Genomic DNA, 115343 nt, shown 5'->3' with positions numbered 1-115343 from the left:
GTCGGTCGGGTGGGCAGCTAGAAGCTAGCGCGCTCCGGAGACCGGTGGGTACAACCGCCGTACACGCTGCGTACAAGCCGCTCGCAGGCTCGGCCGACGACCGGCACCGCGTGACCCACCCGCCCGCACCCGGGCAACGGGAAGGGGCCCGGGGGCGGTCAGCCCACGGGCCCCTTCCAGGTCCAGCCTCCGGTCAGTCGACGGGAGGCGGTGGGGGAAGCACGTGCCGGTGGAAGACCGGACGCTCGGTCGCTGCGCTGGTCGTACGGGCACGGGCCGCGCCGGCGATCCACGAGGTCGGCTCCTGGACGGTGTACAACCGCAGCGAGCCGGCGGGGGTACGGGCGAGGTAGGCCACGTTCGCCCCGTTGGCGTTGACGAAGCTGAACGCGGTCGGGTCGGTGGCGTAGGTCTCGAACGTGTCCTGCGCCGGGATCCAGGCGCCCCACGTGCCGCTGCCCTGCGCCGTCTCGGCGGCGTAGTGGATGTAGCCGTCGGTGCCGCGCACGTAGACCCCGATCCGGCCGGTGACCGGGCTCAGCAGCGCGCTCGGCGCACCCGCCGGGGCGACGCCGGAGCCGCCGACCTGCGTCCACGTTCCGGTGAAGGTGCCGTCGACACGGCGTTCCGTGGCCGCGATCCGGCCGGCGGAGTTCCGCGAGAAGATCCGCAGCCGGTAGCCGGGCATCACCACCACGGCCGGGGTGCCGGTGAAGCCGCTGCCGCCGAGGCTGGTCCACGCCCCCAGCGTGCCTCCCGTGTACACGGCCGCCTGCAAGGTGCCGGCGCTGTCCGCGACGACAACCAGGGCGCTCGCGTTGGCCAGGGGGACCGCCACCGGGGTGCCGGTCAGGCCGGTGCCACCGAGCTTGCGCCAGGCCAGCAGGTCCGCGTGCGCCGGGTCCTGCCGCCGGGCCCACAGGGCGCCGCCCGCGTCCACCGCGAACACGACTTCACGCTGGTCGGAGAGGCGTGCCACGGCGGGGCTGGTGGCCATCCGGCCGCCCAGGTCGGCCCAGCCACCCCAGCCGGGGCTGCCGGCGGCCGACTGGGTACGGGTCCAGACATCGCTGTTGATGTTGCGAGCAGTGACCCGGACCAGGTTCTGGGTGTTCTCCGACACCGCCGGCACGCCGCTGAAGCCCTCGCTGCCGGAGACCGCGGTCAGTTGCAGCGAGCTGAAGTTGTCCGGGCTCATCCGGCCGTGCAGCAGCCGGCCGATGTTGTCGGTGTGCGCGAGCTCGATGCTGTTGGAGCTGGCCTGCGTCACGCTCGCCGCGGCGTACTGGGCCACCGGCACCGCCGGCCGGGCCGGGACGTGCGAGGCGGTCAACGTGCAGGCGTTGGTGATGGCCGCGACGTTGCTGAAGCTCTGCCAGCCGGAGGTGCTGATGGTCCGGCGCAGGACCACCCAGGTGTTGTTGTCCTCGCGGAAGCGGTACTGCGCCATGAGCCCGCCGGCCTCGATGCCGAACAGGGTGTCCCCGCCGGCCGAGACGACGCCCTTGGTGAACACGTTCCAGCCCGTGCCGAGCGACTGGTGGTAGTCGATCCACCGCTGGCTGTCCGCGTCGTACCGGTAGCGGTAGAGCCGGCCGTCGGTGGCGTCCCGGGCGAACAGCACGCCCTGGCCGGCGGCGACGATGAGGTTGTACCGGCCCCACCCGGTGTCGAGCAGGCGGTCCGAGAAGGCCCACGCGCCGGCCGCCTCGTCGTAGCGGTAGGTGCGCAGCCTGCCCAGCCCGTCGACGGCGTAGAAGTCGCCCCGCTCGTCGACAGTAATCTTGTTCCGGGCGCTGGCGCTCGCGAACTGGGTGAAGCCGGTGCTGATCCGCTGGCCTTCGCTGCCGTTGATCTTCTCCCACCCGCTGCTCGTCCAGCGGTAGCGGTACAGCCCGCTCGCGTTGATGCCGTAGACCCGCCCGTCCGGGCCACCGATGACCCGGCCGTAGGTCTGCCAGCCGTTGCCGATCTGGCTGCGGCTCGCGAAGCTCAGGCTCGTGCTGCCGGGTGAGTTGACCGGGTAACGCCAGAGCCTGCCGCCGGTGTCCGCGCCGAAGAACGACGTCTGGGCGACGCAGCTCACCGTGTCGGCGGCGTGCGCGGGCGTCGGCTGGACCACCGCCAGCAGCGCCGCGGCCAGCGCCGCGACCTGCGCGGCGGCCAGCCCGCCGCGCCATCGTGACCGATTCATGACATGCCTTTCCATCGAGCTGGCGTCCCCGGTCGCCGCCGGTTCCCTTCAGGAGCGGCGTGCCGGTGGACGGCCAGCTGATCAATATCGGGAGGTGAGGTGCTGGTGTACCGGTGTCGGGTGGGCGCGCAACCCTGCCGCGCCCACCCGTGGTGCTCAGGCCGGTGGGGCGGGAAGGGTGTGCGCGGCGAAGACGCCGCGCGCGACCGCCGGGACGGCGGCCTCTCCGGCCTCGTCCGTCGCCGTGGTCGAGTTACGGCCGGCCGCGCTGGCGAGGCCGGCGACCGGTTGCCGTTCGTAGATGCGGCTGGCGTTGTTGGCGTTGCGGAACAGGATCAGCCACGTCTGCCCCGCGCTGTTGGTCACCGGCACGATCGTCGGATCCGTCGCCGTGGCCTCGAACAGGTCCGGGATCGCCGGGGACCACCCGCTGAACTCACCCGAGGCCTGCGTCGTCTCCCAGGACAGCATCACCTGACCCGACGGGCTGCGGGTGACCACCGCCGTACGACCCAGCACCGGATCCAGCACCGCCGCCGGCGCGCCCGCCGACACGTACGACCCCAGCGACGTCCACGCTGCCGGGAACGTCCCCGCCGCGTCCTGGTACTTCGTCGCGATCGTCCCGTCGACCGTCCGCACGAACACCCGCATCCGGTAGCCGGGATACGTCACCACGGCCGGGGCGCCGGTGCCGGTGCCACCGAGGTTCGTCCACGCCGACAGGACGCCCTCGACGAACTCCGTCGTCGCCACCGCGCCCGACGCCGTACGCAGGAACAACCGCACGCCGGTGCGGGTCGGCGCGACGACCGGGGTGCCGGTGAAGTCCTGGTCGGCCAGGGGCCGCCAAGCCGGGATCGTGCCCGTCTGCTGGTGGACCCACAGTTTCCCGTCGGCGTCCACCGCGAACACGGCCATCGTCCCGGACGGCAGCCGGGTCACGGCCGGAGCCCCGGCCATCGAGCCGCCGAAGTCCGCCCAGGCGCCCCACGTCGCCGCACCCACCGCCGTCTGCGTCTTCGCCCACACGTCCGAATCCGAGTAACGGGCCGCCACCTGCACCCGGCCGTCACCCAGCACGCCCAGCGACGGCCGGCCCGAGAACGCCTCGTTGCCCGACACCACGGTCCACTGCACCGAACCGAAGTTGTCCACGTCGGTCTGGTGCCCGATCAGCACCCGGCCGATGTTGTCGGTGTACGCGTACTCGACCATCCCCAGCGACGCGCCCGCCACCGGGCCGGCCTGCGCACCCACCGACGCCGCGTACGACTCCACCTCCGCCGGCGGGACCGGATCGGCGAAGTATCCCTGGATGTCCACGATGAGGCGGGTGGACGTGGGCAGCGTGTGCCTCAGCCGGATCGCGCCGTCGGTGCCGGGCTGGACGACGGCCAGGGCGCCCACGGTATGGGTCTTGCGCATGTGCACCTGGTAGGTGGACGGCACGGCACCGCCCGTCGGCCACACCTGGACGCTGCCGGCGGCGCCTGGGGCGACGGCGGTCACGTTGAGGACCACGCCGGCGACGCCCCGGGTGGGCATCCCGAGCTTGCCGGTCACCTGCACGTCGACCACCCCGCCCGCCGCGACGGAGCCGTCGTACAGCCGGGTGGCCGCCAGGTGGCGGAAACCGGCTCCCTGACCGGCCTCGCCGCTGACGTAGCCGTACGGCGCGACGACCAGGTCGACGGCGGCCCCGCTCTTGTTGAAGAAGGTGGCCTGCCCGGCCGAGGAGAGCGGCACCGAGACGAGGTGCCCCTGGTGCCCGGTCTCCTCGAAGCTCACCGCCGAGTGCGACGGCGCGCCGCCGCCGGCCGGCATCACGCCGAACCAACCCGGCGCGGTCACGTTGACGGCGATCACGTTGGCCAGCACGGCGGTCGCGGTCGCCGGGATCGCGCCGCCGGTCAGGGTCACCGTGCGGGAGCCCTGCGCGGGGACCTTCGCCTTGGTCGTTCCCGTGCCGTCCCGGGTGTCGACCAACTTGTTCGGCACGACCGGCACGAACCCGCCGCCGCCCCCGACCGTGGAGCGGAAGTAGCCCTGCGCGGTGACGATGACGTGCGAGCTGCCGGAGTCCTGCCGGACGGCTATCCGGCCGTTGCTGCCCGGCCGGACGACCGCGGTGTTGGAGATCTGCTCCTTCGGGGAGGTGTTGAGCATCGAGACCCCGTTCGGCGTGGTGCCGTCCGGGTAGGCCCGCAGGTAGGTGGTGGCGGTGCCGTCCGTCGTCACCAGCCGGATCAGCACCGCGCTCACCCCGGCGGAGGGAACGCCACCGACGCCCAGCACCGGGAACGACACCACGCCGCCGGCCCCGACGACGCCGGTGCGCCCGCCGACCCCGGAACGGGTGTCCAGCAACGCGACTCCGCTGGGCAGCGGCACGTAGTCGCCGCCCAACCCGGCCGCGTCCGCGGCGGCGGGCGACGGCCGCGAGACGGCCACGCCCAACGCCGCCACCAGCAGCACCAACACGGTCAGCAGCCGGGCCGGCCGCCGTCTGTACGTGCCTTCGGTCAACACGTCACTTCCCTTGTCGTCGTTGTTCGCCTGTGGATGTGTGTGGGTGTCGAGGCGGCGGGCGGCGTCACTAGCCCAGTGGGACCCCCGGTGAACCCCCCGGTGGGACCCAGAGATCCTGGATGGTCTCCAGGATGTCCTCGACCTGGCCGGTGACGCTCTTCGGCAGTTCTGCCCGCTTGCCCCGCCCCTCGATCTCCCTCCGCAGCTCCTCCATGCGGTCGGCGTTCTGCCGCTGGGCGGTGCCGTTGCGCAGGTCGGAGGCGTCGTCCAGCTTCGAGTCGCCGCAGTCGCACTTGCCCGAGGGCTTCCTGCCGGTCACCGATTCGGGCAGGTTCGACGGGCCGTGGGCCGGGCAGCCGGCGTCGGTGTTGTGCACCAGCAGGTCCAGCGCGCCGGCGAGCACGTAGAACGTGTGCGTCGTGTCGACGGTGAGGTTGTAGACCCGCTCCCGCTCGGTCCGTTCCCGGGTGGCCAGCACGGTCCCGGTCCCCCCGGTGGAGGTCAGCAACCGCTCGCCGTCGGCCAGGTCGCCGGCCTCGACCCAGGTGTCGCGCTCCGGTGACCAGAACGGATGGCCCTCGGTGGCGGTCACCGAGGCGGTGGCCGAACCGCTCGGGCCGTCGGTGTCCACCTCGACCTCGACCAGTTCCTTGCGCCCCTCGCCGACGATGACGGCGGTGACCGCGAAGGCCCCCGTGCGGCCGGTGGTGGGATCGGTGGAGAGCACCTTCTCCCCCACCTCGACCTCGCTGATCGGCTTGGTCGAGCCGTCGGCCATGCGGACCAGCGTGTCGCCGGTGAAGCTGTTGCCGGTGGCGCAGGACGCGACGTCGGCCGCGTCGTCCGCCCGCCGGGCGGTGGGCACCCGGGTTCCCCCGCGGACGACATCGGCGATCTCGTCGCCGTGCTTGGCCGCCATCCGCGCCGCCCGCGCCGCCCGCACCGCGCCGCCGCCGACCCCGCCGAGCGCGAAGCCGGCCACGGTCGCCGCCGTCCAGGCGCACGCCTCGAGGTCGCCCTTGCTCACGCAGTCGACCAGGTCGGTGACGCCGACGGCCTCGGCGGCGAAGCTGAGCGCGTCCTTCACGTACGGGGCGGCCGCCTGGGCGAAGTCCGCCACCGCCTCGGTCGCCTTGGAGACCTCCTCGACGACGTTGCCGACCGCCTGGACCGCCGACTGGTAGATGACCTTGGTCGCCTGGACCGTGTCGGCCACCACGTCCCGGACGGTGGCGACCACCGCGGCCGGGATGTGCGCCGCCGCCGAGACCACCGTCTTGATGGTCGACACGACAGGCTTGAGCGCGGCGGCCACGGCCTTGACCGGGTTGTGCTTGACCGCGTACTCGATGGCCCGGCGCGCGGTCTCGGTGACCCGCCGCTTCATCTCGTGGATCACCCGGCGCGCCTGCTCGGCCTTCTGCCTCGCCCAGGTCATCCCCGCCGAGGCGGCCGTGCTCACCGTCTGCCACGCGCGGGACGCCTTGCTGGCGACCCAGTTCGCCGCGGACCTGATCTTGCTGCCGACCCAGCTGACGGCGGTGCGGGCCTTGTCGTAGAGCCACCTGGCTCCGTTGGATATCGCGTTGCCCACCTTCCTGATGGCCGAGCCGACCCAGCTGGCCGCCCGCTTCACGCCCGCCCAGGCGTAGCTGGCCGCCCGCTTCACCCCCGACCAGGCGCTGGCGGCGACCCGCTTCACCCCGGACCAGGCGTTGGAGGCGACCCGCTTCACTCCCGACCAGGCGTTGGAGGCCGTCTTCTTGACCCGGTTGACCACGGACTTGCACCAGCCGCACGAGGGCCAGTAACCGTCCGGGTCGATGTGCGCCAGCGGGTCGCCCGCCGCGTACGTGTACCGGTTCGCCAGGATCGAGTCGCCGGTGCTGTAGTTGGCGGTGTCGCGGGAGACGAAGCCGCCGGTGCCGGGCTCGTACCAGCGCGCGCCCATGTCGACCTGGCCGGTGGTCGGGTCGGTCCAGTCGCCCTGGAAGCCCAGGTCGCCCGTGTCACCCTCGGTGGCGACGACCGCGCCGAAGGGGTCGTACGCCTTCGAGTCGGTGAGCTCGGTCAGCGCGGTGTCCGTGGGGTCGATGCCGGCCACCACGTCGCCGTGCCCGTCGGTGAGGGCCAGCAGCTGCTCGTCGCCCTCGCCCACGGCGAGGACCTCGCCGGCCGGCCCCCGCGAGAAGCGGCCGGTGCCGTCGCTGACCACGTCGTCGGCCAGACCGGCGTACCCGAACGGCGAGCTGCCACGGGCCGCCACCCGGTTCAACGCGTCGTACGTGTACGTCACGCTGCCCGCGGTGGTGAGCCGGTCGAACGCGTCGAAGGTGTACTTCTCGGTCAGCCCGGCGCTGGTTCGCGAGGCGAGCGTGCCCCGCGCGGTGTAGGTGTAGGTGTAGTCCGAGTCGGACAGCAGCCGGTTGCGCTCGTCGTAGCTGGCCGTCTTCGCGCCCGCCCGGATCCGGTTGCCGGAGGCGTCCCAGGCGTACGCCACGGTGCCCTGCGGCCCGGTCCACGAGATCAGGCGCCCGGCCAGGTCGTAGGCGTAGGTGTGCTTGCCCGCCCCGGCCGTTCCGGCCGTGGTCTTGCCGATGAGCTTGTCGTCGGCGTCGTAGGTGTAGTTGACCGAGCTGACCGACTGCCCGGTCGCGTTGCGGGTGACGTCGCTGCTCAGGCGCGCCAGGTTGTCGTAGGCGAAGGTGCGGGTGCGGCCGGAGCCGTAGTCGATGCCGATCGGCTGCCCGGCGGCGTCGTAGGTGTAGCGCTGGGTGACGCCGGTGATGCCGTCCCGGGCCGCGGTCAGCCGCTGCCGGGTGTAGGTGTAGCTGGCGGTCCCGGACGCGTCGGTCTGGCTGGTCAGCAGGCTGTCCGCGTCGTACTGGAAGCGGGCGGTGCCGGCCCGGCCGGTGGCGCTGAGCATGTTGCCCCGGTCGTCGTAGCTGTACGTGTCGGTGCCGACCGGCGCGGCGGCCCGGACCAGCCGGCCGGCCAGGTCGTAGCCGAGGGTGCGCTCCGGGCTGCCGGCACCGCTGCCGGTCTCGCCGGTCAGCCGGCCCGCCGCGTCGTAGCTGCGCAGCCGGTTCACCCCGCCGGGCGCGGTGAGCCTGGTCGGCTGCGCGCCGATGTTGTACGCCACCGTCCAGGTGCGGTCGGCCGCGTTCGGGTGGGCGGTGGTGGCCGGCTCGATCTGCGACTCCAGCAGGCCCCAACTGTTGTAGGTGGAGATGGTGCGGTTGCCCCGGCCGTCGGTGTAGCGGGTGGGGTTGCCGGCCGCGTCGTAGCCGAAGCCGGTGGTGATCGAGGAACTGGTGGTGGTCGGCTCCACCTGCCGGACCAGCCGGCCGAGCGTGTCGTACTCGTAGGTGGTGGTGACGCCGCGCGGGCTGACCGCCGAGGTCAGGTTGCCGGCGGCGTCGTAGCCGTAGGTCTGGGTGCGCAGGGTCGAGCCGTCCGGCGCCACGTCCGACTCGGCCGTGATCAGCCCGAGCAGGTCGTAGTCGATCCGCTCGGTACGCCCCAGCCCGTCGCTGACGCGCACCTGCCGGCCGGCGTAGTCGTAGCCGTAGCTGGTGGCCACCCCGGCGGGGTCGACCACCCGGGTGAGCTGGCCGAACACGTCGTACGTGTTGGTGGTGGTGGCGCCACCGGGCGACACGACCGACGTGACGTTGCCGCCGTCGTCGTAGCGGTACTGCCTGGTGAGGGTGCGCGGGGTCGGGTACCGCTCCAGCACCGTCGCGGTCACCTGGCGGTCGAGGTCGTCGTAGGTCGCCTCGGTCCGGCTGCCGGTGGGGCTGGTCGCCGACAGCAGCTCACCCGTGCGGGTGTAGGTGTACCGGGTCACCGCCCGGTCCGCGGTGCCCGCCGGCTCGTCCCGGCTGACCAGGCGACCCATCTGGTCGTACTGGTACCGGGTGGCGTTGCCACGCGCGTCGACGGTCTCGACCACGTTGCCCGCCGGGTCGTAGCGGGCCGTCGTGGTGGGCTGCAACGCGCTCACCCCGGCCGGCGGCGCGTACGTCGGGGCGGTGCTGCCGACCTGACGGCCCAGCCGGTTGTAGGTGAAGCTGCTGATCTTGCCCCGGGCGTCGGCCGTGTGCACCGTCTCGTCGAAGGTGTTGTAGCCGGTGACGGTGGTCGGCGTGACGGTGGTCGGCGCGCCGCCGTTCTCCTCGGCGGCCACCGCCGGGGCGACCACCCGGATCTGGCGGCCCAGCTCGTCGTGCGTGTAGCGGATCGTCCGCCCGAGCGGGTCGGTGGCGGCGGTCAGCAGCCCGCGCTGGTCGTACGCGCTGGTGGTGACCCGGGTGACCGTGCCGGCGACGACCGTCTGGCGGACCGGGTTGCCGCTGTCGTCGTAGGCGTAGTCGACCTGCTCACCGGCGGTGGACAGGGTCCACGGCACGTTGGACGGCCGCCCGGCGCGGGTCATCCGGGTGACGTTGCCCATCGTGTCGTACGTGTACGACGTGGTCAGCGCGGCGGCACCGGGATTGACCACGATGCTGGCGACGGCGCCGGCGGGAGTGTACGTCTGCTGGGTGACCGAGGTGCCGTTGGCCGAGGCCTGCCGGGTGCGGTTGCCGGCGCCGTCGTACGTGTTCTCCTCCACGACGTAGTCGCGCTTGCTGCCGTCCGGGTTGCGGAAGTTCTTCAGCACGAGGCGGTGCAGCTGGTCGTCGCCGTAGTACTGGTACTCCAGCCGCCGGCCCATCGCGTCGGTGTCGCTGGCCATCCGGCCGGCGTGGTCGTAGGTGTAGGTGTGCAGCACCAGGTAGTCGCCGGTGCTGGGGCCCTCGTCGCCGGCGTACGCCCGCAGGCGCACCTCGGCCAGGGCGTTGCGCGCGGTGTAGGCGTAGTCGTACCGGTTGCCGTTCGCGTCCACGACGGTGGTCTCGTTGCCGAACCGGTCGTAGTTCTTGACGGTCTCGTTGCCCTCCGCGTCCGTGGTCTTGATCGGCCGGTTGGACTGGTCGTACTCCCAGGTGCTCACGCGGGTCTCGTCGTCGCCGCGCACGTCGTCGACCTCGACGCGGATCACGTTGCCGTCCACGTCGTAGGAGGTCGTGGAGCGCTTCTGGTGCGCCTGGCCCGTCACCGCGTCGGTGGTGGCCGGCGCGGTGACGCTGACCGGCCGGGACAGCGCGTCGTAGGTGTGGCTCGTGACCACCCCCGCCGGGTGGCTGTCGGAGATCTCCGTGGTGGTGAGCAGCCGACCCAACGCGTCGTAGGTGTGGGTGGTGACCAGCCCCGACGGCTCCGTGGTCCGGTAGAGGTCGCCGTTCTGGTAGTACGCGTAGCGGGTGATCTTGCCGCGCGCATCGGTGGTGGTCAGCAGCAGGCCGGCCGGCACGGTGCCGCCGCCGTACGCCGCCTCGCCGCCGGTGGTGTAGGTGTGCCGTACGGTGCCGCCGTCCGGGTTGACCTGCGTCGCCAGCTCGCCGAACGGCGTGTGGGTGTAGCTGGTCCGGTAGGTGTTGTCGGTGGCGCTGGCCGAACGCCCGTCCCGCGACTCGGTCGGCAGGTCGTTACGCGGGTCGAACGGGTCCGTCACCGTCGCCGGGTAGGTCGTGTAGGCGGTGTGGCAGACCCCGCCTGCGCGGCAGGTCCGCTTGGAGGTGACGTTGCCGCGCTGGTCGTGGCCCATCCGCACGGCGTCGCCGTTCTCGTTCGTGACCACGGTCTGGTTGCCGCGGTCGTCGTACTCGAACGTGCGGATCGCCATGCCCTCCAGCGGGTGCCGCACGAACACCGGCCCGCCCGCGTCCCCTGGGATGACGGTGCAGAACGAGGGGTCACCCGGATCGGGCGTGGAGCACACCTCCGTCGGCGGCGGGGGCGGTGGCGGCGTGGGCGAGCCGGGCCGGTCCTCCTCGCGGATCTCCAGGCCGAGCGGCGTGCCCGAACGCAGCAACTGGCCGCTGAGCGCGTCGTACTCGAACAGGTGCGGCCGGTTCGCCGGGTCCAGCACCTGCACGCTGCGGCGCAGGTCGGTGTCGCCGCCGAAGACCAGCGGTGCGCCGATGGTCCACATGCCGCCGTGCCGGTCGGTGTGCTTCGTGACCCGGTCGGCCGCGGTGTCGTAACTGAACTGCGCCGCGATCTTGCCGCTCGGCAGGGTCACCGTGGTCAGTTGGTCGGTGCCGGCGGCGTACCGGTGGTGCGCGGTGACCGCCGCCTGGCCCAGCGGGTGGGAGTAGACGGCCACCTCGTCGATGACACCGGCGAAGTGCCGGCGGGCCGTCGTGCCCCACGCCGGCCAGGACGCCGGGGTGGTCGCGTACGCCGCGCCGAGCTGGTTGAAGGTGAGCAGCGAGTGCTCGACCGTCGTGCCGGTGCGCTCGGCCATCTTGACGCCGTCGAGGTAGAGCGTCTGCACGCCGCCCATCGCCGACAGCACCGCGTGGTGCCAGCGCCCGTCGTTGACGGCAGCGGTCGAGGTCAGCGGCGCGATCGGAGGGCCGCCGAACTGGCCACGGAGCAGGCCGTCGGTGCCCACGTACAGCACCGGCACGCCCGTGGTGGAGGCGGCGCCGAGCGCCTTGTCCTGGTAGCCCAGCAGCGGGCCGCCACCGCCGGTGGTGCTGGCCTTGAACCACAGCTCGACCGCGGTGTCGCGGGCCTTCTTCACCGCGCCCTTGGGCAGGTCGACGAGCGAGGAGGTGCCGTTGAAGGTGGCCGCGGTGTTGCCGGTGCCGGTCAGCGCGCCCGCCGTGCCGAGGGTCACGCCCGTGTGGACACCCGCGTCCTTGCCCAGGTTGACGGCGACCTCGCTGCCGGCGGCGGTGCCCTGCGGCTCGCCCAGGCGCCAGTACGACTCGGGCTTCGCGTCAAGGACACCGGTGCGGTAGTTCGAGCCGGCCGCGTAGCCGTACCGGGTGCAGGCGTTGCCCGGGGCGCAGACCGAGGTGAGCAGGTCGCCGCTGTAGGTGTAGGTCCAGGTCGGCGCCACGCCGTTGACCGCGTCCGCGGCGACGCTCGTCACGTGCGCGCCGGTCCAGGTGAAGGTCAGCGACCGGCCGGCCGTGTTGGTCTGGCTGTTGGAGACCCGGGCCCGGGCCAGCTTGCCGTCGGTGGCGTTGTAGGTGAGCACGATCGACCGCAGGGCCGCGTCGGTGATCTTCGTGAGCCGGCCGGCGGCGGAGAACTGGTACGTCGTCCTCGCCTTGTCGACAAGTGTCCAGAGGGTGCCGTTCCAGGTCAGCGAGGCGGTGCGGCCGGCCGGGGCGGCGAAGGTGCCGTCGGGGTTGCGGCCGAAGCGCACCTGCTGGCCGTCCGGGTAGGTGACCAGCACGTTGCCGGAGCCGTCCGCGTCGGGGACGACGCCCATGTCGTACCGGGTCGACCAGCCTGCGCCGAACGCGCCGGCGCGGCGCGGGTCGAGGCTGTTGTAGGTGCGGACCAGGTTCAGCTCGGGACCGACGGTGGTGACCGTGGCGTCCACCGCGGTGGTGGACACGTTGCCGGTCTGGGCGTCGAACTCGCGGTCGCGCGCCGCCGTCGTCGCGCCCGCGATCCGCGAGGTGATCTCCGGCTGGGGCACGGCGGTGAGCAGCGTCGAGGTCGGCGACGGCACCTCGTTGCCGCCGTCCTTGACGATCACCCGCCACCGGTAGGTCTTGCTCCAGGACAGCCGGCCGGCCGGCACCGTCCAGGCGGTTCTGGCCTGGAAACCGGAGTCGAAGCAGCCGGTCGTGCCGCCGGCCGCCGTCTGCTCGCACACCTCGAACCTGTAGGACAGCGACAGTCCCGGGGGCGCGTCGATGTCCAGCGCACGGGCCCACAGCTGCGGGGTCAGGGTCTGCGCGGAGTAGCCGTTCGGCGGGTACAGCTCCTGCACGACCGGTGGGATGTCGACGACCTCGAGCACCATCCGGGCGGGCGGCACCTGGTGGTCGGTGAAGACCACGCCCCCGGTACGCACCATCGTGAAGTCGAGGAAGTACCGCCCCGGCGGCAGGGCCTTGATGGTCGCGTTGAGGGTCACCGCGGCGCCACGGGCCACCGGGGCCGTCAGGTTGGCCGCGCGCTGCTGGGTGACCGCCGCGCCGGTCTTGGCGTTGTAGGCCCGGTAGGCCAGGTAGTAGTCGCCGACCGCCCACGCGCCGGCGCTGCGGTTGGTCACCGTCACGGCGACCCGGCCGTCCTGGTTCTGCAACACCGGCGGGTTGGGCACCGGCTTCGGGATCTGGTACGAGGCGTTGTACGGGCTGTGCGTCACGTACAGCCTCGGCGGGTTGGCCGTCTGGGGGCCGGCGAACCGCTTGCCGCTGAGCGGATCGGTGGAGGCGCGCAGCGACAGGCCGTGGTTGGCCTGTTCCCCGTTGACCCACCGCTGCACCAGGTTGCCCCCGGCGCCGCCCAGGTCGAACGCCTCGGCCGCGGTCGGGCAGGCCGAGGAGCTCTCGCCGAACGCCACGTGCCCGTGCGCGAACGACCGGGTGGCCAGCGCGGCGCCGACCGCCGGCCCGGGGTAGGAGTAGCCGGTGCCGGCCGACCACGCGGCCGTCACGGGGTGCACGGTCACCTCGCGGGCCCGGCAGGAGTCGGCGTCGTAGTTGACCACCTGGAGCTGGGCGCCGTAGATGGTGTGGTGCCGCAGCCGGTCCACCAGCCCGCCGAACTTGACGTACGACGCGGCGTTGGCGCCGTCCACCGTACCGACGCGCAGCTCGCTGGCGCCCGAGGCGGAGCCGCCGCCGTGCACGTACATGGCCGAGTCGGCGGCGCCCTCGGCGACGGGCAGTTCGACCGTCGGGTCCAGGCGGACCGGGTAGACCCGGGCCGGGTCGCGCAGCCAGCCGTCGTCCACGGACACCCGCAGGTGGGGCTTACCACCGACGGTACGCAGCTGGTAGCTGACGGCCATCGAGGTCATCGGAACCGGCGCGGCGTCGACCATGTGGCCGGGTGGGAAGACGGCCCGCACCGTGCCGGCCGCGTCGGACAGCTCCACGGAGCCGTCGCGCACCGCCGCGGTGAGCCCTTCGAGGCCCAGCGGGAAGTCGTACACCCGTGAGGCCTTCGGGGAGCGCAGGACCAGCGTCTCCTTCAGCGCGCCGGGGCGCGACTCCAGCTCCAGGTCCACGCCGGGCAGCACGCCGCGGTAGGTGACCAACGCCCCGTCGGCCTCTCCGGGAACCGACGCGGCGCCGGCCAGCCCGTACGACACGGCCTGACCGCCGGCGAGGGCGAAGCGGGCCACGGCCGGCGCGTCGGCCCGGGCAGCGAGCCGGACCTGCACCGCGTCCGCCGTGTTGCGCCAGCCCGAGGCGGCGTCGCCGGTCAGCCGCGGGTCGATCGGCGCCCAGCCGCCGGTGGCGGTCCGGAAGTTCACCGGCGCCGCGGAGAAGACGGTGGTCTGGGTGCCGTCGGCATTCGCGTAGACCCGCCGGTACGCGTCGCGCTGCGGCGCGAGCTCCCGACTGGTGGCCGACTGATAGCCGCGCGCCGGTGTGACCGGTGGCTGCTGCATGGTCGCCGTGTTCGCCGGGACACTCGGTCGCTGCGTCAGCGAGTGCTGCGGGTAGCGCGACCGCTGGGAGGCGGGGACCTTCCGGTTCGTCCGCGACCGCGTCGCCGCGACGGTCTCCGACTCGCCCTCCCACCGCTGTCGCGGCGCCTCGGCCCTGCCCTGCCCACCACCGGCCCCGTCGGCCAGCACGTCGAGGCCCGCCTTCGGGGGATCGATCGGCGGCGGCAGCTCCCCCACCCCGGTCACCGCGATGACCAGGGCCATCGCCCCCGCCAGCGCCGGGACCAGCCTGCGACGCAGTGGCGGTCGCGCGTGCCACAGCCCGGGGAGCAGGTCGACGGCCCGGTCACCTGACGTGCTCTTGTTGCCGTCGCGCATCGCCGACCTCCGTGGCGCACAGAAGTGTTCTTCCGCACCGCGGCACGCGATGCCGCCAATGGATATCGTGGTGCGGCACCCCGGTTCGACGTCGATACCCAACCGTTATCCACAGTGGAAGTTCAACCGCTGTCCGGTGGCCGGCTGAACGCATGCGGACGCGTCGGCGCGACGTGGGAACATCCTGGGCGATACCGGGCCGCGTCCGCGCTGAACTGCTCCCGCTCATCCTCGCTGCCGGCTGGTGAACGTCCCGGCGCGCTGGCGCACCACCTCCGGCAACCACTCCACCACCGCAGAAACGCCAGCCAGCCGGCGCCGTCCTCCTCGGAGGCGACATCCAGGCCGAGGACTTCACGTTGACCGTCGGCGTTGACGCCGACCGCGACCAGCGCGTGGACGTTGACGGTGCGACCGGCCTCGCGGACCTTCATCGTCAGCGCGTCCATCCATACGAACGTGTAATGGCCCGAGTCGAGGGGCCGGTTGCGGAGCGCCTCCACCTGCACGTCCAGATGGGCGGCCATCTCTGAGACCTGCGACTTCGACAGCTGCCGGATCCCGAGCTGCTCCACCAGTTTCTCCACCCGCCGCGTCGACACCCCGAGCAGGTAACTCGTGGCAACCACCGACACCAGGGCCTGCTCGGCCCGCCGCCGGTGCGTCAGCAGCCAGTCGGGAAAGTAGCTGCCCTGCCGCAGCTTCGGGATCGCCAGGTCGATCGTCCCGGCTCGGGTGTCCCATTCGCGCTGCCGGTATCCGTTGCGGGAGTTGACCCGCTCGTCGCTGCGCTGCCCGTAGCCAGCGCCGCAGATCGCATCCGCCTCGGCAGACATCACCGCCTGCACGAACGTCTTGATCATCGCCTGCAACATGTCCGGCGACGCGCCCTCGATCTGCTCGCGCAGCAGGTCAACAGGGTTCACACTCTCTGATGCGGCCATCGCGTCCTCTTCTCCTTCTTTGACTTGGTCGTCTTGAAGGATCGACGCGATGGCCGTCTCTCATCGACGCAACACGCCCATCACGGGCAAGTCGCACACCACTTCCCTGGACGCAACCCCGTCGGTAGCGCACGCCTGCCGGCACGGAGCAGCAGCGAGACGAATGCCTTGGGGAAAGCGCGGAGGTAGCCGGTGGCAGGGTGAGGGCTAGCCTCTTGGGTCATGTCCGACCCTGCGCCGCGTGCCTTGCTGTTCCTTGACGTGGACGGCACCCTCATCCCGCTCGGCACACCCACGGCGGCTCAGCCGAGCATGCCGCATGGCCACACCCAGGCACCGGCCCTACCGGCCGACGCCCATCCCCTGCTACACAAGGTCAATCCGGCACACGGCCGCCGGCTGAAGGCTCTGCCATGTGATCTGGTGTGGGCGACGACCTGGATGCGCGACGCGAACGACGTACTCGCACCCCTGCTCGGGCTACCGACCCTGCCCGTCGTGGACTGGCCCGACTCCGACGAGGTTGGCGTCCTGCACTGGAAGACACGTGGGCTGGTCGAATGGGCGCAGAGACGCCCCTTCGTCTGGATCGACGACGAGATCTCCCACGCCGATCAGCAGTGGGTATCGACTCATCACCACGCCCCGGCCCTGCTACATCGAGTCGATCCCCGTCGCGGACTGACCGAGCTCGACTTCACTGTCATTGAGAGCTGGCTCAGGCGGGCGTGGTAGGGCGAGCTCCATGCCGTCGCAGTCGCCGTGCTTGACGGGCTGTCTGACCACTCGGGACCGGCGTTGACGAACGGTGCGCCGGAACGGCGACACCGGTAGCCGGCTTGGCTGCTCTACGGGGACGGAACGCTCGGAAGCAGGTCGTCGTCGAGTCCGGTCTGGGGTAGCCCGGCGGCAGCGGCGAGGGCCTCGACGGCGTCGACCAGGGTGGTGGTCTCCGGTAGGACGAGTTCGCCTGGCCAGCCCAGGACGTCATGGGCGGCGTACCAGCCGCTCATGTGCTCGGCCGTGAACTCAGTGGCCTGCGGGCGGGTGAGATGCCGGCGCAGGGTCTCGGCCAGGGACACGTCGAGGTAGCAGAACAGGGACCGCCCTCGGTGGCCGTCCCGCAGGGAAGTCAGCATGCTTCGGTGGCGGCTGCTGTGCATGATGCCCTCCAGCACGACGTGATAGCCGTGGTCCAGCGCGAACCGAACGGTCTGCCCGATCAACGCCGGTGCCGCACCACCGGGCCTGTCCCGCTCGCGTAGCAGGATGCGGCGTAGGTAGTCCTGCTCGACCAGGGCGCAGCCCCGACCGTGCCGGCGTCGTAGCTCGCGGGCGATGCTGCTCTTGCCCGAGCCGGAGTTGCCCCGGATGCAGACGAGGATCGTATCCGGGCTGCCAGTGGGTTCGGCGACCACGATGCCTCCTCTGCTTCAGTCGTTGCGGACGGTGAGGTCGAGGGCGGCGATGATCAGCTGAGTGAGGTCGGGAAGCTGGTCCGCGCCGAGGGTGACGCCGCGCAGGTTGTCCAGCGGCGTTTTGAGGCCGTGGAGCCGACTGCCCCGCAGGTCGATGCCGTCGAGGTGGCAGGAGTCCAGTTCCAGGTCGGCGAGGTCACATGACCGCAGCGCGATGCGAGGTAGGCGGCAGGAGGACCACGCGCCGTTGGTGAGAGTGCAGTCGGTGAACGCGACCGAGCCGGCGGCGGTGACGCGGTGGAAGGTGGCGTAGTCGAAGCGGCAGCCGTCGAACAGGACGTCCTTGAGTCGTACGTCGGTGAGTCTGGTGCCGGTGAACCGGGAGCCGGTGATCGCACACCGCTCGATGGTGATGCCGGTCAGGGTCGCGCCGGAGAAGTCGGTGCGGGTGATCTCACAGCCGTAGAGGCTGCCGGCTTCCCAGGTGCTCTCGCTCAGGTCCACGCCGGTGATCAGGCTGCTGCGGATACTGACGTCCTCAAGGTGCGAGCCGTGCCACGCTGCGCCCTCGACGACGGCCTCGGTGAGGCTGCCGTCCAGGTCCGACGTGGTGTCGAGGTCGTCCGGTTCGAGGTCCGGCAGCAGGACCTTCACGTCGCCGATCGTGGTGGTACGCATGTGTCCTCAACCTGTGTGGGCGCGGGGTGGGCACGCCACCCCGCGCGTCCCGTCGCGGGGCTACGTCTTCTTGTTCCAGTTGTCCCAGCCGGGTCGACTGTCGAACCTACCCTTGTTGTCCCAGGTGGGGCGGTTGTCGAACTTCGCCGCGTCGATCGACGCTACCGACCGCTCCGGGTCCACGCCGAGGCGGGCGAGTTGCTCGGGTGTAGCGTTGACGAGGACCGCGAGGGCGCTGGTCATGGTGCTTCTCCTTGAGGGGTGAGGTGATCCGCAGCCGCACGGACGAGGGCCTGTCGGGTGGTCCGGCAGTAGGTCGTTTCTCGGGCGGTGAACGTCGAGTGCTCGAAGTAGCGGTTGCCGGCCTGGGCGCCACGGCAGAAGTCGTAGAAGGTGCAGTGGTCGGCGCAGTCGTTGAGGGCCGTAACGAACTCGGCGACGTAGCCCAGGTCGCCGGCGCCGGCGATCATGGCGGTGATGGGTTGCTGGAGGACGTTGCCGGCGATGAAGTCGCCATATCGCGGCTCGGTGATGCCGAGCAGCTCCGGTGACAGCAGCACCACCTGCCCGTCCCAGGAGACGGTCGGGATCGGCTCGTACGGGGCGTGGTCGACGTGCCCGGCGCGGGTGGCGGCGAGATAGTCGGTCAGCCGGTCCACGTCGCGGATCCGCAGCGGGCTGCCGCCGACGCGCCGTGCGATAAGGCGCTGCCAGAACCGGTACGCGGCATCCTCCGACACCGGTGCCCGGTCGGCGCCCTCCTGCTCTTCGATGTTGAAGCCCACCGACTCGCAGCCGGGCAGACCGGCGAAGAAATCGACGAGGGCTTCCGCGTGGCCGATGGTTTCCGGGGTGACAACGCAGATCACCGAGTACCCCAGCTCCGCGTCGGCCAGGGCCTGCATGCCGCGCAGGGTCCGGGCATCCGTTGACGTGCCGGCCCGGTCGAGGCGGTTCCGGTTCAACACGCCGGGTCCGTCGAGGCTGACCCCGACCTCGAAGCCGTAGGTGGCGAAAAGCTCGCACCACTGGCGGTTGATCAGCGTGGCGTTCGTCTGGATCTCGTGACGCACAATGCCCGCGCGCCGCAGCTCCTCGAACGGAGCCAGTAGATCCCGGAACAGCCCGATGGGTGTGGCGGTGGGTTCGCCCCCGTGCCACACGACGCTTACGGGATGACCGCTGTTCTGCTGGGCGATCGACTCGGCGCAGGCCTGCGCGACCGCGCCGCTCATCAGGCGGAGGGATCGCCGGTCGGGCAGGTAGCAGTAGGTGCAGTCGAGGTTGCAGAAGCTCGTCGGCTGCACGACCAGGGTGTGGAAGCTGCCGGCGATCGCCGGCTGGCCGGTGGCGCCGATGAGGCCGATGCCGTTCACGAGGAGCCCTCTTCGAGGCTGACGGCCGTGGTGGTGGTGCTGACGCGGTAGGCGTGGGTGTGACGGACGGGCCAGCCGAGGAACCGGTCGGACATGTCGGCGGCGCTGCCCGTGACGCTCGGGTTGAGCCGGTGCAGGTCGTCGATCGAGTCATGCAGGCAGCCGGCCAGGTAGAGGAACAGGCTCACCTGCACTTCTCGGTACTCGGCTAGGAGCGCGAGCTTCGCTGCGCCGCAGGGCCATGGCTGCCCGCATCGGCGGCACAGCCACAGCGGGCGCATCGGCAGATGTTCCATCTCGGCTGGCACGGGCCGGCTTGCCGCGAGACGGCGCTGCTGCCCCGTCACCGGCGACCGCCCTCGCGGGCCTGCTGCGCGAACAGCCGACGCCACACGAAGGTGAGCAGCGGCGGATCAGCGGGCCACACCTGCCCCGGACAGGCCGTCCACCTCGGTTCGGGACGCCGGGACTGGCCGGACATGACGTTACGCGAGACGTACAGCGTCATGCCGCCACCCCCCACCAGAGACGATGAGCGGCGGGCTCGCCGGGGGAATGGCGAGCCCGCCGCCGCATCACGGCGGCTGGGAGCAGACCGCCGATCGCCCGCCCGCGCAGCCCTCATGGCAGTACGCAGGCGGGGCCTGTTCCCCACGACTGAGGGAGTATCGGAAGCTGGTGTCCGACGCGCCGGCAGACTCCCTTGCCTTGCGGGGACTTCGTCGTTCATGCCGAGCTCCCTGGCGTGAGGCTGCGATTGCGTGCTGGCCATCTACTCGTCAGGAGTGGCGCCCAGCACAATCAGGTTCGCCCGGTGAGCGCGGCGCGGGAATGTCCTGTCGGTGCACTCACGGTGCACCTGCCAGCACGCCAAGTGTCGTTACGATCGTCCGGCCGACAACTGTCCCCAGCGAGAGGACGTGCGATGGCTGCGGTGACGACCTGGACCGGCCGGGAAGCGAACGCGCTGCGCCAGGCGTTGCGGATGAGCGTCACTGGCTTCGCCGAACACCTCGGTGCGGCCCGGCGGACGGTGGCCAAGTGGAGCAGCCAGGGCGACAAGATCCACCTGCGTGCGGACATGCAGGCCGCCCTGGACACGGTGCTGGCGCGAGCCACCCCAGAGGTCCGCGAGCGCTTCGAAGCACTGGTGAGAGCAGGTACCAGCGGTGCACTTGCGGATCCCGCGCCGCTGACTGTCACCGCCACGCACGTCCATACTGGCGCAGGCGGTACTCACCACATCGACTCGGACGGCGACGTGCGGCGCAGAGATCTCCTGACAGGCGTGACGATCAGCGGCATCGCCCTGCCGCACGTCGCAACCCTGCTCAACGCACTGGTCGCACCATCGCCTCGCGGCACCGAGCCGGTCGCTCTACCGCTTCGGCAATTCGCTCGAGACGTCGCCGCCGCGAAGATCGAGTACCAGGCGTGCCGGTATGAGCAGGTTCTCGTCCGACTCGTGGCCCTCTTGCCTGCCCTCGAACCGACTCGCGCGAACAGCGAAGGCGAGCAGCTAGCGCAGCTCGACGCCTTGGCCGGCGACCTCTACCACGTCGTCGGCAGCGTATTACTGAAGGTCGGTGACAAGGGCATGGCCTTGGTCGCCGCTGAACGCAGCACCCGCGCCGCTGCGATCAGTCAGGATCCGGTGGCGATGGCAGCGAGCGCCCGGATCATGACCCACGCCCTGATGAGCAACGGCCACACGGCACAGGCACGGCAGTTCGCCGAAGACGCGGCCGAAACCCTCCGGCGCAGCACCCGTCTCGCCTCGACCGAGGCGGTCGCCGTCTACGGCGCTCTGCTGCTCCGTGGTGCCATCGCCGCTGCCCGCAACGAGGACCGGGACAACGCACAAGCCATGCTCGACGAAGCCGCCGATGCCGCCGGACGGCTCGGCTACGACGGCAACGACCGGTGGACCGGCTTCGGCACCACCAACGTCCTGCTGCACCGCGTCAACATCGCGCTGACCCTGGGCGACGCCGGCACCGCCATCGCTCTCGCTCGCCAGGTACCGCTGGACAAGATCGACCTCGCCGAACGCAAGGCCTCCCTGTTCGTCGACGTGGCACGCGCCTACACGCAGTGGGGACGCTACGAGCAAGGCCTGGACGCTCTACGCGGCGCCTATCAGGTGGCACCAGAGGAGATCCGGTGCCGGCCAGCGGTTCAACGCATCGCCAGCGACCTGGCAGTCCTTACCCGGGGACACGTTCGCAGCACAGTCCTCGACTTCGCCCAGCACGCTGGGATCTGCGTATGACCAACGGCCACCTGCAGATCGTTGTCTGCGCTGCCGGGCCCGCCCCAGATGTGACACAACTGGTCGCCAATGCGACGCAGCAGTCGTGGACAACGGCGGTCACCGCCACCCCCAGCGCCCTCGACTTCATCGACGCGGCAGCGATAGAGCGGCTGACCGGGCACCCGGTCCGATCCACCTACCGGTCGTCCCCCGGCACCCGCCGCTCCCTCCCCGCCACGGACGCACTCATCATCGCCCCCGCCACCTACAACTCCGTAAACAAGATCGCCCTCGGCATCGCCGACAACTACGCGATGACGACGATCGCAGAGCTGATCGGCCGGCAGGTGCCTACCGTGGTCGTCCCGTTCGTCAACGCCGCCCTGGCCAACCGCGCACCTTTCCAGCGCGCCGTGACGAATCTCCGCGACGAGCGCGTACGGGTCATCCTCGGGACCGAGGACGGATGGGAGCCGCACCCGTCCGGCAGCGGCAACAGCCGCCAGCGGGCCTTTCCGTGGACGGCGGCGTTCGAGGCAGCGACCCGGATGGCTGGCGACACGCCGGACAGCAGCACCGATCGGCGCTGATCCAGCTTGGGTCCACCGGCTGGATAGCTTGTGTCCACGATCACGACACCGTGTCTATGGCTTACCGGAACTGTCCAACCGCTCCCGAGCACCCGGTGAGCACCCAGCCACCGCCCGCGTACACGAAAAAGGCCCCGACCCGGTGTGAACCACCAGGCCAGAGCCTTTATTGCTGGTGCGCCGCCAGGGACTCGAACCCCGAACCCGCGGATTAAGAGTCCGCTGCTCTGCCAGTTGAGCTAGCGGCGCTCGTTGGCAACGGGGAGAAGATTAGCATGCCTCCCGAGGGGGGTTCCAATCCGATCCCCGGCTCCCCCCTTCGGCCGAGCTTACCCGGCATTCGAGGACGAATCGGCCGGGCGCACGAGGACAGGGGGCGGACAAACGGCGACCATGCGGCACGATGTGCGCCAGGTACGCGAGAACAGAGGTGGGGATGGGCATGTTCGCGCGGGCCGGGGCGATGGTGGGCGCCCTCGGCCTGGTGGCGTCGCTGGCTCTGACGGGCTGCGGCGCGGAGCAGAAGAAGCAGGCGGAGTTCGTCGGCGGCACCGCGCCGGCCACGTCGGCCACACCGGGTGCGGCGGGCACCCCGGCCGAGCCGGGCACCCCGGCCGCGCCGAGCGGTCCGCCGCTGACGGTGAGCCCGGCCGACGGGGGGAAGAACCGGCCGGTCAGCTCCGAGATCAGCGCCGAGGTGCCCGGCGGCGGGAAGGTGTCCAGCGTCACGCTGGCCGCCGCCAACGGCGGCCAGGTCGAGGGGCGCCTGCGCGCCGACGGCTCGTCCTGGGTCCCGTCGAAGCCGCTGAAGTACGGCACCCGTTACACGGCCACGGTCACCGCCACCGGCCCCGACGGAACGACCAGCCAGGGCAAGAGCACCTTCACCACGATGGCGAAGCCCAAGTCGGTGATCAGCTCCGGCCTCTACCTCTTCGACGACAAGACCTACGGCGTGGCGATGCCGGTGGTCACCGAGTTCCACCCGGGGATCCCGAAGAAGGACCGGGCGGCGGTGCAGAAGCGCATGTTCGTGCAGACCGATCCGCCGCAGCCGGGCGCCTGGCACTGGGTGGAGAACGGCACCCAGGCCTACTACCGCGCTCCGGAGTACTGGAAGCCCGGCACCACGCTCACCGTCCGGATCGCACTGGCCGGCATCCCGCTGAGCAACGGCCGCTACGGCAACGTCGACCGTGCGGCGACCGCCAAGATCGGCCGGGCGTTCGAGATGCAGGTGGACAACGCCACCAAGAAGATGACGGTGTACGAGGACGGCCAGGTGGTCCGCACCCTGCCGGTGAGCCTGGGCAAGAAGAAGACCCCGTCCTCCAGCGGCACGATGGTCGTGATGGAGAAGAAGGAGTCCACGGTCTTCGACACCCGCGACGATCCGGACCCGGCGAACCGCTACGTGACGGAGATCGACTTCGCCCAGCGGCTCACCTGGGGCGGCGAGTACATCCACGCGGCGCCCTGGTCGGAGCACGTGCAGGGCCGGCAGAACGTCTCGCACGGCTGCGTCAACGTCTCCATGGCGAACGCCCGCTGGCTGTTCGGGAAGACCAAGGTGGGCGACCCGATCACCATCAAGGGCACCGAGCGCACGCTGGCACCGGGCAACGGCTGGACGGCGTGGAGCCAGAGCTGGTCCGAGTTCGTCAAGGGCAGCGCGGTGCCGGTGCCGGAGGCCGGCGAGGGGTCGGCCTTCTGAGGCACACCCACCGACGATCCGGCGACCGGCCCGCACCCGCGGGCCGGTCGCCGTTTTCGTGGCCCTGCCGCAACGCCGTCCGGGCCGCGACGCCGGCGACGCCCGGGAGCCCGCGCTACCGGCAGGTGCGCGGGTCGGGAAAGGCGAGCGCGCCTCGGCAAAGCCATGGATCTTATCAACATCCGGACATCTCGTACGGCGTGTTTCGGTTCACCTTGCGGAACGGGTACCTGCCCCGGTGCGTCAGTGAGGGACGATGGGCAACCGGGGACCACGACTGTGAGGGAATCATGCGAGCTGTCCAGGACCAGCTGATCCGGCACGGGGACGACCGGCGGGGTCGACGACGCCGTGGGTTCGCGGCGGCGGTGCTCGCCGTGACGCTCGCGCTGGCCTCCGCCTGCACCGACGGCGGCGGGGGCAAGCCCTCGGGCGGCTGGCAGAACGGCGACGACCAGCCCGCCGCGCCGAAGGCGGCGGCCACCATCGTCGAGCCCAAGGCCGACGCGAAGGACGTGCCCGCGTCCACCGGCATCACCTTCACGGCGACGGAGGCGGAGCAGACCAGCGTCGAGCTGAAGGACTCCGCCGGTGGGGCCGTCGAGGGCGAGCTGGCGGTCGACGGCAGGAGTTGGCTGCCCGCCGGCGCGCTGAAGTACGGCGAGACGTACACCGCGACGGTGACCGCGACCGGCGAGGACGGCCGACCGGCTACGGCGACCAGCACCTTCACCACCATGGCGAAGCCCGGCAAGCAGGTCCGGATCAGCAGTTTCCTGGGTGACGACCAGGTCGTCGGCGTCGGCATGCCGCTGATCGTGAAGTTCAGCCGGGCGGTCCCGGAGGACTACCGCGACGACGTGCAGAGCCGGATGACTGTCACCTCCGTACCGGCGCAGGAGGGCATCTGGCACTGGGTCAGCCCGACCGAGATCCGCTACCGCCCGAAGGAGTTCTGGAAGGCGAACAGCACGGTCTCCTACCGCGTCCAGGCCGGGGGCCTGCCGCTGGGCGGCGGCTGGTACGGCCGGGCGGACCTCAGCGTCGGCATCAAGGTCGGCCCGGCGGTGGTCATGACGGTGGACAACAAGACCAAGCGGATGACCGTCACGAAGGACGGCTCTGTGATCAAGACCATCCCGGTCAGCCTCGGCAAGAAGAGCACCCCGTCCTCCAGCGGCACGATGGTGGTCATCGAGAAGCTGCGCAAGACGGTCTTCGACACCTTTGAGGAGCTGGGCCCCGAGGAGGGCTACCGCACCAAGATCGACTACGCCCAGCGGCTGACCTGGGGCGGCGAGTTCATCCACGCCGCGCCCTGGTCGGAGGGGCAGCAGGGCCGGGTGAACGTCTCGCACGGCTGCGTGAACGTCTCGATGGCCAACGGCGCCTGGCTGTTCGCCAACACCCGCGTCGGCGACCCGATCACGGTCAAGGGCACGGAGCGCAAGCTCCAGAACGGCAACGGCTGGACCGACTGGAACATGAGCTGGGAGCAGTACGTCAAGGGCAGCGCCCTGCCGTACGAGCCGCCCACCGAGGCCGCCCCGGAGCAGACCGGCGAGCCCACGGTCACCCCGACCACCTGAGCCCCGCAACGCCGAAGGCCCCCTCCGCGAGGAGGGGGCCTTCGGTAACCGGGTGACTGATGGGAATTGAACCCACGACAACCGGGACCACAACCCGGTGCTCTGCCAACTGAGCTACAGCCACCATGCCGTTCACACCCGATGGATCCACGCCCGGTCGATCGCCCCGGGCGGGGTGCGGACCAATAATAGCCCCACCCCCGCCCGCCGCGTCCAGCGGGTTCCGCCGGGCCGGCTCAGAGTCCGGCTGCTATTGCCTTGGCGGTCTCCACGTCCGGCCCGGGCAGGGGCACGAAGAGGGTCCGCCGGTAGTACTCCAACTCCCGGATGCTCTCCCGGACGTCGGCCAGGGCCCGGTGCGCGAGCCCCTTCTGGGGCTGGCCGAAGTACACCCGGGGGTACCAACGGCGGCACAGCTCCTTGATCGACGAGACGTCGATCATCCGGTAGTGCAGGTGCGCGTCGAGGCGGGGCATGTCCCGGGTGATGAAGCCCCGGTCGGTGGCGATCGAGTTGCCGCACAGCGGGGCCGTACGCGGATCCTTCACGTGGCTGGCCACGTAGTCCAGGACCATGTCCTCGGCCTCGGCGAGGGTCACCGTGGAGCGCCGGACCTCCTCGGTCAGCCCCGACTTGGCGTGCATCGTCGCCACGATCTCGGGCATCGCCTCCAGCGCCGCCTCATCGGCGTGGATCACCACGTCGACGCCGTCCCCGAGCACGTTGAGGTCGGGATCCGTGACGAGCGCGGCGACCTCGATCAGCTTGTCCCTGCCGAGGTCCAACCCGGTCATCTCACAGTCGATCCAGACGAGAAGATCAGCCACCGGGACAGCCTACGCGCAGCCCACCCGGCCGCGCGCCCGCGCACAGGGGCGCGCGGTGACCGCTAGGGTTTCCTCCGTGCCAGCCGAACCCGCCGCACCGCCCGCCGTCACCGACGACGATCCCGGTGGCCGTACGGTCCGTCGGCTCGTCGCCCTGCTGGCGCTGGCCGCCGTGCTGCCGGCGCTCTACCTGCCCGGCATGGTGCACGACTTCTTCGACCTGAAGATCTACATGCGGGCGATGGACTGGTGGGCGGCCGGGAACCCGCTCTACGACTACGTGCAGCCCGACCGGGTGCAGGGCGAGCTCTACTTCACCTACCCGCCCTTCAGCGCGCTGCTGCTGCGCCCGTTCGCGCTGCTGCCGCTGGGCGCCACCGTGGCGATCTTCACGATCCTGACGGGCCTGGCGGTGGTGGTCACGACCCGGTGGCTGCTCGCGCCGGTGATCGCCCGGCACGGGTTGCCCCGTGTGTTCAGCCTCACCGTGGCTGTCCTGTTGGTGCTGGCCGTCGAGAGCACCCGCGAGACGATCACCTTCGGTCAGATCAACATGCTGCTGGTCGTGCTGATCCTGGCGGACCTGCTCTTCGCCGTACCCCGGGCGAGCCGGTGGGCCGGCGTGGGCGTCGGGCTGGCGACGGCGCTCAAGCTCTTCCCGGGCATCTTCATCGTCTACCTGCTGGCCACCCGCCGGTGGCGGGCGGCGGCGGTGGCGAGCGCGACGGCCGCCGCCGCGACCCTGCTCGCCGCCGCGGTCGCGCCGCGCGACTCGTGGCGGTTCTGGACCCACGAGCTGTGGGCGACCGACCGGGTCGGCCGCACCGACTACACCGGCAATCAGTCGCTGTTGGGCCTGCTCAGCCGCATCACCGCGCCGGAGAAGCCCCACCAGCTGCTCTGGCTGCTGCTGGTGGCGGCCGTCGCCGGGTACGGGCTGTGGCGCGCCGCGCGGGCCGCCCGCGCCGGGGACACGCTCACCGGCCTCGCCCTGACCGGACTGGTCGGCTCGCTGGTCAGCCCCATCACCTGGACCCACCACATCTACTGGTTCATCCCGGCGGTGGTGGTGCTGACGGACGCGGCGCTGAGCGCCGACGCCACGACCGGCGAGGGCGCCCGTCGGCGACGTCTGCTGGCGGCACTCGCCGTCGGCACCTCGGCCCTCATCGTGTACGGGGTGGTGACCTTCCACGACTGGGGCATCGCCCCGGTGCGTACGGACTCGCCGGGCGAGTTCCTGGTGCGCAACACGTACGTGCTGCTGAGCCTGCTGCTGCTGGTGGCCCTGCCGGTGCGGCGGGAGTACCGCAGGTCACCGGAAATGGACAGTCTTCCCAAGTAGCGCCTTCATCGCTAATCTGGTCGTAACTACCTCAGACGTCTCTCGGGTAGCACCGATCCCCCGGTGAGGGCGGCCCTCCGCGTCGGCAGCGCGGAGGGCCGCCCGCCGTCCGGGCCCCGCGTGGGATGCCGGCACAGGGGGCGGAGGCCGGACGCGGGTCAGCGCGGATCGTCGGGCGACTGCCGGCCGGAGTCGGAAGTGCCGGCACCGGAAGCGGCAGCGCCGGGAGTGCCAGCCTCGGAAGCGGCGGCGTCGGCAGTGCCGGCACCGGAAGCGGCGGAGCCATGAGCGCCAGCGCCGGCAGCGGCGGCGCCATGAGCGCCAGCGCCGGCAGCGGCAGCGCCGGAAGGGGCGGGGCGGCGGCGGTCCGCTGCGGAGACCGGGTCGGCCGTCTCCTCAGGGGCGGCCGGCGGCCAGGCCAGGGTGAGGTTCACCTCGGGCGGCCGGAGCGCCGGGTCGCCTTCGGCGAGGTCGGCGAGCGTCGCGGGGCGGCGGGCGGGCACCGGCCCGATCGCCGGCCGGGCCCCCGTGGGGGCGGCGCCGACCGAGGCGAGCTGACGCCCGGCGACGCGCGACCGGTCGCTGTCCCGGGTCGGCTGCGCGCCGAGGCCGGCGAGCGAGGTCACCCCGAGGCGGCCGGCGAGCACCGGCACCTGGTCCGGCTCGACCACGAAGACCACCTCGCGGGGCCGCACCGGGCGCAGCAGGAGCAGGGCCAGCGCCACCGCCAGCACCCCGCCGGCCAGCAGCCCGGCGGTCGTCGGGGCGGTCCAGCCGGCGCGCAGGCCGGCGCGCAGTTCCAGGCTCAGGTCGGCCCGCCCGTCGGGACGCATCACCACCAGGCTCAGCCGCCGGTCGGCCAGCTCCGCCGGGGTCCACTCCAGCGCGCCGATGCCCTCGCGTACCCAGAAGGGCTGGCCGATCGGCGCGACCGACGGCGTGGGGCCGGCGGACGGTGCGGGATTGGCGGACGGCGCGGGGCCGGCGGGCTGCAGCCGGACCGGCAGCGGCCCCCGGGCCAGCGCCACCCGGCGCACCTCGGCATGCGCAACCGGCTCGAGCCAGCGCCGCACCTCGTCGGCGGGCGCCAGGCCGACGAAGGCCGGGCCGTCGGGCGTCCGCGCGTCCAGCCGGAGTCGGGCCTGCCCGGCGCGGGTGAACGGCGCCTCGGCCCGCAGCAGCTCGTCCACGTCCCGGACGACCATCGCGTGACCCGGGGTCTGCACGGTCTCGAACCGGGCGCTGAAGGCGCCACCCGGGTCGGCCTGCCGGGCGAGCAGCGTGAGCGCCCCACCGGCGAGCAGCGCCGTGATCCCGACCGTCAGCAGCAGCATGGCGGCGAGCACCCGCACGATCCGCATTCGCCTCGTCCCCCTCCGTAGCCGGATACCCGGCCGACCTTACCGACGTGGGGCGAACCAGCAGCGGATATCCACGGCACGGGGCCAGGAAAGCAGCCGGCCCGCCGGATGGTCCGACGGGCCGGTGGGCGGTACGACCGGGTCACTCCTGCGACGTCGGCGCCCGCCGCGTACGCGAGAACGCGAGCCCGCCGAGCAGCAGGCCGCCCACGCCGGCGACCAGGCCGGCGACCGCGAGCCCGGTGGCCACGTCGTCGCTCCCGGCGTCGTCATCGTCGTCGTCGCTGGCGGCCTGCGGCGCGGCGGTGCCGGTAGGGGCGGCCGACGGCGAGGCCGCCGTGAGGGTGAGCACCGGGGCGGGGTTCTCCGGCTCCTCGCCGCCGGGGAGCGGCTCCTCGATCCACCGCTGCACGTTGCCGTCGGAGTAGGTCTGCAAGGTCTTGAAGACCATCGTCTCGACCTGCGGCAGCGGCCCCATCGACACCGGGAACTCCTGGAACTGGCCGGGCTTGACCGCCGCGCTCCCGGTGGCCGTCCAGGTGAGCTTGGAGACGACCTCGCTGAGCTGGCTGCCGTGCACCTCGACCGGCGGGTCCACCTTGCGCTTCTCCACCGCCACCGTCCAGCCGGGCACCGGCATGGTCGACACGGAGCCGACGGGCGCGTTCTCCGGCAGCACGACCTCCAGCTTCGTGGTGGAGGCCGTGTCGCTCTCGTTCGGCACCCGGAAGGCGAACCGGCCGTAGCCGCCCTGGGTCGCCTCCTGCGGGTTGACCGTGACGTGGGCCGAGGCGGGCGCCGCGAAGCCGAGGACGGCGGTGGCGACGGCGCCGAGCGCCAGTGCGGCGGCGGCGCTTGCGGTACGCCGGTGACGGATCATGGTGCGAGCCTTCCTGTTACCTGATCGGCACGGTGGCGGTCACCGTGGCCTGGTCGATGTCCGAGGTGCGGGCCGTGATGCGCAACTGCCACTCCCCCGCAGCCGGAAAGTTGATCTCGCCGGTGGCGTGGTTGTCGGTCAACGGCAGCAGCGGTACCTGGATCGCTTCGATCCCCGCCGCCGGCAGGGCGACCGTGGCCCGCCACTCCACCACCGGCTGGGGCCGGTTGTCCTTCGTGTACGCGTAGAAGTGCACGGTGTTGTTGCCCCGCTCGGCCGGGTCCAGCTCGATCTGGAGGTCGTAGTTCGGGCTGGACAGCGTCGTGGAGAAGAAGCCACCCGTCGAGCCGGCCACGTCGGCGCCGGCGGTGCGGGCCGGGGTGGTCTGCACCAGGACGGCGGACAGGCCGAGGACCACCGCCGTGATCGCCAGTTCCGCCCAGACCGCCCGCCGCATCGACGTCGGCCGGCCGGCCGCGGTGCGCCGGCGCACCAGCTGCCGGGAGTACGCGGCCACCGCGATCACCAGCGCGAAGAGCCCGATCTTGCCCAGCACCAGCCGGCCGTAGGTGGTGTCGACAAGCGCGCGGGGGGTGGCCACCTCGATCAGCGCCTGGACGGTGCCGGCGAGCAGCAGCGCCGAGACGGCCAGCGCCGCCCAGCGCGACCAGATCGGCAGGATCGCGCCCAACTCACGCTCGTCGGCCCGGGTCAGCAGGAAGACGGCGAGCATCACCAGCCCGCCCATCCATACCGCCATGCCGCCCAGGTGGACGGCGTCGACGACCACGGAGACCGCCGGGGCGGGCGAGGCCGCCGGGTGCCCGGCCAGCGGCCAGGTCACCAGCGCCGCCGCCCCGAGCACGCCCAGGATGACCAGATCGCTCCGCTCGACCGGCCCCGCCATCAGGGGTCGGAGCAGGAAAGCCGCCGCGGCCAGCAGGCCCAGCCGGACCAGGTGCGCGGCGCCGAAGGAGCTGCCCAGCACGTCGCTCAGCCCCTCGCCGGTGACGTCGAACACGCCGCCGCCGGCGGTGTAGGGCACCTGGAGCAGGAGGTTCGCCACCGTGGAGACCGTCAGCAGGCCGAGCCCGGCCCAGGCCAGCCGGGCCGGGCCGCGCCGGGGCAGCCGCCGGGGCCAGAGGACGGCGAGCACCAGCGTCGGTCCGACGAGCAGCAGCAGGCCGGCGTAGCCGGCGTACTTGGCGACCTTGACCGCGTTGCCGACGACCGGGTCGGCCCGGCTGTCGTCCCCGCTGTCGACCGGGGGCGTCGAGGGCGCGCCGACGGAGTAGGTGAACGCGCCCGACACGGGGTGGCTGTCGGAGGAGATGACCCGGTAGCTGACCAGGTAGGTGCCGCGCGCCCCGGCGGGGTCGACCGGCACGGTGACGACGGTGCCCTCGAAGGCCGGTTCGCCGCGGTCGGCGCGGGAGCCGTCCGGTGCGATCACCCGGATCTTGCCGGTCACCTTGCGGACGGGCTCGCTGAACGTGAGGACGACCTCCGCCGGCGCGTTCGACACCACGGCCGAGGCGATGGGGCTGCTGCTCACCAGCACCGCGTGGGCGCTGGCGGGGCCGGCGGGGGCGATCAGCAGGGCGACGACGGTGACCAGCAGGCCGGCGACGGCGAGCAGCCGGGCGACCGGGCGGCGGATGGCGACACTCATGCCGGCAATGCTCTCGAATCCGACCGGTCCGGCGCGACTCCGACCATGCCCCGCGCCGCCGGAACCCGCCCGCCCGGGACGACTCCGAGGATGCCCCGCGCCGCCGGAACCCGCCCGCCCGGGACGACTCCGAGGATGCCCCGCGCCGCCGGAACCGGCCGGGTCGGCCCGGCCGGGGCGACGTCAGCCATGACGGGCCAGGAGTACGGTCGACGGCCGGCGGTCCGGCTCGTCGCTGACCCGTCCCAGCGCCCACAGCAGCCCCGCCTGCACCACGGCGGCCAGGTGCCCGACCTCGTGCACCAGCGCCGTCGTCGAGTTGGCGATGTCCACCGCGCTGGTGCCGGCCAGGCAGACAGCCAGCACCAGCGCCACCGGCACGAACGCCCGGGCGCGCTCGGGTCGCCACGCGGCCAGCGCGAACCCGACGGCCAGCGCCACGTCGAAGGAGGCCATCTCGCGGCTCGTGTGTGGGTCGAGGGTCACGCCCAGCCCGGCCAGCAGGACGGGCAGGGCGATCGCCAGCTGGGCGACCGCGGCCACCGCGACCGCCACCCGCAGCACCTGACGGCGGGCCGCCCTGGCCGCCGCCCGGGTGCGTCCGGCCGCCAGCGAATCGGCGGCGACCGCCGCCAGCACCGACGCGGTCAGGTCGGGCACCGCCACCGCCTGCACCCGGACCAGCCGGGTGACCTGCTCGGCGCGGGTCAGCCAGGCCCGGCAGCCGGGGCAGCTCTCCGCGTGCGCGTCCAGCACCGCCGGCGCCGCCAGCGGGTCCTCCCCGTCCAGCCGCGCCGACAGCGCCGCGCGTACGTCGTCGCATGTCATGTGGGGATAGTCGTGCGACGCACCGGTTTAGTTCCCCGGGGTGGCGCAGGCCATGGAAGGGTCGAAGGACCCTCCCCCGCCCGACCACGCCGCGTAACCTGGACTGTCGTGATCCCCGCCCCGCGCGAGACCCCCGCCGCCAGTCCGACCGGTGACGCGGGCGTCGCTGCGCGGGAATCGGCGACCGAGTGGGCGCTGGCCGCCCGCGACGGGGACCCCGTCGCCCAGGCCGCCTTCGTCCGGCTGACCCAGGCCGAGGTGTGGCGCTTCACCGCCGCGCTCGTCGACCCGGACAGCGCCGACGACCTGACCCAGGACACCTACCTGCGGGCGTTCCGGGCGCTGCCGGCGTTCGAGGGCCGCTCCAGCGCCCGCACCTGGCTGCTGGGCATCGCCCGCCGGGCCTGCGCCGACCACCTGCGCGCCGTCGTGCGTCGCCGCCGGCTCGGCGAGCGGCTCGCCGCCGACGCCTGGACCGACCGGCCACACCCGGACCCCGCCGGCCAGCTCGGCGCCGCCGACCTGGTCCGCCGGCTGCCCGCCGAGCGCCGCGCGGCGTTCGTGCTCACCCAACTGCTCGGCCTGTCGTACGCCGAGGCCGCCGCCGTGGAGGGGGTGCCCGTGGGCACCATCCGCTCGCGGGTGGCCCGGGCCCGCAACGACCTCGTCGAGGCGGTCGGCGACGCCCTCGCCGGATGACCGGGAACTTCCGCCGGGGACGGGACGACCAATGATCGTGACCGCACCGCACACCCGGGTCGCCCGCTGGCCCGCCGTCCGCCCCTGGATCGGGGTCGCCGTCCGGCTGGGCCTGGCCGCCGTGTGGCTCGTCGCCGGCGGCAGCAAGGTCGGTGACCTGGCCGCCTCCGGTCGCGCCGTCAACGCCTACCAGGTCATGCCGTACGACCTCGCCACGGTGATCGGCGCGGCGCTGCCCTTCGTCGAGCTGGCCCTGGGCCTGCTGCTGCTGCTCGGCCTGGCCACCCGGCTCTCCGCCGGGGTGTCCGCGGCGCTGCTGGTGGTCTTCATCGTCGGCATCGTCTCGGCCTGGAGTCGGGGCCTCGCCATCGACTGCGGCTGCTTCGGCGCCGGCGGGGAGCTCGCCGAGGGCCAGAGCCCGAGCTACCTCCCGGAGATCCTCCGGGACCTGGGATTCCTGGCGCTGGCCGGGTTCCTGCTGATCTGGCCCCGCACCCCCGTCTCGGTGGACGGCTGGCTGGCGGGGGACACATCCGTGGAGGACGAGGATGAGTAGTCGCAAGGGGCAGAAGGGCTCCGCCCGGGTGGTCCGCGAGCAGTTGGCCCGGGAGCGGCGGCGCAAGCGGACGCTCTGGGTCTCCGTGGCCGCCGTGACCGTCCTGGTCGTCGCCGGCCTGATCGGCTGGAGCGTCTACTCCAGCCAGCGCTCCGACGACTTCACCGCGCCGACCGGCTCGAACGAGGCCGGCACCGGGGTCGTCGCCGGCTCGGGCCCGGTCACCATCGACGTCTACGAGGACTTCCTCTGCCCGGCCTGCAAGCAGTTCGAGCAGGCCAGCGGCCCGACCCTCGACCAGCTGATCAGCGAGGGCAAGGTGCGGGTCGTCTACCACCCGGTGGCGTACCTGAACCGCTTCTCCAGCACCCAGTACTCGACCCGCTCCTCGGCCGCCTCCGGCTGCGCGGCGGAGGGCGGCCGATACCGGGAGTACGCCAAGGCGCTGTTCGACCGGCAGCCGCCGGAGGGCGGCGCGGGGCTCAGCGACGGGGAACTGGCCGACATCGCGGCGGGCGCCGGCCTCGACCGGGACGGCTTCGCCTCCTGTCTGCGGGAGGGCACCTTCAAGCCGTGGACCGAGCACGTGACGCAGGAGGCCAGCAAGGCCAACATCACCGGCACCCCGACGATCCTGGTCGACGGCGAGGAGATCGCCGACCGCAGCCCGGAGGGGATCAAGTCGGCGGTGGAGGCGGCCGGCAGGTGATCCGCGACCTGGTGACCCGCGCCGGCCTGGTGCTCGCCGGCACGCTGACGGCGACTGTCGCGTTCGCCGCCCCGGCCGCCGCGCACGGCGCGGACGCTCCCGACGGCACCGACTACCGCACCGAGGTGACCGCCGTCGCCCCGGCCCGCCCCGAGCTGAGCGTACGGGTGATCGAGGCGGGCGCGCGGCTGGAGCTGACCAACACCGGCGACCGCGCCGTCGAGGTGCTCGGCTACTCCGGCGAGCCCTACCTGCGGGTCGGCCCCGACGGCGTGTACGAGAACGTCCGCTCCCCCGCGACGTACCTGAACCGGACCATCGCCGGGGACACGCGGCTGCCGGCCGAGGCGAACCCCGCCGCCGCACCGGACTGGCGGCGCGTCGACGACTCCGCCACCGCGCGCTGGCACGACCAGCGGGCACTCTGGCGGGAGTCGGCACCGCCGCCGCAGGTGCGCGCCGCCCCGGACCGGGAGCACCGGGTGCGGGACTGGACGGTGCCGCTGCGCACCGAGACCGGGACGGGGGAGATCCGCGGCACCCTCGACTGGGTGCCGCCGCCGGACGCGTACGTCTGGTGGGTGGTCGCCACGGTCGGGCTGCTGGCCGTGGGGGCTCTCGGGCTGTTGCCGGCCCGCTCCGGGCCGGGCGCCCGGGCGCTGGCCGGGCTCGGCGGACTGCTGGTCGTCGGCGGGGTGGCCGCGGTGGTGTTCACCGTGGGCCGGGAGGTCGACGCCGGCGCGCGGGGCGTGGGCGGGGTGCTGACCGGCCTGCTCGGCGGGCAGGTCTGGGCGCTGCTGACCGGGCTCGGCGCCGTCGCCGCCGGGGTCTTCGCGCTGGCCCGCCGGCCGGCGGCCGACTTCGCGCTGGCGCTGGCCGGGGCCTGCCTGGCGCTCTTCGCCGGGGTGGCCAACGCCGCCGTCTTCGCCCGCGCCGTCGCCCCCGTGCCGTGGCCGGCGACGACGGCCCGGATCCTGGTCGCCCTGATCCTCGTCGCCGGCGCCGGCGCCACGGCGGCCGGCGCCCTCCGCCTCCACGCCGCCCGCCCCACCCCCACCCCCACTCCCCCCACCCCCACTCCCCCCACCCCGCCCCCCACCCCGCCCTCCACCCCCGCCCCGCGCGTCGATCATGGAGTTGTGGTGGGGGACGAACCAGAGCATAAGAGGTCTGATCGGGCACCATGAGTGCATGATCGACGCCTCGGGGGTGGGGCGTGGGGGTGCGGGGGGCTCAGCGGGGGGTGGGGGTGGGGGTGAAGCCTCGGGGGAGTTCGAGGCGGTGGCGGGCGAGGCGGTCGGCGTCCGCCAGGAGATCGGCCGTGGGGGCGTCGGCGACGATGCGGCCGGCGTCCAGGATGACCGAGCGGTCGCAGAGTTCCAGGGCGTACGGCAGATCGTGGGTGACCATCAGCAGGGTCACCGGCAGGGCGCGCAGGATGCCGGCCAGCTCGCGGCGAGCCGCCGGATCGAGGTTGGACGACGGCTCGTCGAGGACGAGGATCTCCGGGTGCATGGCGAGCACGGTGGCCACCGCCACGCGGCGCCGCTGCCCGAAGGAGAGGTGGTGCGGCGCGCGGTCCCGGTGCTCGCCCATCCCGACGGCGGCGAGGGCCTCGTCCACCCGGGCGGACAGCTCCGCCCCGCGCAGGCCCAGGTTGGCCGGCCCGAACGCCACGTCCTCGGCGACCGTGGGCAGGAAGAGCTGGTCGTCCGGGTCCTGGAAGACGATGCCCACCCGGCGGCGTACCTCGGCGAGCGTAGCCCGGTCCTGGCTGACGGCCAGCCCGCCCCGCCGACGCTCACGCTCCCCTCGGCCGGGGTGAGGATGCCGTTGAGGTGCAGCACCAGCGTGGTCTTCCCGGCGCCGTTGGGGCCGAGCAGCGCCACCCGGTCGCCGCGCGGCACGGTCAGGTCCACCCCGTGCAGGGCGACGTGCCCGTCCGGATACGCGTAGCGGACGCCACGAACGTCCAGGGAGAGGGCGGTCTGCACGGCTCCGATCATGTCAGCACGACGGCCATGGCGGCGATGCCGGCCGCCAGGGCCGGCACGGTGGCCGCGACCAGCCACTGCCCGGCGGTCGCCGCACCCGCGCCCTGCCACACCGCCGGCATCCGCCCGGTGTAGCCGCGCGACAGCATCGCCAGGTAGACCCGCTCGCCGCGTTCGAACGCGCGCAGGAAGAGCGCGCCGACGCCGGTCGCGAAGCCGCGCAACTGCCACAGGAAGCGCGGATCGTCGCCCCGGGACATCCGCGCCACCCGCATCCGGCGGGCCTCGCCGACCAGCACGTCCAGGTAGCGCAGCATGAACGTGGCGATCTGGGTGAGGATCTGGGGGCAGCGCAGCCGGTCCAGGCCGACGATCAGGTCCCGGGTCGTGGTCGTCGCGGCGAGCACCAACGAGGCGAGCACGCCGAGGGTGCCCTTGGCGACGATGTTCCACGCCCCGAGCAGCCCGTCGGACGACAGGCTCAGGCCGAGCACCTCGACCCGCTCACCGGCGCCGAGAAACGGCAGCGCCACCGCGAACAGCACGAACGGCAGCTCGATCAGCGACCGGCGCAGCAGCCAGCCGGGCCCCACCCGGGCCAGCGTCGCCACCACCGCGACCAGCAGGGCGTACGCGCCGAAGGCCCAGAAGGCCCCGCGCGGGGTGCCGACCACGGCGAGGGTGAACGCCACCATCGCCGCGATCTTGACCTCGGGCGGGAGCCGGTGCACCGGTGACGCGGCGTCCCGGTACAGCACGTGCGCGTGCCCGGCGCCCATCCGGCCGCTACTCCCGGCCCGACGCCCCGACGGGGGTACGGGCGCCCCCGGCCGCGTCCTCGTCCCGGGGGTCGCGGCGGCGGACCAGCCAGAACGCCCCGCCGGCCACCGCGAAGGTGAGCAGCACGCCGAGGACGCCGGACAGGCCGGTGGAGAGGAACTCGTTGTCGATCCCCGCCACCCCGTAGTCGGCCAGCGGCCCGCCGACCTCGTGTTCGCGCTCCCGCTGGGCGGGGCAGCTGCCGCCGGTGATGTTGTCGTCGGCGTCGAAGGTGCAGCCCTCGCGCAGCGACGAGTCCAGCCCGTCGGGGTGGGACGAGGCGAAGTTGCTGACCACCCCGGCGAGGAGCAGGGCCACCAGCAGCCCGCCGACGACGAATCCCCAGGAACGCTTCCTCACCGGACACCTCCGACGGCCGGGACGGCGGGCGTGGGCGCCGCGCGCAGCCCGCGCAGCGCGTAGACGAGATCCGGCCGGACCTTCGCGACGGTGACCACCGTGGTCGCGGTGATCAGGCCCTCGCCGATGCCGATCAGCAGGTGCACGCCGGCCATCGTGCCGGCCAGACCGCCCAGGTTGCCGCCGAGGTCGGTGGTGCCGCCGAGCTGGTACTGGAGCACGAAGCCCATCGACGCGACCACCACGCTGACCAGCGCGGAGACGAAGGCGGTCACGCCCAGGCCGGCCGGGGTGCGCGGCAGCACCCGGAGCAGCAGCGCGATCAGCAGGTACGCCGCGGCGGTGCCGAGCACGGCCATGTTGGTGATGTTGAGCCCGAGCATGGCCACGCCGCCGTCGCCGAAGACGAGCGCCTGCACGACCAGCACCACGGCCACGCAGAGCGCGCCGACCCACGGGCCGACCAGCATCGCGGCGAGCGCCCCGCCGAGCAGGTGACCGCTGACGCCGGCGGTGAAGATCGGGAAGTTGAGCATCTGCACGGCGAAGATGAACGCCGCCACGAGCCCGGCCATCGGGGCCAACCGGTCGTCCAGGTCGCGCCTGCCGCGCAGGACGCAGAACGTCATCGCGAGCAGCGCCACCGCCGCGAAGACCGCCGCGACGGGACCGTCGATGATCCCGTTCGAGATGTGCATCGCCAGGTTCTCCACGCGGCCTCCCACGCGTCGCCCGGCCAGGCCTGGCCGTTGACGTCAGCCTATTTCCCAAGCTTGGCTGTTGCCAATAGCTGGCAACTGGCGTACGCCCGATTGCGCGTCCGCCGCCGACCCGACGTGCCGGACGGGGCGGCGTTCCGGTCGGGCCGGCGCGCCGCCCCCGAGGCGGCCGGGACGCGTTCCGGTCGGGGTCGGCGTGCCGTCCGGGGACGGCCGGGGCCAGCGGTAGGGTCGTGCCATGACCGCGCCCGACCGCCTCTCCCCCGGTGACCCCGCGCCCGAGTTCAGCCTCCCCACCGACACCGGCGAGACGCTCTCGCTGACCGGCCTGCGCGGCCGCAAGGTCGTGCTCTATGCCTACCCGGCGGCCATGACGCCCGGCTGCACCAAGCAGGCCTGCGACTTCCGTGACTCGCTCGCCTCGCTCCAGGCCGCCGGCTACGAGGTCGTCGGGATCTCGCCCGACAAGCCGGAGAAGCTGGCGAAGTTCCGCGAGCGCGACGCCATCACCTTCCCGCTGGTCGCCGACACCGACAAGGCCGTGCTGAGCGCCTACGGCGCGTACGGCGAGAAGCAGTCGTACGGCAGGACGGTGACCGGCGTGATCCGCTCGACCTTCGTCATCGACGCGGACGGCAAGATCGAGCGCGCGCTCTACAACGTGAAGGCCACCGGCCACGTCGCCAAGCTGCGCCGGGATCTCGGGCTGGACTGAGATCGCCGCCCGCGCCGGGACCGAGCCCACCACCGGTGCGGCGCGACACTCTAGACTCAGCGGGTCGGCGGGAGTGGCGTAACGGCAGCCGCGGTAGGTTTAGGTCCTATTGTCCGAAAGGACGTGGGGGTTCGAATCCCCCCTCCCGCACCGAGCGCTCTGTCGCGCGCATCACGATCGCGGGTCGGCGCGGGGCCCGCGCGGTCAGGATTACCGGGTGAGCCTGCGCTTCGTCCTCGATCCCGAGCTGACCCCCGAGTTGCGGGAACGGATCGTCGCCCTCTGGGTCGACGTCACCAACGCCGGCGGGGCGGTCGGCTTCGTGCCACCGGTCACCGTCGCCGACGTCCGGCACACCGCGGACCCCACCTTCGCCGGCATCGCGGAGGGCCCGGACCGCCTCCTCGTGGGGTACGCGGGCGAGCGGCCCGTCGCCGCGCTTATCTTCTGCGACAACCGGTTCGACCTGAAGGCGCACTGGTGCGTGCTGAAGCGGGTGATGGTCCACCCGGACACCCAGGGCAACGGGTACGGCGCCGCGCTGATGCGCGAGGCCGAGCGCCTCGGCCGCGGGATGGGATGGGAGGCGCTGCACGTGACCGTCCGGGACGGGCTGGGGCTCGACCGGTTCTACCGGGGGCTCGGTTACCGGGAGATCGGGCGGCTGCCCGGCGCGCTGCGGGTCGCCCCCGGCGACGACCGCGACGAGATCCTCATGTGGCGGGACCTGACCGCCCCGTCGGGGCCCGGGCGCTGAGCCGAGCCCGGCCTCAGCCCCCGCAGGCGCGCGGCAACGTGGACCCGAGCGCGGAGGGCTCGACCGCAGCCTCCGCCACCGGCCGGCCGGAGGACCGCACCGCCGACGGGGTCGCCGGGGCCGTGCCGGCCGGATCGGGCCGGGCCGAGGGGGACCGCATGGGCGACGGTGGGCGGGTCGCGGCGGCGCCGCCCCGGCCGTACATCCGGACCGAGCCGCGTTGGACCTGCCCCGGCGCCATCCGGACGCCGGTGGCGGTGACCCGGTGCCCCCGGGTGTCGGTGACCCGGATCTCGTACGGGCCGGGCCCGACGCCGGACGGGACGAGCCAGTAGTTGTAGTCCTCCCGCGCCGCCGAGCGCCAGCCACCGGCGCCCGTCGGCCGCACGTCGACGGCGCGCAGCGGGTTGCCGTGGCCGGCGACCAGGACGGCGAACCACCACCGCGACGAACCCTCCTTCATCCGGAAGGTGAGCGGGCCGGTCAGCGGCGGGTCGGCCACCGCGCGGTAGCTGACCTGCACGACGCCCTCCGCGGGGTTGGCGATCCGGGCGAACGCCTCCCGGGAGAGGTCGAGGTGGCCGGCGGCGCACTCCGGGCACTGGTCCGTGACGAGTACCCGCACGGTGCCCTGCGGGCCGGTCACGTCGAGGTGGCCGCCGCAGGCCGCGCCGGCCGCGTACGCGTCGGGGCCCAGTGCGACGTAGAGCCGGTTCGCGGGCGCGGCCGGGTAGGAGCAGTTCCCGCCGGCGCCCTTCGAGTCGTAGAAGGTGGCCTGTCCCTCGTGGACGACGCCGGCAGCGGGCGGTGCGGCGAGGGCGGGCGACGCGGCGCAGGCGGGGGTGGGCCCGGAGCGCAGGGTCACACTGAGGCCGAGCACCGCCGCGAGCGTCGCGACACCGCCGGCGGCGAGCCGGCGGGGGGCCCGGGAGCGTGGCGCGCGGCGGCGTCCGGGGGCGCGCAGGTCTGCCGTGGGAGCGGTACCGTCGGTCACGCCGGTCGATGCTGCCGTACCGCCGCCGCGGCGGACAAGTCCGCCGGACCGAGGCGCCGCGCCGAGGCCCGCCACGAGCGAGGATCCACCCGACGGCACGCTAAGCGGCCCACCGGGTCGCCGGTCAGTCCTCCACCACCAGCTCGTCGCCGAGCGCGACGCTGCCCGCGTCCGCCGGAACGAGATGGAGTCCGAAGAGGAGCTTCTGCCGCACCTTGCGGTGCCGGGCGAGGGTGCGCAGCGGTTCCTTTCCGCGTACTCCCGTGTCCTGGTCGGTGGTGGTGACCACGCAGCGGTCGCACGGCCCGGCGGCGCGGAAGCGGGCGGCGCCGATGCGCAGCGACCGGCCGGCCCAGTCGTCCTCGGCCCAGGCCGGCGCGCCCTCCACCACCAGGTTGGGGCGGAATCGCGCCATCGGCACGGGCTCCTCGCCGGCCTCGGCGAGCCACCCGTTGAGCGCGTCGAGCGAGGCGGCGGTGGCCAGCAGCAGCGGGTAGGCGTCGGCGAAGCTGACCTGCTCACCGGTGTCGTGCTCCCGGTCCCCCGGCGGGATGTGCCGGGTCGGTCGGGCGAGCCAGACCAGCCGGACGGCGCGGCCCAGGAACGCGCCGATCCAGGCGTCGGCCGCCGGTCCGGCGGGGAGCGCGGGAACGGGCAGCTTGCGGTTGCGGAAGGTCCGCACCGCGACGGGTTCGCCGCCGACGGGCTCGGGCACGGCCAGGTCGTCGTGCCCCTCGGCGCGCAGCAGCAGGCCGCCGTCGTGGGGCGTGGCGTGCAGGCCGACCAGGCGCGTGGTCTCCCGCTGGGTGACGCCGACGCCGTCCGCGTCGACGATCATCCAGCGCCGGTCGCCGGCCAGGCCCCACGGCTCGACGCCCGCGACGTCGTGGTCGAGCCGGCGACAACCCTTGACGGGGTACGTGTGGATGGCGCTCAACCGCATCCGCCCACCCTGCCACGGCCCGCGCGCGACCGTCGCCCCGCCTGCTCCCGTACCGGGTCGTCGCGACGGGACGCGCGCTCAGCGTGCCCCGGCTGGTCGAGCACCTCCGGCACCTCGCGCCGGCCCGGCCCACACGACCGCTATCACCAGGCGACGCCGATGCCGTCCCCCGGGTACCAGTGGTTGGCGGGGGTCTCCCGGTAGGCGAGGAACCGCCGGCCGGTGCGCTCGGCGTGCTCGGCGAGCACGTTGGTGGCGGTGACGTTGTCGGTCAGCAGGATCGCGCCCGGGGCCAACCTGCCCTCGACCGCCTCGAACTCGCGCTTCTCGTGGGCCCGGCTGTGGTCGCTGTCGTGCAGGAAGAGGTCGACCGGCCGGTCCAGCGCGCCGATGGAGGCGATCGAGTCCCCGATCACCAGGTCGACCACCTCCGACCAGGGCGCGGTCCGGGCGAGGTAGCCGGCCTCCGGGTTGATGTCCAGCGAGGTGACCCGGCCGGGCTGCCCCTCGGCGGCGTTGCGCAGCAGCGCGGCGGCGAGCACGCAACTGCCGAGCCCCTTGTCGACGCCGGTCTCGACCACGTGCGTCGGCTTCGTGGCGCGCACGATGGCGTACCAGCCGATGCGGCGGGCGTAGCGGACCTGCCGGTCGGCCAGGCCCCGGCGGGCGGTGCCGGCGGTGGCGGACTCGATGTGCCGGCGCAGCACGTCGTCCGACTCGATCTCGGCGAAGTACGCGCGGACCTGCTTGACCGGCACGTCGCAGATCACGCTGACGAACCAGGCGAGGTGGTGTCGGCTCAGCTTGGTCAGCTCGTACGTGTAGTTGTGGTGCTCACGCGAGGTGACCAGCCAGCGGGCCGAGGTGCGCAGCACCTTGGCGTCGTGGCGGGCGACGCGGGCCAGGCGCTTGGGAAAGGCCGCGACGGGGGCGAGGGGGGTGCGGGCGATGGCCCGTCGAAGCTTCGTTGCGTCCACGCAAGGGTTCTACCAGTCGCAGGCGGTCAGGTGTAGTGGAAGCTGGCGCTGGCGCCGGTGAAGTGGGCGAGCGAAAGGTGGGGCGGGATGCGACCGAGCGGGAGCACCTCGGACCAGAGGCACTCCCGCTCGGGAGGTTCACCATCACAGACGTTCAGCGACCGGAATCAGCGATCACTTCAATGGAGTACGGATCTCCGCGCGAAGTTCAGCCAGGCCGTCGTCGCCACCCTTCGCCTCGGCCCAGGCAATGATCTTCAGGACGTCGGGCAAGGGCAGCCCGAACTCCTCTCGCGCCGCGCGTCCCGCCTGGATGTACCGGCCTTCGCCGTGATCTCTGATGGCGCGCGCCACGTCGCCGATGTCGCCGCCCTCGTTCACGATTCTGCGAAGGAACGGATGCCACTCGTCCCATTCGATCACTCATGGCCTCCCGAAGGTGATCCGCACCGGCTTGCCCGGAAGAACCTTCTGATCGACGTGGAGGATCTTCGTGAAGCCGTGCTCACGTGCCATCTTGCCGGTCCAGGTCGCCCAGGCCGCTTCTGTGGGGGTCTTCCCGGCGGCAAGCGCGGCGGCGAAGGAATCCTTGTTGGAGTCCACGAGGTTACCTTCAACCGTCTTCACGCGGCTCCCGAACAGCGACATGATCCGAATGAAGATGTCTCTGCCTCGGACGGGGGACCCCTCTGTGACCTCGACCAGCATCCAGAGACCGCCCTTGTCGTCGAGATAGGCGTCGAACAGGCTCTTGCTCTCCGGGTGCCGCCACTCGTATTCGGTCTCCCGTACCGTTTCGACGCCACACCCTGGCGCGGATTGCGGTGCCGCCAGTGAGATCTGCCGTGCATCCTGAACGGCCGACGGGGCAGGCGCGGCGGCCGTGGAAACTCCGACAGGAGCGAGCAGCGCGACACCTGCGAGGGTGACGGCACTGCCTCGCCACAGGCAGGAGGTGACCTCCACCATCTTCAGTCGGATGGCGTTCATCGCCTTCAGCTCCGCCTGTGCCTTCTTGGCGTTCTGGTTGGCGATGTAGAGAGCACGTGCACTCTGGAAGCCGGCGCTGATGAGCTTCGCGGCACCGAGGAACACCAGGGTCTCGAGCGCTGTCTGGCCGAGTTTGAGCAGGGTCTGCGCGAGGGTCTGATCCCCGTTGATCAGCTTGTAGACGTTGAGCCCGACCTCGCCCACGGTGAGCAGGGTCCCCGCGACGGCTCCGCAGACGACGGTGGCGACGCAGAGCACGATGGCGAGCGCCCCGACCGGAGCGAGAGTGGCGACGAGCCCCTTCACCAACTCGGCGAAGAAGATCAGCGGCTGCATCCCCTTGAACTCGGGGTCGAGGGTGGAGTGGATGCAGTTCTGGTAGAGCTGGCTGCCCTGGGGATAGATGTCGCAGAGGGCGGCGTTGGTGTAGGCCCGGTTGGCCAGCTCCGCCGGGTCGGGGACGACGTTGGCGACGCAGTTGCGGTACCACTCGTGCTGCGTGCCGCTCAGAATCCTCTCGAGTTCGACGATGGGATCGGCCGCGTACTCCGTGTGGCACTTCGCGATCTCGAGGCCCTGGGCGTGGGAGTACGTGTCGTACGCCTGCTTGGCGGCCGCGACGGCGGCGTTGGCGTCCTCTCCGGCGGCCCTGGCCGAGTCGTACGCACGCTTGGCGGCGGCATTGGCCTCCGCAGCAGCCTTGATCGCCTTCTTGTGCGAGGCGACCGCCCAGGCGGCGGACCGGATGGCGCTGCGGGCCGAGGCGTTGGCCCGGGTGGACGCGTCCTTGGCGGTCGCGACAGCGGCTGCGGCCTTCTGCACCGACTGGGCGGCCTGGTTCGCGTAGCCCCTCGCCTTGTTCGCGAATCCCTCCGCCTTGCCCGCCGAGAGCAGCGCGTCCCGGGCGTGCTGCTCGGCCAGAGCGGCGTCGTTACGCGCCCGTGCCGCGACGGCCTGCGCCTCGAACGAGTTCGTCACGGCGGTCTCTGCGACCTCGTTGATCCGCTCGAGGAGGCTGCCGACGACCGTGAGGTGAATGGCGTTGTCGTAGTCCCGCTCGGCGGCGACGTACCGGCCGCTCTCGAGGAATTCCCGCAGGCCGGGCGCGGGCCCGTCCAGAGCGACCTGGGCTGCGGCCTTGAGCTCCGGCCCGCTGGCCGGATCGGCCAGGACCTGGTTGACCCGCACACGCTCGCCGATGGCGGCAGCCGTGTACTGGCCCGTGTCCAGGAAGTCGCGCAGAGCCTGCAGGGTGTCGGCGTCCAGCGCCTCCTGCGCCTTCTGCTGGAGCACGACGTCACCCGCGGTACGGGCGGCGGCGAGGATCTGGTTGACCTTCAGCCGATCCTGCGTGTAGCGCCCCGGGTAGTTCTGGGTCCGCAGGAACTGCGCGACGACCGCGTCGCTGCCGGCCAACGCCGCCAGCGCCGCGTCCCGCAGTGCGGTGTTCTCGGTGATCGCCAGGTCCATGACCGCCTGGCGGTTGTCCCGGGCCTCGGCGGCGGCGAGCCCGGTCCGGACGAACGCGACCGCCTGCTCATCGCTGCCCGCGAGGGCCGCCAAGGCAGCCTGCTGCGTCCAGGCGCCCCGCGACGACGTGAGGTTCAGCGCAACCTGCCGGCTGGCGGCGACGACCCTGGCCGGCGCGGTGGCGGGGTTCTGGACCTCGGCGATCAGGCCCTTGGTCTCCGCATCCCGCTTCGCCGCCTGCTCGACGTCCCAGTCGCCCGCGCGCTGCTGGGACTCGTACTCAACATTCGCCGACTGCGCGGCCTCCAGCCCCTGGTCCCGGGAGACCGCCAGCCGCTCCACGTCGGCCTCGCGGGCCGCCTCGTAGACGGCCGCCGCCTGCACGCCGGCGTTCACCGCGTCCGTGGCCGCCTGCGTCGCCGCGTTGGCGTACTCGGTGGCGCGTTTCGCCGCCTCGACCGCCTCGCCGGCGTGGTCGGCCGCGAAGATCGCGGCCTGCGCCGCAGCCCGGGCGTTCACCGCCGCGCGCTTCGCGGCGTCGCGGGCCGCGTAGGCGGCATTGATCGCCACCTGGAGGTACTTCTCCGCGGCGGCCGCCGCCCTGGTGGCCCGGTCGGCGTTGGCCCGGGCCCGGTTGGCCGCGGCCACCGCCTCCCGGGCGTCAGCGCCGGCGCTGTTGGCGTGCCTGGCGGCGTCGTCGTTCGCGGCCGCGGCCGACCTCGCGTGGGCGGCGGCCGACTTTGCCGCTGCCACGGCGTCCCGGCCCGCCTCGATCGCCTTGCCGGCCGCGTCGGCCTTCTTGGCGAATTCCTCCGCGTCCCGGGCCGCCGCGTTGGCCTGCTCCGCCTTCGCCCGGGCGTCCGCCGCCTTCGTCCTGTCCGTCGCCGCGTCGGCAGCTGCCTTGTATGCCTTGGTCGCCGCCTGACCGGCCTTCGAGGCCGCGGACGCCGCCCGTGCGGCGGCGGTCGAGGCGGCCCGTGCCGCACGGCTCGCGGCGGCGGCCGCCTGCACGGCGACCTTCGCCGCCTGCGCCGCCTTCTGCGCCGCGACTGCGGCTCGCCTCGCCTGGGCGGCAGCCTCCTTCATGTTCGACCTCGCGGCCTCGGTGGCCCGCGCAGCGTCCGCCGCGGCCCGCCGGGCAGCATCGGACGCGGCCTTCGCCCGGTCCGCCTCCTGCGTGGCGTGCTTCGTCTCCCGGGCGGCCACCTCGCCTGCGGCCTGCGCCTGGGCCAGCAGACCGCTGAGGGTGGCGACCTCCTCGTCCTGGGCCGCCGCCACCGACCAGCCGTACGCCAGGAAGGTCTCGAGCGCCTCCGGCGTTCCCGCGTCGAGCGCCTTCTGCCCGGCCGCGCGGACCTGCGGCCCGCCCGTGGCCATCGCCTGGTTGATCCGCAGTCGCTGATCGGTCTGCCACTGCAACTGCCAGCCGGAGTCGAGGAACGCCCGCATCACCGCCGGGTTCTCGGAGTCGAGGGCCTGCTGCGCCGCCTCGCGGACCTGGTCGCCCCCGACGGCCATCACCTGGTTGACCGACAGTCGGGTGTCGATGTCGGAAGGCCCCTGCCAGCCATGCGAGAGGAACGCCGAGACCGCCTCCAGGTCGCCGGCGTCGGCGGCGTCCAGCGCCTGCTGGGCGGCGGCCCGCACCGAGGGCCCGCCTTCGCTCACCACGCCGGCGACCGCGTCGAGTTCGTCGAATCGCTGGGCCTTCTCCAGACCACCGTTGAGGAACTCACTGACCTGCGCGTCGGTACCGAGCAGCGCGATCTCGGCCGCCGCCCGGACCTGCATTCCCCCCGACTTCCAGGCGTTGACGACCAGCGTGCGGTCCGGGGGGACCGCCGGGTCCTCGGCCCGAGCGGGCGTGGCTCGCAGGAAGCCGACGAGCAGTGCCAGCACCATGAGCGCTGCGACGAGCGCTCGGCGTCGGACGGCGCCCGGAAGAGGAGGTTTGGACAGAAAAACACCAGGTGACGTACTCACGGTCACTCCGATCCCCGTTGGATGATGCGCAGGACTGGCCCGTGCCGCAGTGGGACGAGCCGAGGAGCACCTCGACGGTTCGGACCGTCGAGGTGCTCATGTCGCAGGAAGACGCGACCGGCTGACGTCAGCCGGTCACCGTGAGCCGAAGGAGCATCGTGGGCGAAGCGGTCGGGTCGGCACCCTGACCCACCTGGGTGCTGCCGTCCGGGTCCACGTCGACCGTGATCTCCTCGCCCTCGTCGCTCTCGAGCTCCGCGGTCACCTCGTGGCCCGTGCCCGTGCGCTGGCCGTCACCGCGGATCTCGTACACCCCGGGAACCTCGAGCTCGAGCCACCCGGACGGAGAGGTCACCTTGAAACAGACGCGTCCGATGCCGTCGGCGCCGATCTGCTCGTGGGTGGTCCGAACCTTCAACAGGCCGATGTCACCGACCGGCGGCGTGGCACAGTCGACCAGAAGAATGTGCCCGTCGCCCCGGATCAACCTGACATTCTGCGTCGCGAGGATCTCGGCGGCGTTCGGGTAGCTGAAGTCCTCGACGATCGATCCACCGTTGATCTCGGTCGGTACGTCGGTGGGATCCGCCGCGAGGGCGCCTCCCACCCCGACCGCACCGCCCGCGAGGACCACGGCTGTCGCCGCGGCGCCGATCAGCACGCCTCTCGACCGGATGGACAACTTCATGGATGCGCTCCTGTCTGGAAGTGGAGTGCCCGAAACCATCCAGTCGCCCGAATAGCCACACCCGGCTGCCCTGACAGCCGGTGCCCCCGTCGGCCAACGAGACGATCGCGAAGCGCCGTAACCGTAGAGTCACCCGACACCCGGCCGCAGCCCCAGCAGACAATGAGGACATTCGACGTCAACGCGAGCCACGGCGTCGCTGTGGGGGACCACCGCCGCGCTGGCCGCGGACGGACTCGCCGCTCGGGCGCTGCGGTCGCATGACGAGGTGGACGGGTCTGCACGGACGGTGACCGGCCATCAGCCGGATGAGGGTACGCGCACGTCCTCGCGGATAAGTAGCATCGCCGCCATGCCAGTTCCACAACAGTCCGTCGAGCCGGAGGCGGTCGCCGACCAGACCGAACGTCAGCCGGGCAAGCACGCGAAGCCTCGTCGCCGGTGGCGACGCGTCGCCCTCATCAGCCTGCTGGTGGTGGCGCTGCTCGGCGGCGGTGGCATGATCGCCGGTGGGCTCTACCTGCGTTCGGTGGAGTCGGACATCGAGCGCGTCGACGCGTTCGCGGACGTCCCCGAGGCGGGGCGCCCGCAGGCGGTGGCCAAGGGCGCGATGAACATCCTGATCCTGGGCAGCGACACCCGCGACCCGGAGAGCACGTCGGGCTCGCGCACCGACACGATCATCCTGGCCCACCTGCCGAAGGACCGGTCGAGCGCACAGCTCATCTCGATCCCCCGGGACACCTGGGTCGCCGTGCCCCGGTCCAAGGAGGGCAACCAGGGCGGCCGGGACGCGAAGATCAACGCAGCGTACGCATGGGGTGGCGTGCCGTTGATGGTGCAGACCGTCGAGAAGTTCACGAGCGTGCGGATCGACCACGTCATGATGGTCGACTTCGCGGGGTTCAAGGAGATCATCGACGCCCTGGGCGGCATCGACATCAACGCGGAGAAGAACTTCACCTCGATCCACCCCCCGTTCCGCACCTTCCGGCAGGGGATGCAGCGGATGGACGGCGAGACGGCACTCGACTACTCGCGCCAGCGCAAGCAGTTCCCCGACGGGGACTTCGCCCGCATCCGACACCAGCAGCAGGTCATCAAGGCCATCCTCGACCGGGCCGTGTCCGGGGGCATCGTCACGAACCCGGGAAAGCTGAACTCCTTCGTCAAGGCCACGTCGAATGCCGTGTCGGTGGACGAGGACATGTCGCTGCTGAGCATGGCGACCGACCTGCGCGGCCTGCGCGGCAACAACCTGCGCTTCATCACCAGCCCGACGAAGGGCACCGGTCGGGTGGGCAGTGAGAGCGTCGTGTTCGCGAACACCGACAAGGCCAGGTCCTTCTACGACGCGGTTCGGCGGGACGCCGTAGCAGACATCCTCAACGCCGGAAAGTAGGAGGTTGGACTGCCCGATGCGGCTCTGGTGGGCCGCCCGCCCCGGTCGTATCCTTCGTTCGCCTCGAAGCCGCCATGTGCCGCCTCAGGGGCAGTCAACGGGGAAGGACCAACCATGTCCAGGCAACAGGCGATGGGCCACCATGCCACGACACCGCAGCACGATGAGGTGGCGGCACGAGGCATGGCAGTGGGGGTGAGCGACGAGACGGACGCCACCGGTTCGCTGCCCGCCTCCACGCCACCGGCAGGCGGTCAGGCGAGCGGAGCGCCCCGGCCCGGCCTCGACGTGACGGCGGTCCTGCCGTACGCCAGTTCCCGCGCGTCCACGCGCACCCGGGGGCTGCGGGCCTGGATGATGACCGCCCCCGTCGACGTGGCCGCCCTGTTGGCGCCCCTGCTGTTCAGCCACCAGTACTGGCGCGGGACGCTGGGCATGGCCGGCCTGACGGTGGCCATCTTCGCGGCGGGCGGGCTCTACCGGGCCCGTCGCCACGTGAGCATCCTCGACGAGCTGCCGAGCCTCTGCGGACGGTTGCTCGCGTCCGCGGCCGTGGTCACCATCGTCGCGGCACTGCGTCACGACTCCGCCGACTACGTGGGCGGGTTCGCGCGTGGGGTGATCATCGCGGCCGGGCTGGTCCTCGTCGGCCGGGTCTTCTCGCGGGAGTTCGCCACCATCGCGCGCAAGCGTCGGTGGGTGGAGCACAACGCCATCATCATCGGCAGCGGCCCGATCGCCGTGGAACTCGCCCGGCTGTTGCGCCGCTACCCCCAGTACGGGCTGCGCTTCGTCGGCTGCGTCGACTCCACGCGCCCGCAGACGCCGGCGGCGCTTCCACTGATCGGCACCCTGGACCAGCTGGAACCGCTCGTGCGGATGGTCGAGTGCGACGTGCTCATCATCGCCGATCCGATCTGCCCGGAGCTGACCCTGATGGAGGTCCTGCGCCAGCCCCGCAGCGCGAGCTGCGACCTGTGGGCCGTGCCGCGGCTCTGGGGCTCCCGTTCGCACGGCGACCACATCGGTGCGATCCCGATCGTCAAGGTCGGCGACATCACGCTGTCCGGGCCCCGCTGGGCGCTCAAGCGCGCGTCGGACATCGCCTTCGCCGCCACCGCGTTGCTCCTGCTGAGCCCCGTGCTGCTGCTCTGCGCGATCGCGACGCTCCTCGACGGCGGTCCCGGCATCTTCTTCTACCAGGAACGGATCGGTCGCCACGGCAAGCCGTTCCACATCATCAAGTTCCGCTCGATGCGTCCCGTCGACGAGCACGAGTCGCAGACGAACTGGTCGATCGCGCACGACCAGCGCGTCGGACCGATCGGCCGTTTCATGCGCCGCACGTCGCTGGACGAGCTGCCGCAGCTCTGGAACATCCTGCGGGGCGACATGAGCGTCGTCGGGCCCCGGCCCGAGCGGCCGTTCTTCGTCGAGAAGTTCTCGGCCGAGTACCCCAACTACGCCATGCGTCACCGGGTCGCGGTGGGGCTCACCGGGCTGGCGCAGGTCAGTGGCCTGCGCGGCGACACCCCGATCTCCGACCGGGCGCGGTTCGACAACTACTACATCGAGAACTGGTCGCTGTGGCTCGACGCCAAGGTGCTGATCCGGACGGTGTCCGAAGTCTTCCGCGGCGGTGGTCGCTGAGCCGTTGAGCGGGGGCCGTCCTCTCGACGGCCCATCCGACCGGGGATTCCGCGGGTACCTCGGCCCCGGCCCCACAGTCTGCTGTTTCCTGTGCGCGCTCGCCGTCCACCGCGCGCCGAGTGCTTGGAGAGTCAATTGCCGGACGTTTCGGTCGTGATCCCGACCACGGGCAGGCCCAGCATCGCGGAGGCGGTGCTGTCGGCACGCGGGCAGCAGGGGGTGTCCGTACACATCGTTGTCGTGTGCGACCTGGCCGAGATTCCCGCGTCCGTGCAGGAACTGCGGGGCCACGTGGACGAGATCGTGTGCACCGGCGGGGGCCGGCGGGGCTCGCACGCGCGCAACCTCGGGGTCGCGCACGCCGCCCCGGGCAGCCACGTGGCGTTCCTGGACGACGACGACACCTGGCTCCCGACGAAGCTGGCGGTCCAGGTGCCGGTGGTCGACCGGCTGGCCGCCGAGGGCTGGCTGCCCGTCGTGTCGTCCCGGATCCTGCAACGCAAGGCCGGCGCCGCTCCCCTCCCGACCGCCGCCCCGGAAACGCTGATCAGCGACGGCATGCTTCCCGAGGACTACCTCTTCCGCCGCCGGCACCTCGGCGTCGGCCGCCAGTCGCTGCCCACGTCCACCCTGGTGACCACCCACGAACTGGCCACCCGGTGCCCGTGGGACGAGACGTTGCCCCGGCACCAGGACTGGGACTGGCTGGTGCGGGCGGCCCGCCTGCCCCGCGCCAGGATCGTGCAGGTGGAGGAGGCCACCGCCGTCTACACCGTGGGCAGCCCCGGCTCCATCTCCGCCCGTGCCGACTGGCGCCAGTCGTGGGAGTGGGCCAAGCGGTGGGAGGGCGTGTGGTCCCCCGAGACCTTCTCCGACTTCATCGCCGCGCAGACCCTCCGCTACGCCCTCCAGTCCCGCGACGGGCAGGGCGTACGGGAGATGGTGCGCGCCATCCGCCGGAACTCGCCGCCGTCGGCCCGTAACGCGGTGCTGGCCGCTCTCGGTCTCGTGCCGCGCGCCACCCTGGAACGGGTGGCGATGCGCAAGTCCCGCGTCGCCGCCGGTGCCCGCCCGACCGACGGAGAACGCTGATGCGTCTGCACTTCGTGCTGCCCCAACTGGAGCCCTTCTACGGCATGGAGCGGGCCGCCGCGCTGCTCATGCAGGGCCTCCGGGCGCAGGGCGTGGAGGTCTCCGCGACCGTGATGTCGCGGGGGATCCCGGCCGGCCTCGGCGACCTGCCGATCGACACCCTCAACCTGGGGTCCCGGATCACCCGCCTGATGGAGGCGATGCCGCCGCTGCGCCGACGGTTGCAGGCCCTGCCGAAGGACGTCGAGATCGTGGCCAGCGGCCTGTGGGGTAGCGTGCCGGCGGGCGCGGCGCTCGCCGGGTCCGGCAGGAGCTTCGTGGCATGGGAACACTCCCTGCTCCCGGAGCGGCTGCGCATCGACCGCAGGGTGCGGACGCTCGCCCGGGTCACCCGGGTCGGTGTGCTGCGGCCCCGGCTCGTCGTGGCCGTCTCGGGGGGCGTCGCGAGGACCGTACGGCACCTCGCACCGGAGCAACCCGTCGTCACCATCACCAACCCGATGCCGCTCACCCCGTTCGTCGCGCCCCGGGACGTCGTCGACCCGCACAGGATCCAACTCCTCACCACGGCGGCCTTCCGTCCGTACAAGAACCACTCCTGTGCCCTGTCCGCCCTCGCCCTCCTGCCGGAGACCTACCACCTGACGCTGGCCGGCGACGGCGAAGAACGTGAACTGCTCCAGAACCAGGCGCGTGACCTGGGCCTGGAGGGTCGCGTGACGTTCCTGGGCCGGGTTCCCGGCGTCGGTGGGCTCCTCGCCGGGGCCGACCTGCTGGTGCACCCCTCCCGAGCCGAGACGTTCGGGTTCAGCCTGGTCGAGGCGGCCGAGGCCGGCCTGCCCGTCGCCACGCTGCCGGTGCCCGCGCTGGACGAGTTGATCCCGACGCTGGTGCCGGGGGCGCTGGCGGCGGCGCCCACCCCCGTGGCGCTCGCGGAGGCGGTGCGGAGGATGACGCAGGAGGCGCGTCCCACCCACGCCGACTTCGAGAAGGCCTGGCACGCACGCTGTGCGGCCCTCGACCCCGCCGTGGTCAGCCGCCAGTGGGTGGAGGCGTTGCAGCGGTGACGCTCGCCCGGGGCACGGCCGGGTCCGTGGCGGCCCCCGAAGGTGCCCGCCCGCGATCACACCGGCGGAGGTCCGCCCTGTCCGGCCGGGGCGACGGCTTCCTGCGCAAGTCCGGGAAGTTCTTCACCGGGACCCTGCTGCGGACCATCGCGCAGGGCGCGCTCTTCGTTCTCCTCGCGCGGGAGATGCCGATCGACACCTACGGGTTGTTCGTCGGCATCACCGCGCTCATCGCCGTGGTGTCGCCGTTCGCGTCGGCCGGGGCGCCGAGCCTGATCTTCCAGAGCTACGCCGACTCGCCGTCCGACTGGCCCCGCCATCTCGCCCGGGGCCTGCTGCTCACCCTCGTCTTCGGCGCGGGCGCGACGGTCCTGGTGACCGCCGCGGGGGTGGCCATCTGGGGCGCCCAGGTGAGCGTGGTCGCGGTCGCCTGCCTCGCCTTCGCCGACCTGGTGGCGTGGCGCCTGGTCGAGGTCGTGGCCGCCTCGGTGCAGGCCCGGGGCCAGGTCTTCCTCGCCTCGGTCATCCCCGCACTCCTGCACGTGTGTCGGTTGGCCGGGGCGCTGGCCCTGGGCATCGCGGCCGCGGAACCGATGACGCTGTACGGCTGGGCGACCCTGTCGGCCGTCATCTCCGCCGTCATCAGCGTGCTCGTGATCGGGTTCGGGCTGCGCGGCGCGGGCGGGTTCGGCTTCGACATCCGCGGCGCACTGGGGCAGGCCCGGACCGGGATGCTGTTCGCCGTGGGGCTGTCGGCCCAGACCGTCTACAACGACCTCGACAAGGTCATGCTGTCGCGACTGAGTACCCCCGAGAGCGCCGCCATCTACGCGGCGGCGTACCGGGTGGTCGACTTCGCGTACACCCCCGGCCGTTCCATGGCGGCGGTCGCGTACCCCAAGTTCTTCGAGGCCGGCCGGGACGGGACCCGGGCCGCCTTCGCCCTCACCCGGCGGCTGCTGCCGCGCTACCTGATGTTCAGCGCGCCTGCCAGCCTGGCGCTCGTCGCGTTCGCGTGGACGATGCCGTACGTCTTCGGGGCCGAGTTCGCGGCGGCAGAGACGGCGCTGCAGGGGCTGAGCGCGCTGCTCGTGCTGAAGGCGCTGCACTACCTCGCGGCCGACACCCTCTCGGGCAGCCGGATGCAGGGCCGCCGTACGGTGTGTCAGATCGCGGTCGGGGTCGTCAACGCGTTGCTGAACGTCTGGCTCATCCCCGCCTACGGTTGGCAGGGAGCCGTCGTCTCCAGCCTGGTCTGCGACGCGCTCCTCTGCGTACTGCTGTGGGGCTGCCTCGCCGCCGCCCTCCGCCGGCAGCCGCCGGGTGACGCCGTGCCGGCCGCCGGTCCGACGCCGTCGAGAGAAAGGGCCTGAGTTGGTCGGCCTCTTCGGTTTCCTGCTGACGGTGAGTGGTCTCACGGTGGCCGTCTGGCTGGTCCGTGCCCGACGGCAGGTCACCGCGTCCTTCGGTGGCGGCGCACCGACGGTCGCCCTCATCGGGTTCGCGGTGCTCACCAACGCCGCGCCCGTGCTCGCCGGCGACCGCAGTTCCGCGCTCATCGGGCTGCTGGTGCTGTGCCTGCTGGTCTGGCTGGTCGTGTCCGGCCGCCGCAGCCTGCGTGGCTCCACCGACATCTGGCGCCGGATCAGCCTGCTGATGGCCGGTGCGCTGCTCGCCTGGTGTTTCGCCGTCGACAGCCTCAGTGGTGCCGGGCTCTACGGCTCGAGACTCGCGGCGTACGGGGCGTCCGCGCTGCTGCTGCTCGCCTTGGCCCTGCTGTCCCGGGACACCGCCCTCACCAGCCGGGCGATGGCCTGGACGGGGCTGGCCGTCCTGTCGGTGATGACGATCCCGACCCTCTTCTCCGGGCAGTCGTGGCGGGCGTGCACCGCCGGGAAGCTGGAGAAGTGCTCGATGGCGGGGGCGCTGTTCAAGAGTTTCTACGACTCCGAGAACTACATCGCCATGCTCGCGTCGTTCACGCTGGTCGCCAGCCTCTGCGCGATGCGGAGGCTGGAACTGCTGGCATCGGCGTCCTTCTGCCTGCTGATCATCGTCGCCACGGGCTCGCGCACCAGCTACCTGGCCCTCGCCGCCGCCGGCCTCTGGCTGCTGGGCAGCCTCGTCCTCGAACGGTGGCGGCAGTTCCCCCGGATCAGCTTCCCCCTCTGCGTGGCCCTGGTGGTGGCCGCCCTCGGGCTGGCCACCTACCTGACGTGGACGGCGTCGAAGACCACCCTGAGCAATCGCGGCAACATCTGGATGGCCGCCCGCGAGTACATCGCCGGCACGGAGGCGACCGGCGTCGGGGTCTCCAAGTGGTACTACCTGCGCGACGTCGGCGAGGCGCCCACCCACTTCTTCCACTCGGGGTACGTCCTGGTCATCTTCGCCGGTGGCCTGGTCGCGCTGACGCTGTGGGGCCTGTGGGCGACGACCCTGCTGCACGGGAGCGTCACCGACGGTCGGGCCTTCTCCGCGAAGGCGCCCGTCGTGCTGCTCGTCGTCTACTCGTTCACCGAGGTCACCTGGAACCCGCTCTCGGTCGACGGGCTGTCGTGGATCTTCATCGCGCTCATGCTGACCTCGTCGGCGTCCGCCACGGCGGACCCGGTGCCGGCCGCCGGGCCGGTCGACGCCGCCGACCGGCCGGACGGGCGGTGGGCGGCGCTGCGGAAGCTGACGCCGTGGCACGCACAGGGCCGGGCGGGGCGCTGACCGATCGGTGAGCCTGCGGGCCCGCCGGAGCGCGGCGCGCAGCGGCGACCAGGCGCTGGCCAGCCCTGCCCGGGTGGATCACGAGCCGCCGGCGGGAGGAGGGCCGGCGGCGATCGTCAGGTTGTGGAAGGCCAGCAGCCCGGTGCCCGTCGCGTTGACGATCCACGGCCCCGCCCCGGCGTGGCCCAGGTAGCTCACCCCCGAGACGCCGTCGGCCGGGCCGGACAGGGTCAGCACCAGCCGGCCGCCGTCGCGGTACGCGACGCCGGTGACGGTGACGGTGCCGCCATGGACGCGGAAGTCCGCCTGCGCCCCGGGCTGGACCGTGAGCGGGTCGTCGTCGCGCAGTTGGACGACCACCTCGGTGCGTCGGGCGTCGGCGAAGGCCGCCGACCGCGGGTCGGGGGAGGCCACCCCGTCCCCCGGGCCGCCGTACAGGTCGTGGGCCAGCACGCGGAAGACCCGGTCGCCCAGCTCGCGGTAGCCCTGCTCCCACGCGAAGTGGCAGCCCTCGTGGCCGGACAGGCCGTTGGTGGACAGCACCGTCACGCCGAGGGTGTCGCGCATCCGCCGCTGGGCCTCCCGCAGTTGGCCGGTACCACTGTCACCGCAGGGCGAGGTGCGCACCTGGAAGACGTAGTAGCGGCTTCCGCCGGGAATGTCGGTGCCGATCTCCCGCCGCCAGTCGCCGAGCAGGGCGGTGAACCCGGCCACGTGCCGCGCGGCGTCGTCGTCGTCCGACTCGCCCTGGTACCAGAGCACGGCCCTGACCCGCCCGGCCACCCCGGCGGCCACCAGACGCTGCCGCAGGCGACCGTAGTTGGTGGCGAGGTCGCCCGGGCTGGCGTCGTTGCGCTGGAAGAACGAGACGGGCCTGCCGTTCTCGGCGCCGTTGAGGACGGCCACCGGCACCTGGTAGGTGTCCGAGAGCCGGTGGGCCATCCGGATCCCCCACTGGCCGACGGAGCCGGGCTGCCGGATCGCCTCGCTGACCGCGTAGTTCCATCCCCGGTCGGACGCCGAGAGCGTACGGTCCACGGTGGACGAGCCGTAGCTGCGGACGAAGGGCGACTCCTCCCCCGCGGACGATCCCCGGTACTTCGCCGAGACGGCGTTGGACTGGCCCTGGATGACGTAGACGTCGCCCGCGACCACCCCGTCCCAGAGGCCGACCCGGCGGCTCAGACCGTCGCCCAGCACGTGCAGCTCGAAGCGGTACTCCCGCAGCGCCGCCAGGATGCGCCGGCGGAAGGCGAAGTCACCGGTACCGGTGACCGGCAGGGTCTCCTCCCAGCCCTCGGCCCCGCTGGTGATCTTGAGGCGTACGGCCCTGACGCGGGCGTCGTGCACCTTGCCGGTGACGGGCACCACGGCCCCGTTCTCGGCGTCCCTCGGGTACAGCTGGCGGTCGCGGGGGTGTTGGGCGAGGGTGAGCACCGACGGCCTCGCGTACACCGTCAGCCGGCGCTCGGTGAAGGCGCCCGCGTTGTCGGCCAGCGTCCAGTCGGGGTGGCCGTCGGGGGCGGTACCGATGCCGAGCGACAGCGTGTTCTTCTTCGAGGTGAACCCGTTGACCGCGAGCACCGTCTGCGGTGCGACGGTGGAGGGGCGGGTGGGGGCGACCAGGTGGACCTGGAACGAGCCGTACCCGAGGGCGCCCCGCAGGTCGTCGTCGGCGTCGAACCGGGCGGCGGAGGCGCCGGGCACCTGGCCGGACGCCCCGGCGTTGTACGAGTTCGGCCACATCTCCAGGTAACCGGGAAGCCCCGTGCCGGTCGTCAGGCCCGCCACGTTGGACGCGATCTCCAGGTCACTGACCCGCTGTCGCACGATCTGGCCGCTCCGGGTCGGCAGACCGAGGCGGCGGGCGTCGGTGGTGAACGGCGCCATCGCGGTCCACACCCACTGTCGGCCGGCCGGGCCGGTCAGTTCCAGGCAGTAGCCGACCCGGTCGAAGCCGCGAGCCACCTCGGCGGTGCGGTCGAACGCGTACGCCGGGTTGCGGTTGGTCCAGTCGACGCGGTCGGGCAGGTCCACCGCCGCGACCGGCGTGAAGCCGGCCATGCCGGTGACGTGCGCCGCGCACGTCGTGCCGTCGACCGGGGCCGCCGTCGGTCGCGCCCCGTCGCCGCCGGGCGTCGACCACGCCGCCTGCGGCATTCCCGCTGGCGACGAGGGCCAGGCGAGCACCGCCAGCGAGAGGACGAGCAGCCCGACCGTCCCCACGGCGATCCAGACCTTCCGGGGCACGGACCGGAAGCGCTGGAAGGGGGAGAGAGCATCGGGCACCCTCGGACCTCCACTGGTCGGACGGTTCGTCGCCGGCAAGGCTATGCGATGCGCGGCGTCGGTTCGTGCCCCGGGACCTGCGACCACGCCACGCTCCCGGCGTCGCCCCTCGACCCCCGTCGCAAGGCGGGGCGGTCGGCGCGGGGCGGGACATGACCCGTCGTCATTGTCTGCGATGATGCCCGCCATGGCCGCTACCACCACGACGCCCGCGGTGGGCACCCGGTCCGTCGGGATCGACACCCTCCGGATCATCGGAATCGCGGCCGTCGTCGTCGGCCACGTCTGGATCGACGACACCACCAGGGCGGTCATCTACACCTGGCACGTCCCGTTGTTCTTCGTCCTCACCGGCTACTTCTGGACGCCCGGCCGACCGATCGGCGGCGAGTTGCGCAAGCGGTGGCAGACCCTCGGCGTGCCGTACCTGGCCTGGCTGGTGATCCTGCTCGCGATGCTCGCCGCCGCGGCGGCGGTGAAGGGCGGCGTGGGATCGGACACCTTCACCGGAGCGCTGTACGGGGGCACGGCCGCCGTCCGGCCGTTCTCGGCGTTCTGGTTCGTCTCGGTGCTGTTCCTGATCGCGGTCGCGTACCGCTGGCTGGAGCGGCTCGGGACGGCCGTCACCTGGGGGGTGGCCCTGGCGGGGCTGCTGGCCGCCCACCTCGCTCCGGACGTGGTCACGGCCGGGCCGCTCGGCGTGTTCCTCGTCCCGGCCTGCCTGCTGTTCGTGCTCTGCGGTCGCCACCTGCGTGGGCTGCGGTCGCGGTTGTCCGCCGGCATGGGCGCCGGCATGGTCTCGGCCGGTACGGGCCTGGTGCTGATCGGTGCGAGTGGCTCGCTGGACATCAAGGCCGGCGACTTCGGCAACCCGGTGTTCGGTGTGCTGACCGCGATCCTGCTCAGCTGCGGATTCATCCTGCTGGCCGAGGCTCTCGACGGGCGCGTCGGCGCGTCCGCGGCGCACGTCGTCGGCCGGCTCGCCGCCTGCGGCATCGCCGTCGTGCTGAGCCACGCGGCGGTGCTCTGGGTCCTGCGCACGGGCCCGGACGGCGGGTGGCCCGACCTGGCGGCCACCCTCGTGCTGCCCTGGGCCTTCGCGCTGGTCGTGCTGGGCACGCGCCTCGGCCCCTACCTCACCGGTACGGGCGGACGCCGGCCGTAGGCGCCGGACGGGCGCGGCCGCCGGGATACGCGCCAGGCCCGCTCTACGTCCGGTTCCCCCGCCGGCTGAACAACATCGCGATCAGCGCGACGAGCCCGATCAGGAGCACGACACCGGAGGCGACGAGCAGCGGCACCGCCCAGCCCGGCCGGGCCGACGAGCCGCCCTCGCCGCCACCGCTGTCGACGGCCGCCTGACGGTACGCCTGGGCCAGCAGGTTGGCCGGGGACTGCTCCAGCACCCCGGAGAAGCGGGAGATCGCGACCGACTCGTCGCCGGCGAAGTACGCGTCCAGGCCGGAGCGGTAGAGCTTGTCGGGCTCACCGAGGCTGTTCTGCACCCCCGCCGCGCCGAGCAGGCCGGTCATCGTGGACACCGGCGCGACCAGCCGGTTGGCCTTGTCGGGCCGGAGGAGGTCGTTGTCGAGCAACCCGACGACGCGGCCCTGCGGGTCGATCGCGATCCCGCCCCGGGAGTAGAGGCCGACGTCCTCGCTGATGCGGTACGCGCCGACCGTGGACTGGGTGTCCACCCCGGTCACCCGCACGGGCTTGGACAGCACCGTGTAGGTGGCGGACCGGAAGCTGGCGTCGGTGGTGCCGTAGCCCAGGATCAGCAGCGGGGTCTCCGGGCTGACGGCGGCGGAGGGGTTCAGCTCGGCGGCGGGGAGGTTCTGCTGGGCGAGCTTGACCAGCGCGAGGTTGCCCTCTTCCAGCGTGAGTGCCCGGACGATGGTGCCGGGGATCGCCGGGCTGTCCGTGACGTCGCCCTTGGCCGCGTTCAGCTGTCCGAAGAGCTTGACCTCGGGTGCCGTCGTGGCCTCCGCGCCGGTGAAGCGGGTCGTCCTCATCCTGGCCCGCGTGTAGGCGGAGATGTCCTTCGCGTCGAGCTTCTTCTCGCTGACGAGGACGTTGGCCAGGGCGGAGAGGGCGCCGGCGAGCACGATGTCCTCGGTCGGCTGCACGCACTGACCATTGGTGAGGACGTGTCCGTCGTGGTTGACCACGAACCCGCTGCATCGCCGGCTGAACGTGACGGGTGCCTCCCGCAGCGGGGCGTCGCCCTGCTTGTTCCGCACGTAGCCGGTGAAGATGACCTCCACGAAGACCATGGACGGGGCCGCTGTCGCCAGCGCCCGTTCCTCCGGGCTGTAGAGGGCTGCCTGCGCCCAGGGCTTGAGGCCCGGGTTGACCGGGGTGGCGGTCGGGAAGGCGGTGGAGGTGGGCGCGGGCGCAGCCGCCGGCTCGCCCGAGCCGCCCGTCGTGACCGCCCAGCCGCCGACCCCGGCGCCCAGGGCCGCCACCAGCAGCAGCGCGGCGACGACGACCCAACGCCCGGTACGGCGCGGTGGCGGGGTGGAGGACTGGATCCGGCGGGCCGGCGCGGCGAACGGGTCGCCCGGCGGCGGCTCGGCCGACGAGCGGGGCTGCACGACCGGCATCTGGACCGTCTCGCCGGCCACCGGCGCCGGGACGCCCTGGGACGCGGCGGGCGAGGCCGGAGCGGCCGAGACGGGGTACGGGGCCGCCGACGCCGGCTGGGCCGAGACCGGACTGGTGTGCATCGCCCACGGCACATGCGGCATCCCGGACACCGGATGCGGCATCCCGGAGACGGGGTGAGGGACCCCGGAGACCGACTGCGGGATTCCGGAGACCTGCTGGGGAGGGGCCGAGACGGGGGGCACGGCGGCCGGCGCGGGCTCGTACTCGACGCCGAGCGCCCGGAAGAGCTTTTCGGCCCCCGGGCCCACCTCGGAGGAGTACGCCACCCAGGGCGAGGCGGCCGAGAAGTCCGCGTACGTGTAGGGCAGCGCGTTCGGCGCCTGCGCCTGCGCGAGGGAGTTGACGATCCCCGCGAACGCCTCCCGCCACCCGGGGGCTGCGGCCACTGCGGCGTCCAGGACCGCCACGGTGACCAGGCGGCCCTGTCCGTCGATGGCAGCCCAGGCCTTTCCGACCGGAGATCCGCCCAACATGTGGGTGAACCTGTAGGGGCCTTCCGGCTGCATGCGCACTCCTCCGCTCAACGCCGTGGGGATAGTACCGAGGCAGGACCAGCTCTCCCCCTGCCGGTCGCTGGCCCGACACTCAGCGGGACGGGCAGTTCCCCGGGGGAACTCCGCGACGGGCGGTTGCTTTGTGAAAGTTTTCATGCATAGAGTCGCGGCATGAATGAGGGAGCTGTCGTGGTGCCCACCGAGCGGGTGCTGGACCTGTTCCAGGGGGTCCGGCTCACCCCCACCCAGCGCCGCATCGCGCACTGCCTCGTGCAGCACGCGCCGGCCGCCGCGTACCTGTCGGCGGCCGAGGTCGCCGAGCTGGCGGGGGTCAGCCAGCCGTCGGTCACCCGGTTCGCGGTCGCGCTCGGCCACGACGGCTACCCCGCGCTGCGCCGCCGGCTGCGCGAGCTGTCCGCCGGCGCCCCGGGCGACGCGACCGACGCCGGCAACGAGCTCCAGCAGGCGGTACGCGCCGAGATCGGCAACCTCGACCGCCTCGCCGGGCAGCTCGCCGACCGGGACCGGATCGCCGAGACCGGGAGGCTGCTGGCCGCCAGCCGCCCCCTGCCGGTGCTGGGCCTGCGCGCCGCCGCCCCGCTGGCCGCCTACTTCGCCTACTTCGCCGCGAAGGTGCACCCCGACGTGCGGGTGCTCGACGACGGCGGCAGCCTGCTCACCGACCGCCTCGAACAGGCCGCCGAGGCCGGGGCGGGCGCCCTGCTCGCCTTCGTCCTGCCCCGCTATCCCCGGGAGACCCTGGACGCGCTGCGCGAGGCCCGGGCCGCGGGCCTCACCGTGGTGGCCATCACCGACTCACCGGTCAGCCCGGCCACCGAGCACGCCGACGTGGTGCTGCCCGCCGCCGTCGGCGCGCAGCTCGTCTTCGACCTGCACACCGCGCCGATGACCCTGGCCATGGTGCTGCTCCAGGCCATCTGCGACGCCACCCCGACCGACACCCAGCGCCGGCTGGAGGCCTTCGAAGCCTCCGCCGCCCGCCGCCAGTTGTTCCTCGGATGACCCGGAGGAGAGCCGAGATGACCCAGCCCGTACGCGCCGCACGCGGCACCGAACGCACCGCCCGTGGGTGGCCCCAGGAGGCCGCGCTGCGGATGCTGATGAACAACCTCGACCCGCAGGTGGCCGAGCGCCCCGACGACCTGGTGGTCTACGGCGGCACCGGAAAGGCGGCGCGGGACTGGCCGTCGTACCACGCGCTGGTGCGCACCCTGACCGACCTGCGCGACGACGAGACCATGCTGGTGCAGTCCGGCCGGCCGGTGGGCGTCATGCGTACGCACGAGTGGGCGCCCCGGGTGCTGCTGGCCAACTCGAACCTGGTGGGCGACTGGGCCACCTGGCCGGAGTTCCGCCGCCTCGAACAGCTCGGCCTCACCATGTACGGGCAGATGACCGCCGGCTCGTGGATCTACATCGGCACCCAGGGCATCCTCCAGGGCACCTACGAGACGTTCGCCGCCGTCGCCGCGAAGAAGTTCGGCGGCACCCTGGCGGGCACGCTGACGCTGACCGCCGGCTGCGGCGGGATGGGCGGGGCGCAGCCCCTCGCGGTCACCATGAACGGTGGCGTCTGCCTGATCGTCGACGTGGACCGGACCCGCCTGGACCGGCGGGTGCACGACCGCTACCTCGACGAGGTCGCCGACTCCCTGGACGACGCCGTCGCGCGGGTGCTCGCCGCGAAGCGGGACCGGCGGGCGCTGAGCGTCGGCGTGGTGGGCAACGCGGCGACGGTCTTCCCGGAGCTGCTGCGCCGGGGCGTCGACATCGACATCGTGACCGACCAGACCAGCGCGCACGACCCGCTGTCGTACGTGCCGGAGGGGGTGGAGCTGGTTGACGCGCCCGACTACGCGAAGGCGAAGCCCGCCGAGTTCACCGATCGGGCGCGGGCGTCGATGGCGAAGCACGTCGAGGCGATGGTCGGGTTCCTCGACGCCGGCGCGGAGGTCTTCGACTACGGCAACTCGATCCGGGGCGAGGCGAAGCTCGGCGGGTTCGAGCGGGCCTTCGACTTCCCCGGCTTCGTGCCCGCGTACATCCGGCCGTTGTTCTGCGAGGGGAAGGGCCCGTTCCGGTGGGCGGCGCTCTCCGGCGACCCGGCCGACATCGCGGCCACCGACCGGGCGATCCTGGAGCTGTTCCCGGAGAACGAGTCCCTCGCGCGGTGGATCCGGATGGCCGGCGAGCGGGTCGCGTTCCAGGGCCTGCCGGCGCGGATCTGCTGGCTCGGCTACGGCGAGCGGGACAAGGCCGGCGTGCGGTTCAACGAGATGGTCGCCTCCGGCGAGCTGTCCGCGCCCGTGGTGATCGGCCGGGACCACCTGGACTGCGGCAGCGTGGCGAGTCCCTACCGGGAGACCGAGGCGATGGCCGACGGCTCCGACGCCGTGGCCGACTGGCCGCTGCTCAACGCGCTGGTCAACACCGCCAGCGGCGCGTCCTGGGTGTCGATCCACCACGGCGGCGGGGTCGGCATCGGCCGGTCCATCCACGCCGGGCAGGTCTGCGTCGCCGACGGCACGGCGCTGGCCGGGCAGAAGATCGAGCGGGTGCTGACCAACGACCCGGCGATGGGCGTCATCCGGCACGTCGACGCCGGCTACGACGCCGCCCGCGAGGTCGCGCAGGCCACCGGCGTCCGCACCCCCATGGCCGAGGGCGGCAACCCGTGAGCGACCTCGCCGACCGGTTCCGGGCGCTGTGGGACGAGATCGCACCGGTCGGGCGCGACGAGCGCAGCGGCGGCTACCTGCGGTACGCGCTGACCGAGCCGGAGCTGCGGCTGCGGGAGTGGTTCCGCGCGCAGGCCGACCGCCGGGGCATGCCGGTCACCGACGACGGCAACGGCAACCTGTTCGCCCGGTGGGGTGACCCGGAGGCCGGCGACGCGGTGCTGACGGGCAGCCACTTCGACTCGGTGCCGCACGGCGGGGCCTACGACGGGCCGCTCGGGATCGTCAGCGCGTTCCTCGCCGTCGACGAGCTGCGCGCGGCCGGCGTCGCGCCGGCCCGACCCGTGGTGGTCGGCGCGTTCGTCGAGGAGGAGGGCGCGCGCTTCGGCGTACCGTGCCTGGGCTCGCGCCTGCTCGCCGGGGAGATCGCGGTGGAGCGCGCGGCCGGGTTGCGCGACGCCGGCGGGGTGAGCTTCGCCGAGGCGCTGGGCGCCCGGCCGGCGGGCGCCCGGCCCGAGCTGCTCGGCGGCTTCGCCGCCTTCGTCGAGCTGCACGTCGAGCAGGGCCGCGCGATGGTGGACGCCGGCGCGCCGGTCGGGGTGGCGAGCGCGATCTGGCCGCACGGCCGCTGGCGCTTCGAGTTCACCGGCGAGGGCAACCACGCCGGTACGACCCGGATGGCCGACCGCCGCGACCCCATGCTGACGTACGCCTTCACGGTGCTGGCGGCCAACAAGGAGGCGCGGCTGCGCGGCGCCCACGCCACCGTCGGCCGGGTGGCGGTGGAGCCGAACGCCACCAACGCGATCCCGTCGAAGGTGACCGGCTGGCTGGACGCCCGGGCCGCCGAGCCGGAGACCCTGACGGGGCTTGTCGACGCGGTACGCGCGAAGGCCGCCGAGCGGGCCCGCCGCGACGGTACGGAGCTGGCGCTGACCGAGGAGTCGGCCACCCCGCTGGTCTCCTTCGACGGTGGCCTGGCCGACCGGCTGGCGGCCCTGCTCGACGCACCGGTGCTGCCGACCGGGGCCGGGCACGACGCCGGGGTGCTCGCCGCGCACCTGCCCACGGCGATGCTCTTCGTGCGTAACCCGACGGGGGTGTCGCACTCGCCGGCGGAGTCGGCCAGCGACGCCGACTGCGCGGCCGGGGTCACCGCCCTGGCCCGGGTGCTGGAGGAGCTGACGTGCCGCTGACCGCCCGACCGTGCACGCGCAGGTCTGCCGCAGTCGCCGGACGCGGCCCTCGCCCGGCCCGTCCGGCGCACGCTGTCGAACTGCCCGCGCGGACGGGGCGACGCCCCCACCCGGCTCACCCCACCGGCACTGTCGAACTGCCCGCACGGACGGGGCAGCGCCCCCGCCCGGCCCACTCCGCAGGCACTGTCGAGCTGCCCGCGCGGACGGGGCAGCGGACGGGAAGGGCTGGTTCGTTGGGCACGGTGGCGGCGCCGACGGGGTGGGGCCTGCGTGGCGCGCGGCGCTCGGACGGGCGCCCGGATGCGGCGGTCCCACGGACGGGGCAGCTCGACAGGGGGCAGACGACATGACCGGGACCCGCTGGCTGGCCGAGTACGCCTGGCTGCCCGACCACGCCGAGCCGACCGCCGACGTGCTGATCGAGGCGACCGACGGGCGGATCACCGGGGTGACCCCGCTGACGGCCGGGAGCACGCCGCCCGCCGGGGTCGAGGTCATGACCGATGCCGAGCGGCTGCCCGGGCTGACCCTGCCCGGGCTCGCCAACGCCCACTCGCACGCGTTCCACCGGGCGCTGCGCGGGCGCACCCACGGCGGGCGCGGCGACTTCTGGACCTGGCGCGACCGGATGTACGCGGTGGCGCAGCGGCTCGACCCGGACTCGTACCTGGCCCTGGCCCGGGCGGTCTACGCCGAGATGGCGCTGGCCGGCGTCACCTGCGTCGGCGAGTTCCACTACGTGCACCACGACCCGGACGGCACCCCGTACGCCGACCCGAACGTGATGGGTGCGGCGCTGGTCGAGGCCGCCGCGCACGCCGGGATCCGGATCACCCTGCTGGACACCTGCTACCTCACCGCCACCGTCGACGGGGAGCCGCTCGCCGGGCCGCAGCGGCGCTTCGGCGACGGCGACGCGCTGCGCTGGGCGGAGCGGGTCGACGCGTTCCGGCCCACCGACGACCACGTCCGGGTCGGTGCGGCGATCCACTCGGTGCGGGCGGTGCCGGCCGGGCAGCTCGCCACCGTGGCCGGGTGGGCGGACCGGCGTGGGGCGCCGCTGCACGTGCACCTCTCCGAGCAGCCGGCGGAGAACGACGCCTGCCGGGCCACGCACGGCTGCACCCCGGCCCGGCTGCTCGCCGACCGGGGGGCGCTCGGCCCGAACACGACGGCCGTGCACGCCACCCACCTGACCGGCGGCGATCTCACGCTGCTCGGGGACGCCGGCACGGGCGTCTGCCTCTGCCCGACCACCGAGCGGGACCTGGCCGACGGGATCGGCCCGGCCCGGCGGATGGCCGACGTCGGCCTGCCGCTCAGCCTGGGCAGCGACAGCCACGCCGTGATCGACCTCTTCGAGGAGGCCCGCGCGGTGGAGCTGGACGAGCGGCTGCGCACCCGCCGGCGCGGCCACTTCGCCCCCGCCGAGCTGCGCGACGCGGCCACCGTGGGCGGTCACGCCGCGCTGGGCTGGCGCGACGCCGGGCGGATCGCCGTGGGGGCCCGCGCCGACCTGGTGACCGTACGGCTGGACAGCCCGCGCACGGCCGGCGTACCGCCGGTGGGGGTGTGGTTCGCGGCCGGCGCGGCCGACGTCACGCACGTCGTGGTGGACGGCCGGCCGGTGGTGCGCGACGGCCGGCACCTCACGGTCGACGTGCCGGCCGAACTGACCGCGGCGATCGAGGAGGTGACCTCATGAGCAGTCTGCTGGTCGACGACATCGGCGAGCTGGTGACCAACGAGCCCGGGGGCGAGGGCGGACCGCTGGGCATCCGGCGCGACGTCGCCCTGCTGGTCGAGGACGGGCGGGTGGCCTGGGTCGGGCCGTCCCGCGACGCGCCGGCCGCCGACCGACGCCTGGACGCGCAGGGGGCCGCCGTGCTGCCCGGCTTCGTGGACAGCCACGCCCACCTGGTCTTCGCCGGGGACCGGGCCGCCGAGTTCGCCGCCCGGATGGCCGGGCAGCCGTACACCGGTGGCGGCATCCGGACCACGGTCGGCGCCACCCGGGCCGCCGGCGACGACGAGCTGCGGGCCACCGTGCGGCGGCTGCGCGGCGAGGCGCTGCGGCAGGGCACCACCACCATGGAGATCAAGAGCGGGTACGGCCTCACCGTCGCCGACGAGGCCCGCTCGCTGCGGATCGCCGCCGAGGTCAGCGAGGAGACCACGTTCCTCGGCGCCCACGTGGTCCCGGCCGAGTACGCCGACCGCCCCGACGACTACGTGGGTCTGGTGTGCGGGCCGATGCTGGCCGCCGCCGCGCCGCACGCGCGCTGGATCGACGTCTTCTGCGAGCGGGGCGCGTTCGACGTGGACCACGCCCGCGCGATCCTCGCCTGCGGGCAGGCCGTCGGGCTGGGCGTGCGGGTGCACGCCAACCAGCTCGGCCCCGGGCCGGGCGTCCAGCTCGGCGTGGAGCTGGGCGCCGCCAGCGTCGACCACTGCACCCACCTCACCGACGCCGACGTCGACGCGCTGGCCTCCGCCCGGTTCGACTGCATGTGCGCCGACAGCCGGCACACCACCACGGTCGCCACCCTGCTGCCCGGCGCCGAGTTCTCCACCCGGTCGCCCTACCCGGACGCCCGCCGGCTGCTCGACGCCGGCGTCACCGTGGCGCTGGCGACGGACTGCAACCCCGGTTCGTCGTACACGTCGTCGATGCCGTTCTGCGTGGCGCTCGCCGTACGCGAGATGCGGATGACCCCGGCGGAGGCCGTCTGGGCCGCGACCGCCGGCGGCGCGCGGGCGCTGCGCCGCGACGACATCGGGCGGCTCGGCGTGGGGGCGCGGGCCGACCTGATCATTCTCGACGCCCCGTCCCACCTGCACCTGGCCTACCGGCCGGGGGTGCCACTGATCCGCCAGGTTCTGCGCAACGGAGTGCCGCAATGACCGTGACCATCCTGCCCACCGGGATCTCCCCCGCCGACGTGCTCGCCGTGGCGCGCGGTTCCGCCAAGGTCGTCCTCGATCCGGCCACCGTGGACGCCATGACCACCAGCCGGTCCATCGTCGACGGTATCGAGGCCGCCGGCCGCCCGGTCTACGGCGTCTCCACCGGCTTCGGCGCGCTGGCGAACACCTTCGTCGCGCCCGAACGGCGGGCCGAGCTACAGCACGCGCTGATCCGCTCGCACGCCGCCGGGGTGGGCGCGCCGATGCCGCGCGAGGTGGTCCGGGCCATGATGCTGCTGCGGGTCCGCTCGCTGGCGCTCGGCCGCTCCGGGGTCCGGCCCCTGCTCGCCGAGGCGCTTGTCGACCTGCTCAACCACGACGTGACGCCGTGGGTGCCGGAGCACGGCTCGCTGGGTGCCTCCGGCGACCTGGCGCCGCTGGCGCACTGCGCGCTGGTGCTGCTCGGCGAGGGCTGGGTGCTCGGCCCGGCCGGCGAGCGGCTGCCCGCCGCCGACGCGCTGCGCCGGGCCGGCCTGTCGCCGGTCGGGCTGGCCGCCAAGGAGGGGCTGGCGCTGATCAACGGCACCGACGGCATGCTCGGCATGCTGCTGCTGGCGATCCACGACGCCGCGCACCTGCTCACGATGGCCGACGTCACCGCCGCCCTCGCCATCGAGGCGATGCTCGGCTCGGAGCGGCCGTTCCTGCCGGAGCTGCACGCCATCCGGCCGCACCCCGGGCAGTCGGCCTCGGCGGCGAACATCCACCGGCTGCTCCAGGACTCCCGGGTGATGGACTCGCACCGCGACGACCTCGCGCACGCGGTGCAGGACGCGTACTCGATGCGGTGCGCTCCGCAGGTCGCCGGGGCGGCCCGGGACACGCTGGACTTCGTCCGTACGGTGGCCGGGCGGGAGCTGGTCTCGGTGGTGGACAACCCGGTGGTGCTGCCCGACGGCCGCGTCGAGTCGACCGGCAACTTCCACGGCGCGCCGCTCGGCTTCGCCGCGGACTTCCTGGCCATCGCCGCCGCCGAGGTGGGCGCGATCGCCGAGCGCCGGGTGGACCGGCTGCTCGACGTCACCCGGTCCCGGGAGCTGCCGGCGTTCCTCTCCCCCGACGCGGGGGTCAACTCCGGGCTGATGATCGCCCAGTACACGGCGGCCGGGATCGTCGCGGAGAACCGGCGGCTCGCCGCGCCGGCGTCGGTGGACTCGCTGCCCACCAGCGGCATGCAGGAGGACCACGTATCGATGGGTTGGGCGGCGGCCAAGAAGCTGCGCACCGTGCTGGACAACCTGACCAGCCTGCTCGCCGTCGAGCTGCTCGCCGGGGTACGCGGGCTCCAGCTGCGCGCCCCGCTCACCCCGTCGCCGGCCGGCCGGGCGGCCGTCGCGGCGCTCGGCGGGATCGCCGGGGAACCCGGGCCGGACGTCTTCCTGGCCCCGCTGATGGAGGCCGCCCGGGCCGTGCTGGCCGGGCCCGAGCTGCGCGCCGCCATCGAGCGCGAGATCGGCCCCCTCGACTGACGGCCGTCCCGGGCCGCCGTGGCGCCCACGGTGGCCCGGGGCACCGGCCGGGTCTCAGCCCGCCAGCACCGCCACGCCGATCAGCACGGGCACGGCGGTCACCGTCGACAGCAGGATCGAGTCGCGCGCCAGGACCGTGCCCCGGCCGTAGCGGATCGCGTAGACGAAGACGTTCTGCGCCGTCGGCAGTGCGGCGGTGACCGTGCAGGCCAGCACGAGGCCGGGCGGCAGCCCCATCGCGAAGCGGGCGACGAGGTAGGCGACGGCCGGCTGGACCACCGTCTTGAGGACGACCGCGAGCCGGACGTCGCGTCCGGTGTCGCCGGAACCGGGCCGCGGCGCGCCGTGCAGGGAGAGGCCGTACGCGATCAGCGTGGCGGGCACCGCCATCGCGGCGACGAGTTCGATCGGCCGCAGGACCGGCTCCGGCGGCAGCCAGCCGGTCAGGCTGGCCGCGACGCCCAGCGCGCACGCGATGGTGACCGGGTTGGTCAGCGGCTGGAGCAGCACCGTGCCGAGCGCCGGCCGGCTGCCCGCCGTGGCCGCCTCGAGGAACGCGAACGCGACGGGCGTCATGACGACCAGTTGGAACATCAGCACGGGCGCGACGAACGAGGCGTCCCCGAGGACGTAGACCGCGACGGGGATGCCGATGTTCGCCGCGTTGACGTACGACGAGGCCAGCGCGCCGATCGTGGCGTCCGCGACGGAACGGTGCCAGCAGAGCCGCGCGACGGCGACGAACACCGACGCCACGGCGGTGGTGCTCACCACCGTGACGACGAGGGCGGACGAGACGACCGCGGGCACGTCCGCCCGGGCCACCGTCTCGAACAGCAGCGCCGGAGTCGCGACGAAGAACGCGACGCGGGAGAGGACGGTGGCCGCGTCCGGTCCCAGCACCCCGCCGCGGCCGAGGGCGTAGCCGACGGCGATGACGGTGACGATGACGGCGAACCCCGTCAGCACCCCTGCCACCGGGGCGGGTCCGTCAGCTCGCGGGCGGCAGCACCTTGGCGACCAGCTTGGCCAGCTCGCGCAGCGCCTTGCCCCGGTGGCTGACCGCGTCCTTCTCCTGCGGCGTCAGCTCGGCGTTGGTGCGGTCCTGGCCGTCGCCGAGGAAGATCGGGTCGTAGCCGAACCCGCCGTCGCCGCGCGGCGACCGGAGCAGCCGGCCGCTCTGCCGGCCGTCGACCAGGTGCTCCTTGCCGCCGGGCAGCACCAGGGCCACCGTGCAGACGAAGGACGCGGCCCGGTTCTCGTCGGGCAGGTCCGCGATCTGGTCCAGCACGAGCTGGAGGTTGGCCTGGTCGTTGCCGTGCCGGCCGGCCCAGCGGGCGCTGAACACCCCCGGCATGCCGTTGAGGGCCTCGACGGCCAGCCCGGAGTCGTCGGCGATCGTCGGCAGGCCGGTGCGCCGGCAGCCCTCCCGCGCCTTGATCAGCGCGTTCTCGCCGAAGGTCAGGCCGCTCTCGGGCAGCTCCGGGTACTCCTCGACGTCGTCGAGCCCGATCAGGGCGACGCGGTGCGCGCCGAGCGCGCCGTCGAGGATCCGCTGGAGCTCGACGAGCTTCTTGCGGTTACGGGTGGCGAGCAGCACCTTGTTCATGAGTTCAACGCCTTCCGCTGGGCTTCGGCCAGTTCCACGCAGCCGGCGACGGCCAGGTCGAGCAGCGCGTCGAGCTGCTCGCGGGCGAACACGCCCGCCTCGCCGGTGCCCTGCACCTCGACGAACTCGCCGGTGCCGGTGCACACCACGTTCATGTCGACCTCGGCGGCGACGTCCTCGGTGTAGTCGAGGTCCAGCCGGGGCTCGCCGTCGATGATCCCGACGCTGATCGCGGCCACCGAGCGCTGCATCACCTTCTCCGGCTTGCCGGCCAGCGACTTGCGCCCGGCCAGCCAGGTCACCGCGTCGTGCAGCGCCACGTACGCGCCGGTGATCGCGGCGGTGCGGGTGCCGCCGTCGGCCTGGAGCACGTCGCAGTCGAGCACGATCGAGTTCTCGCCGAGGGCCTTCAGGTCGATGGACGCGCGCAGGCTCCGCCCGATCAGCCGGGAGATCTCGTGCGTACGCCCACCGACGCGGCCCTTCACGCTCTCCCGGTCGGAGCGGGTGTTGGTGGCCCGCGGCAGCATCGCGTACTCGGCGGTGACCCAGCCGAGCCCGGAGCCCTTGCGCCAGCGGGGCACGCCCTCGGTCACGCTGGCGGTGCAGAGCACCCGGGTGCCGCCGAACTCCACGAGCACCGAGCCCTCCGGATGGGTGCTCCAGCCCCGGGTCAACGTCACAGGTCGGAGTTCGTCGGGTCGCCGCCCGTCAGGTCGTGCCATCCCTGCACCCTATGCGGTGTCCCGATCGGTGCGCCCCGGGGTGTCCCGCCCCGGCGCGGCGGCCGGTCAGATCTCGTAGCTGGCGCCGGGCCGGACCACCTCGAGCGGCCCGGCGAAGGCGGCGCCGGCCGACGCCACGGTGTGCGCCTCGCTGCCCCAGGCGGGCACGAGGTGGGTGAGCAGCAGCCGGCCCACCCCCGCCTTGGTCGCCACCTCGCCGGCCTCCCCGCCGGTCAGGTGCAGGTCCGGCGGGTTCTCCACGCCGTCGAGGTAGCTCGCCTCGCAGAGGAACGTGTCGGCGTCCTGGGCCAGCCGTAGCAGCGCGTCGCAGGGCGCGGTGTCCGAGGAGTAGCAGAGCACCCGGCCGCCGTGCTCCAGCCGGACGCCGTACGTCTCGACGGGGTGGTTCACCCGGTCGACGGTGACCGCGAACGGGCCGATCGGGAAGGTGCCGGGTTCGAGGGCGTAGAACTGGTAGACGTCCTCGACCGTGCCGTCCTCCTGCCCGTACGCGGCGGCCAGCCGGTCGGGTGCGCCGGCGGGGGCGTAGACGGGCAGCGACGGGTAGGGGCCGTCCGGGGCGTAGCGGCGGACCACCACGTACGTCACCGCGTCGAGGATGTGGTCGCAGTGCAGGTGGGTGAGGATGATGGCGTCGGGGGCGTGCAGCCCCGCGTAGCGCTGGAGGTTGGACAGCGACCCGGAGCCGAAGTCGACGAGCAGCCGGAAGCCGTCCGCCTCGACGAGGTAGGCCGAGCAGGGGGACTCGGGACCGGGGAAACTGCCCGCGCAGCCCAGGACGGTCAGTCGCATCGAGTCTTCTCACTGTAACTATGCGTAGTTTCCGCGTCGACAGTTCCGCTGTGGATGATCTCTAGCGACGCGTACACCACGCAGGGCAGCCTACGCGCGCCCGCGCGACGACAAGGGTCATCCACAGGAAGTTGTCACCAACGTGACACCCGCCCGGGCCGCCCGCCCGGATCCCGTGACGAGACGGCGTCCATCGGTAGCGCTGGGTGAGCGGGCCGGCGGCCTAGCGGGGGCCGCGACGGGCGGCCGGGCCACCGACGTGGGTCGGTGGCCCGGCCACTCGACGTCACGCCCAGAGCTGGCCCTCCAGGGCCTCCTCCGCGTCGGCGAGGGTGCCGCCGTACGCCCCGGTGGAGAGGTACTTCCAGCCGCCGTCGCAGACCACGAAGGCCACGTCGGCCCGCTGGCCGGCGCGGACGGCCTCGTGCGCCACCGCCAGGGCGGCGTGCAGGATCGCGCCCGTGGAGAAACCGGCGAAGATGCCCTCCACCTCGACGAGCTGCCGGGTCCGCAGCACCGCGTCGCGGGTGCCGACGGAGAAGCGCCGGGACAGCACCGACGCGTCGTAGAGCTCGGGGACGTAGCCCTCGTCGATGTTGCGCAGCCCGTAGACCAGCTCGCCGTAGCGCGGCTCGGCCGCGACGACCTGGATGCCGTCGACCTTCTCGCGCAGGTAGCGCCCGGTGCCCATCAGCGTCCCGGTGGTGCCGAGGCCCGCCACGAAGTGCGTGATCGTGGGCAGGTCGTGCAGCAGCTCCGGGCCGGTGGTCTCGTAGTGCGCCCGGGCGTTCCCCTCGTTGCCGTACTGGTAGAGCATGACCCAGTCGGGGTGCTCGGCCGAGATCTGCTTGGCGGTGGCGACCGCCTGGTTGGAGCCGCCCGCCGCCGGCGAGAAGATGATCTCCGCGCCGTACATCCGGAGCAGCTGCACCCGCTCGGTCGAGACGTTCTCCGGCATCACGCAGACCAGCCGGTAGCCGCGCAGCTTGGCCACCATCGCCAGCGAGATGCCGGTGTTGCCGCTCGTCGGTTCGAGGATCGTGTCGCCCGGCCGGAGCCGGCCGGCCTCCTCCGCCGCCCGGACCATGAACGTGGCCGCCCGGTCCTTGATGCTGCCGGTCGGGTTCCGGTCCTCCAGCTTCGCCCAGAGCCGCACCGGCGGCGCCCCGTCGGGCACCGTCGGCGAGAGCCGGGGCAGCCCGACCAGGGGCGTCCCCCCGCAGGCGTCGAGAAGGCTGTCGTACCGCGCCATGGCGACCGCCCCCGTCAGCGGGCGGCGGCGGCCGACCGCGCGGCGACCGCGACGCCGTGCTGGGCGATCGCGGCAGCCGCGGCGAAGCCGAACGCGCCACCGGCGACGGCCGGCAGGATGGTCACGCTGTCGCCGTCGTTGAGCTTGGCGTCCAGCGCGCCGAGGAAACGGACATCCTCGTCGTTGACGTAGACGTTGACGAAGCGGTGCAGCGCACCGGCGTCGGTGACCAGCCGGGCCTTCAGGCCGGCGTGCCGGGAGTCCAGGTCGGCGAGCAGGTCGCCCAGCGTGTCGCCGGTGCCCTCGACGACCTTCGCGCCGCCGGTGTAGCTGCGCAGGATGGTGGGGATGCGAACCTCGATGGCCATGGTGTCGTGCTCCTCGATGATGGTCGGGCGTGCCGAAGGGTGACGGGACGTGGACGGGTGTGACGGCGCTGGATCAGCGGCCGGAACACTCGTAGTCGACCGTCGCCGGGCTCTGCCCGAACATGTAGGACTGCACGGCGTGCGGGTCCACCCCCGCGTCCACGATCCGGACCGGCTCCTCGGTCACCACGCCGTCGACGATCCGGAAGGAGCGGATCTCCTCCGTGTCGGCGTCGCGGGTGGAGACCAGCAGGTAGTGCGCGCCGGGCTCGCCGGCGAACGAGATGTCCGTGCGGGACGGGTAGGCCTCCGTGGCGGTGTGCGAGTGGTAGATGACGACGGGCTCCTCGTCCCGGTCGTCCATCTCGCGCCACACCCGCAGCTGCTCCATCGAGTCGAACTCGTAGAACGTCATGGAACGGGCCGCGTTGTCCATCGGAATGTGCCGGGTGGGGGTGTCGCTGCCGGCGGGACCGGCGACCACGCCGCACGCCTCGTCGGGGTGGTCCCGCCGGGCGTGGGCGACGATCGCGTCGATGATCGACCGGTCGATGCTCAGCACGTGGTCCAGCCTAACGCGTACCTGCCGCGTCCTTAAGGTGGTGCCGGTCACGCCTAGTCGATCAAGGCGTTGAGCAGGGATTCCTGGAGGTAGCCGAGGTACGCGTAGACCGACAGTTGGAACACCCGGCTGGAGGTCGGGTCCTCGGCGACCGCGTCGTCGAGCTCCTCGCCGAGGTCGGTGCCGTCCTTGATCTCCAGCCGGACGCCCATCGCCAGCCGGGCGTCGTTGAGCGCCCGCAGCCACGCCTCGGCCGCCTCCGCGTCGAGACGCACCTCGCCGCCGGCCTCGTCGGGCAGCGACGCGAGGATCGCGCCGGCCTGGTCGATCTTGGCGGTCTTGAGGTCGCCCTCGGTGTAGCGGCGGAACTCGGCCGTGCCGGACGGGTCCTCCGGGTAGACCTCGGGGAAGAGCCGGCCCACCACCGGGTCGGTGTGGTCGAAGCCGTCGGTGAGCAGCCCGACCACCTCGGATGCCACCTTCCGCAGCACCCGCACCTCGTCGACGGCGAAGGTGACGACGTAGCGGTCGCCCTGGCGACGGAACATGCTCACGACCGGTCCACCGTCGCCCACAGCCCGTACGCGTGCAGCTGCGACGCGTCGTGCTCCATCCGCTCCCGGGCGCCGCTGGAGACCACGGCACGACCCTTGTGGTGCACGTCGAGCATGAGCTGTTCCGCCTTCTCCCGGCTGTAGCCGAAGAGCTTCTGAAAGACCCAGGTCACGTACGTCATGAGGTTGACCGGGTCGTCCCACACGATCGTCACCCACGGCCGGTCGGACGCCGGCACCTCATCGGTGTCCGGCGTCTCGACAGGTGCAACCTGCGGAGCCGCCATGCCCCCCATCGTGCCACCGGACTCGCCCAACCGAGGAACCGGAACGCCGGCCCGGCGCGGATCGCCGCGTCCTGCCTGGTCAAGGGCGTCGGCGACAGCGGGCGGCGGCCGCCCGGTGCCGACGCCGCAGGCGACCGGACCGCCCTCAGGCGAGCAGGATGCCGTGGTCGACAGCATCGGAGAGCACCCCGTCCAGCGAAAGGCGGACCACCTCGAACCGCCGGGTCACCTCCCGGCACAGTTCCAGTTCGACCTCCCGCAGCGCGCGCTGCGCCCAGGCACGGGCGGCGTTGGGGTCGTGGTTGCCGGGGCTGCGCCAGTGCTGCCAGCAGCCGCCCGAGAGGGCCACGGCCACCGGCGGGAGCACCTCCTCGCGCACCACGCCCGGGTAGCTCGCCAGCGTGTCAGTCGCGCCGGTCCCGGTCAGCCCCGCCACGCCGCCGGTGCTGGTGACGAGCAGCACGCGGTCCAGCTCGTGCTCGCCCCGGTGCTCCGTCAGGCCCCAGCGCACCGGGACGTCGAGGCGCCGCCGTACGCCCGCCGGCAGCGGCGCGCCGAAGACCCGACCGGCGACCTCCTCGACGAGCCGGCGCACCGCCTCGTCGCACTGGGCGGTGGCCAGCAGCGACAGCGCCTCCATCTCGCGGTCGAGCAGCTGCGGCAGGCCGGCGCAGCCGACCCCGAAGACGATCTCCTGCACCACGCGGAGGTGGATGTTCGCCACCTCCAGGGCGAGGTGCTGACGGATGCGCCGGGCGGAGGACCGGGCCTGCCGGTCGAGCTGCTCCGACCAGCCGCCCGGGTCGGCCACCACCGGCACCCGGCCGTGCGACCCCGGCAGCACCGGCGGCTCGGCGCTCGACCGTCGCAGCCCCTCGTCGGCGGCCCAGCCGACCAGCGCCCGGCGCAGGTCCGCCCCGTCACCCGCGGCGTCGATCGGGAACCAGCGGGCGTCGGCGAGCCCGGGCACGGCGGCCAGCAGGGCCGCCCGGTGGGCCTCGACGGTGACCGCGACCGGGTCCACCGGTGCGGGGGCCGACCCGACGGACGCCCCCGTGCCCTCCGTCGTGGCCGCGCCCTCCGGCACCGGGGCCCAGCCGCCCGCGCCCGGGGTGACCGCGAAGACGACCCCGACGCCGGCACGGGCCAGGTCGGCGAGCAGGTGGAGCTCGACCGCGGTGAAGGCCTGGTCGGCGGCGATCACGAAGAGCACCGCCCCGGACCGGCCCGCCGCGTCGAGCAGCAGCCGGCCGCCGGCCGCCCCGAGGTCACCCGTGTCCGGCGTGTCGACGAGACTGAAGTGCCGCAGCAGGGGCTCGGGCAGGCTCAGCTCGACCCGGCGCGGTGGGCGCGCGAGCGCCGGCCCGGCGGCCAGCCGGTCGGCGCCGTAGGAGTGGGGCTGGCGGTAGCCGGGCACGTACGCGGCCCGCGTCGGCACCCGGGAGTGGCGCACCACGAGCCAGCTGCCGGCGGGCACGGCGAGCATGGCGGGATCGAGCTGGAGCAGGCGGGCGAGCACCTCGCGCCGCCCCGCGGCGGCCGGGCCGACGCCGATCACGGCAAGCGGCTCCTCCGGGCGGGGCTCGGTCACCCCCAGCCGGACGGGCAGCCGGTCCCGACGGGGCAGCTCGGCGGCTCCGGCCATGTCGTCGGGGCTGTCGACCGCGGGGAGAGGACCGGGCTTCATCGAAAGCGGCCTCCCGTGGCAGGCGACCGGCAGCGGCCGGCCGCGTGGAATCGTCCGGTGACGGCACCCGGATGCCGGAAGAGTACGGGCGGCCAGGCCCCGGAACCGAACACTTCGAATACTCAGAGGTAATCACGAGACTACTCAACTTCGGTGCGTGACGATGTGCACGCGGACGGATTCCGGTCGATATGCTGCCCCGATGAGTCGGTGGGGGTTCGTCGGCCGAACGGATGAGCTCAACCGTCTGCTGTCGGCGGTGACCGGCGCGGAGCGGCGGGGCATCTTCTTCAGCGGCAACGCGGGCATCGGCAAGAGCCGCCTGCTGCGCGAGGGGATGGCGGCCCTCCCCCGCGACGGGTACGCCGTCTGGACGATCGCGGCCAGCGCCACCACGGCCGCGCTCCCCTTCGGCGGTCTCGTCCAGGTGCTCCCGACGGAGCAGCCGCAGGGCCTCTCCCCCGCCGGCATCCTGCGCTGGGCGGTGGACGTGCTGCAACAGCAGGCGGCCGGCCGCAGGATCGTGCTCGCGGTCGACGACGCGCACCTGCTCGACCCGCCGTCGGCGGCGCTGGTGCACCTGGTGGCCCGCTCCGACAACGCCGCGGTCGTCGGCACGTCCCGCGACGGCGAGCAGCTCCCGCTGCCGATCCGCGCCCTGTGGACCGACGGGCTGGTCGACCACGTCGAGCTGAGGCCGCTGCCGCCGGCCGAGACCACGCGGCTGCTCTCCGCCATCCTGGAGGGGCCGGTCGACGCCACCTCCGCCGACCGGCTCGGCCGGCTCTCCGAGGGCAACCCGCTGCTGCTGCGCGAGCTGGTCTTCGCCGCCGACCGCGGGGAGCTGACCCGCACGTACGGGATCTGGAAGTGGACCGGCCGGCTGGAGCTGGCGCCCAACCTGGCCGACCTGATCGACGTGCGGATCGGCCAGCTCACCCCGGGCGTACGCGGGGTGGTGGAGCTGGTCGCCTTCGGTGAACCGCTCGGCCTGCACCTGCTCAACCAGGCCGCCGACCCGGTCGACGTGGAGACCGCCGAGGAACGCGGGCTGATCGCCGTGGAACACGACGACCGCCGGGCGAACGTGCGGCTGGCCCACCCGCTCTACGGCGAGGTGATGCGCCGCCGCTGCCCCGTCAGCCGGACCCGACGGTTGCAGGCCCGCCTCGCCGAGCTGCTGGAGCTGGTCGGCAAGCGACGCCGCGACGACCTGCTCCGGGTGGCCGTGTGGCGGCTCGACTCGGGCACCGCGCAGGATCCGACCCTGCTGCTCGACGCGGCCCGGCAGGCGTTCGCCCGCTACGACGTACCGCTGGCGACCCGGCTGGCCCGCGCGGCGCTCGACGCGGGCGGCGGCTTCGACGCGGCGGAGCTGCTGGCCACCATCCTCATGTTCGCCGACCGGCCGGACGAGGCGATCGGGGTGCTGGACGCGGTCGCCGCCGACATCGAGGGCGACCGGCGGCTGAGTCGCTGGCTGACCGTGCGGGGCATGGTCAGCTACTGGGGCCTGAGCCGGGAGTCCACGGTGGAGGAGATCGCCGCCCGCCGGTCGACCCTCGCCGACTCCGCCGACCAGGCCCGGGTGCTCGCCTTCGAGGGGATCATGCGGCTGCACCGGCTGGACACCGGCATCGCGCTGCGGCTCGGGCAGACGGTGCTGGACCGGCCGGCCGCGAGCGTCGCCGCCCGGGAGCTGGCGCGCAGCACGATCGCCCACCTCCAGGCCGCGCAGGGGCAGCTGCACCGCAGCGCCACCGCGATCAACCGGGTGCAGGCCGAGGCGGGCCGGTGGCGGGCGGACATGCCGTACCTGCAACTGGCCCTGGAGCTGGCCCGGGGCACCCGGCTGGCGCTCGCGGGCGACCTGGCCGGCATCGACGCGATCGTGGCCGACGAGTTCGCCGACCTGGCCGGGGCGGGCGACTTCCGGCTCGGCACCGGCTACCTGGCCATCCTCCAGGCGTACGCGGCCCGGCTGCGCGGCCAGAGCGACGCGGCGCTGCGGACCAGCCTCGGCGCCTGCGCGGTGCTCGCCACCAGCCGGGTCTACGCGGGACTGGCCCAGGCCGAGCGGGCCCAGGCGGCGGCGCTGCGGGGCGACGCCGCGCAGGCGGCCGAGGCGATGGCCGAGGCCGACCGCACCCACGCCCCGGGCATGATCGTGCTGTACCCGTGGCTGGAGCAGGCCCGGGGTGCGGTGCTCGCCGCCGGTGGCGACGTGTCCGGCGCCGTGAAGCACCTGAGCGGGCTGGCCGACCGGCTGCGCGCCGACGGCTTCGCCGGCCACGAGGTGCACGTGCTGCACGACCTGGTCCGGCTGGGCCAGGCGAGCGCGCCGCTCGGCCCGACCTGCTCCGACGGCGGCCGGCGCACCGTCGCGCAGCGGCTCGCCGAGCTCTCCGAACGGGTCGACGGGCTGCTGCCCCCGCTGCTCGCCCGGCACGCCCGGGCCACCGCGGGCGGCTGCGCCGACGAGTTGCTGGCGGTCGCCGACGGCTTCGACGCGCTCGACCTGACCGTCTACGCGGCGGAGGCCACCGCCACCGCCCTGGACCGGCTGCGTCGGCGGCGGTCCCCGGCGGCGGCCGCCGCCCGGGAACGCCTCGCCGCCCTGCTCGGCCGCTGCGACCTGATCCGTACCCCGGCGTTGCAGGCCAGTTCCCCGGCGCTGAGCGAACGCGAGTGGCAGGTGGCCCGGCTCGCCGCCGACGGGGTGACCAGCCGGGTCATCGCCGAGCGGCTCTTCCTCTCCGCCCGCACGGTGGAGAACCACCTACAGCGGATCTACGGCAAGCTCGGCGTCGCCGGCCGGGCCGAGCTGCGGGCCGCCCTGCGGACGATCCCGGGCCACGACGGCGGCGATGGCGGGTGAACCCTAGGCTGGGGCGGTGAGCACCCTTCGCCCCGCGCTGCTGACCGACCACTACGAGCTGACCATGGTCAGTGCCGCCCTCCGCGACGGCTCCGCCGACCGCCGCTGCGTCTTGGAGGTGTTCAGCCGCCGGCTGCCCGCCGGTCGTCGCTACGGGGTGGTGGCCGGCACGGGCCGGCTGATGGAGCTGATCCGCGACTTCCGCTTCGACGCCGACGAGGTCGACTTCCTGCGGCGTACCGGGGTGGTCGACGAGCAGGCCGCCGCCTGGCTGCGCGACTACCGCTTCACTGGCGACATCGAGGGCTACGCGGAGGGCGAGCTGTTCTTCCCCAGCTCGCCGATCCTCACCGTCTCCGGCGGCTTCGCCGAGTGCGTGGTGCTGGAGACGCTCATCCTCTCCGTGCTCAACCACGACAGCGCCGTGGCCGCCGCCGCCGCGCGGATGGTCACCGCGGCGCGCGGGCGGACCCTCATCGAGATGGGCTCCCGGCGGGCGCACGAGGAGGCGGCGGTGGCCGCGGCGCGGGCCGCGTACCTGGCCGGTTTCCGGTTCACCTCGAACCTCGCCGCCGGGCAGCGCTACGGCATCCCGACCGCCGGCACGGCCGCGCACGCGTTCACCCTGCTGCACTCCGACGAGCGGGCCGCGTTCGCCTCGCAGGTCGCCACGCTGGGCAAGGACACCACGCTGCTGGTCGACACGTACGACATCAGCCAGGGCATCCGCAACGCGATCGCGGTGGCCGGGCCCGACCTGCGGGCGGTGCGGATCGACTCGGGCGACCTGGCGGTGATCGCGCAGCAGTCCCGCGAGCTGCTCGACTCGCTGGGCGCCACCGAGACCAAGATCATCGTCTCCGGTGACCTCGACGAGCACGCCATCGCCTCGCTGGCCGCCGAACCGGTCGACATGTACGGCGCGGGCACCGCCGTGGTCACCGGCTCCGGCGCGCCGACCGCCGGGCTGGTCTACAAGCTCGTCGAGGTCGAGGGCCGCCCGGTGGTCAAGCGCTCCGAGCACAAGGCCACCATCGGCGGCCGGAAGGTGGCCGTACGCCGGCACAAGCCGACCGGCACCGCCACCGAGGAGATCGTCGTGCCGCAGGGCGTGCCCGATCCCCGGCCCAACGACCGGCTGCTCCAGCACTCGTTCCTGGCCGGCGGCGAGCCGGTCGACCGGCCGAGTCTGGACGAGTCGCGGGAGCACCTGCGACAGTGCCTGATCTCCATCCCCTGGGAGGGCCTCAAGCTCTCCGCCGGCGACCCGGCCATCCCGGTCACGGTCGTCCCGGCCGACTGACGAAGGAGCAGCAGGTGAGCAACGCGTTGATCATCGTGGACGTGCAGAACGACTTCTGCGAGGGCGGCTCCCTGGCCGTCGGCGGCGGGGCCGGCGTGGCGGCCGGGATCACCCAGCTCCTCGCCGCCGAGCCGGACCGCTGGGACCACGTCGTCGCGACGAAGGACTACCACATCGACCCGGGCGCCCACTTCGGCGATCCGCCGGACTTCGTCGACTCCTGGCCCCGGCACTGCGTGGTGGGCACCCCGGGTTCGGAGTTCCACCCCGAGCTGGCCACCGACCGGATCGAGGCGATCTTCCACAAGGGCGAGTACGCGGCCGCGTACTCCGGCTTCGAGGGGCACGCCGAGGACGGCGAGTGCCTGGCCGACTGGCTGCGCCGGCACGGCGTGGACCGGGTCGACGTGGTGGGGATCGCCACCGACCACTGCGTACGGGCGACCGCCCTGGACGCCGCCCGGGAGGGCTTCGCCACCACCGTCCTGCTGGACCTCACCGCCGCCGTCGCCCCGCCCACCACGGACGTCGCACTGCGGGCGATGGACGGCGCCGGGGTGACCCTGCGCGGGGAGCCTGTGATCAGGGCCGCATGAGGCCGTAATTCGTTGGCGGGTGTCGTACCTCCGGCCGAGGATGTCCGGCGGAGGTACGCACCGACATGAACCTGAAGCCTTACCGGGAGGCGCTCGCCCTGCCCGGTCTCCGGTCGTTGCTGCTGGTGTCGGTGCTCGCCCGCGTCCCGCTCACCGCGACCGGGGTGACCCTGACGTTCTACGTCGTGCTCGACCTCGGGCGCGGCTACGGAGCGGCCGGGCTCGTCGGCGCGGCGGTCACCGTGGGAGCCGCGATCGGCGGCCCGCTGCTCGGCCGCCTGGTCGACCGGCGCGGCCTGCGGCCCGTGCTCGTGCTGACCGGGATCGCCGAGGCCGCCTTCTGGTCCACCGCGCCGATGCTGCCGTACCCGGTGCTGCTGCCCGCCGCGTTCCTGGCCGGCTCGCTCGCCCTGCCGATCTTCTCGGTGATCCGGCAGTCCATCGCCGCCATGGTGCCGCCGGAGCGGCGCCGCCCCGCGTACGCGCTGGACTCGATGTCGGTGGAGCTGTCGTTCATGGTCGGCCCCGCGCTGGCCGTGGCGGCGGCCACCGCGATCTCCCCGCGCACCACGCTCCACCTGGTGGGCGCCGGCATCGTCGCCGCCGGCGTCGCGTTCTGGGTGCTGAACCCGCCCGTGCGCGGCGGCGGCGAGCCGGCCGGGCCGCAGCCGCGGGTGCCCCGCCGGTCGTGGCTCACCCCGCGCCTGCTCGCCGTGCTGGCGGTCAGCGCCGCCGGCATGCTGGTGCTCGGCGGCACCGACGTGGCGGTGGTCGCCGTGCTGCGGGAGAACGGCGACGTCGGGTGGACGGGCGCCGTCCTCGCCGTCTGGGCGGTCGCGTCGCTTGTCGGCGGCTTCGCGTACGGGGCGGTCACCCGCTCCTTCCCGCCGCTGATCCTGATGGCCGCGCTCAGTCTCTGCACCATCCCGGTCGGGCTGGGCGGAGCGCACTGGTGGCTGCTCTGCCTGGCGCTGATCCCCGCCGGGGCGCTCTGCGCGCCGACCATCGCGGCCACCTCGGACGCGGTCAGCCGGCTGGTCCCCGCCTCCGTACGCGGCGAGGCGATGGGCCTGCACGGCTCGGCGGTCACGATCGGCATGGCGGTGGGCGCGCCCCTCGCGGGCGCCGTCATCGACGCCTCCGCACCGGCCTGGGGCTTCGCGGTCACCGGGGCGGTCGGGGCGCTGGTGGCGCTGGCCGTGCTCCCGATCGAGCTGCGCCGCCGCCGCACCGCCGCCACCCTCGCACCCACCCCCGAACTCGTCCCGGCCCCCGCCAGCTGACCCCGGCGCCCCCCGGCCCGACGCTCGGGCCCGGCGGCCCTGACTCAGTCGTCCCTGGCCCGGCGGCCCTGGCTCGGCGGCCCTGGCTTCCCGACCTCCCTGGCACGGGCCGGTCCTGACAGACCTACGAGGGCCGTCGGGCCGTCGGCCGGGGCTTACCCCTCGCAACGGCGACGGGCGCCACCCCGGGTGGGGTGGCGCCCGTCGTACGTGGTGCGGAGCTTCAGCGCCGGTCGGCGTCGCTCGCGGTGTCCTCGCGGTAGCTGGCACCGCCGTCGGACTCGCTGGTCAGCGGCTTGGCGCCGCCCTCCGGCGGGCCGGCCAGGCTCTGGCCGCCGGCCGCCAGCTCCGGGAACTTGAGGTCGAACGCCGGCCGCTCGGAGCGGATCCGCGGCATCCGGTCGAAGTTCCGCAGCGGAGGCGGGGAGCTGGTCGCCCACTCCAGCGAGTTGCCGTGACCCCACGGGTCGTCGACCTCGACCACCGGGCCGGCCTTGTACGACTTCCAGCAGTTCCAGATGAACGGCAGGGTCGAGATGCCGGTGATGAACGCGCCGATGGTGGAGACCATGTTCAGCGTGGTGAAGCCGTCGCCGGGCAGGTAGTCGGCGTACCGGCGCGGCATGCCCTCGTTGCCCAGCCAGTGCTGCACCAGGAACGTGGTGTGGAAGCCGATCATGGTCAGCCAGAAGTGCACCTTGCCCAGCCGCTCGTCGAGCATCCGGCCGAACATCTTCGGGAACCAGAAGTAGATGCCGGCGAAGACGGCGAACACGATCGTGCCGAAGAGCACGTAGTGGAAGTGGGCCACCACGAAGTACGAGTCGTGCAGGTGGAAGTCGATCGGCGGGCTGGCCAGCAGCACGCCGGTGAGACCACCGAAGAGGAAGGTGACCAGGAAGCCGATCGAGAAGAGCATCGGCGTCTCGAAGCTGATCTGGCCGCGCCACATGGTGCCGATCCAGTTGAAGAACTTCATACCGGTCGGCACGGCGATCAGGTAGCTCAGGAAGCTGAAGAACGGCAGCAGCACCTGGCCGGTGGAGAACATGTGGTGCGCCCAGACGCTCATCGACAGACCGGCGATGGCGATGGTCGCGGCGACCAGGCCCTTGTAGCCGAAGATCGGCTTACGGGAGAAGACCGGGATGATCTCCGAGATGATGCCGAAGAACGGCAGCGCGATGATGTACACCTCGGGGTGGCCGAAGAACCAGAAGAGGTGCTGGTAGAGCATCGGCCCGCCGGTCGCGGGGTCGTAGACGTGGGCGCCCAGGAGCCGGTCGGCGGCGAGCGCCATCAGCGCGGCGGCCAGCAGCGGGAAGACCAGGATCACCAGGAGACCGGTGACCAGGATGTTCCAGGTGAAGATCGGCATCCGGAACATCGTCATGCCGGGCGCGCGCAGGGTCAGGATCGTGGTGATCACGTTGACCGCGCCGAGGATCGAGCCCAGACCCGAGATGACCAGGCCGACGACCCACAGGTTCGCGCCCACGCCGGGCGAGTGCTCGACGGAGCTCAGCGGCGCGTAGGCGGTCCAGCCGAAGTCGGCCGCGCCACCCGGGGTGAGGAAGCCGACCATGGTCATCGTGCCGCCGAAGAGGAACAGCCAGTAGGCGAAGCTGTTCAGCCGGGGGAACGCCACGTCGGGCGCGCCGATCTGCAGCGGCACCACGTAGTTCGCGAAGGCGAACACGATAGGCGTCGCGAAGAACAGCAGCATGATCGTGCCGTGCATGGTGAACAGCTGGTTGTACTGCTCGGGCGACAGGAACTGCAGCCCGGGCCGGGCCAGCTCGGCCCGCATGATCAGGGCCATCAGGCCACCGATCATGAAGAACGCGAACGCGGTGACCATGTACATGATCCCGATCTGCTTCGCGTCCGTGGTACGCAGCAGCCGCGCGATGGCCGACCCCTTGACCGGCGCTCGGACCGGCCAGGGCCGGGTCACGACCGGCTTGGGTGCGACGGTGGTCACGAGTGGCCTCCGGTTCTGGGTTGTCCCGCTCGGCACGCGCTGGTTATCTGCGGGCCGTCATCCGCAAGGAGGATAGTCCCCGGCAGGTGGCTACGCCGCGTGGGGTGGGCGGGTAGCCTGCACGACCCCGGCGCACCGGGCCCTCGGCCGCCGGCCGCTACAGCGGGCCGAGCAGCAGCCGGTAGTGCTCGCCGAAGATCCGGTCGCCGCGCCCGCGCAGCAGCGGGTCGCGCAGCGCCGGCGGCACGTCCCGGGTCCGGTTGCGGTCCCGGGTCCGGTCCCGCACCCATCGCGTACGCGGGCGACGACGACTCTCGTACGCCGCCAGAGCCGCCTCGACGTCGCCTCCGGCCGCGCGGAGGGAGTCGGCGAGCACCACGGCGTCCTCCAGCGCCATCGCCGCGCCCTGCGACAGCGTCGGTGCGGTGGCGTGCGCGGCGTCCCCGACGAGCAGCACCCGCCCCCGGGACCAGCAGCCCAGTTCCACCTCCTCGGTGACCCCGACGTGCACCCGGTCCAGCGCCTCCAGCACGGCGGGCACCGGCCCGCCGTAGTCGCCGAAGAGCTCGCGCAGCCGGGCCGTCGGGTCGGCCGGCGCGACGGTGCCGGCCTCGTCGGCGTAGCAGTGCAGCCGCCCGGCGCCGATCGGCACCACCAGGAAGCCGGCGCGCTGGCCGAGCAGGGCGGTCCACTCGGCGACCGGGGGCCCGTCGCGCACCACGCTGCGGTAGACGACCTGGCCGGCGGGTCGGGGCGGACCGCCGAGCGCGGCCAGGGCCCGGATCGAGGAGCGCGGCCCGTCGGCGCCGACGACGAGGTCGTACTCGGCGGCGGTGCCGTCGACGAAGGTGACGCCGACGGAGTCCGGCAGCAGGTCGACGGCGCGCACCTCGGCGCCGTGCCGGACGGCGCCGCCCGCACCGGTGAGCAGCACCCGGTGCAGTTCCGTCCGGGGCAGCGCCCGGCACTCGCCGACCCCGGACCAGAGCGCGTCGAGGTCCACCTCGCACAGCGGCGCCCCGGTTGCGTCGAGGAACCGCTGCCGGTGGATGACGTGCCCGAGCGGGCGTACGGGCCCGTCGAGGTCGAGGCGGCACAGCGCCCGGGCCGCGTTGCCGGGTAGGTAGAGACCGGTCTCGGCGTTCTCGCCCGGGGGCAGCCTCTCGGTGACGTCGGGGCGGAAGCCCGCCATCCGCAGCGCCCGGGCCACGGCCAGACCGGCGATGCCCGCGCCGACGACGAGGATGCGCAGGGGAGAGCCACCCATGGTGGTGTACGCCTCCGGAGGGGTTCGGCACGCGTTGGAGGCAAGACACTACTCGGCGCAATCGGCACACACCAGAGTCAATCGTCCCAGACGAAACACTCCTCGGCGCCCGCCGCGCCTGCTTCGGGGGACCACCTGCCCACCGAGCGACTTGGGCGTGACAAACCTCACTTACCTCTCCAATACCCCAGGCCCGTTGCGCTGCGGTTTCAGAGATGTAAATGTGTCGAAGGGCTGTGGGAGCGCTCCCGGCCCCATCCGACTCCGTCCGGCGTTCCGCGCCGAAGCCGAAGGAGCATCATGAAACGTCCACTCCGGGCCCTCGCGGCAGCCGCGCTGCTCGCCGCCGGCTCGATCGTCGCCGTGGCCCTCGGCGGCACCGCCAGCGCCGACACGCAGATCTGCGAGCAATACGGCTCCACCACCATCCAGGGCCGCTACGTGGTGCAGAACAACCGCTGGGGCACCACCGCCCAGCAGTGCATCAACGTCACCGGCAGCGGCTTCGAGATCACCACCCAGAACGGCAGCAACCCGACCAACGGCGCGCCGACCGCGTACCCGTCGATCTTCCTCGGCTGCCACTACACCAACTGCTCCCCCGGCACCAACCTGCCGATCCAGGTCAGCCAGATCAGCAGCGCCACGAGCAGCATCGCCTACCGGTACGTCAGCAACGCCGTCTACAACGCCTCGTACGACATCTGGCTGGACCCGTCGCCGAAGCGGGACGGGGTGAACCAGATGGAGATCATGATCTGGCTCAACCGGCAGGGGCCGATCCAGCCCATCGGCTCCCCGGTCGGCACCGCCACCATCGACGGGCGGAGCTGGGAGGTGTGGCGCGGCAGCAACGGCTCCAACAACGTCATCTCGTACCTGGCCCCGTCGGCGATCAGCAGCGCGAACCTCAACCTGCTGGCGTTCATCAACGACACCCGCAACCGGGGCGCGATCACCAACTCCTGGTACCTGACCAGCATCCAGGCCGGCTTCGAGCCGTGGCAGGGCGGCGCCGGCCTCGCGGTGACGTCGTTCTCGGCGGCGGTAAACGGCGGCGGCAACCCGCCGCCCACGACCGCGCCGCCCACCACGCCCCCGCCGAGCACTCCCCCGCCGGGCGGTGCCGGATGCGCGGTGAAGTACACGCCGAACTCCTGGAGCAACGGCTTCACCGCCGACGTGCAGATCACCAACACCGGGTCGAGCCCGATCAACGGCTGGACGCTGGCCTACAACCTGCCGGCCGGGCAGCAGATCACCAGCTCGTGGAACGCCACGGTGAGTCAGAGCGGCTCGGCGGTGACCGCGCGGAACATCAGCTGGAACGGTTCGCTCGCCCCGGGCGGCACGGCCAGCTTCGGCTACCAGGGCACGCTGAGCGGCGCGTACGCGTCCCCGACCAGCTTCACCCTCAACGGGACCGCCTGCTCGCGCTCCTGAACGCCGGACGCGACGTCCGCCGGGCCACCCCGGTGCCTGGCGGACGTCGCGTGTCTCAGGGCCGGCCGGGTCAGACCCGGGTGAGCCGGACGGCGTCGGCGATGACGAGGCCGGCGGCGGAGCTCCACCGGCTGACCGCGACCCGGTTGGCGTCCCCGGCCGGCAGCGTGAACGTGCCGAGGGAGCGCCACTGCCCGCCGGTCGCCGCCTGGTTGACGATGACCGTCCGGTTGCCGGTGGTGGTGGCCACGATGTACGGCGTCGCGGTGTTGTAGCCGGAGACCGCCGGCCACCACGCGTCGACCCGGTAGTTCGCGGTCGCCGGCACGTTGAACTTGTACCAGGCGGCGTCGCTGGCGGCGACGGGCTGGGCGAAGCGGTAGTCGGTCCCGTAGCGCTGGGCCGAGTACGCCGAGGTGCCCCAACTGGCGCTGGCGGTGAAGCGGCCGGCGGTGGAGTTGTCCACCACGGAGCTCCAGGCGGGGACGCCGCCCGACATCTTCGCGGCGACGTCGGCGCGCATCGTGTTCAGGTCGATGAAGGACGGGTCGATCTTGCCGCTGGTGCTCGTCTCGCGGTGGCCCCGGGCGTAGCTGGCGTCCTTGCCCAACCGCTTGAGCACGGCGGCCGTGGCGGCGATCGACGCGTTGTACTGCGCCGCCGTCATCTCCTGGTTGACGCCGTTGTAGTCGATCTCCCACCCGATCATCAGGGTGTTGCCGTCGCCGGCGGGGATCGGCCCGCTGCCCCGGCTGACGCCCGCGTGGTTGCAGCGGCCGGCGGAGATGACGTGGAAGACGCCGTGGTAGTCGACGAGGGCCTGGCAGAGCGGGCCGGGCAGGTCGGACCGGCCGTTGATGCAGATGTTGAGCGCCGGGTGCGGGTTGCTGGCGCTGGAGGTGGCGGCCGTGTGGTGCCAGAGCACACCGATCGGGTCGAACGAGCCGGGACGCATGCGGTTGACCCAGTCGCCGTGGGTGACGACCTGGACGCCCGCTCCCCGCAGGACGTCCACCAGCCAGGGAATGGTGGCCATCAGGACTCCCCGAGCAGGTCGGCGAGGCACTCGGCCTTCGGCGCGGCGAGCGGCGCGGCGCTCGCCGTGGCGGGCTTGGCGGCTACGGCCACCGCGGTGGCCACCAGGGCCGACATGCCCAGCACCCCGCGTCGGGGGAGGCGGGCGGGTCGTGACGCGTTCATGGCGCTCCTTCAGACAAGGGCGGAGGGGTTCCGACTCATCGATGAACTGGTGACGCGCACGGTATATCGTCACGAGCATCTATGTCGATACCCTTCATCGCCCCTATTCAGGCTGAAGGAAATTGGCAACGGCTGACCCCCGACCGGGCCCCGCTCCCGACGCCGGCAGGGGTTCGTCAGGGGTTGCCGAGGGCGTCGATGTCGCGCATCTCCTCGGCGGTCAGCGAAAAGTGGAAGATGTCGGCGTTGACGCGGATCCGCTCCGGGGTCACCGACTTGGGGATGACCACGATCTCGTGGTCGACGTGCCAGCGGAGCACCACCTGGGCCGGGGAGACGTCGTGCGCGGCGGCGATGCGGGTCAGCACCGGATGGGCGAGGTCGCTGGTCTTGAACGGGCTGTAACCCTCCAGCACCACTCCCCGGTCCCGGTGCTCCTTGTGCCGCTGCCGGTCGTACAACGAGGGGCTCCACCGGATCTGGTTGACGGCCGGGTTCTCCTCGGTCGCCTGGATCAGCTCGTCGAGCTGCCCGGTGCCGTAGTTGCTCACCCCCACCGCGCGCGCGAGCCCCTCGTCCCGGGCGGCGAGCAGCTCGCGCCAGACGGGGATGTTGTCCGCCGGGTTCTCCGGCGGCCAGTGGATCAGCCACAGGTCGACGTGGTCGGTGCCGAGCGCGGTCAGGCTGGCCTCGAGCGTCTCCCGCTCCCGTCCGACGCGATCCGGCGGCAGCTTGGTGGTGACGAAGACGTCCTCGCGGCGCAGCCCGCTCTCCTGGACCGCCCGACCGACCTCCTCCTCGTTGCCGTACATCGTGGCGGTGTCGACGTGGCGGTAGCCGGCGTCGAGCGCGGCGAGCACCGCGTCGTACCCGGCCTGGCCGGTGGCCTGCCAGGTGCCGAAGCCGAGCAGGGGCATCCGCACCTCGCCCGGGAGCGCAACGGTGGGCTGGTCCTCGTGGTCCATGCCGCGGTCTACCCGTGATGACCCACGACATTCCCGGGCGACCGGACACCCGGGCGCCGGGCAGGTCGGCGCGGATTGCCGGAGAATGCGGATGTGGCTGACCCGCTGGAGGAGTACCGGCGCAGACGGGACGCGGCGCGCACCCCGGAGCCGGTGCCGGAGCGCCCCCCGAGGAGGAAGCGGACCGCCGACGGCACTGCCCGGTTCGTGATCCAGCAGCACCACGCCCGCAGCCTGCACTGGGACCTGCGCCTGGAGCACGAGGGGGTGCTGGCCTCCTGGGCGGTGCCGCGCGGGCTGCCCCGCGACGCCGGCCGCAACCATCTCGCCGTGCACACCGAGGACCACCCGATGGAATACCTCGACTTCCACGGCGAGATCCCGGCCGGCGAGTACGGCGGCGGCCGGATGACCGTCCACGACCGGGGCACCTACCACTGCGAGAAGTGGCGCGACGACGAGGTGATCGTCGTGCTGGACGGCGAGCGCACCTCCGGGCGGTACGTCCTCTTCGCCACCGGCGGCAGGAGCGGGCGGGACTGGATGGTCCGGCGCACCGACCCGCCGCCGGAGGGCTGGACGAGCATGCCGGAGCTGGTCCGCCCGATGCACCCCACCCGGGCGGCGAAACTGCCGGCGGACGAGCCGGAATGGGGCTACGAGCTGCGCTGGGACGGGCTGCGCGCGGTCGCGTACGTCTCGGGTGGGCGGCTGCGGCTGCTCGCGGAGGACGACGAGGACGTCTCCGGGACGTACCCCTGGCTGCGGGAGCTGGCCGAGGAGCTGGCGCCCACCGAGGCCGTGCTGGACGGCGTCCTGGTGCGCATCGACCGGGCCGGTCGGGTGCGGCCGGCGCGCGGCGGACGCCGGACCCCCGACGCCCAGTACCTGATCTTCGATCTGCTCTGGATGGAGGGCGTGACCAGCCTCGACCTGCCGTACGCGCAGCGCCGGGAGCTGCTCGACGGCCTGGCGCTCGCCGGCCCGCACTGGCAGACTCCGCCGTGGTTTCCCGGTGCCGGCCGGGAGGCGCTGCGGACCGGGCGGGAGCAGGGGCTGCCCGGGGTGGTGGCGAAGCGCCTTGACTCGGTCTACGAGCCGGGCGGGCGCAGCCGGCGCTGGCTGAGCATCGACGCGAGCCGAGACACGAGCTGAGACGGCGAGGAGCATCGTGTACCTGACGCACCTGGAGTGCCCGCGCTGCGGGCGGGAGCACGACGCCGCCAAGCTGACCAACCTCTGCGACTGCGGATCCCCGCTGCTGGCCCGCTACGACCTGGCGGCGGTGGCGAAGGTGCTCACCCCGGAACGGTTCCCCCTGCGCCCGGCCGACCTGTGGCGCTACCGCGAGCTGCTGCCGGTGGCCGACCCCCGGCACGAGACCACGCTGGGCGAGGGCTGGACGCCGCTGCTGCGCACCCCGACCTACGGCGCGGAGATCGGCATCGCGGACCTGCTGGTCAAGGACGAGGGGCTGACCCCCACCGGCTCGTTCAAGGCGCGCGGCGCGGCGGTGGGCGTCAGCCGGGCCCGCGAGCTGGGCGTGACGCGCATCGCCATGCCCACCAACGGCAACGCGGGCGCGGCCTGGGCCACCTACGCCGCGCGGGCCGGGCTGGGCGCGACCATCGTCATGCCGCTGGACGCGCCGGCCATCTGCCGGCGCGAGTGCGTGGCCGCCGGAGCCGACCTGCGCCTGGTCGACGGGCTGATCGGCGACGCCGGGCGGCACGTCGCGGGGCTGGTCGCCGGCTCCGGCGGCGCGATCTTCGACGCCGGCACGCTGCGGGAGCCGTACCGGCTCGAGGGCAAGAAGACGATGGGGTACGAGATCGTCGAGCAGCTCGGCTGGCAGGTGCCGGACGTGATCATCTATCCGACCGGCGGCGGGGTCGGCCTGATCGGCATCCACAAGGCGCTGCACGAGCTGCGCGAGCTGGGCTGGATCGAGGACAAGCTGCCCCGCCTGGTCGCGGTGCAGTCGACGGGCTGCGCGCCGATCGTCCGCGCCTTCGCCGCCGGTGAGCAGCGGGCGCGCCCCTGGGCCGACGCGCACACCGTGGCGTTCGGCATCACCGTGCCGGCCCCGCTCGGCGACGAGCTGATCCTCGACGCGCTGCGCGCCAGCGCCGGCACCGCGATCGCCGTGGACGACGCCGAGATCCTGGCCGACCTGCGGGACTTCGCCGCCCGCGAAGGGCTGCTGCTCTGCCCGGAGGGGGCCGCCTGCCTGACCGCCGCCCGGCACCTGCGCGCCGGCGGCTGGATCCGGGCCGGCGAACGCGTGGTGGTGCTCAACACCGGGGCCGGCGTGAAGTACCCGGAGACGGTGGACGTCACCGACGTACCGGTGCTGCCGGCCTGACGTCCTTACCCGCTGTCAGTCCGTGGTGGGGTCGGTCAGCCGCCAGGCGGCGCTGACCAGGCCGATGTGCGACAGCGCCTGCGGGGTGTTGCCGACCTGCGCGCCGGTACGCGGGTCGATCTGCTCGCTGAACAGGCCGATGTCGTTGGCGTGCCCGAGCAGCCGCTCGAAGAGCGCCTCGGCCCGGCCCTGCTCACCGGCCAGGACCAGGCACTCCACCAGCCAGAACGAGCAGGGCAGGAAGCCCGCCGGGTCGGTGTCCCAGCGGCGGAGGAGTCCCTCCCCGGCGCCCAGCCCCCGCTCGACGGCCTCGATGGTCGCGCGCATCCGCGGGTCGGTCGCCGGCAGGAAGCCCACCAGCGGCAGCAGCAGCACGGAGGCGTCCAGCTCCGGCGAGCCGAACGCGCCGCCGTACGCGCCGGTCCGCTCGTGCCAGCCGTCGCGCAGCACGACGGTCCGGATCTCGTCGCGGATCCTCGCCCACCGCCGGGCGTCGGCCCGGTCGCCGAGCCGGGGCGCGAGCCGCACCGCCCGGTCCAGCGCCACCCAGCAGAGCACCTTCGACGTGAGGTAGTGCCGGTCGGTGTCCCGGGTCTCCCAGATGCCCCGGTCCGGCAGGTGCCAGGTGGCGGCGACCTGCTCGGCCAGGCCGAGCACCATCTCGCGCAGTTCCGTGTCGAACGACTCCCCGAGGTGGTCGCGCAGCTGCCAGACCGCCGAGAGCACCTCGCCCGGCACGTCGAGCTGGCGCTGCCGCCAGGCGTCGTTGCCGACCCGCACCGGCAGGCTGCCGCCGTAGCCGCGCAGGTGGGCGCACTCGTGCTCGGAGACGTCCCGCTCCCCCTCCAGGCCGAAGAGCACGGGCACGGGGTCGGGGCCGACCCGGCCGATCGAGCGGGCCGCCCAGGCGAAGAGCCGGGACGCCTCGGACGGGCAGGCGGCCACCCAGAGGGCGCGCAGCGTCATGGCGAAGTCGCGCAGCCACGAGTAGCGGTAGTCGTAGTTGCGGTCGCCGCCGATCCGCTCCGGCAGCGACGTGGTCAGGGCCGCGACCACCGCGCCACTGCGGGCGTACGTGAGGCCGGTGAGCACGGTCGCGCTGTGCCGGACCTGCTCCCGGTAGCGGCCGTCGTAGTGGTGCGACTCGCGGTACGCCTGCCAGGCCTGCACCGTCTCGGCGAGCGCGGCCACCGGCTCCAGCCGGGCCGGCGCCGTCCCGTACGCCTGCCCGTACGCCACGTCGAAGCCGACCACCTGCCCGGCGGAGACCTCGAACTCCTGCCGGACCCGGTCCCGGTCGACGTGCGGCTTCACCCCGCCGGTGTGCAGGGCCAGCACGACCGGGCCGGCCGCGGCCAGCACCCCGCCGTCGGGCTGCCCGTGCAGGTACGGGGTGAGCAGGCCGTACTCCGGGCGGGGGCGGAAGTCGAGCGACATCCGCACCCGCCCGGCCAGTCCCTCCACGACCCGTAGCAGCACCGCCGGGGAGTTCATCCCCAGCTGGTGGCCGCGGGCGCCGAGCTCGGCGGCGAGCGCGTCGGTGACCGCGACGCTCCCCTCCGGCGTGTGGTGCACGGTGCGCAGCACCAGCGTGTCGGCCACGTACGCCCGCTCCACCCGGTGCCCGGGAAGCCCGGCGGCGGTGGGCGCCAGCCGGAAGTGCCCGGCCTCCGTGTCGAGCACGCGGCCGAAGACCGACGGGGAGTCGAACCGGTCCGGACACCACCAGTCGATCGAGCCGTCCCGACCGACCAGGGCGCCCGAACGGCAGTCGGAGAGGAACCCGTAGTCGGAGATCGCCAGTTGGTCCACCCGCTGCGGGTACCCCGTTGCGGCCGCCTCAGGCGGCACCGACGGTCAGGAGGTGGGCGGCTCGTCCTCGCCGGCGGCCTCGGCGGCGTCGGCCTCCTCCTTGGTCCGGTGCACCGCCTGGTCGGCGTGCTCGGGCGGGCCGTAGACCGTGTAGAGCACCAGGGGGTTGGGGCCGGTGTTGACGAAGTTGTGCTTCGTGCCGGCCGGCACCACCACCAGGTCGCCCTGCACGACCTCGCGCTTCTCCCCCGCCACCTGCGCCTCGCCCGTACCGCTGACGAAGGTCAGGATCTGGTCGATGTCCTCGTGGACCTCCTCGCCGATCTCGCCACCCGGCGGAATCGTCATGATCACCAGCTGGGTGTGCTCACCGGTCCACAGCACCCGCCGGAAGTCCGGGCTCTTCTCGGCGACGGTCGCGATAGTGAAATGCTCCATGCCGACGCACATACCCGCTACGGCCCGACGCCACGCCGGGACTCGCAGATGGTGGAATTCGCCACTCCTCGGGGGTTTCGATCCCTGACGGGCGGGGATCGAGGGAGTAGCCGGCGCACGGTGGCCGGTCGAGCCAGGTCCCCGCCGGCGTACCGCCGTACGGCTGCGGTGGTGGGAGACGGCCAGAGCGCGGCGACGTTCCGATCCCCGGGATCCGAACGGCGCCGCGCGCTCGTGTCCGGCTCAGTCGTCGTCCTCGACCGACACCGGCTCCAGCCCCACGCAGCGCAGCTTCAGCTCGAACTCCCCGGACGGGCCGGCGAAGGCGACCTCCACGTCGTCGTCCGGCCCCGGCTCCGCGTCCGAGACCCGGTAGCCCGGCGCGGGCGTCCAGGAGACCAGCCGTACCCCACCCGGCCCGCACTCGACCACCGCGCTGCCACCCGTCGTGGCGAAGGCCCGACGTGCTCCCGCCGGGGTCGAGCCCTTCGCTCCCGGCGACGGCGGCCCGTCGGTCCCGCCCGCCGCCGGGGACGACGGTCCGCCGGCCCCGGGGACGGTGGGCCTGGGCGAGGACAGGGCGCGCTCGATCTCCTCCTGGCTGAGCACCCCGCCGGGGGTGCCGGCGATGCTCTCCCCCACCCACCGGATCGCGGCCACCCCGATCAGGGTGGCGAGGGCGGCGGTGGCCAGCCAACCGGCGACGGCGAGGAACGAACGGCGGCGCATTCCCCGAGTCTGACCGATCCGAGGTTGGGACGAGCACCGGACGAGGCTAAGGGAGGGTTAACGTCCGGGCCGGCGCGCCGCGTGGCGGCTAGCCTGCCACCTGTGGCCCGCCTGCTGCTCATCGAGGACGACCTGACGATCCGTACGCCGCTGCTGCGGGCACTGCGCGAGCGGGGGCACGCGGTGGCCGCCGCCTCGACGGCGATGACCGGCCTGCGCGACGCGCTGGACGACCGGCCCGACCTGGTGGTGCTCGACCTGGGACTGCCCGATCTGGACGGCCGCGAGCTGCTGCGGATGCTCCGCGCGGTCAGCGCCGTGCCGGTGATCGTCGCGACCGCCCGCGACGACGAGACCGAGATCGTCGGGGTGCTCGACGCCGGGGCGGACGACTACGTGGTGAAGCCGTTCACGGCCGCGCAGCTCGACGCGCGGATCCGGGCGGTGCTGCGGCGCGGGAGCGGGTCCGCCCCGGAGGAGGACCCGGCACTGGTGGTGGGCGGCCTGCGGGTCGACCCGCGGTCGCGGCAGGTCACCCTGGACGGTGCGCCCGTCGAGCTGACCCCGCGCGAGTTCGACCTGCTGCACCACCTCGCGGGCCGGCCCGGCCAGGTGGTCACCAAGCGGGAGCTGCTCGCCGAGGTGTGGCGGGTCCCGTACGGCGGCGCCGACAAGACCGTGGACGTGCACCTGTCCTGGCTGCGACGCAAGCTCGGGGAGAGCGCGCAGGCGCCCCGCTACCTGCACACCGTGCGGGGCGTCGGGGTCCGGCTCGAAGCGCCGGGGAGCGCCGGATGAGGGCCCGACTGACGCTGCTGGTCGCCGCGGTCAGCGTGCTCACCCTGGTCGCCTTCCTGGTGCCGCTGGCGCTGCTGGTGCGTACGGTCGCGGCGGACCGGGCCACCGTGCGGGCCACGGCCGACGCGCAGAGCCTCGTCACCGTCGTCGGCACCGCTGACACCGCGACGATCCGGCTGACCGTCGACCAGCTGGCCACGGAGTCGGCGCGGCCGGTGACGGTGTTCCTGCCCGACGGCACGGTGCTCGGCGCCCCGGCCCCCCGTACGGCCGCCGTGGCGCTCGCCGAACGGGGGCAGAGCCTCACCGCCGAGTCCGGGCGGGGGCGGGAGGTGGTGATCGCCGTGCAGGGGCGTCCGGACGGCACCGGCGTGATCCGTACGGTGGTCCCGCCCGCCGAGCTGACCGCCGGGGTGACCCGGTCCTGGCTGGTCCTGGCCCTGCTCGGCGTGCTGCTGGTGCTGATCGGGCTGGCCGTCGCCGACCGGCTGGCGCGCACCCTGGTCCGGCCGATCGGTGAACTCTCGGCGGTGTCGCACCGGCTGGCGAACGCGGAGCTGGCCGCGCGCGTAAAGCCGGCCGGGCCGCGCGAGCTGCGCGAGGTGGCCGGCGCCCTCAACCACTTGGCCGGCCGGATCCAGGTGCTGCTGGTGCAGGAGCGGGAGGAGGTCGCGGACCTCTCGCACCGCCTGCGTACCCCGCTGACGGCGCTCCGTCTGGAGGCCGAGGCGCTGCGCGACCCGGAGGACGCCGCCCGGGTGACCGCGGCCGTGGACGGGCTGGAGCGGGCGGTCACGGGCCTGATCCGACAGGCCCGGTGGCGGGTGCCGACGGCCGGGGCGGCCAGCGCCGACGCGGCGGCCGTGGTGGCCGAGCGGGTGGCGTTCTGGTCGGTGCTGGCCGAGGACACCGGGCGGGCCGTGACGCTCGACCTGGCGCCGGGACCGCTGCCGGTGGGCGTGCCCGCCGACGAGCTGGCGGCGGCGGTGGACGCCCTGCTCGGCAACGTCTTCGCGCACACTCCGGACGGCACCGCGTTCGCCGTCCGGCTGACGGCGCAGGAGGCGGGCCGGGCGGCGCTGGTCGTGGCGGACGAGGGTCCGGGGATGCCGCCCGGCACGATCGGCCGGGGCGCGAGCACCGCCGGCTCGACCGGTCTGGGCCTGGACATCGCCCGCCGCGCCGCCCAGTCCAGCGGTGGCCGCCTCACCCTGCACGCCGCGCCCTCCGGGGGCGCCGAGGTACGCCTCGAACTGGGCCCGCCCCCGTCCTGACCCTCCTCCGGTCGCGCCCGGACAGGCTTAACCCGGCCTTAGCGTTCGGGCAGCGTGGTGCTATCCGGGCGGGCGCGATCCTGGGAACCAGCAACCGAGGAAGGGTGAACGAGATGAAGCGCAAGTCCCTGATGCTGGCGTCGCTCGGAGGCGCGGCCGTGCTCGTCGTGACCGGCGCGACCTTCGGCGTCGCGGCGGCCGACAACGGCACGGCCCGGGCGACCACCTTGGCCGCCACCACCGCCCCGACGGCCCCGGCCACGCCGGGCACCCCGAGCGGCACCGGGAGCAGCGCCCCGGCGACGAGCGGCGCGCCGACCACCAGCGGCACCCCGGCGACGCCCGGCTCCCCGTCGGGCAGTGCTGCGCCGGCCACCGGCGACGACGCGGTGAGCGAGCAGCGGGCCGGCGAGATCGCGCTGGCCCGGGCGGGCGGCGGCAAGATCGTCGAGGTCGAGCGCGAGGACGAGGACGGCCGGGCCGTGTGGAGCGTCGAGATCGTGGCCGGGCAGACCGAGCACGAGATCGACGTCGACCGGGGCGACGGCTCGGTGGTCAAGGCCGAGCAGGAGCCGGTCGACGACGACGATGACGACGACGACCGGGACGACGATGACGACTCGGACGACGACGACGGCGACGACGACTGACCCGTCGCCGGTAGCGCCGCCGTCCCGCACCGCGGGGCGGCGGCGTCGTCGTCGCGGGCTGCGGCGGCGGTCTGCGCCGGCCACTCGGCGCGTGGGTGCGGCGGGCGGGCCCGGCCCAGGACACGACGACCGGGACCCGACGCCCTCCGGCGAGTTGTCGTCGCCTCCGGCGGCCGCCCGCCCCGGCGGGCGGGACGGGCCGGTCGGCCCTGTGACCGACACCGATGTCTGGCTACATTGGGGTATGGTGCCCGCCCACGAGGGCCGGGCGGCGGAACCGGTCTACCGCCCCATCCTCGCCAACCGGCGGGGTGAGCTGGAGGCGCTCGGTCATCTCGACGACGTCGTCGCCCCCCTGCTCGCCCCGGTCCTCCAGGTGTCCGTCCTCGATCAGTTCACGCTTGACGTGCTCCGTCGGCTGCCCGACGGGCTGCTCACGGCCGTCGACGTCACCGGCCTGCCCGACGCCCCGGAGGCCGAGCTGGTCCGCTGGGGCGTACCGCTGGTCCCGGTGATCGGGCTCGCGGACAGTGACCGGCGCCTGGTGGCGCACGGCGCCGCGGCCCGGGCCCACGCCCAGCGGGCGGTCGTCCGGCTGCGGGTCGGTCTCGATCGCGCCGGCCCGGACGCGGCCACGGCGGCGGCGGAGCGGGTCTGGCGGCTCACGGGCCTGGTGCCCGAGCAGTGCGACCTGCTCCTCGACGCGGGCGACGTGTGCTGCCGGGCCGACGTACGGGTGGCCGAGCCCCGGGTCCGCCGGTTGTCGGAGTGGGCCCGCCGGCACGCCTGGCGCTCCGTGAGCGTGGCGGCGGGCGGGATGCCCCCGGCGGTGTCCGCCCTGCCCACCGACGAGCCGGTGCGCGTCGACCGCTGGGACTGGCAGCTCTGGCAGCGGCTGGCCGACCTCGGCGTCGGGTACGGCGACTACGGCGTCGGCTCCGCGGTGCCCGGCGCCGACCAGGCGGGAGACCGGCTGCCCACGGTCCGCTACACCGCCGACGGCGTCTGGTGGGTGTACCGCTGGTCGCGGCGGGGCGGACGCGGCGACGACCGGTTCGCGGACCTGTGCCGCACCGTGGTCTCGTCGCCGCACTGGCCGGCCACGGGCGCGGCCTTCTCCTGGGGTGACCACGAGATCCTGCGGCGGGCCCGCCGGGGCGCCGGCGCCGGGTCCGCCAGCAACTGGGCGGCGTGGAGCACCTCGCACCACCTGGCGCACGTGCTGGCCGCGCTGCCGCAGCGGGGGCGGGAGTCCCGGCCGTGGCGGTCCGATCAGGCGCCGCCGGAGCGGGGCCGTCCCGCCCGGCCGCACCGCAACGGGGAGACCCGCCGGGCCGGCTGAGCGCCTCCCCGCCGGGCACCGGTGGGGAGGCGGCGCCCGGCCGTCACTGCTTCTCGGTGAACCCGAACTGCACGATGCCCTCGTCGTCGACGCTCGCGTCCACCGACGCGTCGCCGAGCAGCTCGGCGGCGTCGGAGTCCAGGAAGATGCGGGCGCCCTGGTTGTCGACCACGTGGTCGCCCTCGGCCGGTTCGGCGACCAGTTCGACGGTGAGCGACCCCGCGTCGGTGTCGGCGGCGATCCGCACTCCGCCGTCCTCGGCGACGTCCTGCTGGTTGGCGAGGTCTCGGATGACCAGCACGGCGTTGTCGGTCATGGTGAGCATGGCGGAACTCCTCGTGGATTCTCGGATTCGCGGTGCGGGACCGGGCTCGGCCCGCGGGCGAGCACACGTGGGAGGCGATGGAAGGGCGACACGCACATCGCCGTCGCGCTTCGGGGCAGCTCAGGGCCCCTCCACGGCCTACGGTGCCCCCTGCCGGGGCATCCGTCAAATAGAGCGGGGTCAGTGCGCGGCACGGGCCGGGGCGAACCGGGCCCGGATCTCGCGTACCGCCGCGCGGCCCGCCCGGTTGGCGCCGATCGTGCTCGCGGAGGGGCCGTACCCGATCAGGTGAATCCGCTCGTCGGCGACCACCCGGGTGCCGTCCATCGTGATACCGCCGCCCGGCGCGCGCAGGCGCAGCGGCGCGAGATGGTCCAGCGCGGCCCGGAAACCGGTGCACCACAGGATCACGTCGGCGGGCACGAACCGCCCGTCGTCCCAGGCCACCCCGTCCGGCGTGATCCGGTCGAAGACGGGTAACCGGTCGAGCACGCCGCGCTCGCGCAGCCGGCGCAGTTCCGGCGTGAGCGGCAGCCCGGTCACCCCGACCACGCTGTCCGGCGGCCGGCCCGCGCGTACCGCCGCGTCGACCAGGGCCACCGCCGCCCGCCCCCGCTCGGGGGTGAACTCCTCGTCGCGGAAGTCGGGCGGGCGCCGGGTCACCCAGGTGGTGCCGGCGGCCACGGTGGAGACCTCGGCGAGCAACTGGACGGCCGACGTCCCGCCGCCCACCACCACGATCCGCCGGCCGGCGAACTCCGCCGGTCCCCGGTAGCCGGCGGTGTGCACCTGCCGGCCCCGGAAGGTCGACCGGCCGGGGTAGTGCGGCCAGAACGGTCGGGTCCAGGTGCCGGTGGCGTTGACCAGGGCACGGGTGGTCCAGGAGCCGTGGTCGGTGTGCACGGCGAGCCGGCCGTCGGCCCGGTCGCGCACCTCCCGGACCCGCACGGGCCGCCGCACCGGCAGGTCGAACTCGCGCTCGTACGCGGCGAAGTAGGCGCTGACCACCTCGGCCGCCGGCCGGTCGGGCCCGGCCACCGGGAAGGGCAGGCCGGGCAGGTCGTGGAAGCCGTGCACCCGGTCGAGCCGCAGCGTGGGCCAGCGGTGCCGCCACGCCCCACCCGGCCCGTCGCCCCCGTCGAGGACCACGAAGCCGTCCCCGGGGGCGAACCCGGCGCGGGCCAGATGGTGGCCGGCGGAGAGGCCGGCCTGCCCGGCCCCGATCACCAGCACGTCGACGGAGCGCTCGTCCATGCCGGTTACAACACGGGCGGGCCCGCCCGGCTGCCCGCCCGGAGCGTCTCGCCGGTCACAGCCGCCGGGCCCACGGAAAATTTCTTTCCATCGACGCCCTTTTCTGGCAGATACCTGCATGGCAGCATCACCCCATGCATCGTCGTCTCTTCCCCCGGACGCTCGCGCTGGCGGCACTCGTCGCCGCCGCGGCCACGGCGGGCGCGCCCACCGCCACCGCCGAGTCCCCGACCCCCGCGGCGACCCGGCTGAACGCCACCATCGACGCGATCCTCGCCGACAGCCGGCTGGCCGGGGCGCAGGCCTCGGTGGTGGTCAAGGACGCGACCACCGGAGAGACGGTCTACCACCGCAACGGCGACCGCCGCCTGGTGCCCGCCTCCAACACCAAGCTGCTGACCTCGGCGGCGGCGCTGGAACTGCTCGGGCCGGGCCACCACTTCAGCACCGAGGTGCGGACCAGCGGCGCCCGCCGTGCGGGCCTGGTCTCCGGCAACCTCTACCTGCGCGGCGGCGGCGACCCGACCATGCTCGCCGCCGACTACGACGCCCTGGCCGCGCGGGTCGCCGCCGCGGGCGTCCGGGTCGTCACCGGCAACCTGGTGGCCGACGACACCCGCTACGACAGCACCCGCCTCGGCCCCGACTGGACCTGGGACGACGAGCCGTACTACTACGCCGCGCAGGTCTCCGCCCTGACCGTGGCCCCGGACACCGACTACGACGCGGGCACCGTCATCGTCCACGCCGCCCCCGGCGCGACCGCCGGCGCGCGTCCGGTCGTCACCACCACCCCGGCCACCCGGTACCTGAAGATCGACAACCGGGCCGAGACGGTCGCCGGCGGGGAGACGTCGGTCTCCTTCGAGCGCGCGCACGGCAGCAACACGGTCGTGGTGACCGGGCAGATCGCGCTCGGCGCCACGCCGGCGAACGACTGGGTCAGCGTCTGGGAGCCCACCGGCTACGCCGCCGACGTCTTCCGCTCGGCGCTGCGCCGGCACGGCGTACGGGTGCTCGGCCGGACGGTGCTCGGCCAGGCCACCCCGGAGGGCGCGGCCGAGGTGGCGCGGCACCGCTCGATGCCCCTGGCCCAGCTGATGGTGCCGTTCCTCAAGCTGTCCAACAACGGGCACGCCGAGGTGCTGACCAAGGAGATCGGCCGGGTGCTCTCCGGCTCCGGCACCTGGTCGGCCGGGCTGACCGCGATCAGCGAGTACGTCGCCGACGCCGGGATGGACACCGGCACGCTGCGCCAGCGCGACGGCTCCGGGCTCTCCCGGCGCAACCTGATCCCCGCCGACGAGTTCGTGGACCTGCTCACCGCCGTGCGCGACGAGCCCTGGTTCGACACCTGGTACGCGGCCCTGCCGGTCGCCGGCGAGGCGGACCGGTTCGTCGGCGGCACGCTGCGCAGCCGGATGCGGGGCACGGCGGCGGCGGGCAACGTGCACGCCAAGACCGGCAGCCTGACCGGCGTCTCCGGCCTCTCGGGCTACGTCACCGACGCCGACGGGCGGGTGCTGGCGTTCTCGATCCTGCTCAACAACTACCTGGCGTCCTCGGTGAAGACGCTCGAGGACCAGATCGCGATCGCGCTGGCCTCGTACACCGAGAGGAGCGTGACCGGCGCGCGGGCCGCGGCCCCCACGGCGCCCGACACCCCCCGGGTCCCGGAGGGCCTGGAGTGCGCCTGGGTCAAGCCGAACGCCTGCTGACCGGCCGGCGGGGCCCGGTGCGGGGGCCCCGCCGGCACTCAGGCGCCGGGGCGGTGCGGCAGCTCGGCCGCCGGGTCGCCGCGCTCGATCAGCGCGGCGATCTCGGCGGGACGCAGGCCTCGCTGCGCCAGCACCCGGGCACCCCAGCGGTGCAGCCGGCACGGGTGCGGGCTGGCGTCGTTGCGGCAGACCGTCCCGCCGGACCAGGTCCGGGGCGCGTGCACCACGACCGCCCGCACGGCGAACTGGGCGTCCTCGACGGTCACGTACGGCGGCAGCGGGATCTCCCGGAGCACCTCCCCGGACGGCTCCCCGGCGCCCCGGGGGGCGGTCGGACGGACGGTGCGGGCGGTGACGCTGCTCATCGGTGTGGCCTCCACAAGGGATGGTCGGAGATGGACAGCAGAAAGCTACGACAGCCGCGACGCGGCGCGACGGACAAACTGTCCCGCAGGGTGGACGCGGACCCGCCCGCCGGCGCCGGACGGCGCCCGGGCGGGACCGCCGCCGGGGCGGAGCCGCCGGTCAGCCGGCCGCCCGCGCCCGCAGCCGGGCGGCCGTCCGGCGGGGGTCGTAGTCGTCGGCGACGCCGTCGACGATCAGCGTCGCGCCCGGGATGTGCCGGGTGCGCAGCGGCAGGATCTCCTGGTACGCCGGCGAGTCGTACCAGGCCCGGGCCCGGTCCAGGTCGGGGAACTCGATGATGACCACGGTGCCCGGCCAGTCGCCCTCCCTGACCTCCACCTCGGCGCCGTGCACCCGGAACCGGCCGCCGAACGGGTCCAGCGTGGCCTGGATCCGCTCGATGTAGGTGAGGATGTCCTCGTGGGCCGGGGTGTCGTAGAGGTGGGCGAGCGCGAACGCGGGCATGGTGCCTCCCGGGAGCCGGTCCGCCCGGCCGGACGACCGGGGCGGTACGCCGAGTCTCCCGCCGGCGCGTGCCCGGCGTCGATTACCCGTGGGGTAACGACGGCGGCGGCTCGCCCCGCTCAGACGCGGTCGAGCACGACGACGGGGATCTCCCGGTCGGTCTTCTCCTGGTACTCGTCGTACGCCGGCCAGATGGCGGCCATCGTGGACCACATGCGCGGCTTCTCCCCGGCCGTCGCGGTACGGGCCCGCGCGGTGAACCGCTCGGCGCCCACCTGCACCTCGACCAGCGGCTCGTCGAGCAGGTTGAGGTACCAGGCCGGGTGCTTCGGGTCGCCGCCCGGCGAGGCGACGACCAGGTAGGCGTCGCCGTCGCGGCCGTAGATCAGCGCGGTGCGCCGCAGCTTCCCGCTGCGCCGGCCCCGGGTGGTCAGCAGCAGCGTGAAGACCCCGGGCTGCCACTCGTGCCCCTCGGCGCCGCCGGTCTCGACGTACCGCCGGATGTGGTCGGCCACCCAGCCCTGCGGGCTGTCCAGCACCTGCTCGCCCATCGGCCCTCCCGTTCACCCTCGTGCACCCGGTCGTCGCGATCACGCTACTCCGGGCGGCGGCCGGTCGCCGGGCGAACGGGGCCGCCCGGGCACCGGGGTCAGCGCAGCGCGACCGCCTGGACGCCGACGTTGCCGCAGTCGTCGCTGAACGCCTGCTCCACCGTCCAGGTCAGCACCAGCCGGCTGCCCTTCGGCGCCTGGAACCGGATGGTGAACTCGGTGGACCGGCTGGTGTGCCGGTCCTCGATCCGCAGGGTCCGGCTCGGACCGCCGACGGAGAGGCGGGCGTCCAGCCGTCCCCGGGCCATCCACACCCCGCCGTACAGCCGGACGGTGCGCGCCTGGCCGTCGGCGGCCACCGCGAGCGTGAAGCCGCTGCCGGCGCCGCACCGGTAGACCCCGTGCGGCGAGCCGCTCGCCGACGCCACCGGGTTGCCGTCGCGCCAGCTGAAGCTCTCCTGGTTGTCGTCCCAGCCGCCCCGCCGGCCGGTGCCGCCCTCGTCACGGATCTCGCCGGAGCCGCCGCGCTTGCGGACCGTCGACTCCGCGCCGCGCAGGCCCCAGTGGACCCAGTCGCGGCGGCCCACCGTGGTCAGGTCGACCTCGCCCGGCGCCTCGGCCATGCTGGCGGCGAGCACCGCCCGCACCGGCGGTGCCGACGTCGACGGCTTCGGTGGCGTCGGGGACGGGCTCGGCGGACGCTGCCGGGGCCGCAGCCCGGGCGAGACCAGGCCGGCGTCGAGGTCGCGTCCCTCCAGCCCGGGGAAGCCGCTCGGCCGGCCGGCGTCCGCCGGTACGTCGCCGGCGGTCTCCCCGCCCGGCTCGGGGTCGCCGGCGGTCAGGTACGACACGAGGGCGACCAGGCAGGCGACCACGGCGATCCCCTCGACGGCCCACCGGCGGCGCTGCCTCGCCCGGGCCAGCCGCCGCAGGCCGGTGCGGGTGTGCCCGGCCTGCGGAAGGGGCGGATGCCGTGTCCCGGGCGGGGCAGCCGGGTCGCCGTGTCCCGACGGCCGGATGTGCTGTCGGGTGAGGTCTTCCTCCGCCACCGGCCCTCCACTCCCCACCGGCCCCGGCCGGACGCGGCCGTCCGTTGTGGGCGGCCCGCGCCCGCACCGCCTCGTCCGTCGCGCCGGACGGACGGGCGTGTCCAGTTCGTCACCGGACGGTAGCGGACATCGACCGGGACGATGGTCCCGGGTCGGGCCGCTGCGATCCGGACGCCCGGGGTCGGCTGTCTCAGCGGATCTCGAAGCCCAGCGCCTGCGCGATCACCATGGCCTGCGTGGCGTCGACGATCGCCCCGGCCCGCTCCACTGCCGTCGGGTCGAGCGCGGTGAGGTCGCTGCCGCGCAGGTCGGCCCCGGTCAGCCGGCAGCGGTGCAGCTGCGCGGCGGAGAGGTCGACGCCGGTCACCGTGGCCCCGGTCAGGTTGGCCCCGGTCAGGTCCGCCTCGCGCATCCGCACGTCGGTGATGCGGACCCCGCGCAGGTCGGCACCGGGCAGCGCGACGAACGACCAGTCGCCGCCGGCGACCGTCAGCGGTCGCAGGTCGCACTGGACGAAGGTGCTGCCCACGAGCTTGCAGCCGGTGAACTCCGCCTCGAAGAGGTTGCACCGCTGGAAGGTGCAGCGGGTGAAGGCCGAGTCGGTGTGCCGGGAGGAGTTGAAGCGGGTGTTGCCGAAGGTGCAGCCGTCGAAGACCGCGCCCCGGCTCACCGCCTCGGACAGGTCGACGTCGAAGAACGTGCAGCGGACGAAGTGCCGGTCCACCAACTCCTCGGCGTACCAGTCCTCGTTGCGGAAGGTCTCGTCCTCGGTCAGCTCGGGCATCGGACCAGGCTATCGAGGGAGTGGGACAACGGCGGGCCGCCCCTTCCGGCGAGGCGTACCGGCTAGTAGTTTCGGCGACGTGAGTGTGGCACGCAGCATCGACCCGGACCAGATCGGCTTCGACCCGGCGCGGTTGGCGCGCATCGACGAGCACTTCGGCAGGTACGTCGACGACGGCCGCCTCGCCGGTTTCCAGGTGCTGGTCACCCGCCGCGGCGAGATCGCCCACTCGTCGACGTACGGGCTGCGCGACGCGGAGGCGGGCAGGCCCGTCGAGGCGGACACGCTCTGGCGCATCTACTCGATGACCAAGCCCGTCACCTCCGTCGCCGCCATGATCCTGTGGGAGGAGGGCCGCTTCGAGCTGACCGACGAGATCAGCCGATGGCTGCCCGAGTTCGCCGACCTGCGGGTCTACTCCAAGGGCTCGGCGCTCAAGCCCTTCACGGTGCCGGCGGTCGAGCCGATCCGGGTGTGGCACCTGCTCACCCACACCGCCGGCCTGACGTACGGCTTCATGCAGACCTCGGTGGTCGACGGCATCTACCGGGCCGCCGGCTACGACCTGTACCCGCCGGCGGACGTCGACCTGGCGACGGCCTGCCAGGCGTTCGGCGAGCTGCCCCTGCTGTTCCAGCCCGGCACCGCCTGGGGCTACTCGGTCGCCACCGACGTGCTCGGCCGGCTCGTGGAGGTGGTCTCCGGGCAGAGCCTCGACGCCTTCTTCGCCGACCGGATCTTCCGCCCGCTGGGCATGACCGACACGCACTGGTGGGCCGAGGGCGACACCGCCGACCGGCTCGCCGCCCTCTACGCGCCCGACCCGCGCACCGGCCGCGCGTTCCGCTACGACAAGCTGGGCGCCCTGGCGTACGAGAAGCCGCTGCTGCTCTCCGGCGGCGGCGGCCTGATCTCCAGCGCCGCCGACTACCACCGGTTCACCCAGATGCTGCTGCGTGGCGGCGAGCTGGACGGGGCACGCCTGCTGGGGCCGCGCACGGTGCGCTTCATGACCCGCAACCACCTGCCCGGCGGGCAGGACCTGGGGACCCTCTCCACCGGCGGCTTCGCCGAGACCACCCTCGACGGGATCGGCTTCGGGCTCGGCTTCGCCGTGGTCGACGACCCAGTGCCGAGCCGGGTGCCGAGCAGCCCCGGCGAGTACTACTGGGGCGGCGTGGCGAGCACGGCCTTCTGGGTCGACCCGGCCGAGGAGGTCACGGCCCTGTTCTTCACCCAGCTCATGCCGTCGAGCACCTACCCGATCCGGCCGCAGCTGCGGCAGCTCGTCTACTCCGCCCTGGTCGACTGAGCCCGGGCGCGCCTCGCCCGCGACGGCCGGGATCGCGGTAACGGCACCGGCCGGTCGGGGAGGTCAATAGCCTGGAGGCGGACCAGGTCGGGCAGGACGGGAGGCGGTCGGCCATGAGCAACATCGTCGTGTTCGGCGCGGGTGGCACCGCGGGGTCGCGGATCGCCGCCGAGGCGGTCGGCCGGGGGCACCGGGTCACCGCGGCGGTACGCCGGCCGGAGGCCACCTCGTACCTGCCGCCGGCGGTCACGGTGGTCACCGGGGACGCCACCAGCGAGCGGAGCGTACGCGAGCTGGCGCCCGACACGGACGCCATGGTGGTGGCGATCGGCGGCGGCGAGCACGCCCTCTGGCTCGACGCGGCGCGCAACCTGGTCGGCGCGCTGCGCGGCATGCCGGCCGCGCCCCGGATCATCCACGTGGGTGGCGGGTCGACCCTGCTCACCCCGAAGGGCACCCGCTACCTCGACGAGCCGGACTTCCCCGAGGAGTACCGCGAGGCGGCGCGCGGGCAGGCCGAGGCCCTCGACTTCTACCGCTCCTCGGCCGACGGGGTGACCTGGACGTACGTCTCGCCGCCGCCGCTGGAGTTCCACCCGGGCGAGCGCACCGGGCACTACCGCACTGGCGGCGACCAGCCGGTGACCGACCACGAGGGCCGCTCGGTGCTCAGCTACGAGGACCTGGCGGTGGCGATCGTGGACGAGATCGAACAGCCGCGCCACGAGAACGCCCGCTTCACCGCCGCGTACTGAGGGCTTACCCGGGCAGCCGCAGGTGTCTTGGGCGCTGTCGAGCTGCCCCGTCTGTGCGACCGGCCCCCGCCCCATCCGTGCGGGCAGCTCGACAGCGTGCGCACGGTCGGTCGGCGCAGCTCGAGCGCTGCCGTGGCGTGCCCCGCGAGGCCGGCAGCGCCCCGACGGCTCGGCCCAACGGCCCGACGGCGCGGGGCAGCGGCAGGTTGGCGGGCCGTCAGTCGGCGAGGCGGGCGGGGAAGCCGCCGGTGGCGATCGGGCCCCAGGCGTCGATGGTGACCCGGATCAGCGACTTGCCCTGGCGAACCATCGCCGCCCGGTACTCGTCCCAGTCCGGGTGCTCGCCCGAGATGCAGCGGAAGTAGTCCACCAGCGGTTCCAGCGCCGCCGGCAGGTCCAGCACCTCGGCGGTGCCGTCGAGCTGCACCCACGGGCCGTTCCAGTCGTCGGAGAGCACGCACGCCGACACCCGTGGGTCGCGGCGGATGTTGGCGACCTTGGCCCGCTCGGGATAGGTGGAGATCACCAACCGGCCCTCGCCGTCCACCCCGGCGGACACCGGGGACGACTGCGGCCGACCGTCGGCGCGGGTGGTCATGAGCACCACCCGGTGCCGCGGCCGGAGGAACTCGGTCAGCCCGGCCCGGTCGACCCGGGTGTTCGTCGCGATGCTGCGTGCCATCGTTCGTTCCTACCAGGGCTTCCGTCGCCCGGCGACCGCACCGGAGGGAACGGACCCGACGCACGCACGCGGCGGCGCGGCGGCCGGATCGCGGCGCGGTGGCCTCAGCGGGGTCGCGGGGCGGCGCGGCCGGCGGCGGGCTGGGCCGGCACCCGGGGGCGGACGGAGGGCCGCCAGGCGCGGCCGTTGGCGTAGATCACCCGGAAGCCGAGGTACGAGGCGAGGGGCGCCCAGTGCGCGGAGCCCATCCGCAGCTCGGCGGCGTTGTGGCGCTGCCCGTTGGCCAGCACGTCGAGCAGGACGGTCTCGAAGGCGGCCGACTCGACCCAGTCCACCTCCCGGGTGTACCCGCAGATCAGGGCCGCTCCGGTGGCGTCGAGGAAGTCCCGCAGCACCGCGTCGGAGGCGCGCAGCACCGAACAGCTGCCGAAATAGAGCCGCCGGCCCTCGCAGCGACCCGCCATCAGCTCGGCGACGTCGGCGAGCGCCACCGATTCCCAGTCGGTGAGGCAGAGCCGGCTCGGCTCGCCGTGCATGGCGAAGAAGCCGACCCGGTGGTCGGCGTACTGCTTGAGCAGCCAGCGGTCGACGAAGTAGAAGAGTTCGTCGCGGGTGGCCGCGTCCTTGTGGATGAAACGGATCTTTCCGAGCCGTTCGAGCAGTTCCAGGGTGGGCAGGACGGAGCCGCGCTCGTTGAGGTCGCGGTGCCACTGGCCCTCGATGCAGAAGACGCCACCGCGTGCCATGCCGCCCCCTCCCCCGGTCCCGCCGGCGCTGACGTTACCGGGTCGAGCCGGCGGGAGAACATCACCCGGCGCGTGCCGACCTGCGGCTTTGCGCGCCGTTCGCGCTTTCCTGTGGCCTGTTGCCGATCAATGGGCGATTCGCAATTCGCGTAATGCCCAGGCAACGCTCAGGAACGGCGAATCGTGAGGACAATTCTTGTTAATCGCCGCGAACCACCCGTCGGCCTGCCACTGTGGAAATGCGGGACGGGCAGGCCGATGTCCCGGGTGCCACCCCATTCCCACTCCTATCGGGAGGACTTCTGTGCGCGTTAACACCCTGAAACGGGCCGCTGTCGCATTCGCCCTGGCGTTGCCGGCAGCCGCTGTCGCCACGGTGGCCGCCGCGCCAGCGGCCCACGCCGACGGCTGCTACACGTGGAAGCGCAACCTCTACCAGGGGCGCTCCGGCGACGACGTCCGCCAGTTGCAGATCCGGGTCGCCGGGTGGGCCGGCAACCGGGACATCGTGGAGAACGACGGCCGCTACGGACCGAAGACCGCCGCCGCGGTCAAGCGGTTCCAGGCCGCGTACGGGCTGCGCGCCGACGGCATCGCCGGACCGCAGACATACGGCAAGCTCTACGCCCTCCAGGACGACGACTGCACGCCGCGGCACTTCAGCTACAGCGAGATGGACGACGGCTGCGGTCGTGGGGGCTGGAACGGCGGTCCGCTCTCCGCCGCGCAGACCCGGCAGAACGCGCTGCGCACGATGTGGAAGCTGGAGGCGTTGCGGCACAGCCTCGGCGACAAGCCCCTCCTCGTCAGCAGCGGTTTCCGCAGCCGCACCTGCAACGACCAGGTCGGCGGGGCGTCCGACAGCCAGCACCTCTACGGCAACGCCGCCGACGTGGTGTCGCGCACCAGCTCGCTGTGCCAGATCGCCCGCGACGCCCGCAACCGGGGCTTCAGCGGGATCTACGGTCCCGGTTACCCGGACCACGACGACCACGTGCACGTGGACTCGCGGCGGGAGAACAACAGCGACGACACCCCGAACACCACCAGCTGGTCCGCGCCGGACTGCGGCATCGGCGCCGGCCGCGACTGAGCCGGGCGGACGGGCCACGCCGAGCCGGGCGGGCAGGCCACGCCGAGCCGGGCGGGCAGGCCACGCCGAGCCGGGCGAACGAGGACGCCGGTCCGGTGCGCGGGTGCCACCCCGCGCACCGGGCCGGCGTCGTGTCCCCGGGTCCCGCCGAGGGCGTACCTCCGCCCGGCGTACCGGGGACCGGCGGTCCCGCCGGGCGGGCGTACCTCCGCTCGACGTGCCGGGGACCGGCGGTCCCGCCGGCGGACGAACCCGCTCAGCTCGCCCGGGGCCAGCGCGGCGCGGTGGCGGGGGGAGCCACCGGCCGGGCTGGGCCGGCGGGACGGGCGCCGGGCGCGACCGCGCGCGGGCCGCCCGGGTGCCCGCCGGTGGTACGTGCTGCGCGGCTGGCCGGCGCGGGGCCGGTCACCGTGAACGGGAACGGCACGTGCACGAAGGGGTTGCCGTGCCGCACCAGGGCGTCGATCTGCCGCTCGTTGAGCCCGTGCCGCGTCAGCACCCGCCGACCCCAGCGGTGCAGCCGGCACGGGTACGTCGCGCCGTCGTTGCGGCACAGCGGCCCGGCCGGCCACTCCTCCGCGGCGTGCACCACCACCGCCCGGACCGCGAGCCGGACGTCCTCGGGCGTCAGGGGCGCCGGCACCGGCACCTCGCCCAGGATCTGGTCGATGGGATCCGTCGACTGCTCACCAACCCGCACGGCAGGCCTCCCGCGGCTCCGGCAGCGGTGCGGCTGACCCGCCGCACCGCATCCTCGGCGACTGGTACGGCCCCCGCCCCCGGAAGGTTCAATCGCGCCTCAGACGAGGCCGGCGTCGTGCACCAGCAGGGCGACCTGGACCCGGTTGTTGAGGCCGAGCTTCACCAGCAGCCGCGACACGTACGCCTTGACGGTCGCGACGCTCATGAACAGCTCGGCGGCGATCTCCGCGTTCGTCCGGCCCTGCCCGAGCGCGACCGCGACCTCGCGCTCCCGGTCGCTGAGCCCGGCGAGCTGCCGCAGTGCCCGCTCCCGGCGCGGGTCGGGGCCGCCCGCCGCGCCCGGCGCGGTCACGTGGTCGATCAGCCGGCGGGTCACCGCCGGGGAGAGCGTCGCCTCGCCCGCCGCCACCCGGCGCACCGCCCGCACGATCTCGGCCGGCGGGGTGTCCTTGAGCAGGAAGCCGCCGGCCCCGGCCCGCAACGCCCGGAGCACCTGCTCGTCGGCGTCGAAGGTGGTCAGCACCAGCACCTCGGGCGGGTCGGGCGACGCGCGCAGCGCCTCGGTGGCCGCGAGACCGTCGAGCCGGGGCATCCGGATGTCCATCAGCACCACGTCCGGCGCGCAGGCGGCCACGGCGGCAGGCACCTCGCTGCCGTCGGCGGCCTCCCCGACCACGAGCAGGTCCGGCACCCCGCCGAGGATCATCGACAGACCGGCCCGCACCAGCGCGTCGTCGTCGACGAGCAGCACCCGTACCGGCCAGCCGGGGTCGGGGCCCGGCCCGCTCACGCCGGCCACGGCAGCCAGGCGGCCAGCCGGAAGTCGCCCACGTCGTCCCGCCCGTACTCCAGCCGGCCGCCGGCCAGGCTGACCCGCTCCGCGATGCCGACCAGGCCGGTGCCGGCGCCGGGGATCTCCGGGCCGGCGATGCCGCCGACGGGCCACCGGTTGCGGATCTCCACGGTCAGCCCGTCGCCGGGGGCGCCGGCCACGTCGACGGTGACCGCCGCGCCGGCGGCGTGCTTGCGGGCGTTGGTGAGCCCCTCCTGCACGATCCGGTAGACGCTGCGCCCCACCGCCGCCGGCACCCGTTCCGCCGAGGTGACCACCTCGCGGACGCCGATCCGCGCCCCGGCCGACCTGGACTCCTCGACGAGCGCCGGCAGATCGCCCAGGGTGGGCTGCGGTCGCTCGGGATCCCCCTCGGCGGTGCTCTCCGCGCGGAGCACCCCGATCACCTCGCGCAGATCCTGCAACGCGGAGTGGGCGCTGCCCCGGATCACCCCGGCCGCCCGCGCCACCTCCTCCGGCGGCGCGTCGGGGCGGAACTCCAGCGCGCCGGCGTGCAGGCTGAGCAGCGAGATCCGGTGTGCCAGCACGTCGTGCATCTCGCGGGCGATCCGGGTGCGCTCCAGGTGCCGGGCCTGCGCCACCCGCAACTGCTGCTCCGCCTCGGCCCGCTCGGCGCGCTCGCGCAGCGACACGACGAGCTGCCGCCGGGCCCGGACGAACATCCCCCACGCCAGCACGGAGAGGCTGAGCACCACCCCCCAGGCGGTGGTCACCCAGTACGGCATCTGCGGGTCCGGGCGCAGGTAGCTGAAGGCGAAGTTGGTGACCAGGCCGGCGGCGGTCAATCCCAGCGCGACGGCCGTGCGCCGGTGCACCACCACGGTGAAGTAGATGATCAGCAGCGGGATCGCCGCCGCCATCGAGAACAGGGTCAGCGGCACGGTCGCGACGGCGAGGCCCACCGGCCACCGGCGCCGCAGCCAGATCAGCGCGCAGCAGGCGAGCCCGATCAGGGCGTCGGCCGGGACCATCCAGCGCTGCGGCAGCGGCGTGGCGAACTCCGGGTCGGCCGAGGCCGCGTCGGCCGTGGCCAGCAGCACCCAGCCGAGGGAGAGCAGGAAGCAGAGGCCGTCCACCACCCAGTCGCGGGTGGTGCGACGCGGCCCCCGCCCCACCCGCGCCGCCGGATCGACGCTCAGCGCCCCCGGCAGCAGCCAGGGGTGCTCCGGTACGGCGGCACTGGTCACGCGACCATGCTAGGCAGCCGCCCGGCGGGCCGACCAGCTACCAAAGTCGAGACCCTGGCGTCGACCAAGGTAGCCGCCGGACGAGACCGTCGGCCGCAGCGCGTGACCGGGTGGCTCCGGCAGCGTGGCCGGCATGATCAGCGTGGAACACCTCACCAAACGGTACGGGCGGCACACCGCCGTCGACGACGTGTCGTTCCGTTGTGAGCCGGGCACCGTCACCGGCTTCCTGGGACCGAACGGCGCCGGCAAGTCCACCACCATGCGGATGATCTGCGGCCTCACCCCGCCCAGCGGCGGCGGCGCGACGGTCGGCGGCCGGCCGTACCGGGAACTGCCCAACCCCGGGCGGGAGGTGGGCGTGCTGCTGGACGCCTCGGCCCAGCACGCCGGGCGCACCGGGCGGGAGGCGCTGACCGTGGCCGCGGCGACCATGGGCGTGGACCGCCGGCAGGTCGCCACCAAGCTCGACCTGGTCGGGCTGAACGAGGTCGCGGCGAAGCGCCGCCTCCGGGCGTACTCGTTGGGGATGCGGCAGCGGCTCGGCCTCGCGCACGCGCTGCTGGGCGACCCCCGGGTGCTGATCCTCGACGAGCCGGCCAACGGCCTCGACCCGGAGGGGATCTTCTGGATGCGCGGCCTGCTGCGCGACTTCGCCGACCGGGGCGGCACCGTGCTGCTCTCCTCCCACCTGCTGCGCGAGGTGGAGGCGGTCGCGGACCGGTTGGTGGTCATCGGGGGCGGCCGGATCGTGGCCCAGGGCGACAAGGCCGAGCTGCTGGCCGGCGGCGGGACGCTGGTGCGGGCCCGCGACGCCGGGGCGCTGCGCGGCGCGTTGGAGCGGGCCGGGCTGGCGGCCACCGAGGGCGCCGAGGGGCTGCTGGTCCACGCCGACGCCGAGGCGGTCGGGCAGGCCGCCGCCGACGCCGGCGTCGCCCTCACCGAACTGCGGTCGGCCGGCAGCGGCGGCCTGGAACAGCTCTTCCTCACCCTGACCGCCGGCGCGTCGACCCAGGAGGCCGTCCGATGACCACCGCCACCACCGCCAGCCCGCCCGCCACCGCCGCGCCCCAGCGCCACTCCGGCGTACGCCGGCCGTCGCTGCTCCGGCTCACCGGCGTGGAGCTGCGCAAGCTCGTCGACACCCGGGCCGGGCTCTGGCTGCTGATCACCATCGGGCTGCTCGCCGCCGCCCTCGTGGTGGTCCAGTTGATCTGGTCGGACGACGCCGCGCAGACCTTCCCCAACTTCTTCCTCCCCTCGATGCTGCCGATCGGCCTGCTGCTGCCCGTGCTGGGCATCCTGTCGATCACCGGGGAGTGGTCCCAGCGCACGGCGCTCACCACGTTCGCCCTGGTGCCCCGGCGGGGCCGGGTGATCGTCGCGAAGCTGGTCGCGATGGTGCTGGCGGCCCTGGCCTCGGTGCTGGTGAGCCTCGGCGTGGCCGCCGCCGGCACGCTGGTCGCCGGGGCCACCGGGGGCGCCGGCACCTGGCGCCTGGAGTGGGCCCTGGTGCTGCACGCCGTGGTGCTCCAGGTGGCAAACGTGCTGATGGGGGCCGGCTTCGGCCTGCTGCTGCTGAACACCCCGCTGGCGATCGTCGGCTACCTGCTGCTGCCGACCGCCTGGTCGATCCTCGGCGAGATGATCCGACCGCTGCGCGGCCCGGCGGGCTGGCTGGACACGGGCCGGACCATGGAGCCGCTGCTCACGCCCGACGTGACCGCCGGGCAGTGGGGACGCCTCGCCGTGTCGCTGCTGGTCTGGCTGGCCGTGCCACTGGTCGCGGGGCTGGTCCGCACGCTGCGGCGCGAGGTGTCCTGACGGTGGACGGCTACGGTGCGCCCACCGCCGTCGACGGCGGCGCGGCGGAACTGGCGATCCTCTGGGGCGGGTTCCCGGCACTCGGCGCGGGCGCCGGATGGCTGCTCGTCGCCGGCGCGGAGTGGGTCGCCGGGCTGTCCTGGGCTCCCGCGCAGGACCTGTTCGAGCTGGTCGCCCGGCTGCCGGACCCGCAGGCCGGCATCGGCGGGCTGGCCGTCGGCACGCTGGGCGGCCTGCTGGTCGCCGCCGTCGGCACCGCCGAACGGCTCGCCGTCACCGTCGACGCCGAACGGGTCCGGCTGCG

General features: G+C 73.5%; 98 protein-coding genes, 3 tRNA genes and 2 pseudogenes (1 of these 103 running past the window's edge). 44 read left to right on the top strand and 59 right to left on the bottom strand.

From position 1 onward, the window contains the following. Nucleotides 1-193: 193 nt before the first annotated feature. The 4 genes and pseudogenes from ACN27A_RS28060 to ACN27A_RS28045 form a co-directional block, all read right to left on the bottom strand. Nucleotides 194-2194: a tachylectin-related carbohydrate-binding protein gene (locus tag ACN27A_RS28060; RefSeq protein ID WP_421457570.1), complete on the bottom strand. Its 2001-nt coding sequence runs from the start codon at nt 2192-2194 to the stop codon at nt 194-196. A gap of 156 nt (nt 2195-2350) precedes the next feature. After that, entirely contained in the window at nt 2351-4726 is a 2376-nt protein-coding gene (locus ACN27A_RS28055; protein WP_421457569.1) for a hypothetical protein, read from the bottom strand. Between the two features lie 67 nt (nt 4727-4793). Next, nucleotides 4794-14585, bottom strand: a complete 9792-nt coding sequence (locus ACN27A_RS28050) for a polymorphic toxin-type HINT domain-containing protein (protein ID WP_421457567.1) — start codon at nt 14583-14585, stop codon at nt 4794-4796. 293 nt (nt 14586-14878) lie between these two features. Beyond that, nucleotides 14879-15529 (bottom strand): annotated as a pseudogene (locus ACN27A_RS28045) (IS256 family transposase); the annotation flags it as partial. A gap of 222 nt (nt 15530-15751) precedes the next feature. Between ACN27A_RS28045 and ACN27A_RS28040 the strand changes: the two are divergent. Then, on the top strand, nt 15752-16264 hold the full coding sequence (locus ACN27A_RS28040; RefSeq protein WP_421457565.1) for an HAD domain-containing protein: 513 nt from the start codon (nt 15752-15754) through the stop codon (nt 16262-16264). A gap of 113 nt (nt 16265-16377) precedes the next feature. Here the strand turns inward: ACN27A_RS28040 and ACN27A_RS28035 are convergent, their stop codons facing one another. From ACN27A_RS28035 to amcA (ACN27A_RS28010), 6 genes are read right to left on the bottom strand one after another with little or no spacing between them, the layout of a single operon-like run. Further along, nucleotides 16378-16947: a kinase gene (locus tag ACN27A_RS28035; RefSeq protein WP_421457563.1), complete on the bottom strand. Its 570-nt coding sequence runs from the start codon at nt 16945-16947 to the stop codon at nt 16378-16380. Between the two features lie 15 nt (nt 16948-16962). Then, nucleotides 16963-17625, bottom strand: coding sequence for a pentapeptide repeat-containing protein (locus ACN27A_RS28030; protein WP_421457561.1), 663 nt, complete (start codon nt 17623-17625; stop codon nt 16963-16965). A 60-nt stretch (nt 17626-17685) separates the two neighbouring features. Further along, a complete protein-coding gene (gene amcA / locus ACN27A_RS28025; RefSeq protein WP_421457560.1) occupies nt 17686-17868 on the bottom strand; it encodes a multiple cyclophane-containing RiPP AmcA in 183 nt (60 codons plus the stop codon). Next, a complete protein-coding gene (gene amcB, locus ACN27A_RS28020; protein WP_421457558.1) occupies nt 17865-19001 on the bottom strand; it encodes a cyclophane-forming radical SAM peptide maturase AmcB in 1137 nt (378 codons plus the stop codon). The genes amcA (ACN27A_RS28025) and amcB overlap by 4 nt, the downstream gene beginning before the upstream one ends. After that, nucleotides 18998-19348: a hypothetical protein gene (locus ACN27A_RS28015; protein WP_421457556.1), complete on the bottom strand. Its 351-nt coding sequence runs from the start codon at nt 19346-19348 to the stop codon at nt 18998-19000. Before ACN27A_RS28015 ends, amcB begins: the two co-directional genes overlap by 4 nt. After that, complete coding sequence (amcA, locus tag ACN27A_RS28010) at nt 19345-19509, bottom strand: multiple cyclophane-containing RiPP AmcA (RefSeq protein ID WP_421457554.1); 165 nt, start codon at nt 19507-19509, stop codon at nt 19345-19347. Before amcA (ACN27A_RS28010) ends, ACN27A_RS28015 begins: the two co-directional genes overlap by 4 nt. A 417-nt stretch (nt 19510-19926) precedes the next feature. Here amcA (ACN27A_RS28010) and ACN27A_RS28005 point away from each other — a divergent pair, with 417 nt between their 5' ends. Further along, entirely contained in the window at nt 19927-21273 is a 1347-nt protein-coding gene (locus ACN27A_RS28005) for a hypothetical protein (protein WP_421457553.1), read from the top strand. After that, a complete protein-coding gene (locus ACN27A_RS28000) occupies nt 21270-21845 on the top strand; it encodes a flavoprotein (RefSeq protein ID WP_421457551.1) in 576 nt (191 codons plus the stop codon). Before ACN27A_RS28005 ends, ACN27A_RS28000 begins: the two co-directional genes overlap by 4 nt. A 173-nt stretch (nt 21846-22018) precedes the next feature. Here ACN27A_RS28000 and ACN27A_RS27995 read toward each other — a convergent pair. After that, nucleotides 22019-22094 (bottom strand) — tRNA-Lys (locus ACN27A_RS27995). 187 nt (nt 22095-22281) lie between these two features. Here ACN27A_RS27995 and ACN27A_RS27990 point away from each other — a divergent pair. Both ACN27A_RS27990 and ACN27A_RS27985 read left to right on the top strand, forming a co-directional pair. Next, nucleotides 22282-23559, top strand: coding sequence for an Ig-like domain-containing protein (locus ACN27A_RS27990; RefSeq protein WP_421457549.1), 1278 nt, complete (start codon nt 22282-22284; stop codon nt 23557-23559). A 290-nt stretch (nt 23560-23849) separates the two neighbouring features. Further along, nucleotides 23850-25148 carry an Ig-like domain-containing protein gene (locus ACN27A_RS27985; protein ID WP_421457547.1) on the top strand — a complete coding sequence of 433 codons (1299 nt, stop codon included), beginning with the start codon at nt 23850-23852 and terminating at the stop codon, nt 25146-25148. Nucleotides 25149-25199: 51 nt separating this feature from the next. On the opposite strand, the gene ACN27A_RS27980 is transcribed toward ACN27A_RS27985, so the two are convergent. Continuing rightward, nucleotides 25200-25272, bottom strand: a tRNA-His gene (locus tag ACN27A_RS27980). 112 nt (nt 25273-25384) lie between these two features. After that, nucleotides 25385-25975, bottom strand: coding sequence for an oligoribonuclease (gene orn, locus ACN27A_RS27975; protein WP_421457546.1), 591 nt, complete (start codon nt 25973-25975; stop codon nt 25385-25387). A 76-nt stretch (nt 25976-26051) separates the two neighbouring features. Between orn and ACN27A_RS27970 the strand changes: the two genes are divergently transcribed. Next, nucleotides 26052-27320: a glycosyltransferase family 87 protein gene (locus tag ACN27A_RS27970; protein WP_421457545.1), complete on the top strand. Its 1269-nt coding sequence runs from the start codon at nt 26052-26054 to the stop codon at nt 27318-27320. 158 nt (nt 27321-27478) lie between these two features. Here ACN27A_RS27970 and ACN27A_RS27965 read toward each other — a convergent pair whose 3' ends face one another. The 4 genes from ACN27A_RS27965 to ACN27A_RS27950 all read right to left on the bottom strand — a co-directional run bounded on the left by ACN27A_RS27965 (nt 27479) and on the right by ACN27A_RS27950 (nt 32061). Continuing rightward, entirely contained in the window at nt 27479-28681 is a 1203-nt protein-coding gene (locus tag ACN27A_RS27965) for a hypothetical protein (RefSeq protein WP_421457544.1), read from the bottom strand. Between the two features lie 142 nt (nt 28682-28823). Continuing rightward, entirely contained in the window at nt 28824-29561 is a 738-nt protein-coding gene (locus ACN27A_RS27960; protein ID WP_421457542.1) for a YcnI family protein, read from the bottom strand. 16 nt (nt 29562-29577) lie between these two features. Further along, nucleotides 29578-31242, bottom strand: coding sequence for a copper resistance CopC/CopD family protein (locus ACN27A_RS27955; protein ID WP_421458632.1), 1665 nt, complete (start codon nt 31240-31242; stop codon nt 29578-29580). Between the two features lie 174 nt (nt 31243-31416). Continuing rightward, entirely contained in the window at nt 31417-32061 is a 645-nt protein-coding gene (locus ACN27A_RS27950) for a zf-HC2 domain-containing protein (protein ID WP_421457540.1), read from the bottom strand. Nucleotides 32062-32169: 108 nt separating this feature from the next. On the opposite strand from ACN27A_RS27950, the gene ACN27A_RS27945 reads away from it, so the two are divergent. From ACN27A_RS27945 to ACN27A_RS27930, 4 genes are read left to right on the top strand one after another with little or no spacing between them, the layout of a single operon-like run. After that, nucleotides 32170-32760, top strand: a complete 591-nt coding sequence (locus ACN27A_RS27945; RefSeq protein ID WP_421457538.1) for a sigma-70 family RNA polymerase sigma factor — start codon at nt 32170-32172, stop codon at nt 32758-32760. Between the two features lie 31 nt (nt 32761-32791). Continuing rightward, nucleotides 32792-33316 carry a MauE/DoxX family redox-associated membrane protein gene (locus ACN27A_RS27940; RefSeq protein WP_421457536.1) on the top strand — a complete coding sequence of 175 codons (525 nt, stop codon included), beginning with the start codon at nt 32792-32794 and terminating at the stop codon, nt 33314-33316. Further along, nucleotides 33309-34025 (top strand): DsbA family protein, encoded by a 717-nt coding sequence (locus tag ACN27A_RS27935; RefSeq protein ID WP_421457534.1) that lies wholly within the window; start codon nt 33309-33311, stop codon nt 34023-34025. The genes ACN27A_RS27940 and ACN27A_RS27935 overlap by 8 nt, the downstream gene beginning before the upstream one ends. Then, complete coding sequence (locus ACN27A_RS27930; RefSeq protein WP_421457532.1) at nt 34022-35212, top strand: hypothetical protein; 1191 nt, start codon at nt 34022-34024, stop codon at nt 35210-35212. The genes ACN27A_RS27935 and ACN27A_RS27930 overlap by 4 nt, the downstream gene beginning before the upstream one ends. Before the next feature lie 46 nt (nt 35213-35258). Here the strand turns inward: ACN27A_RS27930 and ACN27A_RS27925 are convergent. The 4 genes and pseudogenes from ACN27A_RS27925 to ACN27A_RS27910 all read right to left on the bottom strand — a co-directional run bounded on the left by ACN27A_RS27925 (nt 35259) and on the right by ACN27A_RS27910 (nt 37911). Next, nucleotides 35259-36031, bottom strand: a pseudogene (locus ACN27A_RS27925) (energy-coupling factor ABC transporter ATP-binding protein). After that, the gene (cbiQ, locus tag ACN27A_RS27920; RefSeq protein ID WP_421457531.1) at nt 36028-36798 is read right to left on the bottom strand and encodes a cobalt ECF transporter T component CbiQ; all 771 of its coding nucleotides are present in this window, start codon (nt 36796-36798) and stop codon (nt 36028-36030) included. Before cbiQ ends, ACN27A_RS27925 begins: the two are co-directional and overlap by 4 nt. A 7-nt stretch (nt 36799-36805) precedes the next feature. Next, on the bottom strand, nt 36806-37198 hold the full coding sequence (locus ACN27A_RS27915) for a PDGLE domain-containing protein (protein WP_421457529.1): 393 nt from the start codon (nt 37196-37198) through the stop codon (nt 36806-36808). Further along, complete coding sequence (locus ACN27A_RS27910; RefSeq protein ID WP_421457528.1) at nt 37195-37911, bottom strand: energy-coupling factor ABC transporter permease; 717 nt, start codon at nt 37909-37911, stop codon at nt 37195-37197. Before ACN27A_RS27910 ends, ACN27A_RS27915 begins: the two co-directional genes overlap by 4 nt. Before the next feature lie 244 nt (nt 37912-38155). On the opposite strand from ACN27A_RS27910, the gene bcp reads away from it, so the two are divergent. From bcp to ACN27A_RS27895, 3 genes are all read left to right on the top strand, one after another. Then, the gene (gene bcp / locus ACN27A_RS27905; RefSeq protein ID WP_421457526.1) at nt 38156-38632 is read left to right on the top strand and encodes a thioredoxin-dependent thiol peroxidase; all 477 of its coding nucleotides are present in this window, start codon (nt 38156-38158) and stop codon (nt 38630-38632) included. A gap of 67 nt (nt 38633-38699) precedes the next feature. Then, nucleotides 38700-38782, top strand: a tRNA-Leu gene (locus ACN27A_RS27900). Between the two features lie 67 nt (nt 38783-38849). Then, on the top strand, nt 38850-39389 hold the full coding sequence (locus ACN27A_RS27895; protein ID WP_421457524.1) for a GNAT family N-acetyltransferase: 540 nt from the start codon (nt 38850-38852) through the stop codon (nt 39387-39389). 13 nt (nt 39390-39402) lie between these two features. On the opposite strand, the gene ACN27A_RS27890 is transcribed toward ACN27A_RS27895, so the two are convergent. The 6 genes from ACN27A_RS27890 to ACN27A_RS27865 form a co-directional block, all read right to left on the bottom strand. Then, a complete protein-coding gene (locus tag ACN27A_RS27890; RefSeq protein ID WP_421457522.1) occupies nt 39403-40383 on the bottom strand; it encodes an expansin EXLX1 family cellulose-binding protein in 981 nt (326 codons plus the stop codon). A gap of 124 nt (nt 40384-40507) precedes the next feature. Next, nucleotides 40508-41326 (bottom strand): MOSC domain-containing protein, encoded by an 819-nt coding sequence (locus ACN27A_RS27885; protein ID WP_421457520.1) that lies wholly within the window; start codon nt 41324-41326, stop codon nt 40508-40510. A gap of 143 nt (nt 41327-41469) precedes the next feature. Further along, nucleotides 41470-42303 carry a class I SAM-dependent methyltransferase gene (locus ACN27A_RS27880; RefSeq protein WP_421457518.1) on the bottom strand — a complete coding sequence of 278 codons (834 nt, stop codon included), beginning with the start codon at nt 42301-42303 and terminating at the stop codon, nt 41470-41472. 174 nt (nt 42304-42477) lie between these two features. After that, nucleotides 42478-42726, bottom strand: coding sequence for a hypothetical protein (locus ACN27A_RS27875; RefSeq protein WP_421457517.1), 249 nt, complete (start codon nt 42724-42726; stop codon nt 42478-42480). Continuing rightward, a complete protein-coding gene (locus ACN27A_RS27870) occupies nt 42727-46665 on the bottom strand; it encodes an ALF repeat-containing protein (protein ID WP_421457515.1) in 3939 nt (1312 codons plus the stop codon). Nucleotides 46666-46873: 208 nt separating this feature from the next. Next, nucleotides 46874-47407, bottom strand: coding sequence for a hypothetical protein (locus tag ACN27A_RS27865; RefSeq protein WP_421457514.1), 534 nt, complete (start codon nt 47405-47407; stop codon nt 46874-46876). A 379-nt stretch (nt 47408-47786) separates the two neighbouring features. Here ACN27A_RS27865 and ACN27A_RS27860 point away from each other — a divergent pair, with 379 nt between their 5' ends. The 6 genes from ACN27A_RS27860 to ACN27A_RS27835 all read left to right on the top strand — a co-directional run bounded on the left by ACN27A_RS27860 (nt 47787) and on the right by ACN27A_RS27835 (nt 55363). Continuing rightward, nucleotides 47787-48836, top strand: coding sequence for an LCP family protein (locus ACN27A_RS27860; RefSeq protein ID WP_421457512.1), 1050 nt, complete (start codon nt 47787-47789; stop codon nt 48834-48836). Nucleotides 48837-49190: 354 nt separating this feature from the next. Next, nucleotides 49191-50486, top strand: a complete 1296-nt coding sequence (locus ACN27A_RS27855) for a sugar transferase (protein WP_421458630.1) — start codon at nt 49191-49193, stop codon at nt 50484-50486. A 153-nt stretch (nt 50487-50639) separates the two neighbouring features. Beyond that, nucleotides 50640-51578 (top strand): glycosyltransferase, encoded by a 939-nt coding sequence (locus tag ACN27A_RS27850; RefSeq protein WP_421457511.1) that lies wholly within the window; start codon nt 50640-50642, stop codon nt 51576-51578. Then, nucleotides 51578-52645: a glycosyltransferase gene (locus tag ACN27A_RS27845; protein WP_421457510.1), complete on the top strand. Its 1068-nt coding sequence runs from the start codon at nt 51578-51580 to the stop codon at nt 52643-52645. Before ACN27A_RS27850 ends, ACN27A_RS27845 begins: the two co-directional genes overlap by 1 nt. Beyond that, nucleotides 52642-54018 carry a lipopolysaccharide biosynthesis protein gene (locus tag ACN27A_RS27840; protein WP_421457509.1) on the top strand — a complete coding sequence of 459 codons (1377 nt, stop codon included), beginning with the start codon at nt 52642-52644 and terminating at the stop codon, nt 54016-54018. Before ACN27A_RS27845 ends, ACN27A_RS27840 begins: the two co-directional genes overlap by 4 nt. A 31-nt stretch (nt 54019-54049) precedes the next feature. Continuing rightward, a complete protein-coding gene (locus ACN27A_RS27835) occupies nt 54050-55363 on the top strand; it encodes an O-antigen ligase family protein (RefSeq protein ID WP_421457508.1) in 1314 nt (437 codons plus the stop codon). 78 nt (nt 55364-55441) lie between these two features. Here the strand turns inward: ACN27A_RS27835 and ACN27A_RS27830 are convergent, their stop codons facing one another. Beyond that, on the bottom strand, nt 55442-57652 hold the full coding sequence (locus ACN27A_RS27830) for a sialate O-acetylesterase (protein ID WP_421457507.1): 2211 nt from the start codon (nt 57650-57652) through the stop codon (nt 55442-55444). Nucleotides 57653-57839: 187 nt separating this feature from the next. Between ACN27A_RS27830 and ACN27A_RS27825 the strand changes: the two genes are divergently transcribed. After that, complete coding sequence (locus tag ACN27A_RS27825) at nt 57840-58817, top strand: acyltransferase family protein (protein ID WP_421457506.1); 978 nt, start codon at nt 57840-57842, stop codon at nt 58815-58817. A gap of 43 nt (nt 58818-58860) precedes the next feature. On the opposite strand, the gene ACN27A_RS27820 is transcribed toward ACN27A_RS27825, so the two are convergent. Continuing rightward, entirely contained in the window at nt 58861-60828 is a 1968-nt protein-coding gene (locus ACN27A_RS27820; protein WP_421457504.1) for a trypsin-like peptidase domain-containing protein, read from the bottom strand. Between the two features lie 159 nt (nt 60829-60987). Between ACN27A_RS27820 and ACN27A_RS27815 the strand changes: the two genes are divergently transcribed. The 6 genes from ACN27A_RS27815 to hutH all read left to right on the top strand — a co-directional run bounded on the left by ACN27A_RS27815 (nt 60988) and on the right by hutH (nt 69150). Beyond that, on the top strand, nt 60988-61839 hold the full coding sequence (locus ACN27A_RS27815; RefSeq protein ID WP_421457503.1) for a MurR/RpiR family transcriptional regulator: 852 nt from the start codon (nt 60988-60990) through the stop codon (nt 61837-61839). Nucleotides 61840-61856: 17 nt separating this feature from the next. After that, complete coding sequence (gene hutU / locus ACN27A_RS27810; RefSeq protein WP_421457502.1) at nt 61857-63515, top strand: urocanate hydratase; 1659 nt, start codon at nt 61857-61859, stop codon at nt 63513-63515. Then, a complete protein-coding gene (locus tag ACN27A_RS27805; RefSeq protein WP_421457500.1) occupies nt 63512-64711 on the top strand; it encodes an allantoate amidohydrolase in 1200 nt (399 codons plus the stop codon). Before hutU ends, ACN27A_RS27805 begins: the two co-directional genes overlap by 4 nt. 349 nt (nt 64712-65060) lie before the next feature. Beyond that, nucleotides 65061-66419 carry a formimidoylglutamate deiminase gene (locus ACN27A_RS27800; RefSeq protein WP_421457498.1) on the top strand — a complete coding sequence of 453 codons (1359 nt, stop codon included), beginning with the start codon at nt 65061-65063 and terminating at the stop codon, nt 66417-66419. Further along, complete coding sequence (gene hutI / locus ACN27A_RS27795; protein ID WP_421457497.1) at nt 66416-67618, top strand: imidazolonepropionase; 1203 nt, start codon at nt 66416-66418, stop codon at nt 67616-67618. Before ACN27A_RS27800 ends, hutI begins: the two co-directional genes overlap by 4 nt. Then, on the top strand, nt 67615-69150 hold the full coding sequence (gene hutH / locus ACN27A_RS27790) for a histidine ammonia-lyase (protein WP_421457496.1): 1536 nt from the start codon (nt 67615-67617) through the stop codon (nt 69148-69150). The genes hutI and hutH overlap by 4 nt, the downstream gene beginning before the upstream one ends. Before the next feature lie 54 nt (nt 69151-69204). Here hutH and ACN27A_RS27785 read toward each other — a convergent pair whose 3' ends face one another. The 10 genes from ACN27A_RS27785 to ACN27A_RS27740 all read right to left on the bottom strand — a co-directional run bounded on the left by ACN27A_RS27785 (nt 69205) and on the right by ACN27A_RS27740 (nt 77007). Then, complete coding sequence (locus tag ACN27A_RS27785) at nt 69205-70128, bottom strand: AEC family transporter (RefSeq protein ID WP_421457494.1); 924 nt, start codon at nt 70126-70128, stop codon at nt 69205-69207. 13 nt (nt 70129-70141) lie between these two features. Beyond that, a complete protein-coding gene (rdgB, locus tag ACN27A_RS27780; protein ID WP_151454393.1) occupies nt 70142-70759 on the bottom strand; it encodes an RdgB/HAM1 family non-canonical purine NTP pyrophosphatase in 618 nt (205 codons plus the stop codon). Further along, entirely contained in the window at nt 70756-71484 is a 729-nt protein-coding gene (gene rph, locus ACN27A_RS27775) for a ribonuclease PH (RefSeq protein ID WP_421457493.1), read from the bottom strand. Before rph ends, rdgB begins: the two co-directional genes overlap by 4 nt. Before the next feature lie 66 nt (nt 71485-71550). Then, on the bottom strand, nt 71551-72297 hold the full coding sequence (locus ACN27A_RS27770) for an MBL fold metallo-hydrolase (RefSeq protein ID WP_421457492.1): 747 nt from the start codon (nt 72295-72297) through the stop codon (nt 71551-71553). Between the two features lie 286 nt (nt 72298-72583). Further along, complete coding sequence (locus tag ACN27A_RS27765; protein ID WP_132233856.1) at nt 72584-73549, bottom strand: PLP-dependent cysteine synthase family protein; 966 nt, start codon at nt 73547-73549, stop codon at nt 72584-72586. Nucleotides 73550-73563: 14 nt separating this feature from the next. Continuing rightward, nucleotides 73564-73917, bottom strand: coding sequence for a MoaD family protein (locus ACN27A_RS27760; RefSeq protein ID WP_421457490.1), 354 nt, complete (start codon nt 73915-73917; stop codon nt 73564-73566). A gap of 73 nt (nt 73918-73990) precedes the next feature. Continuing rightward, entirely contained in the window at nt 73991-74479 is a 489-nt protein-coding gene (locus ACN27A_RS27755; protein ID WP_132233852.1) for a Mov34/MPN/PAD-1 family protein, read from the bottom strand. A 53-nt stretch (nt 74480-74532) separates the two neighbouring features. After that, nucleotides 74533-75027, bottom strand: a complete 495-nt coding sequence (locus ACN27A_RS27750) for a DUF2017 domain-containing protein (RefSeq protein ID WP_192581321.1) — start codon at nt 75025-75027, stop codon at nt 74533-74535. A gap of 2 nt (nt 75028-75029) precedes the next feature. Next, nucleotides 75030-75320 carry an ATP-dependent Clp protease adapter ClpS gene (gene clpS / locus ACN27A_RS27745; RefSeq protein ID WP_089001780.1) on the bottom strand — a complete coding sequence of 97 codons (291 nt, stop codon included), beginning with the start codon at nt 75318-75320 and terminating at the stop codon, nt 75030-75032. Nucleotides 75321-75465: 145 nt separating this feature from the next. Then, nucleotides 75466-77007, bottom strand: coding sequence for a hypothetical protein (locus tag ACN27A_RS27740; RefSeq protein ID WP_421457488.1), 1542 nt, complete (start codon nt 77005-77007; stop codon nt 75466-75468). 202 nt (nt 77008-77209) lie between these two features. Between ACN27A_RS27740 and ACN27A_RS27735 the strand changes: the two genes are divergently transcribed. From ACN27A_RS27735 to ACN27A_RS27720, 4 genes are all read left to right on the top strand, one after another. Beyond that, nucleotides 77210-79885 (top strand): LuxR C-terminal-related transcriptional regulator, encoded by a 2676-nt coding sequence (locus ACN27A_RS27735; protein ID WP_421457487.1) that lies wholly within the window; start codon nt 77210-77212, stop codon nt 79883-79885. A gap of 16 nt (nt 79886-79901) precedes the next feature. After that, entirely contained in the window at nt 79902-81188 is a 1287-nt protein-coding gene (locus ACN27A_RS27730) for a nicotinate phosphoribosyltransferase (RefSeq protein ID WP_421457485.1), read from the top strand. Nucleotides 81189-81202: 14 nt separating this feature from the next. Next, a complete protein-coding gene (locus tag ACN27A_RS27725) occupies nt 81203-81784 on the top strand; it encodes an isochorismatase family protein (protein ID WP_421457484.1) in 582 nt (193 codons plus the stop codon). Between the two features lie 65 nt (nt 81785-81849). Then, nucleotides 81850-83067 carry an MFS transporter gene (locus tag ACN27A_RS27720; RefSeq protein WP_421457482.1) on the top strand — a complete coding sequence of 406 codons (1218 nt, stop codon included), beginning with the start codon at nt 81850-81852 and terminating at the stop codon, nt 83065-83067. Nucleotides 83068-83290: 223 nt separating this feature from the next. On the opposite strand, the gene ctaD is transcribed toward ACN27A_RS27720, so the two are convergent. Beyond that, entirely contained in the window at nt 83291-85051 is a 1761-nt protein-coding gene (gene ctaD / locus ACN27A_RS27715; protein ID WP_132233840.1) for a cytochrome c oxidase subunit I, read from the bottom strand. A gap of 157 nt (nt 85052-85208) precedes the next feature. Then, nucleotides 85209-86318, bottom strand: a complete 1110-nt coding sequence (locus ACN27A_RS27710; RefSeq protein WP_421457481.1) for an FAD-dependent monooxygenase — start codon at nt 86316-86318, stop codon at nt 85209-85211. A 300-nt stretch (nt 86319-86618) separates the two neighbouring features. Between ACN27A_RS27710 and ACN27A_RS27705 the strand changes: the two genes are divergently transcribed. Beyond that, entirely contained in the window at nt 86619-87761 is a 1143-nt protein-coding gene (locus tag ACN27A_RS27705; protein ID WP_393167710.1) for a GH12 family glycosyl hydrolase domain-containing protein, read from the top strand. Between the two features lie 70 nt (nt 87762-87831). On the opposite strand, the gene ACN27A_RS27700 is transcribed toward ACN27A_RS27705, so the two are convergent. The 3 genes from ACN27A_RS27700 to ACN27A_RS27690 all read right to left on the bottom strand — a co-directional run bounded on the left by ACN27A_RS27700 (nt 87832) and on the right by ACN27A_RS27690 (nt 89926). Then, nucleotides 87832-88797: an N-acetylmuramoyl-L-alanine amidase gene (locus ACN27A_RS27700; protein WP_421457479.1), complete on the bottom strand. Its 966-nt coding sequence runs from the start codon at nt 88795-88797 to the stop codon at nt 87832-87834. Next, nucleotides 88797-88961, bottom strand: coding sequence for a hypothetical protein (locus ACN27A_RS27695; protein WP_165947736.1), 165 nt, complete (start codon nt 88959-88961; stop codon nt 88797-88799). Before ACN27A_RS27695 ends, ACN27A_RS27700 begins: the two co-directional genes overlap by 1 nt. A gap of 176 nt (nt 88962-89137) precedes the next feature. Continuing rightward, a complete protein-coding gene (locus tag ACN27A_RS27690; protein WP_393167705.1) occupies nt 89138-89926 on the bottom strand; it encodes an aldo/keto reductase in 789 nt (262 codons plus the stop codon). 93 nt (nt 89927-90019) lie between these two features. On the opposite strand from ACN27A_RS27690, the gene ACN27A_RS27685 reads away from it, so the two are divergent. Together ACN27A_RS27685 and ACN27A_RS27680 are read left to right on the top strand one after the other, a co-directional pair. Beyond that, nucleotides 90020-91081 (top strand): DNA polymerase ligase N-terminal domain-containing protein, encoded by a 1062-nt coding sequence (locus ACN27A_RS27685; protein WP_421457478.1) that lies wholly within the window; start codon nt 90020-90022, stop codon nt 91079-91081. 16 nt (nt 91082-91097) lie between these two features. Beyond that, nucleotides 91098-92291: a threonine synthase gene (locus ACN27A_RS27680; RefSeq protein ID WP_151453609.1), complete on the top strand. Its 1194-nt coding sequence runs from the start codon at nt 91098-91100 to the stop codon at nt 92289-92291. 15 nt (nt 92292-92306) lie between these two features. On the opposite strand, the gene ACN27A_RS27675 is transcribed toward ACN27A_RS27680, so the two are convergent. The 3 genes from ACN27A_RS27675 to ACN27A_RS27665 all read right to left on the bottom strand — a co-directional run bounded on the left by ACN27A_RS27675 (nt 92307) and on the right by ACN27A_RS27665 (nt 95270). Continuing rightward, entirely contained in the window at nt 92307-94103 is a 1797-nt protein-coding gene (locus ACN27A_RS27675) for a glycoside hydrolase family 15 protein (protein WP_421457476.1), read from the bottom strand. Between the two features lie 45 nt (nt 94104-94148). Then, nucleotides 94149-94541 (bottom strand): cupin domain-containing protein, encoded by a 393-nt coding sequence (locus ACN27A_RS27670; RefSeq protein WP_121399025.1) that lies wholly within the window; start codon nt 94539-94541, stop codon nt 94149-94151. Between the two features lie 243 nt (nt 94542-94784). After that, nucleotides 94785-95270: a septum formation initiator gene (locus ACN27A_RS27665; RefSeq protein ID WP_421457475.1), complete on the bottom strand. Its 486-nt coding sequence runs from the start codon at nt 95268-95270 to the stop codon at nt 94785-94787. A 102-nt stretch (nt 95271-95372) separates the two neighbouring features. Here ACN27A_RS27665 and ACN27A_RS27660 point away from each other — a divergent pair, with 102 nt between their 5' ends. The 4 genes from ACN27A_RS27660 (at nt 95373) to ACN27A_RS27645 (ending at nt 99334) form a co-directional block, all read left to right on the top strand. After that, entirely contained in the window at nt 95373-96068 is a 696-nt protein-coding gene (locus ACN27A_RS27660; protein WP_151453606.1) for a response regulator transcription factor, read from the top strand. Continuing rightward, entirely contained in the window at nt 96065-97342 is a 1278-nt protein-coding gene (locus ACN27A_RS27655) for an ATP-binding protein (RefSeq protein WP_421457474.1), read from the top strand. The genes ACN27A_RS27660 and ACN27A_RS27655 overlap by 4 nt, the downstream gene beginning before the upstream one ends. Nucleotides 97343-97455: 113 nt before the next feature. After that, nucleotides 97456-97992: a PepSY domain-containing protein gene (locus tag ACN27A_RS27650; protein WP_421457473.1), complete on the top strand. Its 537-nt coding sequence runs from the start codon at nt 97456-97458 to the stop codon at nt 97990-97992. Between the two features lie 244 nt (nt 97993-98236). Beyond that, nucleotides 98237-99334, top strand: coding sequence for a beta family protein (locus ACN27A_RS27645; protein ID WP_421458628.1), 1098 nt, complete (start codon nt 98237-98239; stop codon nt 99332-99334). 43 nt (nt 99335-99377) lie between these two features. Here the strand turns inward: ACN27A_RS27645 and ACN27A_RS27640 are convergent, their stop codons facing one another. Next, nucleotides 99378-99659 carry an adhesin gene (locus ACN27A_RS27640; RefSeq protein ID WP_366640510.1) on the bottom strand — a complete coding sequence of 94 codons (282 nt, stop codon included), beginning with the start codon at nt 99657-99659 and terminating at the stop codon, nt 99378-99380. Nucleotides 99660-99839: 180 nt separating this feature from the next. Next, nucleotides 99840-100913 carry an NAD(P)-binding domain-containing protein gene (locus tag ACN27A_RS27635; protein ID WP_421457471.1) on the bottom strand — a complete coding sequence of 358 codons (1074 nt, stop codon included), beginning with the start codon at nt 100911-100913 and terminating at the stop codon, nt 99840-99842. A gap of 134 nt (nt 100914-101047) precedes the next feature. Here ACN27A_RS27635 and dacB point away from each other — a divergent pair, with 134 nt between their 5' ends. Continuing rightward, nucleotides 101048-102631, top strand: a complete 1584-nt coding sequence (gene dacB, locus ACN27A_RS27630) for a D-alanyl-D-alanine carboxypeptidase/D-alanyl-D-alanine endopeptidase (protein ID WP_421457469.1) — start codon at nt 101048-101050, stop codon at nt 102629-102631. A 38-nt stretch (nt 102632-102669) separates the two neighbouring features. Here dacB and ACN27A_RS27625 read toward each other — a convergent pair whose 3' ends face one another. The 5 genes from ACN27A_RS27625 to ACN27A_RS27605 form a co-directional block, all read right to left on the bottom strand. Beyond that, nucleotides 102670-102996 carry a hypothetical protein gene (locus tag ACN27A_RS27625; RefSeq protein ID WP_421457467.1) on the bottom strand — a complete coding sequence of 109 codons (327 nt, stop codon included), beginning with the start codon at nt 102994-102996 and terminating at the stop codon, nt 102670-102672. Nucleotides 102997-103156: 160 nt separating this feature from the next. Continuing rightward, nucleotides 103157-103501: a DUF1330 domain-containing protein gene (locus ACN27A_RS27620; RefSeq protein ID WP_132233804.1), complete on the bottom strand. Its 345-nt coding sequence runs from the start codon at nt 103499-103501 to the stop codon at nt 103157-103159. Between the two features lie 119 nt (nt 103502-103620). Further along, nucleotides 103621-104052, bottom strand: coding sequence for a nitroreductase family deazaflavin-dependent oxidoreductase (locus tag ACN27A_RS27615; protein WP_421457465.1), 432 nt, complete (start codon nt 104050-104052; stop codon nt 103621-103623). Between the two features lie 98 nt (nt 104053-104150). Continuing rightward, entirely contained in the window at nt 104151-105101 is a 951-nt protein-coding gene (locus ACN27A_RS27610) for a hypothetical protein (RefSeq protein ID WP_421457464.1), read from the bottom strand. A gap of 190 nt (nt 105102-105291) precedes the next feature. After that, a complete protein-coding gene (locus ACN27A_RS27605) occupies nt 105292-105885 on the bottom strand; it encodes a pentapeptide repeat-containing protein (protein WP_421457463.1) in 594 nt (197 codons plus the stop codon). 79 nt (nt 105886-105964) lie between these two features. Between ACN27A_RS27605 and ACN27A_RS27600 the strand changes: the two genes are divergently transcribed. Then, nucleotides 105965-107197: a serine hydrolase domain-containing protein gene (locus ACN27A_RS27600; RefSeq protein ID WP_421457461.1), complete on the top strand. Its 1233-nt coding sequence runs from the start codon at nt 105965-105967 to the stop codon at nt 107195-107197. 113 nt (nt 107198-107310) lie between these two features. Further along, nucleotides 107311-107952, top strand: coding sequence for an NAD(P)-dependent oxidoreductase (locus ACN27A_RS27595; protein WP_132233794.1), 642 nt, complete (start codon nt 107311-107313; stop codon nt 107950-107952). Nucleotides 107953-108169: 217 nt separating this feature from the next. On the opposite strand, the gene ACN27A_RS27590 is transcribed toward ACN27A_RS27595, so the two are convergent. Both ACN27A_RS27590 and ACN27A_RS27585 read right to left on the bottom strand, forming a co-directional pair. Then, the gene (locus ACN27A_RS27590; RefSeq protein ID WP_421457460.1) at nt 108170-108634 is read right to left on the bottom strand and encodes a PPOX class F420-dependent oxidoreductase; all 465 of its coding nucleotides are present in this window, start codon (nt 108632-108634) and stop codon (nt 108170-108172) included. A gap of 104 nt (nt 108635-108738) precedes the next feature. Then, complete coding sequence (locus tag ACN27A_RS27585; RefSeq protein ID WP_311412426.1) at nt 108739-109380, bottom strand: DUF6642 family protein; 642 nt, start codon at nt 109378-109380, stop codon at nt 108739-108741. Between the two features lie 304 nt (nt 109381-109684). On the opposite strand from ACN27A_RS27585, the gene ACN27A_RS27580 reads away from it, so the two are divergent. Then, nucleotides 109685-110473 carry a D-Ala-D-Ala carboxypeptidase family metallohydrolase gene (locus ACN27A_RS27580; protein ID WP_421457459.1) on the top strand — a complete coding sequence of 263 codons (789 nt, stop codon included), beginning with the start codon at nt 109685-109687 and terminating at the stop codon, nt 110471-110473. A gap of 256 nt (nt 110474-110729) precedes the next feature. Here ACN27A_RS27580 and ACN27A_RS27575 read toward each other — a convergent pair whose 3' ends face one another. The 3 genes from ACN27A_RS27575 to ACN27A_RS27565 form a co-directional block, all read right to left on the bottom strand. Then, a complete protein-coding gene (locus ACN27A_RS27575; RefSeq protein ID WP_421457457.1) occupies nt 110730-111173 on the bottom strand; it encodes a hypothetical protein in 444 nt (147 codons plus the stop codon). A 99-nt stretch (nt 111174-111272) separates the two neighbouring features. Beyond that, nucleotides 111273-111983, bottom strand: coding sequence for a response regulator (locus ACN27A_RS27570; protein ID WP_421458626.1), 711 nt, complete (start codon nt 111981-111983; stop codon nt 111273-111275). Beyond that, nucleotides 111962-113215: a sensor histidine kinase gene (locus tag ACN27A_RS27565; RefSeq protein WP_421457456.1), complete on the bottom strand. Its 1254-nt coding sequence runs from the start codon at nt 113213-113215 to the stop codon at nt 111962-111964. The genes ACN27A_RS27570 and ACN27A_RS27565 overlap by 22 nt, the downstream gene beginning before the upstream one ends. Nucleotides 113216-113348: 133 nt before the next feature. On the opposite strand from ACN27A_RS27565, the gene ACN27A_RS27560 reads away from it, so the two are divergent. The 3 genes in view from ACN27A_RS27560 to ACN27A_RS27550 are tightly spaced (at most 2 nt apart) and all read left to right on the top strand, a layout consistent with a single transcriptional unit that may run on beyond the window. Then, nucleotides 113349-114245: an ABC transporter ATP-binding protein gene (locus ACN27A_RS27560; RefSeq protein WP_421457455.1), complete on the top strand. Its 897-nt coding sequence runs from the start codon at nt 113349-113351 to the stop codon at nt 114243-114245. Next, nucleotides 114242-115039, top strand: a complete 798-nt coding sequence (locus ACN27A_RS27555; RefSeq protein ID WP_421457453.1) for an ABC transporter permease — start codon at nt 114242-114244, stop codon at nt 115037-115039. The genes ACN27A_RS27560 and ACN27A_RS27555 overlap by 4 nt, the downstream gene beginning before the upstream one ends. A 2-nt stretch (nt 115040-115041) precedes the next feature. Beyond that, a protein-coding gene (locus tag ACN27A_RS27550) for a YqeB family protein (RefSeq protein WP_421457452.1) crosses the window boundary here: on the top strand, nt 115042-115343 show its start. It continues 442 nt past the right edge of the window; 302 of the gene's 744 nt are visible here — the first part of the coding sequence; it begins with the start codon at nt 115042-115044; its stop codon lies off the right edge, out of view.

The sequence above is a fragment of the Micromonospora sp. WMMD737 genome (assembly GCF_049179055.1).
Taxonomy (GTDB): domain Bacteria; phylum Actinomycetota; class Actinomycetes; order Mycobacteriales; family Micromonosporaceae; genus Micromonospora; species Micromonospora reichwaldensis.
The sequence above is the reverse complement of the archived record's forward strand: the minus strand, read 5'-3'. Positions and strand labels throughout refer to the sequence as shown.

What these genes read in the sequence shown, in the direction of transcription:
- ACN27A_RS28060 (WP_421457570.1), bottom strand. Translation starts at nt 2,194, where the DNA reads ATGAATCGGTCACGATGGCGCGGCGGGCTGGCCGCCGCGCAGGTCGCG.
- ACN27A_RS28050 (WP_421457567.1), bottom strand. Translation starts at nt 14,585, where the DNA reads ATGCGCGACGGCAACAAGAGCACGTCAGGTGACCGGGCCGTCGACCTG.
- ACN27A_RS28040 (WP_421457565.1), top strand. Translation starts at nt 15,752, where the DNA reads ATGTCCGACCCTGCGCCGCGTGCCTTGCTGTTCCTTGACGTGGACGGC.
- ACN27A_RS28030 (WP_421457561.1), bottom strand. Translation starts at nt 17,625, where the DNA reads ATGCGTACCACCACGATCGGCGACGTGAAGGTCCTGCTGCCGGACCTC.
- amcA (WP_421457560.1), bottom strand. Translation starts at nt 17,868, where the DNA reads ATGACCAGCGCCCTCGCGGTCCTCGTCAACGCTACACCCGAGCAACTC.
- amcA (WP_421457554.1), bottom strand. Translation starts at nt 19,509, where the DNA reads ATGACGCTGTACGTCTCGCGTAACGTCATGTCCGGCCAGTCCCGGCGT.
- ACN27A_RS28005 (WP_421457553.1), top strand. Translation starts at nt 19,927, where the DNA reads ATGGCTGCGGTGACGACCTGGACCGGCCGGGAAGCGAACGCGCTGCGC.
- ACN27A_RS28000 (WP_421457551.1), top strand. Translation starts at nt 21,270, where the DNA reads ATGACCAACGGCCACCTGCAGATCGTTGTCTGCGCTGCCGGGCCCGCC.
- ACN27A_RS27990 (WP_421457549.1), top strand. Translation starts at nt 22,282, where the DNA reads ATGGGCATGTTCGCGCGGGCCGGGGCGATGGTGGGCGCCCTCGGCCTG.
- ACN27A_RS27985 (WP_421457547.1), top strand. Translation starts at nt 23,850, where the DNA reads ATGCGAGCTGTCCAGGACCAGCTGATCCGGCACGGGGACGACCGGCGG.
- ACN27A_RS27965 (WP_421457544.1), bottom strand. Translation starts at nt 28,681, where the DNA reads ATGCGGATCGTGCGGGTGCTCGCCGCCATGCTGCTGCTGACGGTCGGG.
- ACN27A_RS27960 (WP_421457542.1), bottom strand. Translation starts at nt 29,561, where the DNA reads ATGATCCGTCACCGGCGTACCGCAAGCGCCGCCGCCGCACTGGCGCTC.
- ACN27A_RS27950 (WP_421457540.1), bottom strand. Translation starts at nt 32,061, where the DNA reads ATGACATGCGACGACGTACGCGCGGCGCTGTCGGCGCGGCTGGACGGG.
- ACN27A_RS27940 (WP_421457536.1), top strand. Translation starts at nt 32,792, where the DNA reads ATGATCGTGACCGCACCGCACACCCGGGTCGCCCGCTGGCCCGCCGTC.
- ACN27A_RS27935 (WP_421457534.1), top strand. Translation starts at nt 33,309, where the DNA reads ATGAGTAGTCGCAAGGGGCAGAAGGGCTCCGCCCGGGTGGTCCGCGAG.
- cbiQ (WP_421457531.1), bottom strand. Translation starts at nt 36,798, where the DNA reads ATGGGCGCCGGGCACGCGCACGTGCTGTACCGGGACGCCGCGTCACCG.
- bcp (WP_421457526.1), top strand. Translation starts at nt 38,156, where the DNA reads ATGACCGCGCCCGACCGCCTCTCCCCCGGTGACCCCGCGCCCGAGTTC.
- ACN27A_RS27885 (WP_421457520.1), bottom strand. Translation starts at nt 41,326, where the DNA reads ATGCGGTTGAGCGCCATCCACACGTACCCCGTCAAGGGTTGTCGCCGG.
- ACN27A_RS27870 (WP_421457515.1), bottom strand. Translation starts at nt 46,665, where the DNA reads ATGGTGCTGGCACTGCTCGTCGGCTTCCTGCGAGCCACGCCCGCTCGG.
- ACN27A_RS27860 (WP_421457512.1), top strand. Translation starts at nt 47,787, where the DNA reads ATGCCAGTTCCACAACAGTCCGTCGAGCCGGAGGCGGTCGCCGACCAG.
- ACN27A_RS27855 (WP_421458630.1), top strand. Translation starts at nt 49,191, where the DNA reads ATGATGACCGCCCCCGTCGACGTGGCCGCCCTGTTGGCGCCCCTGCTG.
- ACN27A_RS27845 (WP_421457510.1), top strand. Translation starts at nt 51,578, where the DNA reads ATGCGTCTGCACTTCGTGCTGCCCCAACTGGAGCCCTTCTACGGCATG.
- ACN27A_RS27825 (WP_421457506.1), top strand. Translation starts at nt 57,840, where the DNA reads ATGGCCGCTACCACCACGACGCCCGCGGTGGGCACCCGGTCCGTCGGG.
- ACN27A_RS27820 (WP_421457504.1), bottom strand. Translation starts at nt 60,828, where the DNA reads ATGCAGCCGGAAGGCCCCTACAGGTTCACCCACATGTTGGGCGGATCT.
- ACN27A_RS27815 (WP_421457503.1), top strand. Translation starts at nt 60,988, where the DNA reads ATGAATGAGGGAGCTGTCGTGGTGCCCACCGAGCGGGTGCTGGACCTG.
- hutU (WP_421457502.1), top strand. Translation starts at nt 61,857, where the DNA reads ATGACCCAGCCCGTACGCGCCGCACGCGGCACCGAACGCACCGCCCGT.
- ACN27A_RS27800 (WP_421457498.1), top strand. Translation starts at nt 65,061, where the DNA reads ATGACCGGGACCCGCTGGCTGGCCGAGTACGCCTGGCTGCCCGACCAC.
- hutI (WP_421457497.1), top strand. Translation starts at nt 66,416, where the DNA reads ATGAGCAGTCTGCTGGTCGACGACATCGGCGAGCTGGTGACCAACGAG.
- hutH (WP_421457496.1), top strand. Translation starts at nt 67,615, where the DNA reads ATGACCGTGACCATCCTGCCCACCGGGATCTCCCCCGCCGACGTGCTC.
- rdgB (WP_151454393.1), bottom strand. Translation starts at nt 70,759, where the DNA reads ATGAACAAGGTGCTGCTCGCCACCCGTAACCGCAAGAAGCTCGTCGAG.
- rph (WP_421457493.1), bottom strand. Translation starts at nt 71,484, where the DNA reads ATGGCACGACCTGACGGGCGGCGACCCGACGAACTCCGACCTGTGACG.
- ACN27A_RS27770 (WP_421457492.1), bottom strand. Translation starts at nt 72,297, where the DNA reads ATGCGACTGACCGTCCTGGGCTGCGCGGGCAGTTTCCCCGGTCCCGAG.
- ACN27A_RS27765 (WP_132233856.1), bottom strand. Translation starts at nt 73,549, where the DNA reads ATGGCGCGGTACGACAGCCTTCTCGACGCCTGCGGGGGGACGCCCCTG.
- ACN27A_RS27760 (WP_421457490.1), bottom strand. Translation starts at nt 73,917, where the DNA reads ATGGCCATCGAGGTTCGCATCCCCACCATCCTGCGCAGCTACACCGGC.
- ACN27A_RS27750 (WP_192581321.1), bottom strand. Translation starts at nt 75,027, where the DNA reads ATGTTCCGTCGCCAGGGCGACCGCTACGTCGTCACCTTCGCCGTCGAC.
- clpS (WP_089001780.1), bottom strand. Translation starts at nt 75,320, where the DNA reads ATGGCGGCTCCGCAGGTTGCACCTGTCGAGACGCCGGACACCGATGAG.
- ACN27A_RS27740 (WP_421457488.1), bottom strand. Translation starts at nt 77,007, where the DNA reads ATGAAGCCCGGTCCTCTCCCCGCGGTCGACAGCCCCGACGACATGGCC.
- ACN27A_RS27735 (WP_421457487.1), top strand. Translation starts at nt 77,210, where the DNA reads ATGAGTCGGTGGGGGTTCGTCGGCCGAACGGATGAGCTCAACCGTCTG.
- ACN27A_RS27720 (WP_421457482.1), top strand. Translation starts at nt 81,850, where the DNA reads ATGAACCTGAAGCCTTACCGGGAGGCGCTCGCCCTGCCCGGTCTCCGG.
- ACN27A_RS27710 (WP_421457481.1), bottom strand. Translation starts at nt 86,318, where the DNA reads ATGGGTGGCTCTCCCCTGCGCATCCTCGTCGTCGGCGCGGGCATCGCC.
- ACN27A_RS27705 (WP_393167710.1), top strand. Translation starts at nt 86,619, where the DNA reads ATGAAACGTCCACTCCGGGCCCTCGCGGCAGCCGCGCTGCTCGCCGCC.
- ACN27A_RS27700 (WP_421457479.1), bottom strand. Translation starts at nt 88,797, where the DNA reads ATGGCCACCATTCCCTGGCTGGTGGACGTCCTGCGGGGAGCGGGCGTC.
- ACN27A_RS27695 (WP_165947736.1), bottom strand. Translation starts at nt 88,961, where the DNA reads ATGAACGCGTCACGACCCGCCCGCCTCCCCCGACGCGGGGTGCTGGGC.
- ACN27A_RS27690 (WP_393167705.1), bottom strand. Translation starts at nt 89,926, where the DNA reads ATGGACCACGAGGACCAGCCCACCGTTGCGCTCCCGGGCGAGGTGCGG.
- ACN27A_RS27670 (WP_121399025.1), bottom strand. Translation starts at nt 94,541, where the DNA reads ATGGAGCATTTCACTATCGCGACCGTCGCCGAGAAGAGCCCGGACTTC.
- ACN27A_RS27665 (WP_421457475.1), bottom strand. Translation starts at nt 95,270, where the DNA reads ATGCGCCGCCGTTCGTTCCTCGCCGTCGCCGGTTGGCTGGCCACCGCC.
- ACN27A_RS27655 (WP_421457474.1), top strand. Translation starts at nt 96,065, where the DNA reads ATGAGGGCCCGACTGACGCTGCTGGTCGCCGCGGTCAGCGTGCTCACC.
- ACN27A_RS27650 (WP_421457473.1), top strand. Translation starts at nt 97,456, where the DNA reads ATGAAGCGCAAGTCCCTGATGCTGGCGTCGCTCGGAGGCGCGGCCGTG.
- ACN27A_RS27645 (WP_421458628.1), top strand. Translation starts at nt 98,237, where the DNA reads ATGGTGCCCGCCCACGAGGGCCGGGCGGCGGAACCGGTCTACCGCCCC.
- ACN27A_RS27640 (WP_366640510.1), bottom strand. Translation starts at nt 99,659, where the DNA reads ATGCTCACCATGACCGACAACGCCGTGCTGGTCATCCGAGACCTCGCC.
- ACN27A_RS27635 (WP_421457471.1), bottom strand. Translation starts at nt 100,913, where the DNA reads ATGGACGAGCGCTCCGTCGACGTGCTGGTGATCGGGGCCGGGCAGGCC.
- dacB (WP_421457469.1), top strand. Translation starts at nt 101,048, where the DNA reads ATGCATCGTCGTCTCTTCCCCCGGACGCTCGCGCTGGCGGCACTCGTC.
- ACN27A_RS27625 (WP_421457467.1), bottom strand. Translation starts at nt 102,996, where the DNA reads ATGAGCAGCGTCACCGCCCGCACCGTCCGTCCGACCGCCCCCCGGGGC.
- ACN27A_RS27620 (WP_132233804.1), bottom strand. Translation starts at nt 103,501, where the DNA reads ATGCCCGCGTTCGCGCTCGCCCACCTCTACGACACCCCGGCCCACGAG.
- ACN27A_RS27615 (WP_421457465.1), bottom strand. Translation starts at nt 104,052, where the DNA reads ATGGGCGAGCAGGTGCTGGACAGCCCGCAGGGCTGGGTGGCCGACCAC.
- ACN27A_RS27605 (WP_421457463.1), bottom strand. Translation starts at nt 105,885, where the DNA reads ATGCCCGAGCTGACCGAGGACGAGACCTTCCGCAACGAGGACTGGTAC.
- ACN27A_RS27595 (WP_132233794.1), top strand. Translation starts at nt 107,311, where the DNA reads ATGAGCAACATCGTCGTGTTCGGCGCGGGTGGCACCGCGGGGTCGCGG.
- ACN27A_RS27590 (WP_421457460.1), bottom strand. Translation starts at nt 108,634, where the DNA reads ATGGCACGCAGCATCGCGACGAACACCCGGGTCGACCGGGCCGGGCTG.
- ACN27A_RS27585 (WP_311412426.1), bottom strand. Translation starts at nt 109,380, where the DNA reads ATGGCACGCGGTGGCGTCTTCTGCATCGAGGGCCAGTGGCACCGCGAC.
- ACN27A_RS27560 (WP_421457455.1), top strand. Translation starts at nt 113,349, where the DNA reads ATGATCAGCGTGGAACACCTCACCAAACGGTACGGGCGGCACACCGCC.
- ACN27A_RS27555 (WP_421457453.1), top strand. Translation starts at nt 114,242, where the DNA reads ATGACCACCGCCACCACCGCCAGCCCGCCCGCCACCGCCGCGCCCCAG.